The 115343-nt window shown below is 43.9% G+C and carries 101 protein-coding genes and 5 pseudogenes (2 of these 106 only partly in view); 18 read left to right on the forward strand and 88 right to left on the reverse strand.

From position 1 onward, the window contains the following. The 6 genes from alaS to NQZ91_02550 all read right to left on the reverse strand — a co-directional run. Positions 1 to 912, reverse strand: the 5' end (the start) of a protein-coding gene (gene alaS, locus NQZ91_02525; GenBank protein ID UUM58266.1) for an alanine--tRNA ligase. 1707 nt of this gene lie to the left of the window's left edge; only the first 912 of its 2619 coding nucleotides appear in the window; it begins with the start codon at positions 910 to 912; its stop codon lies off the left edge, out of view. A 161-nt stretch (positions 913 to 1073) separates the two neighbouring features. Then, positions 1074 to 1559, reverse strand: coding sequence for an LURP-one-related family protein (locus NQZ91_02530; protein UUM58267.1), 486 nt, complete (start codon positions 1557 to 1559; stop codon positions 1074 to 1076). Between the two features lie 261 nt (positions 1560 to 1820). Beyond that, positions 1821 to 2810: a peptidylprolyl isomerase PrsA gene (prsA, locus tag NQZ91_02535; GenBank protein UUM58268.1), complete on the reverse strand. Its 990-nt coding sequence runs from the start codon at positions 2808 to 2810 to the stop codon at positions 1821 to 1823. A 63-nt stretch (positions 2811 to 2873) separates the two neighbouring features. Beyond that, positions 2874 to 3593 (reverse strand): O-methyltransferase, encoded by a 720-nt coding sequence (locus NQZ91_02540; GenBank protein ID UUM58269.1) that lies wholly within the window; start codon positions 3591 to 3593, stop codon positions 2874 to 2876. Between the two features lie 65 nt (positions 3594 to 3658). Then, positions 3659 to 4789 carry a glycerate kinase gene (locus NQZ91_02545; GenBank protein ID UUM58270.1) on the reverse strand — a complete coding sequence of 377 codons (1131 nt, stop codon included), beginning with the start codon at positions 4787 to 4789 and terminating at the stop codon, positions 3659 to 3661. A gap of 19 nt (positions 4790 to 4808) precedes the next feature. After that, positions 4809 to 6470: a hypothetical protein gene (locus NQZ91_02550; protein ID UUM58271.1), complete on the reverse strand. Its 1662-nt coding sequence runs from the start codon at positions 6468 to 6470 to the stop codon at positions 4809 to 4811. Between the two features lie 151 nt (positions 6471 to 6621). Between NQZ91_02550 and NQZ91_02555 the strand changes: the two genes are divergently transcribed. Together NQZ91_02555 and NQZ91_02560 are read left to right on the forward strand one after the other, a co-directional pair. After that, on the forward strand, positions 6622 to 7449 hold the full coding sequence (locus NQZ91_02555) for an exodeoxyribonuclease III (GenBank protein UUM58272.1): 828 nt from the start codon (positions 6622 to 6624) through the stop codon (positions 7447 to 7449). Between the two features lie 118 nt (positions 7450 to 7567). After that, entirely contained in the window at positions 7568 to 8467 is a 900-nt protein-coding gene (locus tag NQZ91_02560; GenBank protein UUM58273.1) for a cation transporter, read from the forward strand. A gap of 13 nt (positions 8468 to 8480) precedes the next feature. Here NQZ91_02560 and NQZ91_02565 read toward each other — a convergent pair whose 3' ends face one another. From NQZ91_02565 to tmk, 9 genes are all read right to left on the reverse strand, one after another. Then, positions 8481 to 8834, reverse strand: coding sequence for an arsenate reductase family protein (locus NQZ91_02565; GenBank protein UUM58274.1), 354 nt, complete (start codon positions 8832 to 8834; stop codon positions 8481 to 8483). Beyond that, complete coding sequence (locus tag NQZ91_02570) at positions 8831 to 9325, reverse strand: methylated-DNA--[protein]-cysteine S-methyltransferase (GenBank protein UUM58275.1); 495 nt, start codon at positions 9323 to 9325, stop codon at positions 8831 to 8833. Before NQZ91_02570 ends, NQZ91_02565 begins: the two co-directional genes overlap by 4 nt. Then, positions 9325 to 10503: a phosphoglycerate dehydrogenase gene (locus NQZ91_02575; protein ID UUM58276.1), complete on the reverse strand. Its 1179-nt coding sequence runs from the start codon at positions 10501 to 10503 to the stop codon at positions 9325 to 9327. Before NQZ91_02575 ends, NQZ91_02570 begins: the two co-directional genes overlap by 1 nt. 45 nt (positions 10504 to 10548) lie before the next feature. Further along, complete coding sequence (locus NQZ91_02580) at positions 10549 to 11106, reverse strand: GNAT family N-acetyltransferase (protein UUM58277.1); 558 nt, start codon at positions 11104 to 11106, stop codon at positions 10549 to 10551. After that, on the reverse strand, positions 11106 to 12197 hold the full coding sequence (gene serC / locus NQZ91_02585; GenBank protein ID UUM58278.1) for a 3-phosphoserine/phosphohydroxythreonine transaminase: 1092 nt from the start codon (positions 12195 to 12197) through the stop codon (positions 11106 to 11108). Before serC ends, NQZ91_02580 begins: the two co-directional genes overlap by 1 nt. 183 nt (positions 12198 to 12380) lie before the next feature. After that, positions 12381 to 13244 (reverse strand): 16S rRNA (cytidine(1402)-2'-O)-methyltransferase, encoded by an 864-nt coding sequence (rsmI, locus tag NQZ91_02590; protein ID UUM58279.1) that lies wholly within the window; start codon positions 13242 to 13244, stop codon positions 12381 to 12383. A gap of 1 nt (position 13245) precedes the next feature. Further along, entirely contained in the window at positions 13246 to 13563 is a 318-nt protein-coding gene (yabA, locus tag NQZ91_02595; GenBank protein ID UUM58280.1) for a DNA replication initiation control protein YabA, read from the reverse strand. A 15-nt stretch (positions 13564 to 13578) separates the two neighbouring features. Next, the gene (locus NQZ91_02600) at positions 13579 to 14463 is read right to left on the reverse strand and encodes a DNA polymerase III subunit delta' (GenBank protein ID UUM58281.1); all 885 of its coding nucleotides are present in this window, start codon (positions 14461 to 14463) and stop codon (positions 13579 to 13581) included. Further along, positions 14453 to 15097 carry a dTMP kinase gene (gene tmk / locus NQZ91_02605; protein ID UUM58282.1) on the reverse strand — a complete coding sequence of 215 codons (645 nt, stop codon included), beginning with the start codon at positions 15095 to 15097 and terminating at the stop codon, positions 14453 to 14455. The genes NQZ91_02600 and tmk overlap by 11 nt, the downstream gene beginning before the upstream one ends. Positions 15098 to 15250: 153 nt before the next feature. On the opposite strand from tmk, the gene NQZ91_02610 reads away from it, so the two are divergent. Further along, positions 15251 to 16117 carry a YitT family protein gene (locus tag NQZ91_02610; GenBank protein UUM58283.1) on the forward strand — a complete coding sequence of 289 codons (867 nt, stop codon included), beginning with the start codon at positions 15251 to 15253 and terminating at the stop codon, positions 16115 to 16117. Between the two features lie 91 nt (positions 16118 to 16208). Here NQZ91_02610 and NQZ91_02615 read toward each other — a convergent pair whose 3' ends face one another. The 12 genes from NQZ91_02615 to NQZ91_02670 all read right to left on the reverse strand — a co-directional run bounded on the left by NQZ91_02615 (position 16209) and on the right by NQZ91_02670 (position 31677). Continuing rightward, positions 16209 to 16976 (reverse strand): ribonuclease HII, encoded by a 768-nt coding sequence (locus NQZ91_02615; protein UUM58284.1) that lies wholly within the window; start codon positions 16974 to 16976, stop codon positions 16209 to 16211. Next, complete coding sequence (ylqF, locus tag NQZ91_02620) at positions 16963 to 17814, reverse strand: ribosome biogenesis GTPase YlqF (protein UUM58285.1); 852 nt, start codon at positions 17812 to 17814, stop codon at positions 16963 to 16965. The genes NQZ91_02615 and ylqF overlap by 14 nt, the downstream gene beginning before the upstream one ends. Positions 17815 to 17882: 68 nt before the next feature. Then, positions 17883 to 18308, reverse strand: coding sequence for a site-specific integrase (locus NQZ91_02625; GenBank protein ID UUM58286.1), 426 nt, complete (start codon positions 18306 to 18308; stop codon positions 17883 to 17885). Positions 18309 to 18970: 662 nt separating this feature from the next. Then, positions 18971 to 19150, reverse strand: a complete 180-nt coding sequence (locus NQZ91_02630) for a hypothetical protein (GenBank protein UUM58287.1) — start codon at positions 19148 to 19150, stop codon at positions 18971 to 18973. Beyond that, entirely contained in the window at positions 19143 to 20474 is a 1332-nt protein-coding gene (gene gtfB, locus NQZ91_02635) for an accessory Sec system glycosylation chaperone GtfB (protein UUM58288.1), read from the reverse strand. The genes NQZ91_02630 and gtfB overlap by 8 nt, the downstream gene beginning before the upstream one ends. Then, a complete protein-coding gene (gene gtfA / locus NQZ91_02640; GenBank protein ID UUM58289.1) occupies positions 20471 to 21979 on the reverse strand; it encodes an accessory Sec system glycosyltransferase GtfA in 1509 nt (502 codons plus the stop codon). The genes gtfB and gtfA overlap by 4 nt, the downstream gene beginning before the upstream one ends. A 12-nt stretch (positions 21980 to 21991) precedes the next feature. After that, positions 21992 to 24379 carry an accessory Sec system translocase SecA2 gene (gene secA2, locus NQZ91_02645; protein ID UUM58290.1) on the reverse strand — a complete coding sequence of 796 codons (2388 nt, stop codon included), beginning with the start codon at positions 24377 to 24379 and terminating at the stop codon, positions 21992 to 21994. Beyond that, the gene (gene asp3, locus NQZ91_02650; GenBank protein ID UUM58291.1) at positions 24379 to 24933 is read right to left on the reverse strand and encodes an accessory Sec system protein Asp3; all 555 of its coding nucleotides are present in this window, start codon (positions 24931 to 24933) and stop codon (positions 24379 to 24381) included. Before asp3 ends, secA2 begins: the two co-directional genes overlap by 1 nt. 2 nt (positions 24934 to 24935) lie before the next feature. After that, complete coding sequence (asp2, locus tag NQZ91_02655; protein UUM58292.1) at positions 24936 to 26507, reverse strand: accessory Sec system protein Asp2; 1572 nt, start codon at positions 26505 to 26507, stop codon at positions 24936 to 24938. Further along, a complete protein-coding gene (asp1, locus tag NQZ91_02660; GenBank protein UUM58293.1) occupies positions 26508 to 28067 on the reverse strand; it encodes an accessory Sec system protein Asp1 in 1560 nt (519 codons plus the stop codon). Positions 28068 to 28077: 10 nt separating this feature from the next. Next, a complete protein-coding gene (secY2, locus tag NQZ91_02665; GenBank protein UUM58294.1) occupies positions 28078 to 29283 on the reverse strand; it encodes an accessory Sec system protein translocase subunit SecY2 in 1206 nt (401 codons plus the stop codon). Positions 29284 to 29400: 117 nt separating this feature from the next. Beyond that, positions 29401 to 31677, reverse strand: coding sequence for a MucBP domain-containing protein (locus NQZ91_02670; GenBank protein UUM58804.1), 2277 nt, complete (start codon positions 31675 to 31677; stop codon positions 29401 to 29403). Positions 31678 to 31828: 151 nt separating this feature from the next. Between NQZ91_02670 and NQZ91_02675 the strand changes: the two are divergent. Beyond that, positions 31829 to 33424: pseudogene (locus NQZ91_02675) on the forward strand (hypothetical protein). Positions 33425 to 35544: 2120 nt separating this feature from the next. On the opposite strand, the pseudogene NQZ91_02680 reads toward NQZ91_02675, so the two are convergent. From NQZ91_02680 to parE, 8 genes and pseudogenes are all read right to left on the reverse strand, one after another. Continuing rightward, positions 35545 to 35679: pseudogene (locus tag NQZ91_02680) on the reverse strand (KxYKxGKxW signal peptide domain-containing protein). 336 nt (positions 35680 to 36015) lie between these two features. Continuing rightward, positions 36016 to 37014 carry a sugar transferase gene (locus tag NQZ91_02685; protein UUM58295.1) on the reverse strand — a complete coding sequence of 333 codons (999 nt, stop codon included), beginning with the start codon at positions 37012 to 37014 and terminating at the stop codon, positions 36016 to 36018. A 107-nt stretch (positions 37015 to 37121) separates the two neighbouring features. Then, the gene (locus NQZ91_02690; protein ID UUM58296.1) at positions 37122 to 37571 is read right to left on the reverse strand and encodes a pyridoxamine 5'-phosphate oxidase family protein; all 450 of its coding nucleotides are present in this window, start codon (positions 37569 to 37571) and stop codon (positions 37122 to 37124) included. A 92-nt stretch (positions 37572 to 37663) separates the two neighbouring features. Then, positions 37664 to 37873 carry a DUF5960 family protein gene (locus tag NQZ91_02695; protein UUM58297.1) on the reverse strand — a complete coding sequence of 70 codons (210 nt, stop codon included), beginning with the start codon at positions 37871 to 37873 and terminating at the stop codon, positions 37664 to 37666. Between the two features lie 33 nt (positions 37874 to 37906). Then, positions 37907 to 38304, reverse strand: a pseudogene (locus NQZ91_02700) (IS30 family transposase). 25 nt (positions 38305 to 38329) lie between these two features. Then, positions 38330 to 40786 (reverse strand): DNA topoisomerase IV subunit A, encoded by a 2457-nt coding sequence (gene parC, locus NQZ91_02705; protein UUM58298.1) that lies wholly within the window; start codon positions 40784 to 40786, stop codon positions 38330 to 38332. Positions 40787 to 40911: 125 nt separating this feature from the next. Further along, complete coding sequence (locus tag NQZ91_02710) at positions 40912 to 41334, reverse strand: YkvA family protein (protein ID UUM58805.1); 423 nt, start codon at positions 41332 to 41334, stop codon at positions 40912 to 40914. A 43-nt stretch (positions 41335 to 41377) separates the two neighbouring features. Next, the gene (gene parE / locus NQZ91_02715) at positions 41378 to 43321 is read right to left on the reverse strand and encodes a DNA topoisomerase IV subunit B (GenBank protein UUM58299.1); all 1944 of its coding nucleotides are present in this window, start codon (positions 43319 to 43321) and stop codon (positions 41378 to 41380) included. Positions 43322 to 43460: 139 nt separating this feature from the next. On the opposite strand from parE, the gene plsY reads away from it, so the two are divergent. Beyond that, complete coding sequence (plsY, locus tag NQZ91_02720) at positions 43461 to 44102, forward strand: glycerol-3-phosphate 1-O-acyltransferase PlsY (protein UUM58300.1); 642 nt, start codon at positions 43461 to 43463, stop codon at positions 44100 to 44102. 138 nt (positions 44103 to 44240) lie between these two features. Here plsY and NQZ91_02725 read toward each other — a convergent pair whose 3' ends face one another. The 17 genes from NQZ91_02725 to NQZ91_02805 form a co-directional block, all read right to left on the reverse strand. Beyond that, on the reverse strand, positions 44241 to 45509 hold the full coding sequence (locus NQZ91_02725; GenBank protein ID UUM58301.1) for a dihydroorotase: 1269 nt from the start codon (positions 45507 to 45509) through the stop codon (positions 44241 to 44243). A gap of 19 nt (positions 45510 to 45528) precedes the next feature. After that, complete coding sequence (locus NQZ91_02730; protein UUM58302.1) at positions 45529 to 46191, reverse strand: hypothetical protein; 663 nt, start codon at positions 46189 to 46191, stop codon at positions 45529 to 45531. Continuing rightward, positions 46188 to 46841: a uracil-DNA glycosylase gene (locus NQZ91_02735; GenBank protein UUM58303.1), complete on the reverse strand. Its 654-nt coding sequence runs from the start codon at positions 46839 to 46841 to the stop codon at positions 46188 to 46190. Before NQZ91_02735 ends, NQZ91_02730 begins: the two co-directional genes overlap by 4 nt. Positions 46842 to 46853: 12 nt before the next feature. Next, positions 46854 to 47774: a glycosyltransferase family 2 protein gene (locus tag NQZ91_02740; GenBank protein ID UUM58304.1), complete on the reverse strand. Its 921-nt coding sequence runs from the start codon at positions 47772 to 47774 to the stop codon at positions 46854 to 46856. Between the two features lie 90 nt (positions 47775 to 47864). Further along, positions 47865 to 48497: an orotate phosphoribosyltransferase gene (gene pyrE, locus NQZ91_02745; protein UUM58305.1), complete on the reverse strand. Its 633-nt coding sequence runs from the start codon at positions 48495 to 48497 to the stop codon at positions 47865 to 47867. A gap of 34 nt (positions 48498 to 48531) precedes the next feature. After that, positions 48532 to 49224: an orotidine-5'-phosphate decarboxylase gene (gene pyrF, locus NQZ91_02750; GenBank protein UUM58306.1), complete on the reverse strand. Its 693-nt coding sequence runs from the start codon at positions 49222 to 49224 to the stop codon at positions 48532 to 48534. Between the two features lie 485 nt (positions 49225 to 49709). After that, positions 49710 to 50420 carry an ABC transporter ATP-binding protein gene (locus NQZ91_02755; GenBank protein UUM58307.1) on the reverse strand — a complete coding sequence of 237 codons (711 nt, stop codon included), beginning with the start codon at positions 50418 to 50420 and terminating at the stop codon, positions 49710 to 49712. Further along, a complete protein-coding gene (locus NQZ91_02760) occupies positions 50420 to 51184 on the reverse strand; it encodes an ABC transporter ATP-binding protein (protein UUM58308.1) in 765 nt (254 codons plus the stop codon). Before NQZ91_02760 ends, NQZ91_02755 begins: the two co-directional genes overlap by 1 nt. Then, the gene (locus tag NQZ91_02765; GenBank protein ID UUM58309.1) at positions 51165 to 52136 is read right to left on the reverse strand and encodes a branched-chain amino acid ABC transporter permease; all 972 of its coding nucleotides are present in this window, start codon (positions 52134 to 52136) and stop codon (positions 51165 to 51167) included. The genes NQZ91_02760 and NQZ91_02765 overlap by 20 nt, the downstream gene beginning before the upstream one ends. Before the next feature lie 4 nt (positions 52137 to 52140). Further along, the gene (locus tag NQZ91_02770; GenBank protein UUM58310.1) at positions 52141 to 53010 is read right to left on the reverse strand and encodes a branched-chain amino acid ABC transporter permease; all 870 of its coding nucleotides are present in this window, start codon (positions 53008 to 53010) and stop codon (positions 52141 to 52143) included. A 73-nt stretch (positions 53011 to 53083) separates the two neighbouring features. Further along, positions 53084 to 54259: an ABC transporter substrate-binding protein gene (locus NQZ91_02775; protein UUM58311.1), complete on the reverse strand. Its 1176-nt coding sequence runs from the start codon at positions 54257 to 54259 to the stop codon at positions 53084 to 53086. Between the two features lie 152 nt (positions 54260 to 54411). Next, complete coding sequence (locus tag NQZ91_02780; GenBank protein UUM58312.1) at positions 54412 to 54684, reverse strand: DUF2129 domain-containing protein; 273 nt, start codon at positions 54682 to 54684, stop codon at positions 54412 to 54414. Between the two features lie 84 nt (positions 54685 to 54768). Beyond that, positions 54769 to 55359 carry an ATP-dependent Clp protease proteolytic subunit gene (locus NQZ91_02785; protein UUM58313.1) on the reverse strand — a complete coding sequence of 197 codons (591 nt, stop codon included), beginning with the start codon at positions 55357 to 55359 and terminating at the stop codon, positions 54769 to 54771. Between the two features lie 110 nt (positions 55360 to 55469). After that, positions 55470 to 56099 (reverse strand): uracil phosphoribosyltransferase, encoded by a 630-nt coding sequence (upp, locus tag NQZ91_02790; protein ID UUM58314.1) that lies wholly within the window; start codon positions 56097 to 56099, stop codon positions 55470 to 55472. Between the two features lie 165 nt (positions 56100 to 56264). Next, complete coding sequence (locus NQZ91_02795; protein UUM58806.1) at positions 56265 to 56798, reverse strand: sugar O-acetyltransferase; 534 nt, start codon at positions 56796 to 56798, stop codon at positions 56265 to 56267. 35 nt (positions 56799 to 56833) lie between these two features. Next, the gene (locus tag NQZ91_02800) at positions 56834 to 58012 is read right to left on the reverse strand and encodes a pyridoxal phosphate-dependent aminotransferase (GenBank protein UUM58315.1); all 1179 of its coding nucleotides are present in this window, start codon (positions 58010 to 58012) and stop codon (positions 56834 to 56836) included. Beyond that, positions 58005 to 59105: a cystathionine gamma-synthase gene (locus tag NQZ91_02805; GenBank protein UUM58316.1), complete on the reverse strand. Its 1101-nt coding sequence runs from the start codon at positions 59103 to 59105 to the stop codon at positions 58005 to 58007. The genes NQZ91_02800 and NQZ91_02805 overlap by 8 nt, the downstream gene beginning before the upstream one ends. A gap of 206 nt (positions 59106 to 59311) precedes the next feature. Between NQZ91_02805 and NQZ91_02810 the strand changes: the two genes are divergently transcribed. The 3 genes from NQZ91_02810 to NQZ91_02820 all read left to right on the forward strand — a co-directional run bounded on the left by NQZ91_02810 (position 59312) and on the right by NQZ91_02820 (position 61355). Then, on the forward strand, positions 59312 to 59575 hold the full coding sequence (locus NQZ91_02810; protein UUM58317.1) for a hypothetical protein: 264 nt from the start codon (positions 59312 to 59314) through the stop codon (positions 59573 to 59575). A 1-nt stretch (position 59576) separates the two neighbouring features. After that, positions 59577 to 59828, forward strand: coding sequence for a hypothetical protein (locus tag NQZ91_02815; protein UUM58318.1), 252 nt, complete (start codon positions 59577 to 59579; stop codon positions 59826 to 59828). A gap of 81 nt (positions 59829 to 59909) precedes the next feature. Beyond that, complete coding sequence (locus NQZ91_02820) at positions 59910 to 61355, forward strand: UDP-N-acetylmuramoyl-L-alanyl-D-glutamate--L-lysine ligase (GenBank protein ID UUM58319.1); 1446 nt, start codon at positions 59910 to 59912, stop codon at positions 61353 to 61355. 22 nt (positions 61356 to 61377) lie between these two features. Here NQZ91_02820 and NQZ91_02825 read toward each other — a convergent pair whose 3' ends face one another. After that, entirely contained in the window at positions 61378 to 61863 is a 486-nt protein-coding gene (locus NQZ91_02825) for a glutathione peroxidase (protein UUM58320.1), read from the reverse strand. 10 nt (positions 61864 to 61873) lie between these two features. Beyond that, positions 61874 to 62590, reverse strand: coding sequence for an rRNA pseudouridine synthase (locus NQZ91_02830; GenBank protein ID UUM58321.1), 717 nt, complete (start codon positions 62588 to 62590; stop codon positions 61874 to 61876). A 138-nt stretch (positions 62591 to 62728) separates the two neighbouring features. Here NQZ91_02830 and NQZ91_02835 point away from each other — a divergent pair, with 138 nt between their 5' ends. After that, entirely contained in the window at positions 62729 to 63685 is a 957-nt protein-coding gene (locus tag NQZ91_02835; protein ID UUM58322.1) for a glutathione S-transferase family protein, read from the forward strand. A gap of 72 nt (positions 63686 to 63757) precedes the next feature. Continuing rightward, positions 63758 to 64864 carry a low temperature requirement protein A gene (locus NQZ91_02840; protein UUM58323.1) on the forward strand — a complete coding sequence of 369 codons (1107 nt, stop codon included), beginning with the start codon at positions 63758 to 63760 and terminating at the stop codon, positions 64862 to 64864. A 38-nt stretch (positions 64865 to 64902) separates the two neighbouring features. Here NQZ91_02840 and NQZ91_02845 read toward each other — a convergent pair whose 3' ends face one another. Beyond that, positions 64903 to 65607: a glucosamine-6-phosphate deaminase gene (locus tag NQZ91_02845; GenBank protein UUM58324.1), complete on the reverse strand. Its 705-nt coding sequence runs from the start codon at positions 65605 to 65607 to the stop codon at positions 64903 to 64905. Between the two features lie 131 nt (positions 65608 to 65738). Between NQZ91_02845 and NQZ91_02850 the strand changes: the two genes are divergently transcribed. Genes NQZ91_02850 through NQZ91_02860 form a run of 3 tightly spaced genes read left to right on the forward strand, consistent with a single transcriptional unit; the run spans position 65739 to position 67445 of the window. Then, positions 65739 to 65909 (forward strand): hypothetical protein, encoded by a 171-nt coding sequence (locus tag NQZ91_02850; protein ID UUM58325.1) that lies wholly within the window; start codon positions 65739 to 65741, stop codon positions 65907 to 65909. A gap of 9 nt (positions 65910 to 65918) precedes the next feature. Then, positions 65919 to 66947: a tRNA preQ1(34) S-adenosylmethionine ribosyltransferase-isomerase QueA gene (gene queA, locus NQZ91_02855; protein UUM58326.1), complete on the forward strand. Its 1029-nt coding sequence runs from the start codon at positions 65919 to 65921 to the stop codon at positions 66945 to 66947. A gap of 27 nt (positions 66948 to 66974) precedes the next feature. Further along, positions 66975 to 67445 carry an arginine repressor gene (locus NQZ91_02860; protein UUM58327.1) on the forward strand — a complete coding sequence of 157 codons (471 nt, stop codon included), beginning with the start codon at positions 66975 to 66977 and terminating at the stop codon, positions 67443 to 67445. A gap of 78 nt (positions 67446 to 67523) precedes the next feature. Here the strand turns inward: NQZ91_02860 and NQZ91_02865 are convergent, their stop codons facing one another. The 13 genes and pseudogenes from NQZ91_02865 to sodA all read right to left on the reverse strand — a co-directional run bounded on the left by NQZ91_02865 (position 67524) and on the right by sodA (position 82833). Next, positions 67524 to 69140, reverse strand: coding sequence for a C69 family dipeptidase (locus tag NQZ91_02865; GenBank protein ID UUM58328.1), 1617 nt, complete (start codon positions 69138 to 69140; stop codon positions 67524 to 67526). A gap of 135 nt (positions 69141 to 69275) precedes the next feature. Next, on the reverse strand, positions 69276 to 70622 hold the full coding sequence (locus NQZ91_02870; protein UUM58329.1) for a dipeptidase: 1347 nt from the start codon (positions 70620 to 70622) through the stop codon (positions 69276 to 69278). A gap of 65 nt (positions 70623 to 70687) precedes the next feature. Then, positions 70688 to 72190, reverse strand: a complete 1503-nt coding sequence (locus tag NQZ91_02875; protein UUM58330.1) for a YfcC family protein — start codon at positions 72188 to 72190, stop codon at positions 70688 to 70690. A gap of 314 nt (positions 72191 to 72504) precedes the next feature. Further along, entirely contained in the window at positions 72505 to 73626 is a 1122-nt protein-coding gene (locus NQZ91_02880) for an aminotransferase (GenBank protein UUM58331.1), read from the reverse strand. 139 nt (positions 73627 to 73765) lie between these two features. Beyond that, entirely contained in the window at positions 73766 to 74713 is a 948-nt protein-coding gene (gene arcC / locus NQZ91_02885) for a carbamate kinase (GenBank protein UUM58332.1), read from the reverse strand. Positions 74714 to 74884: 171 nt separating this feature from the next. Next, positions 74885 to 75898: an ornithine carbamoyltransferase gene (gene argF / locus NQZ91_02890; GenBank protein UUM58333.1), complete on the reverse strand. Its 1014-nt coding sequence runs from the start codon at positions 75896 to 75898 to the stop codon at positions 74885 to 74887. Positions 75899 to 76030: 132 nt separating this feature from the next. Beyond that, the gene (locus NQZ91_02895) at positions 76031 to 76480 is read right to left on the reverse strand and encodes a GNAT family N-acetyltransferase (GenBank protein UUM58334.1); all 450 of its coding nucleotides are present in this window, start codon (positions 76478 to 76480) and stop codon (positions 76031 to 76033) included. Position 76481: 1 nt separating this feature from the next. After that, positions 76482 to 77711 (reverse strand): arginine deiminase, encoded by a 1230-nt coding sequence (arcA, locus tag NQZ91_02900; GenBank protein ID UUM58335.1) that lies wholly within the window; start codon positions 77709 to 77711, stop codon positions 76482 to 76484. A gap of 426 nt (positions 77712 to 78137) precedes the next feature. After that, positions 78138 to 78572: an LPXTG cell wall anchor domain-containing protein gene (locus NQZ91_02905; protein UUM58807.1), complete on the reverse strand. Its 435-nt coding sequence runs from the start codon at positions 78570 to 78572 to the stop codon at positions 78138 to 78140. Between the two features lie 3 nt (positions 78573 to 78575). Then, a pseudogene (locus tag NQZ91_02910) lies at positions 78576 to 78866 on the reverse strand (helix-turn-helix domain-containing protein). A 155-nt stretch (positions 78867 to 79021) separates the two neighbouring features. After that, positions 79022 to 79708 (reverse strand): Crp/Fnr family transcriptional regulator, encoded by a 687-nt coding sequence (locus NQZ91_02915; protein ID UUM58336.1) that lies wholly within the window; start codon positions 79706 to 79708, stop codon positions 79022 to 79024. 177 nt (positions 79709 to 79885) lie between these two features. Further along, a complete protein-coding gene (locus tag NQZ91_02920) occupies positions 79886 to 81979 on the reverse strand; it encodes a 5'-nucleotidase C-terminal domain-containing protein (protein ID UUM58808.1) in 2094 nt (697 codons plus the stop codon). A 248-nt stretch (positions 81980 to 82227) separates the two neighbouring features. After that, the gene (gene sodA / locus NQZ91_02925) at positions 82228 to 82833 is read right to left on the reverse strand and encodes a superoxide dismutase SodA (protein UUM58337.1); all 606 of its coding nucleotides are present in this window, start codon (positions 82831 to 82833) and stop codon (positions 82228 to 82230) included. Between the two features lie 273 nt (positions 82834 to 83106). Between sodA and NQZ91_02930 the strand changes: the two genes are divergently transcribed. Next, positions 83107 to 83214, forward strand: coding sequence for a putative holin-like toxin (locus NQZ91_02930; GenBank protein UUM58338.1), 108 nt, complete (start codon positions 83107 to 83109; stop codon positions 83212 to 83214). 109 nt (positions 83215 to 83323) lie between these two features. Here NQZ91_02930 and holA read toward each other — a convergent pair whose 3' ends face one another. The 11 genes from holA to NQZ91_02985 form a co-directional block, all read right to left on the reverse strand. Next, positions 83324 to 84355: a DNA polymerase III subunit delta gene (gene holA / locus NQZ91_02935; GenBank protein ID UUM58339.1), complete on the reverse strand. Its 1032-nt coding sequence runs from the start codon at positions 84353 to 84355 to the stop codon at positions 83324 to 83326. Between the two features lie 62 nt (positions 84356 to 84417). Next, the gene (locus NQZ91_02940) at positions 84418 to 85731 is read right to left on the reverse strand and encodes a serine hydrolase (GenBank protein ID UUM58340.1); all 1314 of its coding nucleotides are present in this window, start codon (positions 85729 to 85731) and stop codon (positions 84418 to 84420) included. A gap of 124 nt (positions 85732 to 85855) precedes the next feature. Continuing rightward, positions 85856 to 88966 carry an SH3 domain-containing protein gene (locus NQZ91_02945; GenBank protein ID UUM58341.1) on the reverse strand — a complete coding sequence of 1037 codons (3111 nt, stop codon included), beginning with the start codon at positions 88964 to 88966 and terminating at the stop codon, positions 85856 to 85858. 240 nt (positions 88967 to 89206) lie between these two features. Next, complete coding sequence (locus tag NQZ91_02950; GenBank protein UUM58342.1) at positions 89207 to 89590, reverse strand: PH domain-containing protein; 384 nt, start codon at positions 89588 to 89590, stop codon at positions 89207 to 89209. Between the two features lie 121 nt (positions 89591 to 89711). Beyond that, positions 89712 to 89981, reverse strand: a complete 270-nt coding sequence (locus NQZ91_02955; protein UUM58343.1) for a hypothetical protein — start codon at positions 89979 to 89981, stop codon at positions 89712 to 89714. Positions 89982 to 90004: 23 nt separating this feature from the next. Further along, positions 90005 to 93616 carry a helicase-exonuclease AddAB subunit AddA gene (gene addA, locus NQZ91_02960; GenBank protein ID UUM58344.1) on the reverse strand — a complete coding sequence of 1204 codons (3612 nt, stop codon included), beginning with the start codon at positions 93614 to 93616 and terminating at the stop codon, positions 90005 to 90007. Beyond that, a complete protein-coding gene (gene rexB, locus NQZ91_02965; protein UUM58345.1) occupies positions 93613 to 96885 on the reverse strand; it encodes an ATP-dependent nuclease subunit B in 3273 nt (1090 codons plus the stop codon). The genes addA and rexB overlap by 4 nt, the downstream gene beginning before the upstream one ends. 567 nt (positions 96886 to 97452) lie before the next feature. Then, positions 97453 to 97740: a DUF1905 domain-containing protein gene (locus NQZ91_02970; GenBank protein ID UUM58346.1), complete on the reverse strand. Its 288-nt coding sequence runs from the start codon at positions 97738 to 97740 to the stop codon at positions 97453 to 97455. A gap of 8 nt (positions 97741 to 97748) precedes the next feature. Then, the gene (locus NQZ91_02975) at positions 97749 to 98402 is read right to left on the reverse strand and encodes a DNA alkylation repair protein (GenBank protein ID UUM58347.1); all 654 of its coding nucleotides are present in this window, start codon (positions 98400 to 98402) and stop codon (positions 97749 to 97751) included. Continuing rightward, complete coding sequence (locus tag NQZ91_02980; GenBank protein ID UUM58348.1) at positions 98392 to 98901, reverse strand: GNAT family N-acetyltransferase; 510 nt, start codon at positions 98899 to 98901, stop codon at positions 98392 to 98394. The genes NQZ91_02975 and NQZ91_02980 overlap by 11 nt, the downstream gene beginning before the upstream one ends. Continuing rightward, complete coding sequence (locus NQZ91_02985; protein UUM58349.1) at positions 98902 to 99519, reverse strand: DUF5052 family protein; 618 nt, start codon at positions 99517 to 99519, stop codon at positions 98902 to 98904. 507 nt (positions 99520 to 100026) lie between these two features. Between NQZ91_02985 and NQZ91_02990 the strand changes: the two genes are divergently transcribed. After that, on the forward strand, positions 100027 to 100803 hold the full coding sequence (locus NQZ91_02990) for a DUF6261 family protein (protein UUM58350.1): 777 nt from the start codon (positions 100027 to 100029) through the stop codon (positions 100801 to 100803). A gap of 67 nt (positions 100804 to 100870) precedes the next feature. On the opposite strand, the gene NQZ91_02995 is transcribed toward NQZ91_02990, so the two are convergent. The 6 genes from NQZ91_02995 to NQZ91_03020 form a co-directional block, all read right to left on the reverse strand. Next, the gene (locus NQZ91_02995) at positions 100871 to 102136 is read right to left on the reverse strand and encodes a restriction endonuclease subunit S (GenBank protein UUM58351.1); all 1266 of its coding nucleotides are present in this window, start codon (positions 102134 to 102136) and stop codon (positions 100871 to 100873) included. Further along, entirely contained in the window at positions 102129 to 103745 is a 1617-nt protein-coding gene (locus NQZ91_03000) for a type I restriction-modification system subunit M (protein ID UUM58352.1), read from the reverse strand. Before NQZ91_03000 ends, NQZ91_02995 begins: the two co-directional genes overlap by 8 nt. Before the next feature lie 7 nt (positions 103746 to 103752). Further along, complete coding sequence (locus NQZ91_03005) at positions 103753 to 106797, reverse strand: type I restriction endonuclease (GenBank protein ID UUM58353.1); 3045 nt, start codon at positions 106795 to 106797, stop codon at positions 103753 to 103755. Between the two features lie 193 nt (positions 106798 to 106990). After that, complete coding sequence (locus NQZ91_03010) at positions 106991 to 108316, reverse strand: FAD-containing oxidoreductase (GenBank protein UUM58354.1); 1326 nt, start codon at positions 108314 to 108316, stop codon at positions 106991 to 106993. A gap of 108 nt (positions 108317 to 108424) precedes the next feature. Further along, positions 108425 to 109774: a HAMP domain-containing histidine kinase gene (locus tag NQZ91_03015; GenBank protein ID UUM58355.1), complete on the reverse strand. Its 1350-nt coding sequence runs from the start codon at positions 109772 to 109774 to the stop codon at positions 108425 to 108427. A 1-nt stretch (position 109775) separates the two neighbouring features. Beyond that, positions 109776 to 110423, reverse strand: a complete 648-nt coding sequence (locus NQZ91_03020) for a response regulator transcription factor (GenBank protein UUM58356.1) — start codon at positions 110421 to 110423, stop codon at positions 109776 to 109778. 165 nt (positions 110424 to 110588) lie between these two features. Between NQZ91_03020 and NQZ91_03025 the strand changes: the two genes are divergently transcribed. Further along, positions 110589 to 111287 carry a CPBP family glutamic-type intramembrane protease gene (locus NQZ91_03025; GenBank protein ID UUM58357.1) on the forward strand — a complete coding sequence of 233 codons (699 nt, stop codon included), beginning with the start codon at positions 110589 to 110591 and terminating at the stop codon, positions 111285 to 111287. An 18-nt stretch (positions 111288 to 111305) separates the two neighbouring features. Then, positions 111306 to 112115: a PrsW family intramembrane metalloprotease gene (locus NQZ91_03030; protein ID UUM58358.1), complete on the forward strand. Its 810-nt coding sequence runs from the start codon at positions 111306 to 111308 to the stop codon at positions 112113 to 112115. A gap of 75 nt (positions 112116 to 112190) precedes the next feature. Here the strand turns inward: NQZ91_03030 and NQZ91_03035 are convergent. The 3 genes and pseudogenes from NQZ91_03035 to NQZ91_03045 all read right to left on the reverse strand — a co-directional run bounded on the left by NQZ91_03035 (position 112191) and on the right by NQZ91_03045 (position 114608). Beyond that, a pseudogene (locus NQZ91_03035) lies at positions 112191 to 112665 on the reverse strand (FAD-dependent oxidoreductase). A gap of 110 nt (positions 112666 to 112775) precedes the next feature. Then, entirely contained in the window at positions 112776 to 114059 is a 1284-nt protein-coding gene (locus tag NQZ91_03040) for an O-acetylhomoserine aminocarboxypropyltransferase/cysteine synthase (GenBank protein UUM58359.1), read from the reverse strand. 162 nt (positions 114060 to 114221) lie between these two features. Further along, the gene (locus tag NQZ91_03045; GenBank protein ID UUM58360.1) at positions 114222 to 114608 is read right to left on the reverse strand and encodes a hypothetical protein; all 387 of its coding nucleotides are present in this window, start codon (positions 114606 to 114608) and stop codon (positions 114222 to 114224) included. 405 nt (positions 114609 to 115013) lie between these two features. Here NQZ91_03045 and NQZ91_03050 point away from each other — a divergent pair, with 405 nt between their 5' ends. After that, positions 115014 to 115343: the 5' portion of a hypothetical protein gene (locus NQZ91_03050; GenBank protein ID UUM58361.1), read on the forward strand. It continues 45 nt past the right edge of the window; 330 of the gene's 375 nt are visible here — the first part of the coding sequence; the start codon lies at positions 115014 to 115016; its stop codon lies off the right edge, out of view.

Genomic DNA, 115343 nt, shown 5'->3' on the forward strand with positions numbered 1-115343 from the left:
ATAACCACGACCTTCATTTCCTGGAAGGGCACCGTCACCGATAGCAAATGACAAGGCACGGATATGGTCTGCGATGACCTTGAAGCTCATGTTATCACCATCTTGATCATAGGTCTTACCAGAAATTTTCTCCACTTCACGAATGATTGGCAAGAAGAGGTCGGTTTCAAAGTTAGTCTTAGCTCCTTGGAAAATGGCAGCCAAACGCTCCAAACCTGCACCCGTATCGATGTTTTTGTTTGGCAATTCCTTGTACTCTGAACGCGGAACTGCTGGGTCAGCGTTGAATTGTGAAAGAACGATGTTCCAAATCTCGATGTAACGGTCGTTTTCAATGTCTTCTTCCAGCAAACGAATGCCGATATTTTCAGGGTCAAAATCTGTTCCACGGTCGAAGAAAATTTCCGTATCGGGTCCAGAAGGTCCCGCACCGATTTCCCAGAAATTATCCTCGAGTGGAATGAGGTGACTTGGGTCTACACCAAGCGCAATCCAGCGGTTGTAGGAATCCTTATCATCTGGATAGTAGGTCATGTAGAGCTTGTCTTTTGGAAAGGCAAACCATTCTGGACTTGTCAAGAGCTCATAGCCCCACTCAATGGCCTCATCACGGAAATAATCACCGATAGAGAAGTTGCCCAGCATTTCAAACATGGTGTGGTGGCGAGCGGTCTTACCAACATTTTCAATGTCATTGGTACGGATTGATTTTTGCGCGTTGGTAATCCGTGGATTTTCAGGAATGACAGAGCCGTCGAAATATTTTTTCAGGGTCGCCACACCAGAGTTAATCCAAAGCAAAGTTGGGTCGTTAACTGGAACAAGATTGGCAGAAGGCTCAACAGAGTGGCCTTTTGATTTCCAGAAATCCAACCACATTTGACGAATTTGAGCAGAAGATAATTGTTTCATATTTAAGATACCAAGCCCGATTAGAAGGCGACTGAAAAATAGGAAACTGGCAGGAAATCCTTACTTCCTAGACAGTTTATTTTTTTCCGAACCTTCCGGGCGGGTTCAGTTAGACTGATTAACTGAACCATTCCTTTCGTTTTTTGTTTGTTTAATGATGTTTAGCTTGATGCAGATTCCAGCATCTCCACATAGTCAATGGCGATGACTAGGGAAATAACTAAATCAGCATAGTCGTCGTGATAAACTTTAACCGAATAATGAGAAGTTAGGTGAAAAAGTTCTTTGGAGATTTCAGCTACCAGCTGACCGTCGGCCGTCCGCAGTCGAAAATCCAAATCCCAGATATTGCCCTCAAGAGCTAGCCCCAGATTTTCCACCGAATATTTATCTCTAAAGAAAGTCAATTTCTGTTTCAGATAAAAGGAATGCCCGCTGGCCATGTCAATGGTAAATTGAGGTAGCCAGGTCAAGAATTTCTTGGTAATCTGACTGATTTCCTGGCCTTGGCTGTTTACAATAGTGAACCGCTTGGGAATTTCCAGGAAAGAACCCTGGACCTGATAGGCTAGATTGCCCTGACTATCCTGAATATCGAATTTTTCTCCACCAAAGGTGAACCGCTGTTTCACAAGAAATTCTTTCATGATAACCTCCAAAAAAATGACAAGAAACCAAACGAAGGGCGAAAAACCGCGGTACCACCTTCATTCAATGACTTGTCATTCTTCATTCAGAATCTGTATTCACAGGTAAGCCAACCTCGACTTAGGTACTAAGGTACTGAGCTCTGGATACAGGTTCTCACTATTCAATTGTGCTAACGAGTAGCAAGATGATTTACTCAGATGGCTCGCAGCGACCGCCAATTTTCTGAACTGAGTGGATAACCATCCATTCTCGATAGATTATTTGTTTTCATCTTTCTTTTCTTCAGAGCTTGATGAAGCATCTGTCGAAGACGAAGCGTCTGTTGAAGATGAATTAACTTCAGATGGAATATACTGAGAAAGAATGTTTTGGAAGGCTGGGTCTTTGACCTTAACGTTAGCTGCTTTCAACTCTTCTGAAACAACAGTCGAAATGAAGGCTGCATCGTTTTGCTTAGCTGTAAGAATGACTTCTTTCAACTTGTCTTTGTATTCTTTCCAATCTTTTGCTTTTTCAGTTTTGCTTTCCAATTTTACAACATAGTAACTTGTTGTATAAGTTGTCGGGTCAACCACAGGGACGATAGACGCGCCAACTTGGCCATTGTCAAGTGCAAAGACTGCTTGTTGAACTTCTTTTGGCACTTCTGTTGAAGTAGAGTCAAACTTGACTTCTCCACCCTTGTCCTTAGCCTTGCTGTCTGCTGAATTATCCTTAGCCAATTGGGCGAAATCAGCACCGTCTTCCTGAGCTTTTGCCAAGATTTCTTTCGCCTTAGCTTCGTCTGTCAATTGGATGACACGCGCAGTTACTTCTGGCGTATAGTTTTCATAGGCAGCCTTATAGTTGTCATCTGTCAACTCTTTTTCTGCTGCTTGCTTAACAGCATACTCAACCAATTTATTGGTACGGATTTGTTGCTTATAGCTCTCTGTATTCAAGCCAGCTGATGCCAGGGCCTGCTGGAATGAATCACCATACTGCTCTGCCATTTTATCAAAAGCCTCAGTGACTTCCTTGTCTGATACCTTGTCTCCGTACTTTTCTTCAAATACTTCTGTAATCAGCATAGACAAGAGAACCTGCTGAGCATTTGGATTGTTTTTTACTTCGTCATAGAATTCCGAAACAGTAATGGTTTGCCCTTTTAAGCTGACAATATCCTTATCAGTTGATGAAGTACAAGCTGCTAGGGTAACTGCTGCTAACAATGTTACCGCACCAGCAATAATTTTTCTTGATTTCATTCGAAAATTAACACTCCTTCTTTCTTTAACCCATCCATTATACCATAAAATCTTATAAAATTCTTAAATATCATCTAGATTCAGCTCAACATTTTCCAAATTTTTACGGAGCATCAGGAGCCCATCACTGAGTGAAACAAGACTGGCTGTCAAATCTGGATTATCCAAGGTCGCATTGAAGAGTTTCTGTAAACCCTTGTAAATAGTCCGCTGACCACGACGCACTTCCATAATGTCCTTAGCCACATCGCCTCCCTGGAAAATATCATCGATGACAATGATACCACCCACCTTAACCTTCTTCAGAACTTCAGGCAAGAAAACGATATATTTGGACTTGGCAGAATCCATGAAAATAAAGTCATACTGGTCATCGGCCAGAGTTGGAAGTAACTCCATGGCCTCCCCTTCCAGCAAGGAAATCTGCTTGCGACTATCATACTTGGCAAAATTTTCTTTGGCTAGACCAATCATTTCCTCGTTCCGATCAATAGTCGTAATCTGAGCATTTGGACTATTTTCAGCCATCAAAAGGGCCGAAAAGCCGATTGCTGTACCAATTTCAAGAATATTCTGCGGTTGCAGGGTCTGCAAGAGCAGGCGGAAAAAGGCTACCGTCTCATGTGGGATGACCGGAATATTTTCCTTCTGAGCAAAGACTTCGAGCTCTTTCAAAAATCCTCTATTCTGCGCCTGACGTGTCCGCATAAAGTCCACAATTTCTTCCTTGACAACAGGCCGGCGCATATTGTGGTTTGCGTTTTCTGAGTATGATTGTACCATGTTTCCAAGTATATCACACGCCCGAAATTCGGTCAAGAATAGCTATTTCACAAGAAAAAGACAGGCTAGAGCCCATCTTTCCATGCTTGTGATATTTTCAGAATGCGTGCTATTTGTTCAGCTGTTCTTTCCAGGTTCACTTCCGCTAAAGCCAGCGACTCCTCTAAGCTCGCTAATTTAGAGATAATGGGAAATGCGGCGCAGATATTTTCAAAAGGAAAATCAGGCAAATCGTCCGCAAGACTACCACATATAGCAACAACAGGTACTCCCTGCTTGACCCGGCGGGCAACACCAATCGGAGTCTTACCAGAAAGACTCTGTCGATCCAGACGGCCTTCACCAACTATCACCAGATTAGCCTGGCTAGCACGTTGTTCAAAATCCAGCTGATCCAGCACAAAGTCAATACCCGAATGAATTGTAGCGCCGGCAAAGGCACAAAGCCCTGCAGCCATACCGCCGCCCGCACCAGCTCCTTCCTTTTCAATCAAATCAGGATTAACGAGCTGATAAAAATCGTGCATCTCCTGATCAACTTGGGCAAACCTTTCCGGTGCCAATCCTTTTTGAGCTGCAAATACATAGGTCGCCCCATTCTGCCCGCACAAGGGATTGGTCACATCAGTGATTAAATCAATCTGAATAGCAGCACTATCAAATCCTGTATCGGGTTTGGAATAGCTGACCACCTTGCCCAAATTGGCCCCTATCGGCTCCAACTCCTGACCATCCTTATCGAAGAATTGAAATCCCAAGCCAGCCGCCATGCCCATTCCACCATCATGACTAGCGGAACCACCCACTCCAATCATAATTCGCTCCATACCGGCCTCAACCAGATGGACAATGAGCTCCCCCAGTCCTCTGGTCTGAATCTGTAATGGAGCTCGACTTTCTATTGGAATAGAAGCCAGACCCACAAGCTCAGCCATTTCAAACATGGCCAAACTTCCTTTTACCGCATATTGAACCTGAATGTTCTCCCCAAAAGGACCGGTAACCTGGATTGATTGCCTGTTTAATCCCAAACTATGCACCAGGCTATCCAGTGTCCCCTCTCCTCCATCTCCAAGCGGCATCAAATCGTAGGAGGCCTCTGGAAATACCTTTGAAAATCCATTTTTTATAACCCTAGCCACATCTGGAGCGGCCAAGGATTCCTTAAAAGAATCTGGCGCAATCAAAACATGCATCTAGCTGTCCTCCGAGCATCTACTCATTTTCGACTTGGAATTGAATCAAGTAATTCTTCTTATCCAGCTGACCGGTAAAGTTATCGCCGACTTTGATAAATGGTAACCTGTCTGTACTGTCTTCCGTCGCCTTGACCTTATAAATCTTGCCTTCCGACTGGATATAGTAAACCGTTGAGCCAGCAATCATCTGACTACCCAAGGCCTCGATTTTACCAGAGACAGTCTCAAGCTCTTCTGCCTCTTGTCCATCTGCTGTGCTTGCCAGACCGGACAAGCTAGAGGCATCTGCCCCGGATACCTGAGAAATCAAGGTTGCCACGTCATTGTTAACTGTCACCTGCTGATAATCTTCGGCATCGACCAGGGCATAGGATTTTACTAGACCGGCGTCGTCCTTGAGAGAAACCAGGTAGTAGGCGGTGTCGGCTAGCTTGACCAGACTTGGTGCCGTTGCTTGGTAGCCTTTTTCTTGGACTTCTCCTTCAGCCGATTCTTGGGCGGCTGTCTCGGTTGCTGATGCCAGCTTGTAGTTGGTTATATCACGGGTACGCATATTGACTAGAATAAAGCCCAGGTTAGATGAATCTGCTGTAGCTGAAGTAATCCCTGTGTAGAGATAAATATCCGAACCGATTGAAATATAGTTGTAGCTGTCAGTCGTATTTTTAACGCCAGTTTGGCTAAAGACCGTATTCCAGAAACCATTTTGATAAGTATAATGGTCATCAACACGGCTGATGACATTTTCGGCAGAATAGACACGGTCCACCCATTCTGGAATATCAGCTAAGCTATACCGTTTGCTTTCTCCTGTAACGGCATCTAGTACGATAGCACCTGTTGGGTCATTGGATGACAGACCGAATTTCGGTTGATAGATTGTAGCAATATAGTAGGGGTTACCCTGGTCGTCAACTTCAAAGGAGGGATTGCCAAAAATCGTGGTCGGATATTGAATTCGCAGATGACGCTTGGTATCATTGAACCAATATTCTGAATCGGAGAAATGCATGGCCTGTGCCAGCTTGGCAAGCTCTGCTTTTCCTGTCGTCTGGTTGACCTTGACATAGTAGCCAATCCCATCTTGGTGGTTGCTCAGCCATTTCCAAAAAGACTTATATTCCAAAGGCGACACGCGAAAAGGTTGCTGTCCAATAGTAATCTGGCGGTAATCATCCGAAATACCGAACTGGGAAACCTTGTCAATGGTGCCTAGATAGGTATCTCCAATCTTCTCAGCTGATGCCCGATCCAGAAGAGCCAGTCTAGAAATATCTGTCTCTGGGAAATCCGCCTTGAAATCCGCATCCTGAACTGTGATGACACCAGCATAGTCCTTGGCACGGAAAATGCGAGTATTGAGAGCAGCGAGCAGGGTTAAGACAAGGACAATCCCCAGCAGCAGGCGACTAAACCAACGCAGATAGCTAGGTAGCCCGTTGGGCTTGAGCTGATAGGTGTCGACAGAACGATTACGCCCAGAGATTTTTGTCACCTTCTGGACCATACCGCCTGCGGACGAGAAGACCAGTATCAGCCAGACCAGCCCCAGTGATTGGAGCAAGAAGAACCAAAAACCCAGGCTCCAAATGTTGAGGGCTGGTAGATTGTACCAGTAGTATATAGCCATTTCTAGCACAAGAGCCAGCCAGGCTAATCCAATCAATTGTCTTTTCATAGAAATCTCCTCCATATCAATTCTAGTTATATTATAGCATATTTTCCCACTTGTGAAAGCGAAAACAATATTTTATTTCAGTTTTTCTCAGTCGCATCCATAGGGGAATTTTGATATAATGGAGCGATAGAAAAAGTGAAAAGGATAGAATATGAAACTCATCTCATGGAACATTGACTCCCTAAACGCGGCCCTGACTGCGGAATCGCCACGCGCCCTACTCTCGCGCGCTGTCATTGACACCTTAGTCGCTGAGGATGCAGACATCATCGCCATTCAGGAGACCAAGCTGTCTGACAAGGGACCGACCAAAAAGCATTTGGAAATTCTAGAAGCCTACTTCCCAGGCTATGCCAATACCTGGCGTTCTTCTGTAGAGCCTGCTCGTAAGGGCTACGCTGGCACCCTCTTCCTCTACAAAAACCACCTGACTCCTACCATTAGCTTCCCAGCAATCGGTGCTCCTACCACTATGGACTCTGAAGGGCGCATCATTACCCTGGAATTTGACGATTTCTACGTGACCCAGGTCTATACGCCAAATGCAGGCGATGGCTTGAAGAGATTGGCTGACCGCCAAATCTGGGACATCCAATATGCAGAATACCTAGCGCAGCTTGACAACCAAAAACCTGTCTTAGCAACAGGCGACTACAACGTTGCCCACAAAGAAATCGACCTGGCCAACCCAGCCAGCAACCGCCAGTCACCAGGATTTACCGATGAAGAGCGTGAAGGCTTTACAAACCTGCTTGCCAAAGGCTTCACCGACACCTTCCGTCACCTGCACGGTGACGTCCTCAACGCCTATACCTGGTGGGCGCAACGCAGCCGTACCAGCAAAATCAACAACACAGGCTGGAGAATCGACTACTGGTTGGTTAGTGACCGTATCGCTGACAAGGTGACCAAGTCGGCTATGATTGACTCAGGTGCTCGCCAAGACCACACACCAATTGTGATGGAAATAAGCATTTAATTTTTAGTTTATTAGATAATTCAAACCCGGCAAATGCTGGGTTTTTAAATGTATCTGATTTGAAAACGATTACTTTTTGTGGTATAATAAATATATAGATATCATTAAAGGAGGAAACATGAACAACAAGAAAATCGAACGAAAATCACTCACTGTATCAGCTATCGTCAACGGACTTAGCGGAACCGCTGGAGTGGCAGTCTATATCATCACTGGCATGAATGCCCTGCTCCTGGATGGCGTATTCTCACTGATTGCTTTCGTATCATCTCTAGTCGCATTCTATATTTCAAAAAATAGCCACAAGAAAACAGCAACCTTTCCGCAGGGACTTTACTTTTTAGAACCTCTCTACGCCATTATGAAATCACTGGCGACCCTGCTCTTACTATTGTTTGCTGTCCTCGAAACCAGTGCAACAGCCTTTGCCTATTTTGTCAATGGCATTGGAAATCAGATGACAACAGGACCTGTTATCCCTTATTCAGTTACGATGTTTTTCGTCTGTATTGCCCTTTATCTCTACAATCTCCACATGAGCGCCAAACTCAACCACATGTCAACGATCATTTTGGCAGAGGCAAAAGGAAATTTGGTCGACGGGCTCATCTCAGGGGCCATTGGCTTGGCAATCCTACTGCTATTCTTTGTCCCAATCAATGGACCGCTTGGATTTCTCCACTACACCGGTGACTTTTTCCTGACTGTGGCCTTGGCCTTGATTTCCTTTAAGGAGCCTTGGAATGGTCTCCTAACTGCCTTCAAGGAACTGGCCAACGGAACAACCCATGTGCCTGAAATCCATGAATCCATCTATCAAATTCTTGGTTCTTATCTTGACGAAGATGCTCAAGATATAGATATTCACATCTTCAAACAAGGTATGAACATCCGGGTAAAAATCAATCTGCACGATGTGGAACACCAGTTAGTGCAACAATTGCTGGCTGAAAAACCACAGATGCTCTATCTCCTGCAAAAACAGCATGAGTACATCTCAGTTGAATATGCTTTATAAAAAAAATCTCGGCCTAGAAACCGAGATTTTCGTATGGTGTCTTGTAACCAATCTGAAGAATTTTCCCATCCTGAATAAGCAAGGGGCGCTTAATCAACATACCATCATTGGCCAACAAATCCAAGGCCTCATCAACCGTCAAGTCTGCAAACTTGTCTTTCAAACCCAATTCGCGATAGCTGTTGCCCGATGTATTGAAATACTTTTTCAACTCCAATCCAGTCGCATCCATCCACTCTTTCAATTGAGCAGCCTTGGGCGGTGTTGTCTTGATGTCGATAGCTTCAAATTCTAGACCCAGTTTTTTGAGCTCAGCCTTAGCTGCCCGACAGGTTGAACATTTTGGATATTCGTAAAATAAAATCATTTCCTCACCTCAAAATACGGATTTTCATGTTGCAAGAGCCAAATTTTTCTATCCAAGCCCCCAGCATAGCCAGTCAACTTCATGTCACTTGACAGAACACGGTGACAGGGAATGATGATAGACAAGGGATTTCTTCCCACTGCTCCGCCGATTGCCTGACCTGATTGGATGTCCAAGGCCTTGGCAATCTGACCGTAGCTTGTCGTCTGACCTACAGGAATTTCTTGTAAAATTCTCCAGACCTTCATTTGAAAATCCGTCCCTCGTAAATCCAGTGGCAATTGGCTAAAGTCAGGGAATTTTCCAGCAAAATACTCTACCAACAAGCGTGCTGACTGGTCCAAATGAGGGTGAGGAGTGAGAGAAACTTCCTCTGCTACTCCCCTCTCAAAATACTTCTGACCATGAAACCAAGCCCCTACCAAGCCCTGGTCACTCGCAATCAAAGAAATGGGGCCAAGGGGACTAGTGTAGATTTGTTTGTATAGCATTATTTATGTTTAATGACACGAACCTTGATAATAGCATCCAGGTCTTCAAACTTAGCCACCAGGCTGTCAATTTTAGACTTATCTGACTCGTCTAAATCCAGCAAGGTATAGGCATAGTCACCCTTAGAACGGTTAATGATATTGTCGATGTTAATCCCTAGCTCAGACACAGCTGTCGTGATTGTCGCCACGATATTTGGCACATTTTTGTTGATCAAGGTAATGCGATACGGTGCATCGAGGAATTGCTTAACATTCGGGAAGTTGACAGAGTTGATAATCTCACCCGTCTCCATAAATTGACGAATGGTCTGACCAGCCGCAATGGCACAGTTGAGCTCCGCCTCCTCGGTCGATCCACCAACGTGCGGAAAGACTGTAATGTGCGGTTTGTTGAGGACCTCTTCTGTACCAAAGTCCGTCACATAGTTTTTAACAACACCTGCATCAATCGCCTCAAACAAATCAGCGTTGTTGACCAATTCACCACGGGCAAAATTGACCAAGGTAACCCCTTTTTTCATGAGAGCAAAGCTGTCTGCATTGAAGAGCTCACGAGTCTTGTCAGTCAATGGCACATGAACGGTGATGTAGTCTGACTGGGTAAAGATTTCCTTCAAATCATCCACGCGCTTGACGTGGCTAGAAATGGTCCAGGCTGTCTCAACAGACACATACGGATCGTAACCAAGGACATTCATACCTAGACGACGGGCATCATTTGCAATACGAGCACCGATAGCACCCAGACCGATGACACCGAGTGTCTTGCCAGAAATCTCTGTCCCAGCAAACTGCTTTTTACCTGCCTCGACCTGCTTTGGCACATCGTCGCCAGACAGGGTATTGGTCCAGGTAGTCGCACCGATATAATCACGAGCAGACAGGAGAATAGAGGCGATAACCGCTTCTTTTACCGCATTGGCATTGGCACCTGGGGTATTGAAAACCACAATCCCTTTTTCAGTTGCCACATCAATTGGAATATTGTTTGTACCAGCACCAGCACGGGCAATAGCCTTGAGATTTTCTGGAAAATCAAAGCCATGCAGGTTTTCAGAACGGATGATAAAGGCATCAGGATTGCCTGCCTGATCCCCATCTATCTGGAAACGATTGCCCAGTTCCTTGAGACCAACCTGGTTGATATTATTAAAAGTTCTAACGCTAAATACCATTTTTTTACCAAAAAGGCGGATTAGCTTCCGCCCTACTTTCATTGTTTAATTTGAGTTTAGGAGCCAACGGTCATCTTCATTCACCTCTTGATATAGACTGCGTTCGCTCTTGTGTTTGATTTTTTGATAGGCCAGGCGTTCCCCGTCAATGGGAACCTTGCCACAATAGACATAGCCCAACTTCAGCAAGATATGTTGCATAGCCTTATTTTGCTCGTGGGTATCACAACGGAAGTCTGGTCCCTTCTGGCCTTCAATCAAGCCCTGCAAGAAAGTCTGACAAAACTTTTGACCACGAACACTGGCTGACACTGCCACACGATGAAAGGTCGTATAGACTGGATTATTGTGCTGCCATTTGCCGTCATAGATTGCCTCATAGGCCTCTTCCTGACCAGGATGCACCGCTGCATAAGCCACAATCTTGCCATCTACCAAGCCCACATAACCCTTACCAGATAAGATATCCTCGATTGCCTCACTCGCGCTTGGATACTCTCCCTGCCATTGGTCAATGCCAGAGGCCGCTAAGTAAGCTCGTGCCTCTTGAAAAATTGCTTCGATGGCTCCGACTTCATTGGGATGTGCCAGACGGATTTCCATTAGGCATTCTCCGCAGCAAATTTCTTCATGAAGTCAATCAAGTCTACAACGCCTTGACGTGGGAAGGCATTATACAAGGAAGCACGCATGCCACCAACGGAACGGTGACCCTTGATGTTCTTAAAGCCTGCTGCAGTCGCTTCTTTAACAAACTTAGCATCCAATTCTTCGCTTGGTGATACAAATGGAATGTTGGCCACTGAGCGCTGTTCCTTGATGCGAACAGGGTTGGTGTAGAAAGCAGACTGGTCAATGTAATCGTAGAGCAGACCAGCTTTTTCGCGGTTGATTTTTTCCATTTCATCAACGCCACCGATTTCTTTGACCCATTCAAAGACAAGTTTTGAAATGTAGATAGAGTAAGCTGGCGGTGTATTGTAAAGTGACTCATTGTCTGCTTGGATACGGTAGTCCAGCATGCTTGAAAGTACTGGCTCGTCGTTGAGGAAATCTTCACGGACGATAACCACTGTCACACCTGCAGGGCCTATATTTTTCTGAGCACCTGCATAAATCATGGCAAAATCTTCCACATTATAGCGAGCTGCCAAGATGTTTGACGACATGTCTCCAATCACAGGAACACCATTGGTATCTGGAATATCATAAACTGCTGTTCCTTCAATTGTATTGTTGGTAGTCAAATGCACATAGGCTGCATTTGGGTCGATGTCATTTTTGTCAAATATAGGCAATTCTGCATAGGTAATTTCCTCAGAAGAACCCAGCAAAATTGGCTCAAAGTCAATAGTTTTAGACAGCTTGACAGCCTCAGTATAGGCTTTCTTCCCCCATGAACCACCAGCCAAATAGTAGGCTTTCTTGCCCTTGGCAAAATTGAGCGGAATCATGGTAAATTCAAGGGATGCACCACCCTGCAAGAAAATAACCTTATAGTTATCTGGAATAGCCATCAGCTCGCGCAGGGTCGCCTCAGCACCTTTAATAATATCGTCGAAATCCTTGGAGCGATGGGACATCTCCAACACACTCATTCCCGAACCATTGTAATCCAAAAATTCAGCTTGTGCCTTTTCCAGCACTGGTTTTGGCAAGACTGCAGGACCTGCAGAAAAGTTGTAGATTGTCATAAAAACCCTCCAAATTAAGATGAGCCTATTATACCACATGAAAATGAAATTTCACCATTATTTTCCATTTTTAGTGACTAAATATTCGGTTTATCAGCAAATTTGTCGAAGAATTTTATATATTATTCTGAAGTAAACTTGTTTTTATACATTTTTCTAAAATTATATTATAAAAAGACCAGCCTAAGCCAGTCCATGATAGAGGTCATATACTTCTTGTTTTTTTAGTTGATAGCGTTTGGCAACTTCTTTAATAGCTTGATTTGGTTTGCGACCTACTGCGATTTCTGCCTCAACTTCCGCTACCAAATCGACCTGGTCTACGGAAGGAATTTCCTCATCGCTAGCTCCAGCTACAATAATCAAGCATTCGCCTTTGAGGGGATTATCCGCTAGAAAATCCAATAATTCTGAAATGGTCCCACGTTGGTATTCTTCGTAAAGCTTGGTCAATTCACGAACGACCGTCACCTGACGATCTCCGTAGACAGCGAGCATATTTTCCAAGGTATCAGCTACACGATAGGGAGATTCGTAGAAAATCTGTGTTTCTGGATACTGTAGCTTTTGCTGGAAAAATTCCTTTTGCTGACCTGATTTTCGCGGTAAGAAGCCATAAAAAATATGAGGCTGTGGAGCTATTCCTGATCCAATTAAAGCTGTGATCCCAGCCGAGGCACCAGGCAGGGCAATGACCGGAATATCCTCCGCAATAGCAGCCTTAACCAAATCATGACCCGGGTCTGAAATAGACGGTAGGCCTGCATCCGAAACCTGGGCCAAGGATTGACCTGATTTAAGCAAATTTATCAGCCCAGGAATTTTTTCATGGGCATTATACTCGTGAAAAGAGGTCTGCTTGGTTTCAATTTCGAACTGCTTTAGGAGAAGTCCTGTATTGCGCGTGTCCTCAGCTGCAATCAGATCAACATTTTTCAGCGTGTCAATAGCCCGCAAGGTCATATCTTGCAGGTTACCAATCGGTGTCGGTACCAGGTAAAGACTGCCGTAAGCTGTTTGTCCCTTAAATGATTTTTGTAGTTTCATCTTACTCTCGATTCAATATGACATCACAGAACATACATGGTTCATCATTGTCCCGACGTTGACCGTAGAAGTCATTGCAAATATGGAAACCATCCAAATATATAGCCTCCAGATTGCCTAGACTTGAATGCGTCGCCCTATTTTCAGTAGCAATCTCTTTCTTCAAACGTTCACGAATCTTGGCATTTTCCAATCGCAAAGCTGTATTTTCATCAATCACAGCCTGGAGATTTTTCTTAATTGATTCTACCTCAGCAAGAGTCTCAAATAAATTCTGCGAGAACCCATCCAAGGCATGAAAAATATCTTTTTTATCCATCTTATACTTTCTATTCTAACTAAGAGTGAGGTATTCTAGGCAATTTTGCAGACTAACATTAGACTGCCACATTTTCTTCACCGTCAGCAATGTATCCAGCCTATCACGCGCATCCGCTTTGTCCAGATTCTCCGCCAAAAGGATAGTCAGTAAATCCAGCAATTGACCCTGCTCCACTTTTTCAGGCACAAGCCCCACCAGGGTTCCCGCCTGTAAATAAGCCAGATTGGGCTGCTCCTGCAGGAGGTCAATGAACTTTCTCGCTTGGACCAAGGCCTCCAAAAAGGACTTGTTTTTAGCTAGCTTTTGAGCTTCATCTTGACTGGAAACCAGCTGAGCCAATAAACTAGCCTGGGTCTTTAGCAAACCAGATTCTTCTAAGCTGCGTTCCAAAAGCGCCAGATTCTTGGGAAATTGGACAATCTGTGTCCGACTTTTGATGGTTGGCAACACTGCTTCCAATTGATTGGTCAACAGAAAAATGTAGATTTCTGACTGGGGTTCTTCTATAACCTTCAAGAGCGAATTGGCTGCATTGACGTGCATCTTCTCCGCATCCTTGATAATAAAGACCTGTTTCGATGATTCAAAACCAGATTGAGAAAAATTCTTCACGATTTCGCGGACCGCATCCGTCTTTATGGTATTGCCCTGGGGTGATAATATGGTCACGTCCGAAAATTCCTGTCTCTCAATCAAACGGCAGGTCCGACACATTTCGCAGGGAAGGGAGTCTGTCTTTTCCGTACAGAAAATAGCCTTGGCTAAATACAGGGCCATTTCAAAATTCCCAAAATCACCAGAAAACAGATAGGCGTGTGCCAGATGGCTCCCTTGTAAAATATGAACGAAATCTTCAATCAGTTTCGGCTGCAAGTTGCTTAAATTCTTATAATTCATTTGCTTTCAATAGTCGCTCTTGGATGATACCGAGCGCGTCCTGGACAACAGCCTCTAGGGGCTGGCTGGCATCAATTTTGACAAACCGATCTGGTTCATTTTCTAAAATGGCCAAATAGCCTTGTCGGACCCGTCTGTGCATGTCCGCTTTTTCCATATCCAACCGGTCCACATCGCGTTCAGCATTGCGGGCGATTCTTGCCAGCCCTTCTTCGGCATCTATGTCGAAATAGAGGGTTAAATCGGGCTTGACTCCATCCGTCGCATAGTGATTGAGCCAGTCAATATCGGCAATATCTAGACCACGACCATGTCCCTGATAGGCCACTGAAGAGTCAATAAAGCGGTCAATAATGACCATCTTCCCTTCTTGGAGTGGTGGCAAGACTTTCTCAACCAAATGCTGTCTCCTAGCAGCAATGAACAACAGGAGTTCCGTTTTATGATCCATGGCTGTATTGGCCGGATTAAGAATGATTTTCCGGATGTCTTCTGCGATGGCAACTCCACCCGGTTCTCTAGTAGTAATCACTTCCAGACCAAGTACCTGTAATTTAGGCAAGAGCTCTTGCAAGACCGTTGTCTTTCCAGCCCCATCTGGTCCCTCAAATGTAATAAAATGACCTTTTTCCATGATTACCACCTTTTTCATTGTTCTCATTATTGTAACAAATTTCAGCAGAAAAAGCACTTACAAATTGACTTGTATTTCAATAATAAATGACGTACAATATTAGTATATATAAACTCACATAACTGAAAATCTTGTCGTACCTAAGGAGAGACTATGCTACGTATTCGAAATATTTTGGCCATCATTATTGGCAGTGCCTTGTTTGCCTTTTCTTTGAACTACCTGGTCATGCCCAATCACCTATTTGAAGGCGGAGTGACTGGACTGACGCTCATTCTCTACTACTTGTTCAACATCCAGCCCTGGTTGATGAACATTCTCGTTAATATTCCACTATTCGTCATCGGCTGGAAATTGCTAGGCAAAAAAGTTCTTTATTTAAGTATTCTGGGAACCTTTAGCGTTACGCTTTGGCTGGCAATTTTTGAAAAATTCCCCTTGGCTATCAATCTGGAACATGACTTATTTTTGGTCAGCACCTTTAGCGGAATTTTGATGGGAATTGGACTGGGTTTGATTTTTAAAGCTGGGGGAACTACTGGCGGTAGTGATATTATCGCCCGTATCGGTCATAAGTATCTGCCCTATTCAATCGGTCAAATCATTTTAGCTGTCGATATCATCATCCTGACCTTTATCGTCCTTGTTTTTAAAGACTTGAGACTGGTCCTCTATACCCTGATGATGGTGGCCATTGCTACTCGTGTCATTGATTTCATTTCAGATGGTGGCTATGGCAGCAAGGGCCTGATGATTATTTCCCAGAAATCGCAGGAAATTGCTACTGCTATTGATGCGGAGATAGAGCGCGGTGTTACCTTTATCAAGGCCGAAGGATTTTACAGTAAAACGCCAGTAAATATGGTTTATTCGGTCATTTATAAGAGCCAACTCCAGGAAACCAAGGAACTGATTCACCGCATCGACCCTCATGCCTTCATCACCATTACCGACGCCCACGAGGTCTTAGGGGAAGGTTTTACACTGGACAAAAATAAACAACCGCTTGAAAAACATTGAACCCTGGCCTCCTATACTCGGTCCATATAAAAAGTCCTTGTTGAAACTTGTAAGGACTTTTTTATCTTTTTATCTTGTTTTCCAAACTATTCTACTTCAATATCATAGACTTGATAGGCTCAAATGTCCGACGGTGAATGGGTGTCACACCATGTTTTGCTAGGCCTTGTAAATGCTCTGCAGTACCATAACCAGCATTTTTGGCAAAGCCATAACCCGGAAATTGACGGTCGTAGTCTGCCATCATCTGGTCCCGCGTCACCTTGGCAACAATAGAAGCTGCTGCGATGGACAAACTGTTGGCATCACCCTTGATGATGGAAGTCTGCGGGATGGGAGTGTCTAATGTCATGGCGTCAATCAAAAGGTGCTGCGGTTGCTGGTCCAGCTCTCCCAAGGCCTCCAACATGGCTAATTTAGTCGCCTCGTAGATATTGACTCGGTCGATGATGTGATTATCCATCACACCAATTCTCACAGCTACTGCCCGCTCCATAACCTCCTCATATATGGCCTGGTGCTTGGCTTTGGGGATTTTCTTGGAATCGTTGAGGTGACGAATTTTGCAGCCCTTGGGCAAGATAACAGCTGCTGCCACCACGGGACCTGCTAGAGGGCCACGCCCGACCTCGTCGATACCAGCAATGAACTCCACCCCATTTTCATAAAGGGCTTTTTCGTAAGATAGCATAGCTTCTAAGCGAGCATCTTCTTGGATTTCTTTAAGAATGGCAGAGCGACGCTGCTTGATAGCAGTCTGGACACCCGCTCGCTCATCTGCCTCAAATTCTGCCCAGCGAGGATCCGTCAAATCGGTAAATTGGGCCAACTGCGCCTTGAGGTCTTTAATCGTTGCCATCGAAATCACTCACCTTGTCCAATGTGTAGACGCCCAACTTGCCATCACGCACTTCCTTGACAAAGAGATTGTAGAAGCGGTCATAGTCGTCGCGGAAACCGAGTTTGCGGGTCCAGTCTATGATGAGGTCAGCCGTTTCCTGCTTCAAATCCATGCCCTTGAAACGCTCCTGCAGGCGGTCAGGATAATTGGCTTTGAAGTAATCTAATCCGAAAATCGTCACTTCGTCCATGGGCAAGAGCTGGTCTTTGATAGCCCCTGTCAATGCCAACTTGAGCCCGACTTCTTGGTCCTCAAATTTCGGCCAGAGAATACCTGGCGTATCGAGAATTTCCAAATCCTTATTAGACTTGAGCCACTGCTGTCCCTTGGTGACGCCGGGCTTGTTTCCTACGACAGCGATTTTCTTGCCTGCCAGACGGTTCATGAGCGTTGACTTGCCTGCATTTGGAATACCGATAATCATGGTCCGTAGGGTTTCGTTTTGAATACCACGTTCGCGGAGACGCTCTAGCTTATCCTTCATTAGGCTTTTGGCTGCGTCGGTCACTTTTTTGACTGTGGACTGCTCTTTTGAATTGATGGCCAAGGTTTTCACCCCTTGACTTTCATAGTAGCTCTGCCATTCTTTAGTACGGGCAGGATCCGCTAAATCAACCTTATTTAAAATCATGAGTTTGGGTTTGTCGCCGACAATTTTGGTCAGCATGGGGTTCTGACTGGATAGCGGCAAGCGCGCATCGACCAAAATGGTCACGAAGTCCACGTGCTTAATATTTTCCTGAACCTGACGGCGCGCCTTGGACATGTGCCCCGGAAACCATTGAATAATTGCCATGGGATTAAAACTCCTTTACTTTGGGCTTTTGTGAGCCTAACTTGATATTATTTATAAGAAATGGGCAGTTATTGGGCAAAATCAAGCTTATTAAAATAAGTTGTGATTGCTTGAACTGATTTTTCCTGAGTCCCAACTTCAAGATGTGTATATCCATTTGTTGTCTCTACTTCAACGTGTCCAACTCTCACTTGAATTTCTTTTAATGGTACATCATTATTATTTCTCAAAGCTGAAATGTGAATATGACGGAAACTATGTGGCACAACGTTTTTATTCCATTTAAAACCATACCGAGCTTCACAGTTTCTTCGTAAATCTTTATTGATTCGTGTCAATATCGCTCGAAAACTTTGTGAGGTAATTGGTGAACCGTACTCCGTCTTAAAAAGATAATCATTTTCCCAAAATGCCTCTGATGGATGGGTTGTCATATGTGTTTGAAAATCTTTATTACGAATGGAAACTCGTTCCCTAAATTCTAAGGGAGTCATACCTTTTCATTTTTTGTAGTCTGTGATTATTCTTCCAGTCGATAAATTCTATGATTTGTTTGACGAGGATTTCCCTATTCTTAGTCTGAAATTACCTCAAGGACTCGCTTTTCAAGTGAGAAAGGAAATTCTCACATCCTGCATAATCACAGCAATTTCTCATGCTCGAATGAGAAAAGGTTAAACGATTGTGACCTTAAGTTCGAAGATACTGTTAATTATAATTTTGAAAATCTTGGTCAGAATGAAAAACACAGACAGTGGTTGAATCCCAATAATCATGAATGACCAGGTTAATATTGTCAAAAACGAACTTTTTATCATTACTAACTATTTGAAAGAATAATCTTGCAACCGCTCCACTACTTGTTAGAGGCGTACTCTTCTCACAGTGTCCTTATTGTCTTTTATATCGATTTTTCCATTCATAGATAAGCATACTATTCCTCAAGCTACATCCCCTCTAGATTCCTAGCTTTGAGACGACCATTGGATCTCCTACCTTGTAAATCGTAGGGGAAGCTCAGCAGAGTTTTCTCGGTATTTTCTTGTCCAAGTGTCTAATACTTTCCCAAACTTCAATTGTAGAAATCCAGCTCAATCAATGGACCATAAATCGTCTCGCATTTTCCCTCCTATAGTCTATCTCAATCTTTAACTGCTTATTGAAAAAGGAACTGTAACTGCCCCAACAAGGAGAACAAAACAGCAAGCGTCATGATAATAATCAAGATAATGTAGACCAATGGTTTCCGTTTTTTCTCTTTTTTAGGTTCAACATAGCGAGCATTTTGAATGCGTGACTCGATGTCTTTTTTCAATAAAGGATTTTCTTTAGCCATTGACCTCTACCTCTTCACCCAAGGCCTTTTGATAGGCTACCTGAGTCTCTTGTCCAAGTCCAGTACGTTGTTTTACGATAAAGTCACTAGGAGAGTCTACAAAGCGCTTGATTCCCTCAATCATTTTATTGGCTTGACTAAATAGCACAATGTTTTCTGGCAAAGTTAAATGACGATTATGTGCCGTATTTTCAAATGCAAAAATTGCCTGATTGTATTCAAAGGCGCGGCGCACAACTCCTTCTACTTCACTTCCATGGTTAACATCCAAATATATATCACAGGTTTCCAATAAATTGGTCAAGGCATCCTGGCGAACATTTGGATAGAGAGTCACTTGATTTCGAGTCCCATATTGCATCAGGCGACTTGACATCTCGGTCAAGGCAGCAACATGAAAATGATAATCTGGCAAGGAGTCTAGTAGGAAATCAAAATGCTGGATTTGGTCCGAATTGGTCACAATCAGAACATTTTTACTTCCCCTATTTTCCCGTCTATCTGGGTAAATCATCCCCAAGTGTGAGATGCGACTTTTTTGTTCCTCAGGCAGCAAGTCTAGCATTTGCTGATAAGTTGCCTTATCTTGTACCAAAATGCGTTGATTTCGACTTGTCTTGGCTAGTTTCAATTGCATATTTCCTGGAATTGCTCCATTCAAACCTTCCTGCCAAAACAAGATATCTTCCCCAGGTCCTTGTAAAGCATAGGTGATGAAAAATGGATAAGAGAGCGAATTATACAATACACGATTTGTCTCTAGACCCAGTACTTCCAAAAAATAACGGAAGAATGAAGCCTTATCCGGAAACAGTCTGGTTTGCCCTTGCCAGTTCAAGATAATGTCTGCTGTCAAGTAGTTTTCCACAATGACTTCCACTCCTTGGCTGTCATAATAGCTTTTGGTATTGGCTACTTGCTGCTCATTAAAACTGGTCCGAGCAAATAAATTTCCAAATCGATTGTAGTGATCCGTATACCGAACTTTGCCTGCTCGATCCATCCAATCAACCGCCTTAACCAATCGTCTATAACTTGGCTCAGCAAAGAAAATTTTACCCCGCAAAACATCATAGTCCCAAATCTCACCATCACGACTGGTTCCTGTAATTTCCCAAAAATTTTGAACAGGGACTTGGTTAAAGTACAAGGGCTTCCCAACGCCATCTCCAAAGCCACAGAAATACGAATAGGCAGAAAGCACTCCATCAGGAAGAAAACCATCATCCTGTACAACAATGACTGGGCCGGTAAAACCAGAAACTTGCAATGAATGATGTAAATCTTTTGCTTCCCTATTGAATTGATCTAAGATAGTTATCACTTGGCAACCTCCTGGATGAATGCCATCCACTTCTCTTCTAATTTTCTTGTCAAAAAGTCCTCTGCTCGTCGATAGGAAGCCTGGTGGAAGGATTCTGTTTGCTCAGCTTGCTGATAGAAGGCAATCAACTTCTCCGCAAAGGCTTTCGCATAGGCATCCGCAGCATCCGGACGTAAACGAGGTATCAAATACCCATTTTTCTCATTCTCAATGAAAGTCTGATTGCCATAGGGCACATCCAGTCCAATCATGGCTAGACCAGAGCCAATTGCCTCCATCAAGGTCAATCCAAAACCTTCACTCGTAGAGGCTGATAAATACACCTCATAATTCTGGTAAATAGACTTCAAATCTTGATGGCCTTTCAAGCGGATATAATCTTGAGCCTGGTGCTCTTCTATCAACTGTTGGAGATGACCGCGTTGGCCACCTTCTCCATAGATATCAAAAACCAGATCTGGCAAACTTTCACGAGCCAACACCACTCCCTTCACCAACCAATCAATATGTTTCTCCGTCGCTAAACGAGAACAGGTTAGGGTTGAAAATGGTCTGCGACTTTGCTCAGGATAAGCTAATTGGTCCAAACTTCCTACGGGAATGGTAATCACCTTTGGCGCCTGTCCTTGATAATAGCGGAATTGTTCAGCCAAAGTCTGCGTTTGGGCATCCGTCGATGTGATGAAGGCATCAATTGCCCCAGCATTGGTAAATTGATATTCATAGAAATTATTCCATAAAATCGTATCTTCTGTCACATGCCCATCACTATAATGCTCCGCGTGTACGACAACCGCTACCTTGGCATCTCCTTTATTCCGTAAGACAGCTTGACCAATCTCGGTCGAACGATCCACCAAGAGGATATCCTGGCTCCCAAGATGCAACTGCTGCAACATGCGTTCGATCAACTCTTCTTTCGAATAGAGCAAGGCATCTGGAAAACGGTAGAGACTCTTTTTATCCGAGCAATTCTCCTCATAAGCAACACTACCATTTTCATTATAAAAGACTCTCCGATAGAGTTTTGGTGTGTTTTGATCCGGTGCGTAATACTCCGAAAACATGCGCGTATAGCTATAATAGTCCTTGCGGATCAATTTCCCCCTGCTCAGGTACTCGACACGCTGGACAACAGTTGGATCATCTTTTTTGAAAAAGGCGATGACATGGGCGTCCTGTCCTGTATAACGGTAACGAATCGCTGTTGCAGTATGAGTTTCCACTTCCACCGTTGTATGTAAACTAGCTTGAAAATCCTCTAATCGGTAGGTTGTTGGCGCCATTTTCAAATCCGTGAAAAAGCTGTACAACCAAATGATTTCCTCATCTTCAAAACCGATATTCTTGGTAAAGTGAGCAATATTTTCATTTTGAAACATATCCGTAAAAATAAATTTCGTTTCAAGACCTAGTTTTCGAAAGATACTTGCTCGATAGGCTTGGGCATACTCCACGCCACTACTTGCCCAACCAATTCCTTTGTTTATATTATATATTGTCATTCTTCATCCTTTTTATACATAATAAACAGACTGCTTCCCATTTGGCAGGGTTTCAATCGTACTCAATAGGATATTCCTTGCAATCTTTTGATGTACTTCTTGAGTCATGTTTCCATAGGAATGCAAGGCTTCTTTATAGTACTCATACATGTTATTCCGTTGAGCCAAAACACGCGTATTCACTACTCCTTTTAATTGTTGCAAGCTGTCCACTTCCTCAACCCAGCACTCATCTATGGCTTTCAAGATGGATACCCTATAAAACTCTGACAATTCTTCTTCCGACTGAAAATGAGTCTTTTTAAAGTTCAGTTCTTTTTGGATTAACTTCTGCAAATATGCTGCCACCTCTTGTTGATTGGCGGTCGAAAATCCTTTCGGAAATGCCTTAAAGGAGTAAGTGATATTGTCCAAAATATACCGTCTGACCTGATGGCGACTTGGCTGGGGGTTGGCATCCAGAAATTCCTGGATGGTTTTTTCAAAGATGAGTTGAATCTTCTCCTCATAACCGCCTCCATCCTGCATCAGCCGATTGCGTAAATCGTAAATCTTATTCCGTTGCACTCGCATACTTTCATCGAATTGAACAGTTGAATGCCGAGATTGGATAGCCATATCTTCTGAACGAATTTGGGCGGTCTTGATAATGGAACGAAATCGTCTCCCCTTCAGTGCTTGTCCAAACCGTTTTTGCTCAGTTTGATTGTATCTTCTTAGGTAGCGTTTGACCCACTCAGGTCCAAAATTTACCAATAGCTCATCCTCTAGGGAAACAAAGAATTGTGACATCCCTGGCTCTCCCTGACGACCAGCTCGCCCTCGCAATTGGCCATCCATACGGCTATTTGCCATCCTCTCAGTTCCAATAACGGCTAACCCACCTAGCTCTGCTACACCAGGACCAAGCTTAATGTCTGTCCCTCGGCCTGCCATCACTGTTGCACAGGTTACCATACCATATTGTCCAGCCTCTTGAATGATCAAGGCTTCTTTTGCAACATTATTTGCAGTCAACGTGTTATGGGCAATCCCTTCTTGCAAGAGCAATTGTGAATAAATTTTGGTCACATCAACAGAACCAGAAATCAAGAGGATTGGCCGGCCTTGTTCATGCAATTCCTTGACCATTTCCATTGTTGCCATGATTTTTTCGGGCAGGGTGGCATACACTTTATCAGGATAATCAATCCGTTGAATCGGAAGGTTGGTCGGAATAGCAATGACTGGAACTTTATAAGTACGGATGAGTTCGTCTTCTGCTTCTCGACCCGTACCTGTCATACCAGACAAAGTTGGAAACATATTGAACAAACTTTGATAGGTAACCGAACCCATGGCACGGTTTTCCTGAGTTTTGGTCACCCCTTCTTTGGATTCAATGGCCTGGTGGATACCCGATTGAAGCCGCGTTCCTTCTAGGATACGCCCAGAACGGTTGTCCAACAATTTTACCTCATCATCATGAACAATATAGTCATAATCACGACGGTATATATAATGAGCTCTCAAGGCCAAATTAATCTGCCGGTTCAATTCCCAAGCCGTTTCATCGTAGAGATCTTCAATAGCAAAATATTTTTCAGCTGCTGCCATCCCTTGTTCTGTCAAGTAAACTTCTCGTTTATCAAAATTGAAATAGAAATCCACTTCCTCTTTCAAGGTCAATACGAACTGGTTACAGCTATCAAAGAGATTGGATTGCACCCGAGGACTTCCAGAGATAATCAAGGGCGTCTGCGCAATATCCAAAAGGACGGCATCCGCTTCGTCAACGATAACAAAATGAAATTCACGCATAAATTTATTATCGATAGAAGATGCCAAATTTTCCATGAGGTAGTCAAAGCCCAAGGCTGTACCTGTTGTATAGGTAATATCGGCAGCGTATACAGCTCGTTTTTCCTCAACATCTGGATCGTAACCCTCTTCAAAGACTCCAACCCCAACAGTGAGTCCCAAGAAACGATAAACTTCTCCCATTTCCTCAGCATCCCGTTTGGCCAAGTAGTCATTGGTTGTAACCAGAATCGCACCTTTACCAGATAAGCCATTTAAATAGAGAGGCATGGTGGCAGTCAATGTCTTACCTTCACCGGTCTTCATCTCAGCGATATTGCCCTGATGCAAGGCGATTGCCCCCATCACCTGCACATCGTAGGGAAACTTCCCTAAAATGCGGTAACAGGCCTCCCTACACACAGCAAAGGCTTCCACCATCAAGTCGTCCAAACCTTCGCCTTCCAAAAGCCGTTTTTTAAATAAAATGGTTTGTTCTTGTAGTTCTTCATCTGTCATTTCAGAATAATAGGTCCGTAACTTGTTGACCTTTCGTGCATAACGACGAATACCGGCCAGACGCATACTATTAAGAATTGCTGAACTTGATAATTTATTCATTACACTCCTTCATCATTTACAACTTGAATGAGACTTTTTACAAGGTGTAGCGAATCGGGAAGAATCTTCTCCCAGTATTTTCGACTCGGAACATCCTCCAGTTGCAGTTCACCTGCACCTGTGTGACCGTACAAGGACAGGGAATGAAACACCAAATGGTGACAACCTGCCCCCATCAAACTAATCGAGTAGGAATAGGCTTGTTCAGGAAAGACAAAACAATCATCTTCATCCCTCAATATTTCGGTTCCAATCTGTTCATCCTGCCGATTAAAATACCGCAATTGCAGATAACAAGTCCCCTCTGGTACAGAAGAAAACTCCTTCAATACTGTATAACTTTCTCCTGGCACCAAAATGGGTAGGGAAGGCGACACACGATGGGCTTGGTAGTTGGTTTTGGATTGCCATGTCTTGATAGCCTTTCCCGCCGCAAAATAAGGATTTTCAAAATATACGCTTCGATCGACAAAACGGATACTGGATCCGTAAAGATAATTTGAGTGACTGGCTACATCACCCCAGTAAATGCGATCAATTAGCTTTTTTTCCACTATTAACTCCTTCCAAAATCATGCGATAAAACCCGCTGATATTGGGTCATGAACCACTTGTTAATCGAAATGCTATTATCATTATGTCGACCTTCATAGCCTTTTGCAAAAATATGCACATCCTCTTCCGCCAAAAAGTCAATGAGACGTATGGTCGCCAAAGGATCATAGTCATCCTGCTCCATATAAGCAATCGCAAATTTAGTATTTTCCAAATTTGCTTGAGAAAATTTTTCCCAAAAACGCAAATTAAAGGCCTTAATCTGATCATCTTCAGATGAGTCTACGACATTTCGTAACATATCTGCACTGGTCTCAAACTCATCTGGTCGCTTTAATTTCAAGTTAGTAACCACATCACCTAAATTGGTAAAGGGTTTTCCTACAATAACCGCATGGGGTTCTAACATAGCGGAATAATAAAGACCACCAAAAGCTCCCATCGACAATCCTGAAAGGACCAACTCCTGTTTGGTAAAACCAAGGTAGTCAAGACTCTCCTGAATCACAGCGACAATCTGGCTCTCTAGCTCCTCCGTTCCCGAGTAGAAACATCCACCCTCCAGACGGGGGTCAGATAAGAGAAGGAAGGGAGCTCCTAAACTCTTCATCATAAAGAAACCTTCAAAACCTTCTGCAGGACGATAACCCGAAAAATACACATTAAGTGGTGGCTTGAGATCGCCTGGATGGAAGTAAGAGAAAATTTCTTGCCTTTTTGCATCCACCATACGCTGACCGCCTAAAATAAACCGTCCCAATCCATTTCGAGACCGACGCCAGTGACAAGGCCCCATTTTAAGACTTCCCTCACCCTTGGCAGAGACCGAGATAGAATAGTATCCAATCCCTTCCAATTCTGGCAACTGTACAGGTTCTGTAAAATCCTCTTCGTACAGGTAGTAACGATCCATCACATCTGAAACACTTCCCAATCGAATAGAAACAATCTCAAATCGTAAAGAGAGGGGACCCGTTTTGATATATTCTGGCCAAATTTCAAGCCGTGCCTCTTCCGCCACCAAATTATAACGGAAAGTAAACAAAGGAGAATAGTCCTCTCCAAAATGACCTGAAAACTCGACCCCAACATGACCATCATATTGAACAGACCCAGAAAATTGAGGATGGATATCGATGTCTGACACTTTTAGCTTCGCCCCATACTGTCCTGAAAAAAGGTTTTTTGCTAAAAATTGAAGTTTTTCCATTCGTGAACTGAGTAATGGCAAGTTTTGTGGACGCATGGCACGAACAAATCCATCTTGTGTCTGCTCCAGGACCCTACCCTCTTCATCCAAAAAAGTGGCATAGGGGTCCAAATAATCTTGAAAGACCTGTAAACTTTCTTCTTTGACTGGCGAGGTCACTAATAAACCGGCGAGCTGAAATGGTCGGCGCATAACCGGACCTGCTACGGATTCATCATCCCAAATCAAGCCTGCCTCACGCCAAATATCCAATAAATCTGAAATGGAAGATTCCCTTGCATAGAACCATTCGATCTCTTGAGGTAATTCAAGAGATTGGGACCAATCTGACTCTCCAATTTGTACAATTCTTAATTTTCCCATTTAACTCTCGAAAAATCCCTTCCATTGTTCTACCATATTTCCGCTGGTATAATCGCTCATCATTTCGACCGATTTCACCAAAGAACGGTTCCAATTGGCCAATCCCTGACAGAAATACTGAACTGCTTGTTCCAAATCTCGTGGATGGTTCAAAACCCAACCATTTTCCTTATGCTCAACATAGTCTGTTTTTACTGCTGTGATTTGCGGAATACCAGCACTCAAGGCTGCAATCTGCGTATACAAATCTGGCTGCGGTGACAAATCAATCACCAGACGAGCACTATCTAACTCCTGAATAATCTGGTTCTCATTTGAAAGTAATTCGAAACGAATTGACTTTAATTCAAAAGAATCTGATTCATCCACCTGATTCTCCCCTGGCCCCGCTGCAGCTTTGAAAAATTGATTTGGTTCATATTTTTGGTGAATTTTTTCAATCACACGGTGCTCTAAATTCTGTAATGGATAAGAGCGATTATAGGTCACGAAGCAAACCTGAAAGAGCGGATTCCCAGCAAGCAGTTGCAAGAGCGAATCAACCACGCCGTCAACACCTTCTAGGTGATCCACCAAACAGTAGAAAATCATCTCGCGGATATTTTGACTTTGCCCCAGCCTCAAGCGGGTATCAAAAGGAGTCATCCGATGGATTTCTACTTCTTTTAGACCCTCGAACTGACAAAACTGCAGGAGTCTTTCTTCGTTTGAATCCGTATCTACCAAAACATGCTGCGATTGGCGCAAAATAGCTGACAAGAGGATCTTATCACTCCAATCAAAGCGTTGACCAAAAAATGAAAACATTTTATGGTGTTGCGGAAAAGTCTGTAAAAATAGATTTGTATGCTGTTTATTGGCAGTGATGACAAAAATATCATCCTCCTCAACCACTTGACCTTTGAAAACCCGCAAGCGCTCCAAAATCAACTCCTCCCAGGAAGAGTAGAAGGATTTCTCCATGTTCTTATCAGCCAAGGGATTGATTTCCAATCGATGGTCCTCTGCTCCAAACCATTCCCTCACCTGCCAAACTCCATTTGAATTGAGAAAATCTTGGTAGGCAGGGTGACCATCTTCGTAAATAATTAAACTTGACAGAAAGCCCCGATCATCAAAAATATACCGTTGCTCTTCTTTTTCCGATGCTCCAAAATGAATATAGAGCAAGTTTCCATCTTCTGCAAAATGAATCTCAGCCAGTAGCTTCCCTTCTCGTTGCGCAATAACGGCAAAAGGTGAATAGATGAATTCTGTACCCCTAGGCCAGTCCAACTCCTTGAAGTGGACAGCAGATTGCTGGCTACGGTGCACATTTTGAATATCATCAAAAAAAGACCAATAGCTGACCTTGTGCAAGCCTTGTTTATGGAAAAAATAGCGCAATTGTGGTTGATAGCCCAATAAAATCAGACTGGCTGGCTCATCAACCGTTTCAAACATTTTCACCTGATTAATGGTATCATCGAAACTCACTTGTTCAATCGTCCGGTACCAGACTAGTGAATCGGCAACCCATTTATTCTGTTCCCCATACCAAGACGGTACAAAATAATACATTTCTTCTCCTTTAAATTATGTCTTCGTACTGCTTCCACGATTGAATAATATCAACCTGCTCCACAATGGTGAGCATCAACGTCGTCACAATATAGATATTGTTAACCATCATACCAAGACCAGTTTCACCATTAAAATACCACACCAGAAAGAGTGGCAAACTTCCCATCATACAGGTATAAACAGCACCCACAAAGGCCATCCGGTTTAGATAACGAGTCAAATAGGCCTGTGTTGCCTTTCCTGGACGGATATTTTCAATGTAATCCCCACTCTTTTGCATATTTTCTGCAACCTCTGACGGATCCATATTAAAGTATGCAAAGCCATATGAGAGGATAAAGAGGACGCCAGTATACAGCAAGATACCTGGTAGTTCACTCACTGAGAGACTGCCTTCCATTCCTCGCAACCCTGCTAACTGCGGTACCACGGCTATCAAGCCTTGTAACAGCAATACTGGCAAGGTCATCAAGGTCATTGCATACATAAAGGGCATACCTCCTGCTGGAGTCACCCGAATCGGAATATAGGATGATTTTAACAGGTTAGTATTGAGCATGATCCGTCTGGTAGGAATCCGATACTCTGCCTTATAGACAAGCACTGCAATAAAGACCAGAAATAGTGCCGCCAATACAAAAAGAGCAATGACCATTGGGTTAGCCAGACGACCATCTGTCATGGCAGAAATGCTCATGATAAAACTTAGTATCATGCTGGCAGCAATGATGGCCGAGGAGCCTCCTAAACCTTTTTCCGTATTTAATTGCCCTAACCACATGAGCACAAAGGTTCCAGCTATTAAGATGACGATAGTTCCCAAACGTTCATAGTTAGAAACTGATGTTACCGGCATAACCGCTAAGTAGCCAAAGGCTTGAATAAGCCCTACAACCAACATGATAAATGCTTGACACAAATGGTTTTGCAACTGTGTAAATGCCGCGTTTAATTTCAAGAAACCAACAAACCGCCATAAAATCATACTGGTCATCCAAGGGCTCAAGCCAAGTGAGAAGAGATTCAGTTTGGAAAACTCACCACCAGTGACCATAGCAAAACTATTCAAGGTCATTTCCAAGGCAGTCTGATCTTGGCTCAATTGGTTTGGATAAGTTGAGATAGGCGTATACTTCCCCAACATATAAATAAATAGAATTAATATAGTCCAAAGTATGCGTTGCATCAGACTAGAACGTAACATTTTTCTCATGAAACCTCAATAGTTTTTATTTCTATTTTATCACAAACCGCAGTAATTCGCATCATTCATCCATTATGAAAACGAAGCCATCTTTCGATGACTTCGTTTTTATCTGAGGCGAGATGATTACTTCTCACCCTTTCTTCTTCTAGCCGAAGCTGCTGCTCCAAGAAGCAATCCCATTCCTAATACACTTGAAAGTATCGAATTAGACTCACCTGTATTTGGCAGTTTATCTATAGCATCTGCTTTGTCTACTGGTTTATCTGGATTTGGAACAACTTCAGTTGAACCGTTTGGCTTAGGTGCCAATGGGGTAGGGGTAGGAATTGGAGTTGGGATATACGGAATAAGCGTATTTACTCCTGGTGTAGATGGTGTTGGTGGAATGTACCCTTTAGATGGATCTTCTGGGTCAACCGGTTGAAGTGGTTGGTTCGTATTTGGATCCACTGGCACATATCCTGGTACATAAGGGATTACCGTATCAGGAGTTGGTGTCACTGGTACATCTGGATTGTTTGGATCGAATGGATATGGAATCACTGGGTATTCGGTTGATGGAACACCTGGGATTTGTGGAATCCAGTTCGCAACTTTTTGGTAAACGTATGTGATTGAAGTTTCACCTTCAACTACAGAACCATTTTCTGTACCGATTGTCTTAGATGGAACGAGTACATAACGCGTACCGTCAGCCGTTATAATCTCTTTCGGCTTGTTATCAGTTGTATCGTAATCTGTACCTACAGGAGATACTGGCGTATCTGTTACAGGTGCTTTAATTACGTTGCCTTCTGTATCTACATAGTTTACAACTACTGAACCTGTCTTAGCTGTTTCAACCGGTTCATAAGGAATGAGTGTATCAATACCTGGGTTACCTGGTGTTGGTGGGATGTAACCTTTCGTTGGATCCTCTGGATCAACTGGTTGAAGCGGCTGGTTCGTATTTGGATCCACTGGTGTGAAGCCTGGTACATGTGGTACAACTGGCTGCTCAGTTTCTGGGTTTGTAGGGATTGCTGGAATCTCTGCATCCGGATTAGTTGGATCAAATGGATAGTCAGTTGTTGGACGTTCGTCAGCTGGAACACCTGGAATCAATGGAATCCACTTCGCTACTTTTTGGTAAACGTAAGTGATTGATGTTTCGCCTTCAACTACAGAACCATTTTCTGTACCGATAGTCTTAGATGGAACAAGCACATATTTCGTACCGTCAGCTGTTACAATCTCATTTGGCTTGTTATCAGTTGTATCGTAGCTTGTACCTACTGGAGAAATTGGCGTATCTGTAATTGGATCTTTAAGAACGTTACCTTCTGTATCTACATAGTTTACAACTACTGAACCTGTCTTAGCTGTTTCAACTGGTACATAAGGAATGAGTGTATCAATACCTGGGTTACCTGGTGTTGGTGGGATGTAACCTTTCGTTGGATCCTCTGGATCAACTGGTTGAAGCGGCTGGTTCGTATTTGGATCCACTGGTGTGAAGCCTGGTACATGTGGTACAACTGGCTGCTCAGTTTCTGGGTTTGTAGGGATTGCTGGAATCTCTGCATCCGGATTAGTTGGATCAAATGGATAGTCAGTTGTTGGACGTTCGTCAGCTGGAACACCTGGAATCAATGGAATCCACTTCGCTACTTTTTGGTAAACGTAAGTGATTGATGTTTCGCCTTCAACTACAGAACCATTTTCTGTACCGATAGTCTTAGATGGAACAAGCACATATTTCGTACCGTCAGCTGTTACAATCTCATTTGGCTTGTTATCAGTTGTATCGTAGCTTGTACCTACTGGAGAAATTGGCGTATCTGTAATTGGATCTTTAAGAACGTTACCTTCTGTATCTACATAGTTTACAACTACTGAACCTGTCTTAGCTGTTTCAACTGGTACATAAGGAATGAGTGTATCAATACCTGGGTTACCTGGTGTTGGTGGGATGTAACCTTTCGTTGGATCCTCTGGATCAACTGGTTGAAGCGGCTGGTTCGTATTTGGATCCACTGGTGTGAAGCCTGGTACATGTGGTACAACTGGCTGCTCAGTTTCTGGGTTTGTAGGGATTGCTGGAATCTCTGCATCCGGATTAGTTGGATCAAATGGATAGTCAGTTGTTGGACGTTCGTCAGCTGGAACACCTGGAATCAATGGAATCCACTTCGCTACTTTTTGGTAAACGTAAGTGATTGATGTTTCGCCTTCAACTACAGAACCATTTTCTGTACCGATAGTCTTAGATGGAACAAGTACATATTTCGTACCGTCTGCTGTAACAATCTCATTTGGCTTGTTATCAGTTGTATCGTAGCTTGTACCTACTGGAGAAATTGGCGTATCTGTAATTGGATCTTTAAGAACGTTACCTTCTGTATCTACATAGTTTACGATAACTGAACCTGTCTTAGCTTGTTCAGACGCTGATGTGCTTGCTGATTCAGACGCTGATTCTGAAAGTGACTCAGACTGGCTTGCTGAGACAGATGCTGACTCAGACGCTGATTCTGAAAGTGATTCAGACTGGCTTGCTGAGACAGATGCTGACTCAGACGCTGATTCTGAAAGTGATTCAGACTGGCTTGCTGAGACAGATGCTGACTCAGACGCTGATTCTGAAAGTGATTCAGACTGGCTTGCTGAGACAGATGCTGACTCAGACGCTGATTCTGAAAGTGATTCAGACTGGCTTGCTGAGACAGATGCTGACTCAGACGCTGATTCTGAAAGTGACTCAGACTGGCTTGCTGAGACAGATGCTGACTCAGACGCTGATTCTGAAAGTGATTCAGACTGGCTTGCTGAGACAGATGCTGACTCAGACGCTGATTCTGAAAGTGACTCAGACTGGCTTGCTGAGACAGATGCTGACTCAGACGCTGATACTGATGCACTTGTTGACTCAGACGCTGATACTGATGCGCTTGTTGACTCAGATGCTGATACTGACGCTGATGTTGACTCAGACGCTGATACTGATGCGCTTGTTGACTCAGATGCTGATACTGATGCACTTGTTGACTCAGACGCTGATACTGATGCACTTGTTGACTCAGACGCTGATACTGACGCTGATGTTGACTCAGACGCTGATACTGATGCACTTGTTGACTCAGACGCTGATACTGACGCTGATGTTGACTCAGACGCTGATACTGATGCACTTGTTGACTCAGACGCTGATACTGATGCACTTGTTGACTCAGACGCTGATACTGATGCACTTGTTGACTCAGATGCTGATACTGATGCACTTGTTGACTCAGACGCTGATACTGATGCACTTGTTGACTCAGACGCTGATACTGATGCACTTGTTGATTCAGACGCTGATACTGATGCGCTTGTTGACTCGGATGCTGATACTGACGCTGATGTTGACTCAGACGCTGATACTGACGCTGATGTTGACTCAGACGCTGATACTGATGCACTTGTTGACTCAGACGCTGATACTGATGCACTTGTTGACTCAGACGCTGATACTGATGCACTTGTTGACTCAGATGCTGATGCTGATTCAGATGCTGACTCAGATGCTGATGCTGACTCAGATGCTGATGCTGACTCAGATGCTGATGCTGATTCAGACGCTGATGCTGACTCAGATGCTGATGCTGACTCAGATGCTGATGCTGATTCAGACGCTGATGCTGACTCAGATGCTGATGCTGACTCAGACGCTGATGCTGACTCAGACGCTGATGCTGACTCAGATGCTGATGCTGACTCAGACGCTGATGCTGACTCAGATGCTGATGCTGACTCAGATGCTGATGCTGACTCAGATGCTGATGCTGACTCAGATGCTGATGCTGACTCAGATGCTGATGCTGACTCAGACGCTGATGCTGACTCAGATGCTGATGCTGATTCAGACGCTGATGCTGACTCAGATGCTGATGCTGACTCAGATGCTGATGCTGACTCAGACGCTGATGCTGACTCAGATGCTGATGCTGACTCAGATGCCGAAGCTACTTCTGACTCAGATGCTGATGCTGACTCAGATGCTGACGCTACTTCAGATTCCGATGCTGATGCTGACTCTGATTCTGATTCCACTACAGATTCAGATGCTGATGTTGATTCAGAACCTGACTCTGACAATGAAGTGTACTCGTCTTCATTTTTCTTATAGATGTGAGTGGTTTCAGTCATCTCAACGCCTGCATAAGAGAAACTATATGGTAGCCAGATACCGAGCATATCCAGACCTGAAACTTTCTCACCTGTAGCAGGGTCAATCGTTTCACCTGGATCTGTTACGTTATCCGGATTGAAGTCACGACCAAAGAAAAGTCGTAATTGTCTATATTGACCAGTAGTTGGGACACCAATTTGGAAACGAGAAAGGAAAACAAAGTCTGGATTCTCTTTAAGTTTTAATTTAAACCATTCATTACCAACTTCTTTTCCATCAATCACTCGAACACCTTGCAAAGTACTCAAATCAAGTTCTGCAGGATCTGTGATTGGAGCTGACTCGACTTGTTTTGTAGAATCATTTGGATCTGTTGTCAACTTAGTTACTGTATAAGTATCCAAGAATGACGCTGGCAACATGTTGTTGGTATTGGTTTGACCTTTTGCAAGAACAGATGATTCAAATACCTTGATAAAACCTTCAGTTGTAGTCGAGCGGAAATCATGTGTACCCGTGTAGTTTGGATCCGCTACGTAGATTGCTTCCGTATAGCTGTGAGTACCTGGAATTGGTGTAGCAATAGTCTTGTAAGAAATGTACTTACCTACTTTACCTTCACTAGTAGTTGGATAACCTTGGCGTACACGGAGAACATACGGAATGCCAGACTGAGGTGTTACATCTACTGATGTTTTTTCAGAACGAACATAGTCGAATCCTGGGAAGTCACGGACATCTGACGGAATGTTTGTTAATCCTGGAATAGTTGCGATAGTATAAGTTCCTAATACTTCTCCGGCTTCAGTTTTATAAGTAGTTGTATTAGCTACAACTCCTGGAACCTGTACGTTTGGTTGAAGGGTATTTTCATCATAGAGAACTTTCAAGGTACCTGTTGAATCAGCTGATGCCGTTGTTGCGTCATACTCAGCAACAACTGGACGACCACCTGCAGAATCTTGGAAGGTTGTAAACTCTACTACATCACCAGGGGCAACTGTCTTGGTTTCTAGGATGTTATTTGACTTATCAACCAACTCAAGTAATACTGTTCCTGAAAGATCCTCTGCTACAGAAGCACGGATGTAGGCACCGTTAGATGATGACAAGCCGTAACCGTTACCTGAACCAACTGTACCGTCATACCAAGCTGAGAATGGGTAGTACTTGAAGGTCAAGTAGCCAGCAGTTGTTGACGCAACCATTGTTCCTTGAGTTGATGATTGAGCCTCTGCCTTGTGAGGATCAGTCATATCAGGGTTTGGCTCGATAAGCGCAACACCACCTGGGTTAAAGGTACCACTACCATCGTTTACTTTTGAAGCGTTGATATCCGCCAACATAGCTGTCAAGACGCCATCTTCATCACGTTTCAAGAGTTCTGCTGCCAAGGCTTCGTTGGCTGCTTTTACAGCTACGATTTGTGCTTCTACTTGCTCAACAGTTGCTGATGGATCTGCAAGGATTGCTTTTGCTGCTGTGATTTCAACCTGTGCTGCTGCAACTGCTGCTGCAAGGTTTGCATCTTCAACTTCTATCAACTCTTTTTGACCAAGGTCAACCAAGATTTCAGCTTCTGATGTTACCTGTTCCAATACTTGAGTTGGAGTTTCAGTTGTTGCAGTTTCTGAACTTGTAGTTGTTTCAGTTGCTGACGCTGTTTCTGAACTTGCTACTGCTGCAGCTTCTGATACTACTTCACTCAACAATACTGACTCAGATGTTGATACTGATTCTGAAGTTGATGTTGATTCTGAAGTTGATACTGATTCAGAGGTTGAAACAGACTCAGAAGTTGATAGAGATGCAGATGTTGTATCTGATTCTGTTGCTGAAGCTGATTCTGTTACAGATTCTGTTGTTGAAACAGACTCGCTTGCTGCTTCTGTTGTTGAAACAGACTCACTAGCTGACTCAGAACTTGTACCTGACAAGGTTACTGTATCAGCACTTGCCAATGTAGATGTTGTTGCAACTTCCGATGCGTACACTAGTTCTGGTTGAACTTGATCTAGAACGACTGAAGTTCCTAACAAAGCTCCTGCTGCAGCGAAACCGCGAGCCACACCTACTTTAGATGAAACCATTGAGCCATCTACTTTTACAGTCTCAGCTGCAGAACCACCTGCTACTCGGAACAAACCGATGCTGGACATGACCGTGCGAACCCAATGCTTACCTGATTTGTGCATCTTGACACGGCTATTTCGTGAAACTTCTGTAAAGTTTTTATTTACTTTTTTATTCACTTATGTTCTCCCTATTATTTTAATATAGACCCCCGGACCCCAAGTCCTAAAAAATCTATAGTTATCTTACCGTCATTTCTTGAAAATGTCAAGTAATATGCACACTTTTTTTGAAATTTCCATAAATACTTTACAGTATTAATATACTGTATTTTTACAATGTTTGTTTTGTAATTGTTTTCATGTATATTTTTCCATTTTCGCTGTATTTTTACTAACTTTTCATTTTTCTTCATTATAATAATGTCTTTTAGATTTTAATTCCTTTACAATACAAAAAATGCCCGAGTACTGTCTCGGACATCTTTTATTTTAGTCAATTTTTTCCGCTCAACTTCATTCACTTTGACAAAGCGCATTAAAGACAGCGTCTACCAACAGTTTTTTTGTAAAATAACCCTGACGTAACAGCGGATTAAAGGACCTCACTCTAGTAACAAATTCCTGATAGTCAGCTGGTGTCATGGTTTGAATTTTTTCAACCGCTTCATCCAAGCTATCCACAACCAAACCAAGACCATTTGCCTCAATAATTTCCTGATTGGCGATTCCCCTTTGGACAATCACAGGGATTCCTGCAGCGAGAAAGGTTCCTAGTTTATATGGGCAATAGAGTTCTTGGTAACCCTTGTCATGATCGTCCATCCAGACCAAACCAAATCCTCCTCTTGACATTTCCAGCAGTAGTTGTTCATCTGGTCGATATGGAACTCTAGTTACTTGTTCAGGGTATTCTCCTTCCTCATTGGAGTAGACAGTTAGTTTGATGGAATAGTTCCATTGTTTGATAAATCCAAATCGCGCTGGCGAACCTGGAAAATGAATCAAGGGTTGAAATGTCGCTGGCAATTGAGGGGTTTTGGTCGGATGATCCCACATTCCTTGAACCAATGTTTTTTTCACGGTGAGACCTTCTTTACGGAGAAGGTCAATCATTCGTTGACTAGGGGCGATAAGGACATCCGCCATGTTGTAATAGGAAATAATTCGCTTCATCAGATAATAGTTACTTTCAAACATGAGAGGGACTACATCATGAATAAAAATAACAAGCTTAATTTGATAAACCTTTAGTTTTGCCATCAATCGTTCATCAAATTCTGTCGAATTCCAGGTGGGTGTTTGAAAAATAACCACATCTCCATGACTCAAGCCTGCAACAATTCCATCTAGTCTTTTACTTAACTCTGATGGGCTATCAGTTGCCATATTGTAAGAGTAAATTCCCATTTCCCGATATCCCAGCTCAATGGCAAGATCTGTCACCATATTTTGTCCGATTTGGGCAGTAGATGATGCCGCATGTCCATTTAAATTTGTTATATATACCCTCACTCAGTACCTCTTTCTCTAGATCATTTGGAAGATTATTTACTTTTTCTTCCTATTTGTTATTTCTTTCCATTTCCTATAACTAGTATAGGCGTCCTGGAATGGAAGACTTAGATTGTCCGCGCTAGACTGACTTCACTATTGATTTTAAAGACGTACTTATGCCCCTGCGTCAAACTATGATAGAAGCCATCTCCCTCATAGATTTGGAAAATCTGCATGGTCTTGCGACTTTCCTCATCCTTGTAAACATGTTGGACATAAGGATTGTCCGCAAAAACCTTCTCCAAGAGTTCTTGACTAGCCGGACGAGCTTCCCCCTCGATTCGAATGACTTGAATCAAGTAGTCTTCTTCTGATAGGGCAGTTACTGCCACTCGCTCATCCCCCATCAATTGCTGATAGAAATGTGTTTCCGAACCAGTCATAAAGAAAATACCATCTTCATTGGCTGCTGTGATATGAATCGGACGTGCATGGGGCTTGCCAGCATTATCAACTGTCGCAAAAATTCCCAGCTTCATTCCTTCCAAAATCTCCATGACATCTTTGACTTCCATAAGTAGCCTCCTAGACTTACATTCTAACTAAATTATAGCAAATTCCATTAGGAAAGTTAAGGTAAACCTACAAAAAACTGCTGAATATTTTCCTAGCTCTTGGGACCTACAAAATCACTCTTTAACTGTACTCTCGTACCAAGGTAGACAAAGGTTCGATTGAGTACCTTTGGATCGGCCATTTTTATCCGAGACAGAAAATAATGATTCCGACCATCCTTGGCCACCTCCTTATTGAGACGAAAATAGGACTTACCAGAACTGGCCATTGTCAGCAGAATATCATCCGTCAAGAAGGTCAAAAGGAGTATCCAAGGCTGAATATTCCTAAATTGTCAAATTAAGCTAGACTTTTTCAAGTAACTCAGAAAAACTTGGTATGGTGTTTGATAATTCAAAGACTTCCGAAGAATTCTATTTCTCTTATCAGCTACAGTTGATAAAAACTCCTGAGAAATATCGGTAAAGTTCATCTGTTTCGTCTTAGTAAACTATTCGAGTGTTCATTGAGACCTTGTTGGCCAGGACAATCTGGATCGGCAAAGAAAATATCGATGTCATGTGCATTCGAAATAGACTCCCAATTGGAAAATTCTTTCCCACAATCAAAAGTAATCAACTTAAAGAGATGACTGGGAACTTGAGACAGCCATTGATTGATGGCTTCCTCAATATCACTTGCTTTTCGTCCCTTAGTTTTCAGTGTAATGATGGCTTTTGATAGGCGTTCTAAAAATTGATCTTAGTTTCATCCTATCCTACCCCTGCCGAGCACTCAGCACTTCTTCGTCCGAAATGGTATCCGAGACAAAGGAACCATTGCTAGTCCGTTCAGACAAGGACAAGTCGGCAAGATTTTTCTCGATGACTTGACCCGTTGTAGAGGTGATGATGAGAATCTGCTGATCTGTCGTCTCCACTTCTGAAGTGAACAAATCAAGTGCTGCTCCGCTATTTTCCGTCAAAACAGGCCCTGCCGCAAAGACACGATGGGGCTTACTCTTCAGCTCACGCAAGACCTGCAGACCACGCTTGGCACGGCTGGTCACAGGGATTTCCTCCGTCGCCATCCGCTTCAAACTACCACGCTGAGTCAGGAGATAGACGGAGCTGGTGTTGCTGATAAAGGCCGCAGCCACCACATCCCCATCCTTGAGGTTGACCGCCTTGACACCAGCCGCCTTGGCACCGATGATTGGCACTTCTTCGATGTTAAATCGCAGAGCGTAGCCCTTTTCTGTCATGAGCATGATGTTGTCCAAAACCACAGGTGATACAGTAATGACCACATCTACTGCATCTTTTAGTTTGGCATACTTGGTTGACTTAGACTTGTAAGTCCGCCATGGAGCAAATTCCTTCCGCTCCACACGCTTGATTTGACCGTATTTGGTCACCGCGAAATAAGTTCCCTCCTCAAAATTCTCCACCAATTCAGCAAAAATAATCTCTTCATTGGTGTCAAAGTTCATGAGAGTCTGGCTCAGATGTTCACCAATGTCCTTCCAACGAATATCTGTCAACTCATGGACAGGGCGGTAGATGACATTTCCAAGATTGGTAAAGAGCAAGAGGTGCTGAGTTGTCTTGGCATTCTGCAAGAAAATCAACTGGTCGTCATCCCGCTTGCCCATTTCTTCCAGCGTTGAGGCATTGAAAGAACGTGGACTAGTTCGTTTGATATAGCCAGCCTTAGTCACGCTGACAAAGGTTTCTTCTTCGACAATCAAGCTAGCAGTGTCAATTTCAATTGCTTCTGCCTGATCTTGTAACTCACTCAAACGAGGATTGCCAAACTGCTTCTTGACCTCACGCAGTTCCTTCTTCATGAGATTGAACATGGTCCGCTCATCGCCGATAATGGCTGCCAAGGTCTGAATCTGCTCGCGTAGGGCTGCTTCTTCATTTTCCAAGGTCACAATATCGGTGTTTGTCAAACGGTAAAGTTGCAAGGTCACGATAGCCTCAGCCTGTTCCTCGCTGAAATCATAGCTGATTTTCAAGTTTTCCTTGGCGTCAGCCTTGTTTTCAGAAGCACGGATAAGGGCAATAACCTCGTCCAAGATGGAAATGACACGGATCAAACCTTCTACAATGTGGAGGCGTTTTTCTGCCTTTTCCTTGTCAAACTTAGACCGGGCAATGATAATCTCACGGCGGTGGGCAATATAGCTGGACAAAATCTTCTGCAAGCCGACCTGACGCGGTGTAAAGTTATCAATGGCCACCATGTTGAAGTTGTAATTGATTTGCAGGTCGGTGTATTTGTAGAGATAGTTGAGAATGGTTTGCTCATCGCTGTCTTTTTTCAGCTCAATGGCAATCCGCAGACCTGTCCGGTCTGACTCATCACGCACCTCGGCAATACCAGGCACCTTGTTGTTGATACGGACATCATCAATCTTCTTGACCAGAACAGCCTTGTTGACCTCATAGGGAATCTCGGTAATGATAATCTGTTTCTTTCCAGCCTTTAGTTGCTCGATGTCACAACGGCTACGGACTACGACACGGCCCTTACCTGTTTCATAGGCTTTCTTGATTTCATCAGCCCCTTGGATAATGGCACCTGTTGGGAAGTCTGGTCCAGGCAAGAACTCCATCAACTTTTCTAATTTAGCTGTCGGATGATCAATCATGTAGACAACGGCATCAATGACCTCCGCTAGATTATGCGGCGGGATATCCGTCGCGTACCCTGCTGAAATTCCTGTCGCTCCATTGACCAAGAGATTAGGGAAGGCAGCTGGTAGCACAGTGGGTTCTTTTTCCGTATCGTCAAAGTTCCAGGCAAATGGCACGGTCTTTTTCTCGATGTCGGCCAGCAGATAACCTGCCATCTCCGAGAGGCGAGCCTCGGTGTAACGCATAGCCGCAGGCGGATCACCGTCCATGGAACCGTTGTTCCCGTGCATCTCCACCAAAATCTCACGGTTCTTCCAGTCCTGACTCATGCGGACCATGGCATCATAAATAGAGGAGTCACCGTGCGGGTGGAAATTTCCCATGATATTTCCGACTGACTTGGCGGACTTGCGGTAACCCTTGTCAAAGGTGTTGCCGTCCTTGTTCATAGAATAAAGAATCCGACGTTGCACGGGCTTGAGACCGTCACGAATGTCCGGCAAAGCCCGCTCCTGAATAATGTATTTGGAGTAGCGACCAAAACGCTCTCCCATGATGTCCTCAAGGGACATGTTTTGAATATTACTCATAATATTCCTTTTTCTTATTTTCTTATTTTTTGTTAAAAAGTTTACTGCTAATTATACTTGTAACAGCATATTAATATCTATATCTTCTTTTTTCAAAGCGTTGCTCAATGGGAACATCATCTTGTTTAGGGTTTGTCTATATTTTCTGCCGAGCGCAGCTTCTTCCATGCCCGATAATCTTCAATGTCTTTATTAACCCAGTTCCAGCAAGTTGCTATAACCAGCGCATCATCCATTTGACCAAAGAATGGAATCCAGTCTGGAACTACATCTACAGGCGAGAGAAAGTAGATTAAAGCCGAAATAATTGCGAGAATAGTCCTCTTAGGAATCTTGGTATAATCTCGTTTCAAATAGCTTCGAACCATACTTATCATGATGGGAATATTTTTAAATTCCTGAGCTAAAAAGGGAATCCATTTAATTTTCTTTTCTATTTTCTCCAAGAAGGGTTCCATTTTTGAATCATCTTTCAACAGTGACTCAGCCTTCTGGTATCTCTTTTGAATTTCCTCAATTGCCTGTTTTTTAGAAAATCTTTTTTTCATCTTGTCTTCCATACTTTCTTTGTCATAAGTGAAAAACTGTTCATCAAAATACTGTGTTTTCTTCTAGCGTAAACCTAACATTATCCTCAATCCACTTGCGGCGTGGCTCGACCTTGTCGCCCATGAGGACGGACACACGGCGTTCAGCACGGGCTAGGTCTTCAATGGTGACACGGATAAGGGTTCGCGTTTCAGGATTCATGGTTGTCTCCCATAGCTGGTCAGCATTCATCTCACCAAGCCCCTTGTAGCGCTGAAGAATCGTACCCTTGCCAAAATCCTTGCGGAGATCTTCTAATTCTCCATCAGACCAAGCATAGGCAATCTTTTCAGTCTTGCCCTTACCTTTTGACATCTTGTAGAGAGGCGGAAGGGCGATGTAAACCCGTCCTGCTTCTACTAGCGGTCGCATGTAACGATAGAAGAAAGTCAGCAAGAGGGTCTGAATGTGAGCTCCATCCGTATCTGCATCGGTCATGATGATAATCTTGTCATAGTTGACATCCTCGATAGAGAAATCCGTCCCCACGCCTGCACCAATGGTGTAAATCATGGTATTGATTTCCTCGTTTTTGAGGATATCCGCCATCTTGGCCTTGGCCGTATTGATAACCTTACCACGCAGAGGCAAAATCGCCTGAAACTTGCGGTCACGGCCCTGCTTGGCAGAACCACCGGCAGAATCCCCCTCGACCAGATAAAGCTCATTCTTGGCAGGATTTTTAGACTGGGCCGGAGTCAGCTTACCAGACAAAAGCCCCTTGTCCTTCTTGTTTTTCTTGCCATTTCGGCTTTCATCACGGGCTTTACGGGCAGCCTCGCGCGCATCGCGGGCCTTAATAGCCTTGCGAACCAAATTTGAAGCCAGTTCACCATTTTCCAAAAGGAAGAAGGTCAGCTTGTCCGACACAATGCCGTCCACCACAGGACGAGCAAGTGGGCTTCCCAACTTGTCCTTGGTCTGCCCTTCAAACTGCAAATGCTCTTCTGGTACAAGGATAGAAAGGACCGCAGACAAACCTTCACGGTAGTCAGAGCCTTCCAAGTTCTTGTCCTTTTCCTTGAGCAAGTTGGTCTTGCGGGCATAGTCGTTCATGGCCTTGGTGATGGCCAGTTTCAGCCCAGTTTCATGAGTACCGCCGTCCTTGGTACGAACGTTGTTAACGAAGGACAGGATATTGTCCGAATAGCCGTCATTGTACTGCATGGCCACCTGGACTTGGAAACCAGACTCCTCTCCCTCAAAATAGAGAACTGGTGTTAAGGTCTCCTTGTCCTCGTTTAGATAAGTGACAAAGTCCTGCACCCCATTTTCGTAGTGATACTCCTCCTGCTCACCTGTTCGCTCATCTGTCAGGGTTATGGTGACCTGCTTGAGCAAGAAAGCTGATTCCTTTAGGCGCTCGGCAATGGTGTTAAACTTGAAATCAGTCGTTGAGAAGATACTATCATCGGGCATAAAGGTGACTTTGGTACCTGTTTTTGATTTTGGAGCTGTGCCGATTTTCTCCAAAGTCGTAACTGGCTTGCCGCCCTGCTCAAAGCGCTGTTTATAAATCTCTCCGTCACGGGTAATTTCCACCTCAAGCCAGCTGGACAGAGCATTGACCACCGAAGAACCAACCCCGTGGAGACCTCCAGAGGTCTTATAGCCACCCTGACCAAACTTACCACCAGCGTGAAGAACGGTAAAGATGACCTCAACCGTCGGTTTCCCAGTTGCGTGCATACCGACTGGCATCCCCCGTCCCTTATCTGCTACCGACAAACTACCGTCCTTGTTAATGGTCACCTCAATCCGATCACCAAAACCTGACAGTGCTTCATCGACCGCATTATCGACAATTTCCCAAACCATGTGGTGCAGTCCATTGCCATCGGTCGAACCAATATACATCCCCGGACGTTTGCGAACCGCATCCAACCCTTCCAGCACCTGAATGGCATCGTCGTTATAATTATTTATGTTTATCTCTTTCTTAGCCAAATCTGACCTCCATACATATCGTCTTTACTATCTTACAAGTTTTTAAGCATTTTTGCAAAAAATTTCTGCTATTTCGGCTGGAACAGGGCAAACTTGACTATTTGATGAAAAAGCCGGACAACTATGCTATAATCTAAGTATGTTACAGACAATTTTACTTCTAATATTAGCTTATTTACTGGGCTCGATTCCGTCAGGTCTCTGGATTGGACAAGCCTTTTTCAACATCAACATCCGAGAACATGGTTCGGGCAATACTGGGACGACCAATACCTTCCGTATCCTGGGTAAGAAAGCTGGAATGGCGGTCTTTGCCATCGACTTTCTCAAAGGTACCCTAGCGGCCCTCCTGCCAGTTTTCTTTCATGTAAATAGCCCTTCACCTATCCTATTTGGCTTGATAGCTGTTCTGGGACATACCTTCCCGATTTTTGCCAATTTCAAGGGAGGTAAGGCTGTGGCCACATCGGCTGGCATGTTGCTGGGTGTTGCGCCCCTCTTCTGCCTCTATCTGGTCTTTATTTTCGCGACTTCTCTCTACCTGACCTCCATGGTTTCCTTTTCAAGTGTCTTGGCAGCAGCCCTGGCCATGCTTGGAGCTCTGATTTTCCCAGCCCTTGGTTTCTTGGTCAATAGCTATGACTGGTTGTTCACCGTGATTATCCTATTTCTGGGTAGCTTTGTCATTATCCGACACAAGGACAATATCCAACGCATTTTGAAACAGGAAGAAAATCTCGTTCCCTTTGGATTAAATATAACAAAGCAAAAGAAGAAATAATTTCAAGCGCCGAGAGGCGTTTTTTTATATCATGAAAGAAAAATAAAGCAGCTTTTTTGTAAGATTCAAAACCCTAAAACTGCTAACTTTGATAAAAAGTTCGTAAAAAGAAGGAGCCAACCAGCTCCTTCAAAACACTTATTTTTCAAATACAACCTGTCCATCCGCAATGGTATAACGAACTTGGCCCATGAGCCAATCACCGACAAAGGGAGAATTGGCGGATTTAGAGGCAAAGGTTGCTGATACTTGACGATTGACTGTAGGATCAAAAATCACTAGGTCGGCCGGTCCATTTTCAGCCAGATAACCTGCATCCAAGCCATAAAGTTTGGCAGGATTGATGGTCATTTTCTCCAATAATTCTTGGAGTGTCAGATGCCCTTCTTCCACCAAATGCGTCAAACCAAGTGATAGAGAGGTCTCCAGTCCAGTCATGCCAGACGGTGCTTGCGTCAAGTCCTCTACATTTTTTTCATCCGCATGATGAGGTGCATGGTCGGTCGCAATAACTGAAATGACGCCTGATTTTAGCCCTTCTATGACTGCCAAACGATCGCTTTCCAAACGAAGAGGCGGGTTCATCTTGGCATTTGCCCCCTTGGTCAACAACAAATCTTCTGTCCGAGAAAAATGCTGGGGAGCTACTTCTGCGGTCACACGCGCACCCATACCTTGTGCAAATTCGACCACCTTGACAGACTCAGCTTTGGACAGATGCTGGATATGAACACGGGCACCCGTTTCATAGGCAATCATGACGTCACGAGCAATCATGCTGTATTCAGCCACACCAGTCGCGCCACAGACGTGAAAATGCTTGGCAGCGACTTGCTCGTTCAAACCTAGAATACCATTCAAATCTGGATCTTCTTCGTGGAGGCTTAGCAGGCAATCCAATTTCTTAGCCTCCTGCATAGCTTTTCGCACCACACCAGCATTTGTCAATGGAATGCCGTCATCAGAAAGAGCTACAGCACCCGCAGCTAGGAGCCCGTCAAAATCCGTCAAATCTTGGCCATTAAATTGATTGGTAATGGTTCCCACACTGTAAATATGGATGTTTTCCTTGCTGGCCGATTGCAGAACCTCATTCAAGGTGTCCACTGTCGAAATGGTCGGATTGGTATTAGCCATCATGACAACCGAGGTAAAACCACCCGCTGCTGCCGCCAGAGCCCCTGTATGAATATCTTCCTTGTGGGTCTGACCAGGCTCACGGAAATGAACATGGACATCCACCAGGCCAGGCGCAACAACCAAGCCACTAGCATCGATAACTTGTTCCGCATCTACCTCAATCTGCTCAGCAATCTTGATGATTTTCTTTTTTTCTATTAAAATATCAGCGACTGTATCCAGACCGGACTGCGGGTCTATGACGCGACCATTTTTAATTAACAGCATGAATACTCCTTTTTAAATGCTACTGTTTAGCCACAGCTTCAACCATTTGCTCCACTTCTTGAGCACTAATCTGGTCATCTACTTCTAAGTAAAGTTCCTTAGCTCGTTCAAAATAGCTGCACTCTTTGGTGATTTCTCCCAAGACACGATTGGCACTAGCTTCCAAATAGGGAAACACAATACGAGCTGCCTCCTTGAGTACTTTTCGCATCTCTTGCTCTGCCAACTCCATATCTCCCATTAGAAAATGCAAATAGGCTTGCTCATAAGTATTACCAACAAGTTGAGACTCATTGTATTCAAATAGTAAAGATGCTTCCTCTTCAAGAAACTCCAAAGCTTGCTGATAATTGCCTGCTTCTCGCTCTACATCTGCCACCTGGCGCAAGGCCACTGGCTGCAATTCTCTCAGAAAAAATTCCTCAGCCTGGCTATGTTCTCGCGCCAAAACAAGATTAGTCTGAGCCAACTCTTTTGCCAAGTCCATTTCCTTCTCGGCAATCGCCAAATAAATCCGTTGATTTCGTAACCAAAAATGGCCTGAAATATGGGCATCATCCAGCCTTACAACTCCTTCTTCATAAAGCTGGTGAGCAAGGCTAAAGTTCTTCTCATCCAAAGCCTCAAAGAATGATATATCTCTTTCAAAATCGGTCATTTTCATTCCTTCAATTAACTTCATCTTCGCCAATCAATCTCTTCCTTCCCAGCCTGTTTCAAAAAGGCATTAGCCTGTGAAAAAGGCTTACTTCCAAAGAAGCCTCGGTAGGCTGAAAGCGGACTTGGATGGGCCGACTCTATAATCAAATGTTTAGGATTGTTAATAAGAACCTTCTTCTTCCGGGCATAAACTCCCCAAAGAATGTAGACAACTGGTTGGTCCAGACTATTGACCACCTTGATTACCGCATCCGTAAAGGGCTCCCAGATTTGTCCAGCATGTCCATTGGCCTGACCGGCCGGCACTGTCAAACAAGCATTGAGTAATAGAACGCCCTGTTCAGCCCAGCTGGTTAAATCATGACCTTGTTTGACACCGACATCTTCAGCCAACTCTTTTAGGATATTTTGGAGAGATGGCGGAGCTGGAATGCTATCTGGGACTGAAAAGGATAGCCCTTGTGCTTGTCCAGGTCCGTGATAGGGATCCTGCCCCAAAATGACCACTTTTACATTTTCTAAAGCCGTCTTTTCCAAGGCTGCAAATACCTTTTCCCTGGGTGGATAAACAGTTCCGTCAGAATAAACCTGGTCCAAAAACTGATTGATGTTGCCAAAATAATGCTCCGGCAACAAGGCCTTTATCCGATCATGCCAAGCAGAATGCTCCATGCTGACTACCTCTTACTTCTTCTCTTTGATGATATAAACCGGTCGATGCTTGGTTTCCAAGAAAACCTTGGCCAAATACTTACCTAAAATACCAATCGTCATTAACTGCAAGCCACCTAAAAAGAGGATGATACAGATAGTTGACGGCCAACCGATTGTCGGATCCCCGAAGACCAGAGTCTTAAAGACAACGACAACCATCAAAACCAAGGACAGGAGGAAAGTGAAGAAACCAGTATAGGATGCAATATTCAGCGGCGTATCTGAAAAATTGATAATCCCTTCAATCGAGTAGGACAGCAACTTCCAGAAGGACCAGCTGGTTTCACCAGCCACCCGCTCAACATTTTCATAAGGCAGGTATTCTGTCTCAAAACCAACCCAGGCAAAAATTCCTTTTGAAAAACGATTGTACTCTGAAACAGACAGGATAGCATCTACCATGTGTCGGCGCATGAGACGGAAATCGCGGGCCCCGTCCACCACTTCTACCTGGCTAATCTTGTTCATCAGCTTGTAGAAAAGCTTTGCAAAGAAGCTCCGAATAGGCGGCTCGCCATCACGGCTGACACGACGGGTGCCAACACAGTCCAGTTCTGGATTAGCATCCAAGATGGACTTCATCTGGGTGAGCATTTCTGGTGGATCCTGCAAATCCACATCCATGACGGTCACCAATTCACCCTGCGCAGCCTGCAGGCCGGCATAAAGAGCGGCCTCCTTGCCAAAATTTCTGGAAAAGGAAATGTAGCGGACACCATTGCCCTCAGCAGCCAACTGCCGAAGAACCTTGAGCGTCCCATCCTTGGAACCATCATTGACAAAAATATACTCAAATTGCTCCCTCATCTTCCTACGGACCACTTCCATGGCGTCGTAAAAATAGGGAATCGCCTCTTCCTCATTGAAACAAGGAACGATTACTGAAATCATACACTTCTCCTCATACGGTCAATTGTTTTCCCAACATTATACCATTTTCGGGGCAATGTTCCCAGAAATCAGGCGATTTTGCTGTGAAAACTAGTTCTCCAACCAAGTTTCAGGATTCTGGCGGAATTTTTTCAAGAGAGTCAAGCCATCCGCATTGATGTAGCCCTGCACTTTTGCGACTTTTATAAGTTCAGAATAATTGCTGAGCGTCACCAGTTTGACACCAGTGTTGTCAAAATTCCGGTCTGCCACAGGCAATTGGTAGGTGAAAATGGCTGCCACACCAAGTACCTCTGCTCCTTCACGTTGAGCCGCTGCCACTGCATCCAAGACAGAACCACCTGTCGAAATCAGATCTTCGATGATAACCATTTTCTGCCCCTTGACAATGCGACCTTCCAGTTGATTACCAGCCCCGTGCTCTTTTGGTTTGCTACGGATGTAAGCAAATGGCAGATTCATGCGGTCTGCAATAATGGCTCCGTGCGGAATGCCAGCCGTTGCCGTACCTGCAATCACTTCTACTTCTGGAAACTCCTCTTCAATTCGTTGAACAAAACCATCCTCAATCAGGTTGCGGGTATCCGGATAAGAAAGCGTGATACGATTGTCCGTATAAATAGGTGACTTGATGCCAGACGCCCAAGTAAAAGGCTTTTCTGGTCGCAAATGAACCGCCTTGATGTCCAACAAATGTGATGCAATTTCTGTTGCTAGTGCCATGATAATTCTCCTTTAGATTAGTAATATTGTTTATTTAGATATTCCACTCTTCTTTGATAGCCAGGTATGCTTCATAAGGATTGGCCGCATGCGTGATGGGACGCCCGACCACGATATAGTCACTGCCAATGCTGGCCGCCTGTGCTGGAGTAACAACCCGTTTTTGATCACCCACTTCGCTACCAGCTGGTCGAATTCCTGGTGTCAGACAGGCAAAGGCCGCACCAGTGGCCTGCTTGATCAAATCGACCTCCTGAGCCGAGCAAACGACACCGTCCAGTTCTGCTTCCTGAGCCTTTTTGGCGTAGTGGACCACTGCATCCACCAGGCTAGTCTGGATATTCTGATCCGCCTGCATCTGCTCTTCCGAAGTCGAGGTCAGCTGGGTCACAGCGATCAAGATTGGTCCAGGTCCCAGTCCCTTTCTAGCCGATTGCATCATCTCTACGCCCCCAGCTGCATGAACATTGGTCATATCAACACCCAGCTTGGCCAACACCGACATAGCCGATTGGACTGTATTGGGAATATCATGAAGTTTCAGGTCTAGGAAAATGCTGTGCCCGCGGTCTTTCAGGTCTTTGATAATAGCCGGACCTTCCGCATAGTAGAGCTCCATTCCAACCTTGAGATAGAGTTTTTCCTGACTTGGGAAATGAGTCAAAAAATCAACGACTTCTTGACTACTTGCGAAATCCAAGGCAATAATGGGACGTTTTTCTTTCATAGTATCCTTTCTGTACACAGAAAAACCCTGCCAACTCTGGACAGGGTTCACGAAATGAGCTTAGAAATTCGACTTCTAAGATGCTTACCATGATACCTTTCCAGCCTCTCTGGACTCAGTTAAAGGTTCTATTTGACTCTATACTACTATTTTATTTGATTTCTGTCAACAGTTTTGAGAATTTCTGCTACAAATAAGGACAAAAGATGAACTTGAGGATGGAAAGTGATCTTGTTTTAGAGAGCTAAATTTGATTGTGAGGTACAAACTGGATTACAAAAATGAAAACACTCATGAAACAATCACAAGTCAACAATAGACTGCCATATTTTTGATTTACAGCTTTAAAGCAAGAAAAGCAACCAGATTTACTGATTGCTCGCTAAGTATTAAATTAGAGTGCTACACTCCTTTCGTATTGGATTTCAGAAGTAGCAACTCCGTGATACAACTGAATGAAACCCTTGTAGCATTATTATAGCATGTCAGCCACCCAGATACGCTTTTCTGACTTCATCTGATGCAAGGAGTTCTTTTCCTGTTCCAGAGAGGACAACTTTTCCTGTTTCTAGGACGTAGCCACGGTCTGCGATTGCGAGTGCCTTGTTGGCGTTTTGTTCAATCAAGAGGACTGTAGTACCTTGTTTTTGGATATCTTGGATGATATCAAAAATTTCTTGAATGAAGATTGGTGCCAAGCCCATTGATGGTTCATCAAGGAGCAAAAGTTTTGGTTGACTCATCAAGGCACGTCCCATTGCCAACATCTGCTGCTCACCACCTGAAAGGGTCGCAGCATCTTGGTTCTTACGTTCTTCTAAGCGTGGGAAACGGTCAAAAATCTTTTTCAGATTTGCCTGATTTTCCTCACGGTTGTTACGAAGGAAGGCACCCATTTCCAAGTTTTCCATAACGGTCAAACCCGCAAAGACGTGGCGACCTTCTGGTACTTGTGACAAGCCGTCCGCAACGATTTTACGAGCAGGAACTTTTTGGATTTCATTTCCAAGGAAAGAAATGCTTCCAGCTGATGGACGAACAAGGCCCGAGATGGTACGAAGGATAGAGGTTTTACCAGCACCATTGGCACCAATCAAGGTGACAACTTCTCCCTCATTGACTTCAAAGCTGACATCTTTTACAGCCTCTATTGCACCGTAGTTGACAGAAAGGTCTTTAACTTCTAACATTGCCATTAAACTTCCCCCCCAAGATATGCTTCGATAACACGTTTGTTGGCACGAATTTCTTCAGGAGTTCCATGGGCAATCAAACGGCCGTACTCCAGCACATAAATCCGCTCAGTCACTTTCATAACCAGGCTCATATCGTGCTCAATTAAAATAATAGTTATGCCAAATTCTTTTTGAATGCGACGTATAAGCTCTGTTAATTCTGCGGTTTCTTGTGGATTCATTCCAGCAGCTGGCTCATCCAAGAACAAAATTTTCGGTTCTGTCGCAAGGGCACGAACGATTTCCAGACGACGTTGCTGACCATAAGGAAGGTTCTTCGCCAGCGAGTCTGCATCCTTGTCTAAATCAAAAATTGCCAAGAGTTCCATAGCCTTAGCCTTCAAATCCGCCTCGCTCTGGTAATACTTAGGCAAGCGCAGGAAGGAAGCCAAGAGATGCGGTTTGTGATGATTGGCAAATCCAACCAATACATTTTCCAAAACCGTCATATCCTTGAACAGACGAATGTTTTGGAATGTTCGTGACAAACCTAAGGAAGCAATCTTGAAGGGAGCTTTCCCATTAAGCAAGTGACCGTCAAGCGTCACAGTTCCCTCGCTCGGCTCGTAAACACCGGTCAAAAGGTTGAAGAGGGTTGTCTTACCAGCACCGTTAGGACCAATCAAGCCGACCAACTCACCTTCATTGAGCTCCATGGTAACGTCGCCAACAGCAGTCAAACCACCGAAGTGCTTGGTCAAATTTTTAATTTCCAGAAGTGCCATCTTTGCCCTCCTTCGCTTTTTTCTTAAAGAATGATGAGAAGGTTAATTCCCATGTACCGAGCAGACCACCTGGACGGAAAACCATGACCAAAATAAGAGCCAATGAGTAAATAATCATCCGAAGGTCTGAGAAATTTTGCAGGAACATATTGAGGAAACCAAGAACAAGGGCCGCCAAAATCGTACCTGTCATAGAGCCCAAACCACCAAGCACCGCGATAATCAAGTAATCAATCGAACGCATGATAGTGAAGTCTTTAGGAACAACCGTACCGATATAACCAACGTAGAGAGAACCTGCGATACTTGATAGGATAGCCGCGATAACAAAGACTGTTACCTTGACTTTGGTTGTATTAACTCCCATGGACTCCGCAGCGATTTCATTTTCACGCACAGCGATAACCTGACGGCCAAATGAGCTCCATAAGAAGTTGAGAATCAGAACCGTCAACACTACCACAAATAGAAAGACAACTGTCCAAGTTGTATACGGCAAGATGCCTGTCAAACCAGCAGCACCGTTTGTCAAGTCACCACCATTGATAATGGCAATACGGATAATCTCAGCCACACCAAGGGTTGCAATAGCTAAGTAGTCACCCTTTAGACGAAGAGTTGGGATACCGACCACCAGGGCTACCAGGGCAGCTACAAGACAGCCCACAAGAATAGACAGATAAAAGCCTGCATAGGTAGGATTAGCCTTGGTCAAAATAGCTGTCGCATAGGCACCAATTGCCATAAAACCAGCCTGCCCCAGCGAAAACTGACCTGAAAAACCGAGAACAAGGTTGGTTCCCAAAGCCATGATGATAGAAATTCCAATCCCCATCAAAATCTGTATATAGTAAAGCCCCAGGGCACCAGAGCCAATCAAGGCAGAAAGAACTGCAAAGATAACAAGGACAAGAGCAAGCCAGGTTAAAATTGGTTTGATATTTTGTTTCATAAACTTACACCTTCTCCTTCACATTTTTACCTAAAATACCTGCTGGACGCACCAAGAGGATGATAATCAAGATACCATATACAACTGCATCACGGTAGCTGGAAAGACCTACAGTTACCGCCAGGGTTTCCAAGAGACCGATGATAAAGCCACCGAGAGCCGCACCTGGAATAATACCAATACCACCGAGAACGGCCGCTACAAAGGCCTTAAGACCTGGCGCCATCCCCATCAGAGGTTCCACAGAGTTATAGTAAAGACCAATCAAGACCCCTGCCGCACCTGCAAGAGCAGACCCAAGAGCAAAGGTAAAACTAATGGTCGAGTTGACGTTAATTCCCATGAGCTGAGCCGCGTCACTGTCTACAGAAACCGCACGCATGGCCTTACCCATTTTGGTTTTTTGGACGATAAATTGCAGAGCCAACATGAGGAAAACAGAGACACCCAAAATCGTCAACTGAACATTGGTCACAGTAATCGGACCAAGGTTGAATTTAACCGTCTCAAGAGCTTGAGGGAAGGCACGTGTATTGGCACCAAAGAGATAAACCATACCGTATTCAAGGAAGAAGGACACACCGATAGCCGTAATCAAGGCCGCAATCTTAGTTGAGTTGCGCAATGGACGGTAGGCCAAGAATTCAATCAGCACACCCAAGGCTGCTGTTAATACCATGGTCAAAACAAGCGCAACAAAGAAATTTAGCTGGAAGGCATTAATCAGATAATAACCAATAAAGGCCCCCATCATATAAAGGTCACCGTGGGCAAAGTTAATCAACTTGATAATGCCGTAAACCATGGTATAACCCAAGGCAATCAAGGCATAGACACTTCCCAAGATAAGACCATTCACCAATTGCTGGAGCATATAGTCACCAAACTTTCTATAACATAAATAATATCTGGAGAGGTCCAAGCCTCCCCAGATTGCATTTTTTAGCTTATTCAGCGCTTACTGCTTCTGCTGAAGCTTCTGCACCGTTTTCCAATTTAACCATGATAGCAGATTTGATAGGGTTGTGGTTTTCATCGATTGAGATTGGACCAGTTACACCTTCAAAGTCTTTCAAGCCAGCAAGGTTTGTTGCTACATCTTTTGAAGTTTTTGCACCTTCTGCTGCATCAGCTGCCATGTAGACTGCATCGTAAGCAAGGGCTGCAAACATATTTGGCTCTTCACCGAACTTCTTCTTATAAGCATCAACGAAGCTTGTTGCCTTGTCAGAAAGTGCTACTTTAGTAGAGTAACCAGATACGTAGTAAACATTTGTCGCATTCTTGCTGCCAGCACCTTCGATGAATTTAGCATCCGCAAATCCGTCAGGACCAAGGATTGGCTTGTCGATACCCATTTCACGCGCTTGTTTTGTAATCAAACCAGCTTCAGTGTAGTAACCTGGGATGATGATTGCATCAAAATCTTGATCTTTCAATTTTGTCAAAGCAGCTTGGAAGTCCTTATCGCCAGATTGGTAAGTTTCTTCAACAACGATTTCACCCTTGTAAGCTTCTTTGAAGGCTTTAGCGATACCTTTTGCGTAGTCACTTGAGTTGTCTGAGTAAAGAACAACTTTCTTAGCATCAAGTGTCTTTGTCGCAAATGTAGCCAAGACTTGACCCTGGAAGCTATCTTGGAAAGTTGAACGGAAGACATATTCTTCAACCTTACCATCTTTAGCTGTCAAATCGTCCTGTGTACCAGAAGGTGTAATCAATGGAACGCCTGCTTGTGTCGCACCTGGAGTTGCCGCAGCTACTGCACCTGATGTTGCAGGACCAATCATCGCAAGAACTTTTTCTTCTGTTGCAAGGTTGGTTGTAACAGTCGCTGCTTCAGCGTTGTCAGATTTGTTGTCTTTTGAAACAACTTCGATTTGTTTACCGTCGACACCGCCAGCTGCATTGATTTCCTCAACAGCAAGGTCAGCACCGTTTTTCTCAGCTTGTCCGTATGCTGCTACAGCACCTGATAATTCCAAGTTGTAACCCAATTTAATCGTGTCACCAGCTTCGTTACCAGCTGCTGATGAAGTGCTTGTTGGAGCTGCGCCACAGGCAGCAAGGAGAGCTGCTGAAGCAAATGTAGCGATTGCTACTGCAAATTTTCTTGTTTTCATGAAAATACCTTAAAACTTTCTTAAATTTTTACGATGTATCTAATATACAGAATTATCAGAAAATTGTCAACAAAAATGATAAAAATTTTTTAAAATTTTTACAGCTCCAACAAAAAGAAAAGCAGGCTCATTTAAACCTACTCCTTCTCTAATTACAAAGTAACGGGATTTTGCTCGTCCCGCCATAGATTGCCAACAAAATTCTGATCCAGTTCCTTGATGTAGGAAGGAACTACTTTTTTGACAAACTTCTCTTTTTTGAGCTTGCTCATGACTTCCTCAGCTTTTTCTGCATTAACATATAATATAACATAACGCAGGCGCTTCGAATGGTAAATCATGTCACCGTAGTGGTTGAGTTTTCTGGAATCCCGATTATAATGCAAATAAACAGTTAGGCTGGTGCGTTCTTTTTTCTCAAACATGGACTTCTCCTCAGACATTTCTATCTATAATTATACCCTTTTCCAGGGAAAATGAAAAGGACCAAATCCAGCCCTTTCCTTATTTTATTTAGTTTTGCTGTTATCCATGATTTGGTCAATGAAGCCGTATGCCAAGGTTTCTTCAGCGGTCATCCAGTAATCACGCTCCGCATCCTTGTGGATTTGCTTGACTGTTTTACCTGAATTGTCAGCCAAGATTTTTTCTAATTTATTACGGGTTTTAAGCAAGTGCTCTGCAGCAATTGCCATGTCGGTTTGTTGTGTACCGCCACCAGTTCCACCCATTGGTTGGTGGATCATGTACTCGGCATTTGGCAACATGAAACGTTTGCCCTTGGCACCACTAGATGCAATGATGGTTCCCATAGATGCTGCTGTTCCCATAACAATTGTCTGGACGTCTGCCTTGATAAAGTTCATGGTATCCACGATAGCAAGACCTGCTGACACAGATCCACCTGGGGTATTGACATAGAGATAAATGTCTTTAGTCGGATCTTGCGCATCGAGGAAGAGCAATTGGGCAATGATAGAATTAGCCATATTGTCCTCCACCGGTCCTGTCAACATGACGATACGGTCCTTGAGCAAACGGGAATAAATATCATAAGAACGCTCACCACGACTGGTTTGTTCAATAACTACTGGAATCATAAGAATACTCCTTTTCGAGATAGATATGTGCCTATTATATACCAATAGTCAAAATTGGTCAAATATTTAACACAGAAAAAGAAACCAGCCGAGCTGATTTCTTTATCTACTTATTTTGTACCGAAGAGGCGGTCACCTGCATCTCCCAGACCAGGGACGATATAGCCTTTTTCGTTGAGTTTTTCATCCAGGGCAGCTGTGTAGATGTCGATATCTGCATGAGCTTCTTGAAGAGCCTTTACACCTTCTGGAGCTGATACGAGGGCCACAAATTTGATATTGGATGCACCACGTTTTTTCAACGAATCAACAGCAAGAATAGCTGAACCACCTGTTGCAAGCATTGGGTCCACAACAAGGATGTGGCGTTGGTCGATATCCTCTGGTAATTTCACCAAATATTCAACGGGTTGGAGGGTCTCTTCATCACGGTACATACCGATGTGACCAACTTTGGCTGCTGGTACTAGGCTGAGCAAGCCGTCCACCATACCTACACCGGCACGCAGGATTGGAACGATTGCCAATTTTTTACCTGCAATCTGCTTTTGAACCGTCTTTGTAATCGGTGTTTCGATTTCTACATCTTCCAATGGCAAGTCACGCAAGACTTCGTAGCCCATTAGCATGGCAATTTCATTAACCAGCTCACGGAAATCTTTTGTAGAAGTTGTCGTCCGACGAAGGATAGACAATTTGTGCTGGATAAGTGGGTGTGAAATAACTTGGAATTTCCCCATGATGATAAAACCTCTCTTTGATGTTTATTGCGGACATTAGAGACTGTGAAGTTTCATGTCACTATATTCTACCAAAATTTCAGGAAAAATGCTTGCCAAAACCAGATTGAAATCATTTTTTCATTTTAGAAGAATGTCATCATTGTAGTTGAGAATACTTTTTATCTAGTCAATGGTCTTAATAACACGGGCCGGATTGCCAGCCAGTACGACATCGTCTCCGAAAGATTTGGTCACGACAGAACCCGCTCCGACCACGACGTTGTCACCCAAGGTCACGCCAGCCAAGATAATAGCACCCCCACCAATCCAGACATTATCGCCAATCTCAATCGGCGCTCCATATTCAGGTCCAGCAATGCGTTCCTCTGCCTTGAGCGGATGAAGGGCTGTGTAAAACTGAACATTTGGTCCCAACATAGCATTCTTTCCGATGGTCACAGGGCAAGTATCCAAAACAGTCCAGTTGAAATTGGCATAAAAATCTTCTCCGACGTGGATATTGCAACCATAGTCCAAGGTCAGGGGTGATTCGATGTAAATCCGCTCCCCCGTTGTTCCCAGCCACTGCTTGGCAATTTCTGTTCGTTTGGAGCTGTCCAACTCTGCAGCATTAAAGGCCTGGCGGTAAACTCTGGCCTGCTGCCGCAAGGCTACCAATTCACTATCTGCTGCATTGTATATCTGCCCCGCCAGCATCTTTTCTTTTTCTGTCTTTTCTTCTCTTTTATCGTTCAAGCTAGACTATCCTCCTTCCCAAAGACCCTTGCAATCCGCTCACTGGCTTCTTTGATAGTATCAAAAGGTGCTGCGACATTTAATCGTGCATGCTGCTTACCGTCGCTGCCGAAGACCAGACCGTCATTTAGGAGGACTTTAGCCTCTTTTTCTAATTTTTCCATAAGGTCAGCCTGACTCAGGCCGTAAGCTGAAAAATCTAGCCAGATTAAATAAGTCCCCTGTGGTTTCATGACCTGAATCCTGGTATGGGTTTCCAGATAATCCACTGTAAAATCAACATTTGTTTCGATGACTTTTTTCAATTCTCCCAACCAATCGGCTCCGTAACGGAAGGCTGTTTCGGTGGTAATCAAGCCGATAGCAGGAATTTCATGCTGGTTATTGGCCAATTGACGTTTGGCAAAAATCTTCCGCAGTTCTGGATTTTCAATAATGGCAAAGCTATTTTTGGTGCCTGCAATATTGAAAGTCTTAGTCGCAGACGATAGGACAATCGAAAATTCCTTGAATCGGTCATCAACTGTATTGAAGGACTGGTGCTGATTGCCAAAGAGGGCTAAATCCTGGTGGATTTCATCTGAAACCAGAAGGACGCCATGTTTCTGGCAGAGCTGGCCAACAGCAGCCACTTCTTCCTTGGTCCACACACGGCCACCGGGGTTGTGTGGATTACAAAAAATATAAATCTTGACCTCATTTTCGAGGATGTCTTTTTCTAATTTTTCCAAGTCAATGGTAAAAATTCCGTCTGACTTGACAAGAGAATTAGTCACCAAGTGACGGTTGTTGAGCTTGATAGTCCGCGCAAAGGGAGGATAGACAGGGGTGTTGATGAGGACTGCATCACCTTCCTTGGTAAAGGCCTGAATGGCAATAGTCAAAGCTGGTACAACTCCTTCGACCAAGAGAATGTTATCGCGCTCAATCTCGTAGCCATGCTGGTTTCTTTCCCAATCAATAATGGACTGATAAAGCCACTCGCTGGCATAGGGATAGCCAAAAATGTGCTGGTCAGCATAGTCACGGATAGCTTGGCGGATTTCTGGTAAAGGCTCAAAATCCATGTCCGCAATCCACAGTGGCAAGAGGTCTGAAACCTCTTCCACCTTACGCCATTTTTCTGCATGTTGGCCCAATCGGTTGGGCCGGCTGGTAAAATCATAGCTAGTCATCTGATCCCTCCAAGGCTTGTTTCAAATCAGCAATCAAATCATCCGCATCCTCAATTCCAATAGATAGACGGAGTAAATCGTCTGTCAGACCATAGGAATGACGGGTTTCTGCTGGAATATCAGCATGGGTCTGGGTCGCTGGATAGGTAATCAAACTTTCCACCCCACCCAAACTTTCCGCAAAGGTAAAAATCGCAAGGCTGTTGAGAATGTGGGGAATTGTCGCCTCATCTGCAACCTTAACAGAAATCATGCCACCCTTGCCGGTATAGTAAACCTGCGTAACTGCTGGGCTATTCTCCAAATAAGCCACAATCTTCTGAGCATTCTGAGTCGCACGTTCCATGCGGATCGACAGGGTTTTGAGACCACGCATGAGCAGGTAGGTATCCAGCGGCGACAGAGTTGGACCAGTCGTATTTTGGTCATAGAAGAGCTTGTCGTAAATAGCCTGGTCATTGGTCATGAGAACTCCAGCCAAGACATCATTGTGACCAGACAGATACTTGGTCGCAGAATGCAGGACCACGTCAGCACCCAGCGTCAGAGGATTTTGATAAATCGGACTGTAAAAGGTATTATCGACAATGACCTTGGCACCTTTGGCATGGGCGACAGCCGAAACCTTAGCAATGTCAAACTCCACCATGAGCGGGTTGGTCGGTGTCTCAAGGAAAACGTAGTCGGTCTGGTCGCCAATGGCCGCTAGTAGATCCTCTTCGCTATTGGCATAGGTAAAGCTGAAACGCCCCAGGCTCTCCTGCTCGTTAAACCAGCGGAAAGAACCACCGTAGAGATCACGCGCTGCCACAATTCTACTGCCGACCGGAAAGCCGTTGAAAAGCAATACCAGAGCCGCCATTCCTGAGCTGGTCACTAGGGCATAGTCCGCCTTCTCTATCGCTGCCAGAGTTTTTTCCAAACTAGTACGGGTCGGATTTTTGGTGCGGGTATAATCAAACCCTGTGGACTGGCCGAACTCCGGATGCTGGTAGGTAGTCGAAAGGTGGATAGGCGATATGAGGGCTCCCGACTTCTCGTCACTATTTATGCCCGTCCGGGCCAAAATCGTATCTATTTTTAATTCTGTCATCTTCTCTACCTCATTTCTATATCTACTAGTCTAGCAGAAATTGGCTTATTTTTGGGAAAGAAACCGAAGATTTCCTATAGGAAAAACTAGAACTTTCTTATAGTTTTTAGCTATAACACCCCGTGAACTTTTGCATAAAAATCCTGGACTACATCCTTAAGAATTGATATACTATACTTGTGAAAGAGCTTTCAAAGGAGGTTCCTATGACATTCCAAAAAGATTTTTATCGCTATTCGGAGTTTTATTGGTTGATTTTCTGGCTGATTCAGATTGGACATATCTGGCTTAGTTACCCGGAAAGTCAGTACCTGCCTTTAAATCTGTTTTTATCTCTGACTCTGCTCATTCATGCTTATCGGGCCTTTTTCAAACCCAAGCATCGCTTTTCGAAAACCAGAACCATTTGGCTTGTCATTGCCTTGCTACTTCTGTGGCTTGGTGCTATCGTGATATGTAGGAGCTACTAAAATGTTCAAACAGTTTAACAATCAGTTTTACCGCAGCCTGGATTTTTACATGGCCATTTGCTTGATACTATATAGTTTGGGAGCTATTTTGGACAATGAATATAACTGGTGGATATACTTACAACCGATTTTGATTCCTTTCACTCTCTACCAATCCTTCTTTTCCAAGAAGGGCAATCTGAAAAAGGATTGGTTGATTTATCTTTGTGTCGGAATCGTCTTCTTGGGATTCTGGTTAGAATTCATTGCCTAGTTACTTGCCCTCTCGTGCATTTCCCAGAGGGTTTTCTTGTCCTGACTTGTCAAATGTCACTGATAGGTTTACAATAGAAACATGATAAAAATTGAACGTGTAGTAGACATCTTAAAAGCGGATGACAACTTCCGCCAGATCAAACAAAATAATCAGATTGATAACACTTGGACGGATGTCCAGTTTGACGCTCTCAGCTATGACAGCCGGACTGTTAGCCCAACGACCCTCTTTTTTGCCAAGGGTTTGGCCTTTAAGAAAGAATTTCTGGAAAAAGCTATCGAGGATGGGCTGGCTTTTTACGTGTCTGAAATCGACTATGCGGTCGGCATTCCTGCTATCATCGTCCATGACATCAAGCAGGCCATGAGCCTGATTGCTATGGAATTTCATGGTCATCCCCAGAAACAGCTCAAACTCCTGGCCTTCACCGGCACCAAGGGTAAGACAACGGCGGCTTATTTTGCTTTTAACATTCTTAAAATCAACCACAAGCCTGCCATGCTTTCGACCATGAACACCACACTGGACGGCAAGACTTTCTTTAAGTCCACCCTGACCACGCCTGAAAGCCTGGACCTCTTTGCCATGATGGCGGAGGCGGTCAAGAACGGCATGAGCCACTTGATTATGGAGGTGTCCAGCCAGGCCTACTTGGTCAAGCGGGTTTACGGGCTGACCTTTGATGTCGGCGTCTTCCTCAATATCAGCCCCGACCACATCGGCCCCATTGAGCATCCGACTTTTGAGGACTATTTCTACCACAAGCGTCTTTTGATGGACAATAGCAGAGCAGTCATTGTCAATGCTGGAATGGACCATTTTGAAGTCGTGAAAGAGCAAGTCAGCTCCAAAGACCATGACTTTTATGGACCGAGCTCTGAAAATGAAATCACTCAGTCAGCAGGTTTTGACTTCACAGTGACCGGCAAATTAGCTGGTCACTACGACATCCAGCTGATCGGTGGTTTCAACCAAGAAAATGCCATCGCAGCCGGCCTAGCCTGTCTCCGCTTGGGTGCAAGTCTGGAGGACATTCACACAGGAATTGCCCAAACCAATGTTCCTGGTCGCATGGAAGTCCTGATCCAGCAAAACGGTGCCAAGGTCTTCGTGGACTACGCCCACAACGGTGACAGCGTGAAAAAGTTAATCGATGTTGTCTTGGAACACCAGACAGGTAAGGTCATCTTGATTTTAGGCGCTCCTGGTAACAAGGGAGAAAGCCGCCGCAAGGACTTCGGTCTCCTCCTCAACAACTATCCGCAGATTGAAGTCATCTTGACAGCAGACGACCCTAACCGAGAAGATCCTGCTGCCATTGCCGCAGAAATTCGTTCCTACATGACTAGACCCAGCGACTTTATCTTGGACCGTGAAGAAGCCATTGCAAAAGCCATGAGCCAAACGACTGGTGGTCAAGATGCGGTCATTATCGCAGGGAAAGGCGCCGATGCCTACCAGATTGTCAATGGAGAGCATGCTCCTTACGACGGCGACTTGGAAGTTGCACGGAAATATCTATAAATAATAAGAGCCCGGGAAAGACCTAGGCTCTTATTTTCAGCAATTTTTCTATGTCCTTTTTCAACTTGCTAGGTGGAGTTATCGGCAGATAGCGCTTAACAACCCGCCCCTGTCTGTCAATCAAAAATTTGGTAAAATTCCATTCAATGCTCTTGCCCAAAAGGCTGGATTTTTCTTTTTTCAGCCATTGATAGAGCGGATCCGCCTCGGGACCATTAACCTTGATTTTTGCGAAACGAGGGAAGGTCGTACCAAAATTTAGACTACAGGCTTGGTGAATTTCTCGGTCCGTTCCACTAGCTTGATTAGCAAACTGATTGCAGGGAAAATCCAGAACCACAAATCCTTCATCTTTGTAGCTTTCGTACAATTCCTGCAATTCCTTATACTGGGGTGCCAGACCACATCCCGGTGCCGTATTGACTACCAGCAAGACTTGACCAGCAAAATCAGACAGGTCTTGCTGGCTGCCGTCCATTTTCTTCACTGAAAAATCGTATAGATTCATACTTTTCTCCTCAATCGAAATAGGTCAGTAAATGTTGGATTTCTGTTTGGGTTAAGGTTCTGTATTGACCCAGAGGTAAATCTCCTAAAGCGAAGCCGCCAAAACTGATCCGTCGCAGATAAGTCACCTTGACTCCATAGGCTAAAAACATTTTCTTGACCTGATGAAACTTGCCTTCGGACAGCTGGATGGTCGCTCTGCTATGTTCCAAAGAAGAAAAATCAACCGTCAGCTGACAGGGCTGGCAGCGTGTGCCGTCCAAAAAGGTTACGCCTGAGGCAAAGAAAGTGGGCGCATCCTGGCTAAGCGGGCCATTGACCTCTACATAATAGGTCTTGTCCACATGGTGCTTGGGATGGAGCATCCGAAAGCCTAGAGGTCCATTGTTGGTGATGAGGACCAGGCCTTCCGTGTCCCTATCCAAACGCCCCACTGGATATAGCCCAGTCGCCCGATCCTCTGGCTGAATGCAGTCGATGACCGTCTGATGCTGGCTATCCGTCACAGCTGATACTACTCCGGCCGGCTTGTGAAGAAGAAAATAGCTAGCGCCTGCCAATGCTATCTGTTTTCCTTGGATAACAATTTCCTGCAGAGCTGGGTCCACAATCTGGCTGAGAGAATGAGCAGGTTGATCGTCAATCCATATCTGCTGGGCCTTGAATAATTTCTTTACTTGCTTGCGGGAACCAATCTTGGCCACCTCCATACATTTGTCTAATCTCATGGGACTATTGTATCACAAATCATATAGCTTGACTCTTTTTGAAAAAGGTTTATAATACTAGTTAGTGATATATTTTTTTACAAAGGGAATCCAATCATCCTATTGGATTTCCCATTTTTTCAGTAAGGGAGAAAATTCATGGGACTTTTACAAGATGGAAAATGGGTGGACAAGTGGTATGACACCAAGTCAACAGGTGGCAAGTTTGTTCGTACAGTCACACAATTTCGCAACTGGATTACGCCAGACGGACAAGTGGGTCCGACAGGAACAGGTGGTTTTAAGGCCGAGTCGGGTCGCTACCATCTCTACATTTCTCTGGCTTGTCCTTGGGCTAGTCGGACCTTGATGATGAGAAAATTGAAGGACTTGGAGGACCATATCTCCCTGTCTGTCGTTCATCCACTCATGTTAGAAAATGGCTGGACCTTTGAAGATGGACCTGGTGTCATCAAGGATTCCCTCTTTAACAGCGATTATCTCTATCAGGTCTATTTGAAAGCCGATCCAACGTACTCTGGTCGGGTGACCGTTCCTGTCCTGTGGGATAAGAAAACCAATACCATCGTCAGCAACGAGTCTGCCAAAATTATGCGGATGTTCAATACCGCCTTCAATGACATCACGGGCAATCAGGATGATTATTATCCAGCAGACTTGCAGGCTGAGATTGATATCATGAATGACTTTGTCTATCCAAACATCAACAATGGTGTTTACAAGGCTTGCTTTTCAACCAGTCAAGCAGTCTATGAAAAAGAAGTCAAAAATCTCTTTGCTGCCTTGGATAAATTGGAAGAGCATTTGGCAGATAAGGACTATCTAGTTGGCAATCAATTAACCGAGGCTGACCTTCGTCTCTTTACCACCTTGGTGCGATTTGCCCCTGTATACTTTGGGCATTTCAAATGCAATATCAAGGCCTTGGTTGACTATCCAAACTTGTGGGATTATACCAAGCGGATTTACAACCATGCTGGTATTTCAGAAACGGTTGACTTTGACCATATCAAACAGCACTACTACGGTAGCCACAAGACCATTAACCCAACAGGTATTGTCCCAGTCGGACCAGACTTGGACTGGACACTATAAGATATAAAGGGAGATGATAACCTCCCTTTTCGTATGGTATAATAGTTCAGATTTTTTGAAAAGGAGAATGACATGTCTGAAATTATCGCAAAACGCGTATCAAACTATGAATTATTTTATGATTTGGTCTTTGTCCTGGCCACTTCTTCACTGACTGGACTTTTGCACGGTGACCATATCGGACTCAGGGAAATTCTAACATTTATCACCGCCAACCTGATTATTATGACCTTGTGGATTAATGAGACGATTTACCTCAACAAATATGGTGAACGGGATTTGTTGGATATTAGCGCGATTATTGCGTCCATGTTTGTGGTAGGACAATTATCCCTAAACTTTAGCCATGATTTTAAAGCGACCGCTCTACCATTTACCATCTTTTTGACCCTGTCTTATCTGCTGATTTGCTTGCAGTACTACCTTCGTGGTCGGAAAATCGGTTTTACGGCAGATATAAAAAATAGTCTCTATATGTTTGGGATTTATGTGCTGGTATTTTTCTTGGCTTCGGTAGCTATTTACTTCAATTTCTGGACCTATGATGAAAGGAGTCACTTACTTTTTTATCTTCCATTTGTCATTTCCTATTTCTTCAAGGATAAGCTCAGTCACGATGCCATGAACTTTCCACACATTGTTGAACGGTGTCAGTTGATTACCATTATTACCTTTGGTGAAACGGTCATTGCGATTTTGAAAAATTATCCGATTCAGACGCATCTGCTCACTGGTATTCTCTTCTTCTTGACAATGGCTTTCTCCTTTATGTTTTACATTTCGCAAACCTATCTCAATATCAACCACCATCAAAAGACAAATGTAGCCACCTTACTCTATGCCCATATGGTACTGGTTTTGGGTCTCAACTTCTTCACAGTTTCTGTGGAGGTCTTACCTGGTGAGCATGCTAGTTTGGGCTTGCCTTTCCTCCTCATCGGCTACTTCCTCTACTATCTCGGAATCCTGATGACCAGTCGCTACAACCAGGACCTTTATCAACTAGATAAGATGGTTTGGCTTCAATATGCTATTGTAGTATTCACTACCATCATTCTTCTGATAGCCTTCCACCACTATCTAACCTTGATTGCCGCTATACTGGTTGCTAGTTCATTTATGATGCTGATAATTTCTTTCCGCCACCGCAACCGTGTAGAAGTTGACCTCGAAAAATAAGAAATCCGACTACCAAAAATGGTAGTCGGTTTTGTCTATTATGCTAATTTACTAGCTGCTGCTTCATCGATGATGAGGACAACATCATCATGGTTTTGAAGGACGCTTGCTGGGACTTGCTCTGTCACTGGTCCTTCCACTGTTGCCTTGATGGCGTCGGCTTTTTCAGGTCCATAGGCCATGAGGACGATGGTTTTTGCCGCCATGATGTTGGCAATCCCCATGGAAATAGCCTGTTTTGGCACTTCCTCAATGGTATCAAAGAAGCGACTGTTGGCCTCGATGGTCGAAGGAGCCAAATCAACCAAGTGAGTCTGACCGTCAAAGGGCGCCCCTGGTTCATTGAAGCCGATGTGGCCGTTGCGACCGATACCCAGGATTTGAAAATCGATGGGTTTGTCTGCCAAAATTTTATTGTAACGGGCTGTTTCAGCTGCTGCATCCTCAGCCAATCCATTTGGCAAGTAGGACTGCTTGAAGGGTTTGCTATTGAAGAGTTGTTCCTTCATAAAATAGATATAGGACTGATCACTTTCCTCGCCTAGCCCGACATATTCGTCCAGATTGACCGAGGTCAGGTCAGAAAAGTCCAGGTCGCTCTCGCGGATGAGTTTGTAAAATTCCAGGGGACTAGAACCTGTTGCCAAACCGAGGACCTTGGCACCGCCGGCTAATTTTTCTTTTAATAAATTGAAGGCCAAAGCTGCGCCTTCTGCTTGATTTTCAACTACATGAACTTTCATGGTAACCTCCTTTTTGGTATAGACCGTTTTCCTAATTTTATTATATGGTATATACCAATTTTTGTCAAGTCATCTTGCTTACAATTCCCGTCCTGCTAGCCTATTCCCCCTAAAAATGCTATAATGAAGGTATGTTAAAAGATTTACTCATTCTATTTTTTCTGGGAAATATCCTCTGTCTGATTGGGTATTTTGTGAAAAAACAAGTCCTGCTCAAGCGTATTCTCTATGGGATTGGTGGACTATTGATTGCATCACCATTTTTAGTTCTGGCCTACTTTTTATACGCTATTTTTTTGTAAGGAGTTGATATGAAAACAACAGATTTTGATTTTGAATTGCCCGAAGAGCTGATTGCTCAAGTCCCTCTTGAAAAACGGGACAGCTCCCGCCTGCTCATCCTGGATAGGGAAAAACAGACCATGGTGGACAGCCATTTTGACCACATCATCGACCAGCTCAATCCAGGCGATGCCCTGGTTATGAACAATACCCGTGTCCTACCGGCCCGTCTCCACGGCTTTAAGCCTGAGACTGGTGGTCATGTGGAATTTTTGCTCCTGAAAAATACCCAGGGGGACCAGTGGGAAGTTCTTGCTAAGCCAGCTAAGCGGCTCAAGGTCGGCGCCACTGTTGCCTTTGGAGACGGCAGATTAACCGCCACTGTGACCCAGGAATTGGAACACGGTGGTCGCATCGTCGAATTTGCCTACGAGGGCATTTTCCTAGAAGTCTTAGAAAGCCTGGGAGAAATGCCACTTCCGCCCTATATCCATGAGACCCTAGAAGACCGCGACCGCTACCAGACCGTCTATGCCAAGGAAAATGGCTCCGCGGCGGCACCGACAGCTGGTCTCCATTTCACAGAAGAATTGCTCCAAAAAATCGAGGCCAAGGGTGTCAAGCTAGTCTATCTGACCCTCCATGTGGGATTGGGAACTTTTAGACCAGTATCAGCTGATAATCTGGATGAGCATGAGATGCACTCAGAATTCTATACCTTGACGGCCGAGGCTGCAACAATACTCAATCAGGTCAAGGCTGCTGGCGGACGCATTGTCGCTGTCGGCACCACCTCGATTCGCACCCTTGAAACCATCGGCAATAAATTTGACGGCCGACTGGAAGCTGACTCTGGCTGGACCAATATTTTCATCAAGCCCGGCTACCAGTTCCGCATTGTCGATGCCTTTTCTACCAACTTCCACCTACCCAAATCAACCCTGGTTATGCTGGTATCTGCCTTTGCCGGCCGGGAATTTGTCTTGGAAGCTTATAAACACGCCGTAGACCACCAATACCGCTTCTTCAGTTTTGGCGATGCCATGTTTATCCAATAAGGATTGCACTGTATAAAGGAGTTTGCAATGAATAAAATTGAAAGTCGGCACCAACTCATCCTCTCCCTGGTCCTGGAAAAGAAAATCCACACCCAGCAGGAGTTACAAGATTTGCTAGAGACCAACGGTGTGACGGTCACCCAGTCCACCCTGTCGCGCGATATCAAACAGCTCAATCTTGTTAAGGTCAATGAAGCAAACTCCGCCCACTATATCATCAATCCGATAGCGCCATCTCGGTGGGAAAAGCGTCTCCGCCTCTATATGGAGGACGCTCTAGTCGTTTTGAAACCCGTCCAACACCAGGTGGTTCTGAAGACCCTACCTGGTCTGGCCGGAACCTTTGGCTCTATCCTAGATGCCATGGAAATTCCTGAAATCATTGCAACCGTCTGCGGAGACGATGTTTGCCTGATTATCTGTCAGGACGAGGAAGCAGCGCTGGCCTGCTTTGAAGAGCTCAAACACTACACGCCACCCTTCTTCTTTTCCAAGTAAGTGACAAAAACTCCTAGTTCCAAGTGAGCTAGGAGTTTCTTTTATTAAAATACCTATTTCAGACTAGTTCAAAATAGATTATTTTGTATTTTTCTTTTTGAACAAATAAACTGCGCTGGCAACTGCAGCAAGGCCCAGTAGGGCGTAAGGAAGGACATTCATAGAAGATGATTTTTCCTCACTGGTCTCTTCTTTTTTCTCAGGCGTTGCTTCTGCTTCTAGAGTAGCAACACGCGCCTCCAAGTCCTTCTCAATCTCTTTCAGACGGGCAAAGGTTGTTTCCGCCCGCTTGATACTGGTTTCAGTGGCGTGCTTGCTTGCCTCTTCAGGATTTTCAGCTACCAGGGAAATGATTTCCTGGTTCAATACATCCTGTTCCTTGATCCAGTCCGCTTCCAGACTCTTGACTTGGTCAATGACTTCCGTACCAAATTCATCTGGATATTGAGCTACCATATCGTTGATATGAGAAATAACCCAGTACCAAGAATCCGCACTGTATTCTGTGCTGGTGTCCTGATAGGCCTTATAGGTGTCTGTGATATTACCAAAATACGGTAGATAAGGTGCATTGCGCGGACTTCCCATGGCTAACCACATAACTCCGCCACCGACTTCTACAGGCAATTCATCCTTGAGCTGGAAGATATGGGCCTCCATGACATTTTCATTAGAAATCGGATAGGCATAGCCATCGACAGCATTCTTATTCTCAGGCTTGCCCTTACCGTCCAATTCCATTTGGTCCAGAGGTTTCAAATCCAAGCCTTCAAAACGGTTTCGCTGCAGGGCCATGGCATCTTCCAAGCCCAATTTTTTATCCGTCGTGTGCAATAATTCATAGTAATCATCTTCGTAGGTCACCTTGGAATCCGGGTCCAATGACTTGATGCCTGAAAATGACCGCGAACGGTTGGCGTCTGATAGCGGTGGATTGTAGGATTGGGCAATATGAAACTGACTGTCCACTTCCTTGTAGGTACCTGCTTCTTCCGCCAAACCTTTGACATTGTCAGAAGTAATCACGCCCTCCTTATCCGAAAAATCAATATGACCTAGATAGAAGGTATTTGGAAAGACAGCAAACTTATCTGCTGGGAATTTGATGGCTACATACTGGTGACCAGACAAGATTTCCATATACCAGATGCCTTCCTTGTCCGCAAAGAGGACAATATTCCCTTCTGCTGAGCCCTTTTCAGTCACAATTTTTGCGACCAGGTCTACAGCTTCACGGGCCGTTTTAGCATATTGGAGAACAATACTGGTCATGGAAGATTCTGCCAATCCATCTTCTACATAGGGATCCAATTTTAGAATATCATCATTTGCCGTTGCAGAAACGGTCGCTGAAATTGACAGGCCATGTTCATTAAAACCAGCCTCGTCGTAGACACCGTACTCCGGAGTAACATCGGGTACCGCTGTGTATTTGTGAGATACTGCTGGCAAAGGATAGGTAAAACCATTAGACTGGTCTTCCCACTTGGCCCCTTGCTCATTTTCCGTCCGTGGATAAACGCGGAAGGTCTTATTGTGATTTGGTTCCAGGTCTTCTGTCCGTCCATAAAGCCAGGAACCATCTGTGGTCAGGTCCTTACCGATGACAAAACCCGTACAGGCTGACACGATTGGCTGACCAATCCATATACTACTGCACAAAAGCAATAGTATAGCCGATAACTTTTTCTTCATGATTTCCTCCATTCTGAAATCAGTGCAAAAAATAACCTGTATCCACATAGAGCCAGCAGACACAGGTTTTGATGAGAACACAATTTGGAAGTGGAATTCCAATCAGCTACTAGAAGCTGATACCTTTTCCAACTTCTATTGATCAGAACCTGCTAGACGATAGACCGCCTCAGCATAGATTTCCATGGTCTTATACAAGTCTCCCAGGGGCATTCGTTCATTTTCTTGATGCTCAGTTTGTGGCGTTGATGGGAAGCAAGCCCCAAAGGCCACACAATTTGGCATGGTCCGAGCGAAGGTTGCTCCTCCAGATGAGATGGGCTGACTGTCTAAATCACCTGTTTTTTCCTGATAAACAGCCATCAGCGTAGCCACAAGCTGGCTGTCCAGAGGGACATAAAGGGATGGGAGATAGTCAAATTCCTCATAGGTCAAACCCAAAGCTGCTGCCTTAACAGACAGAGTCTCCACCAGCTGGTCCTTATCTGCCATGACTGGAATACGAATATCCAGACGAATTTCAGACCGATGGGAATCGATGGTCAGGCCCGCAATATTGAAACTCAGAGCACCAGACGGCTCATCACTTACATCTCCAAATAAGCCCTGAGCCGTCGCGTCCTCCCCAATCGTATTAGCAATGAAGTCCAAAGCTGGGTGCTGCTCAAACTTATCCAGAGCCTTGGCCAAGCGCACAATGGCATTGACACCCTGGGCCGCATCCTTGGCGTGTTTGGACAGACCGAGTACGACAACCCCGTCGTCATCCATTTCATAATCAAAGCCCAATTGCTTCAACTCAGCAATAACGCTGGCCAGGAGATGGCCAGAATAGCAAGACTTTGCCGGTACGACATTGTAGGCCGTCCCAGCATCCAGGTGCAAATCTCCCTGACCTGGACCATGGAGTTTGGCCTGCAAGAGCCCCTTTTCAGCATAGGTTAGCGGGAAGGATGAATCCGGTGCAAAGCCCATTGTGGCCTCTTCTTCCAGCTGATTGTAGCGATGGAGACAACGCCAGAGCGTTTCCTCGTCCGTTCCGAAGATAAAACGCACACGTTTGGTAAAGGTCACACCAGCATCCATCAGGGCCTTGACCGCAAAGAGCGCAGCCATGGATGGTCCCTTGTCATCCTGCACCCCCCGCCCAATCATGAGACCGTCCTTTATCACAGCCTCAAAAGGGGGCGTCTTCCACTTGGTCAGGTCACCAGCCGGCACCACATCCAAATGGCAGAGAATGGCTAAAAGTTCCTGACCCTGCCCCACCTCAGCATAGCCGTAATATCCTGCCGGGTCCAGATAGGTTGAAAAGCCTAGCTGACGACAGAAGTCCAGGGTAAATTCTAAGGCATCCTGAATCGGTTGACCAAATGGTGTCTTGGTTTGATGTTCTTGTAAAATAGAGGGGAAGGCGACCAAATCTTGAATGGCCGCTAGACAAGCCTGCTTGTCTTCCTCTCTGATAAAATTCCTTGTCACCTCAATACCTCCATTCTATCCGATAGTCGGAAAACATACATGGGTAGTTGTCTATATTGCCTAGTCTAGAAGAAGGTTGCTACTGCCAGAATGAGGATGGAAGCCACAATGATAGCAGCAATCAATTTACCAACGTATTTGTACCAGGTACCAATTTCGATACGTCCTAGAGCCAGGGCACCCATTACAATACCAGATGTCGGTGCTACCAGGTTAAGGACACCAGACGCTGCCTGGAAGGCTGTGATAATCAAGCTAGCAGGCACATTGACAAATTCGCCCAAAGGAGCCATGATACCCATAGAAGCTCCTGCCAAACCTGAAGTTGATGGAATCAAGAAGGACATTGGCAGATAGAAGAGATAGGTCAGGATGATAAAGACTTGAGGAGATAGGCCTTGCAGACCAACTTCACCCCAGTTGAGGATGGTAGCTGTAATCATACCATCGTTCATAATGACCTGGATACCACGCGCCACCGCACAAATCAAGGCAACGCTGAGCAGGTCGGCTGCACCATTCAAGAAGGATTTGACCAGGCGTTCTTCTTCCATACCGTAGACAATACCAATCATAACACCGGCTACACCAAAGAGCATAGCGCCTTCTGGGAAGTACCACCATCCAAATGGATAGGTCGTAATCCCCACAATTTGACCAAGAACTGGAATGGAAATCAGCCATTCTTTGATATCTGTAAAGAAATTCACGCCCAAGTCTTCCCAAGGAATGAAACTCAAAATCATGAATACAAAGGTTAGGAAGAAGAGGACCAGCACACGTTTTTGGGCAGGTGTCAAGGTATCATTGACCTCACGGTCTGCATTAACATTGAAATGCTCCATATCTGCTTCACGCTGGTTGTAGACCAGTGATTTGGCAGGATCCTTTTTCACTTTTTCCGCATAAGATGCAACAAAGAACATGCCTAAACCAAGGATAACTATGAAAAATACAATCCGCCAGATCATACCATCTGCGATGGAAACCCCTGCTGCCGCTGATGCCACACCAGTCGCAAATGGGTTGACCGTTGAAGCCAAACAGCCAATCTGTGAACCCAAGAGTATAATGGCAACACCAGTCAGACTATCATAGCCAACCGCCATCATAACCGGAATTAACAGAGGGAAGAAGGCCATGGTTTCCTCACCCATACCATAGGTCGAACCACCCAGGGCAAAGAGGAACATAAGGATGTAAATCAACCATTTTTCACGGCCCTTGAAGCGCTTCACGATAGAGGCAATCCCTACGTCCAGCGCTCCAGTTTCATTCACAACTCCCAGGAAAGCCCCCACCATCAAGATGAAGAAGGAGACATTAATGGCAGCTGATGTTGCTCCGTGGCCCAGCATAGCCCGAACCGGAGCCATAAAGACATCCCAAATACCCTGCGGATTTGAGTCCACAGCTTCATAGGTGCCTGTGATAAAGTTTCCCGCATCATCAACCTGATATTGACCCGCAGGAATAATCCAGGTCATCACTGCCATCGCGGCAATAATGAGCATGAGTATAGTGTAAGATGAAGGCATTTTAAAGCCTTTTTTTACTTTTTCGCTCATGGCAAAAAACCTCCTAATATATTTTTACATGATTGTTTTTCACAGGAAAAACACTTAGAAGCTTTATTCACAAGCAAGGAACATTTAGACCAGAAAGTTTTTCTTATCAAGATAATTTCTTCAAGAATACAAGATATTCTGAAAAACTAGGATGATTGACAGAAAACCAGTCATAGCCAAATGCACTGCTCTGTGAATACAGATTCCTACATACAAATACACAGGCTGGAACAATCTTAGACTTAGAAAATAGATTTCTAAGCTAATCGCCAAGCCTTTTATCAAAAGAGGTTTGAGCAAGTAAATGAATAAAGTTAATCCAGGTCGTCAAACTGACGCAGGAAGGCAGACAGGCGCTTTAAGCCTTCTTGGAGAATCGACCGATGGGTGCAATAGCCCAGTCGCGCATAGCCCGGCATATCAAAGCGATTGCCCGGTACCAGCAAGACCCCCTCCTCCTGCAAGAGACGGAGACAGAAACTCTCCGTATCTTCTGGAATATCCAATCGAATAAAGGAAGTTGATACCTGTTTTGGGAAGACCAGTTGCACATGGGGCTCATGCTCTACCCAATCCTGGAGAATCCGCAGATTGCCTTCTACCAGACGGCGATTGCGCTCCAGGATGACTGCCTTATTTTTCAATACATGAGTCGCCAAGGCATCATCAATCACACCAGCACAAATCATGGTGTAATCTCGATATTTGCGGAACAAATCCGACAATTCCTTGTTGGCTGCCACCCAACCGACCCGAATCCCAGGAATGGAATAGGTCTTAGACAGGCTATTGGTCGAAATGCCCTTTTCGTACAAATCAACGATAGCAGGCACATCCATCCCTTCTTCCAAGGGTTGATAGACCTCATCTGACAAGATATAGGCACCCACACTCCGAGCCAGTTCAACCACTTTCTCCAAAAAATCCCTGGTCATAACAGACCCCGTCGGATTGTTAGCATTATTGATACAAATCATCTTGGTATTTGGCCGAAGGAGGGACTTCAAGTCCTCCAAGTCAGGCAACCAATCACGCTTCTCATCAATCCGCCACAAGTCTACCTCCGCCCCAAAAGAACGAGGAATATCATACAACTGTTGGTAGGACGGATAGAGAGAAATCACATGATCTCCTGGCTGAATCAAGGCATAGATGGCCAAGTGGTTGGCCCCTGTCGCACCATTGGTCTGAAGAATCGAGTCGACACTGACTGTCTCGTATAACTTGGCAACTTCTTCCTTAAAGGCAGGTGAACCTTCTATCCAGCCGTAGTTCATCTTGGCTTGCAATAAATCCCCCATTACCGCCTGGCCATCTCCCAAAGCCAAGACCTCTTCCAAGGTCATTGAAGCAATCGAACTACCTGCAATATCATATTTGGCTTGAGTTTCCCACTCATTGAGCCATTCTTCTACACCAAAGGCTTGAATGTCCATCTTTCTTCCCCTCTTCTCTATCCAGAAGCTCGGACAAGTAGGTCCGATTTCCAGAATCAATCCTTGTTATTATAACATAGTCCGAAATCAAGTCCTCACAATTACCCTTGGCTAGGCCCTCTTCCTTTTCATTTACTGCTTAACTTTTGACAATGATGGTGCCACTTTCTGATTCAATCAAGGCACCAAGATTTTCAAGAGAGGTGATAACTGCCTGGGAGCTTGGCTTATGATTGACAAAGGCAATCGTCGCCTCTACCTTAGGCAGCATAGAACCTGGTGCAAATTGGCCTTGTTTGATGTATTCTTCCAATTCTGCCACCGTCACGCGCTCCAACTTCTCTTGATTTGGTTTGTTAAAGTTAACATAGACATAGTCCACACCTGTCAGAACGATAAAGAGATCTGCATCGACCAGTTCAGCCAGACATTGAGAGGCAAAATCCTTATCAATAACAGCCTCTACCCCTGTCAAGGTGCCATCAGCCTCCTCAATGACCGGAATACCACCACCACCTGCGGCAATAATCACTTCCCCCGCATCCAAGAGGGTACGGATGGTTCCGATTTCCTTGATACCAATTGGTTTTGGTGAGGCAACGACCTTGCGCCAACCACGACCAGCATCTTCCTTAAAGGTTGCTCCTGTTTTTTCCGCTTCAGCCTTGGCTTCCTCTTCTGTATAGAAGGGACCGATTGGCTTGGTCAGATTCTCAAAAGCAGGGTCTGCCTTGTCAACAATGACCTGGGTCACTACTGAAGCGACATCCTTCTTAATGCCTTCCTTGGCCAACTCATTTTCCAGGGCATTTTGCAACCAAAAGCCGATAGAGCCTTCGGTCATGGCCACCAGGCTATCCAGTGGAAAGGCAGGGTTTTTCTCAGAATCAGCCGCCAAATTTTGCAACAGCAGATTGCCTACCTGCGGACCATTTCCGTGTGTGATGATTAAGTCATCACCATTTTTTATCAACTTAACCAGGTGCTTGGCTGTGTCAACCAAGGCCTGCTTCTGGGCTTGGGCTGATGGATCGGATGATAGAATGGCATTTCCGCCCAAAGCCACGACAATTTTACGATTTGCCATAGAGCAAAATCACTCCTCTCTTTTATTTAGGAAACCGTTTTCACGATTCTCTTGAAGGGAGGACTGACTCGTCAAAAGCCAGCCCACCCACTGCTGCTGTCATTTCATCAACCTACTTCTCAACCTCCAATATCTCGGAGATTGGCAAGCAAGCAATTTTATACTTCTATATTACACTCTTGGCACAAATGGATCACCCAAGGTCGCAGCCATGACTGCTTTGATTGTGTGCATGCGGTTTTCAGCCTGGTCAAAATGACGAGCGTATTTGCTGCGAAAGACTTCGTCTGTCACTTCCATTTCTTCTACGCCGAATTTCTCAGCAACATCCTTGCCATAAACGGTATTGGTATCGTGGAAGGCAGGCAAGCAATGCAAGAAGATGAGATTTTCGTTGCCAGCTTTTTTCACCAAATCCATGTTAACTTGGTAAGGTTTGAGCATTTTCACACGTTCTTCAAACTTAGCTTCTTCACCCATAGACACCCAAACGTCCGTATAAAGGACATCTGCGCCCTTAACTGCTTCGTCCGCATCATCCGTAATCAGGATACGCGCGCCACTTTCCTTGGCAAATCCTTGCGCCAATTCCACGACTGTTTCATCTGGGAAGAGTTCTTTTGGTGAGAAAATATGCACATTAACACCCAGAATAGCACCAGTCACCAAGAGAGAATTAGCAACATTATTGCGGCCATCGCCACAGTAAACCAAAGTCACGCCTTCCAACTTACCGAAGTTTTCCTTGACGGTCAAATAATCGGCCAACATCTGTGTTGGATGCCAAGCATCGGTCAAGCCATTCCAGACAGGTACGCCAGAGAATTCTGCCAATTCTTCGACCATTTTTTGGCTAAAGCCACGGAATTCAATCCCGTCAAACATCCGGCCCAAAACTTTTGCGGTGTCCTCAGTTGACTCTTTCTTGCCCAATTGAATGTCGTTGGCACCCAGATATTCTGGATGAGCACCCAGGTCAATGGAAGCTACTGTAAAGGCCGCACGGGTACGAGTGGACGTTTTTTCAAACAAGAGAGCAATATTTTTCCCTTCCAAATAACGATGCGGAATATTGCGCTGTTTCAAATCCTTCAAGTGTGCCGCAAAATCAATCAACCATTCCAATTCTGCGCGTGTAAAATCTTTTTCTGCTAGGAAATGTCTTCCTTTGAAAATATTTGTCATTTGTCTTTCCTCTTCTAAAAAGCTGTATTCACAAGTGAGGTAAATGTAGATAAGAGATAGTTTTTTGCTGGAATACTGACTGTATTTCATAAAAACTGCCTTAGTTCAGGTGCCGAGCTGTGAATATAGATTCTAATAATTGTCTAATCGTTTTGACAGGGTCTGGCACCATTCCCCATCTTCCTGGTAAAGCACTGAACTGGCCACATATCCCAAAGACTCATAAAAGGTCTTAGCCGTCAGCTCCGAATGGATATCCAAGTGGTGAATACCTGCCTCTCTGGCATAGTCTTCCAGGGCCATGATGATACTTCTAGCATAGCCCCCCTTACCCCGATGACTGGCCAAGGTAGCAATCCGTGTCAACCGCGCTCTCCCTGAACCTATTGGAAGAAAGCGACCAGTTGAGACAGGTTCTTCATCAATCAAGAGATTCGCATAGACACGTCCTTCTTGATCATGGCTATCAAATTCATCTTCGAGATGAATCGAGCGCTCCAGGACAAAAACTTGGAATCGCACATAGATGGAACATGCCCGTTCCCAGGCCTGCGAGCCGACCACAAGTTTTTCATTCTTCATCTTAAATATCTTCCCGCTCAAACGGCATTGACATACAACGTGGACCACCACGACCACGAACCAATTCACTACCGCTGACCTTAATCAAGCGAAGTCCCTTGGATTCCAAAATCGCATTGGTGATGGTATTACGCTTGTAAACAACAACCACACCAGGTGCCACAGTCAAGGTATTGGAACCATCATTCCATTGCTCACGACCAGCAGCAACCAAGTCACCGCCACCGCAACGAATCAAATCAACCTTTTCAAGACCCAGATTGCTTGCCAATACTTCCGCTAAATCACCATGCTCTTCTTCGATGTGCAGGGTTTCATTTTCATAAGTCACAGAGAAGACACGCAGGGTTCCTTCAATCTCAGGGTGGATGGTAAATTTATCATAGTCCACCATGGTGAAGACCGTATCCAGGTGCATGAACTTACGGCTATTGGCAAATTCAAAGGCAATCACTTTCTTGAAGCCAACGCCACGTTCAAAGATATTGATGAGCAGTTTTTCAATCGAAGCCGCATCTGTCCGCTGAGAAATACCAACCGCCAACAAGTCTTTAGACAAGACAAGCTCGTCACCACCCTCGATACGAGTGGTTTCATCACGATTGTAAACCAATGGCACCTTACCTGCATAGTCAGGATGGTAGGTGAAAATATATTTTCCATAAAGCGTTTCACGGTTACGAGTCTCCGCATACATGTGATTAAGAGACACCGCGTTACCAATAGTCGCAAATGGGTCACGAGTGAAATAAAGGTTTGGCATTGGATCAATGGCAAATGGATAGCTGGATTCTACCAAGTCTGTCAAACCAGTTTCTTCCTCAGGCATCGCTGGCAATTCACACTTCTGCACACCTGCCATGGTCTTTTCAATCAACTCACGATTGTCCTCAATCGCCAAGAGCAACTTGCGAATGGCTTTTTTGGTTGCACGTCCGCGGATATTTGCTTCATTCAGGTATTCATCAATGAATTGTTCCTTAACTTCTTGGCTAATCAAGGATTCCGCTGCCAATTGCTCCAGATAGAGAACCTCTACTCCTTCATCGCGCAGGGCTTGAGCAAAAGCATCGTGCTCCTTCTGAGCTTCTTCTAAGAATGGAATATCATCGAAGAGGAAGCGCTCCAAATAGTCCGGCATCAAGTTTTCAAGTTCCTTACCTGGCCGGTGCAACATAACTTTTTTCAGTTTACCAATCTCTGAAAAAACGTGAATGGGATGTGTAGACATCTCAGTACCTCCTATTATATATTTTTTTCTTTGTGGCAAGGTTGAGTAAGTATTTCCTCGCCTGTTCACCTATACTTTATCAAAGAAAGCGGATGCAATCATGAAGTTTTTAGCAATCAATATGAGAGGAATTTCTCATTTTCAGGAGACATGGTAGATTTTTATGCAAAAATGCGGCCAAATAATCAATATTTCTACCATTTTAGCAATGTAATCAATATTTATTTTTTTGTTAAAAGTAACAAAAAAACTCTCCTATCAGTTTTGACAATAGAGTCTATCTCCTACAGATGCGATTGGTTAAGAGGGAGGACGTTTCCAATCACATCATAAGAAGCTTAATATAATCAAGAGGAGAGGGCCCTCAGCAGATAGGGCTGACTGCTCCTACTCAATGATCCCCATGCTAAGATGGGAAGTTGTTGCCTAGTCTTCGCGACGACGGCGTTTGCCTGCAAGGCCAAGGGATGCAACCAGCATTGCTGCTCCGAGAACACCTGCTACTGATGAAGATTCACCAGTGTTTGGCAATTGTCCAGCTGTAAATGGTTGTGATGGAGTGTCGGAACCTGGGTTGTTACCGCCTGGGTTGTTATCGCCACCATTTGGTCCACCTGGCTTATCATCAGTACCTGGCTCTCCTGGTTGACCATCATCCTTAACTGGTACATAAGGAATAAGTGTATCTTCACCTGGCTTTCCTGGAACTGGTGGAATGTAGCCTTTAGATGGATCTTCTGGATTTACTGGTTTCAACGGCTCATTCGCACCTGGATTAACCGAAACATAAGCTGGAACGTGTGGAATAACTGGGACATCGCCACCTTCACCTGGTAATGTTGAATCTGCAGGAACAGTCATCGCGGAGCAATCATTCAACTTGAGATAAGAACACTTTCGGCGATTGGTTTCATAGACACGTTGTCCACTATCAGCGAAATAGGTGCTGAAATAAGTTCGTTTCCCATTCTTATCCTGTACCTGATCTACTGAACCGCGTTTGATTTCTCGACAGATTGTAGACCGGTGACGACCCAGAAGTCGAGCGATTTCAATTGGTTTCTTTCCCATTTTAAGATAAGCAGCAATTTCACCACGTTCTGTGGCTGAGAGATGAGAATAGGATGTTTTTCTGGTAGAATGAGTGTTGGACATGTTCATCTGCTTTCTATGCTGAGTTGGGGAATTCTAGTATATCAGACGAACTTGTCTTTTTTCTTGCACTTCATTTTACAACGTGGGATTTTTATGTAATAGTTTACAATAACTAAAAGACAAGCCCAACGGACTTGTCTATGAAGGAGAATCAACTAATTTAAACTTTTGAGAAAGAAAGGAACATCCTTGTAGGTCAGGCGCTTGTGGCCGTAAGCGATTTTATCAGCTTCCTTTAATTCCTTGCAGACATGGCTAGCAGTTTCCCTAGTCGTAGCCGCCAGGCGGGCAATCTCTTGGATACTAATGTCAAACTGTAAATCCTCCAAGGACTCTCGCCGGCACATATCCCAGTAAAGTAAGGCTAGGACCTGAACCACTCGACTACTGGCCTTTGACACCATGGCATTGCGCAAACGCAGCTCCTGAAAACGCAGGATATTGGACAATTTTCTGTTGATATAGACCAATTGCCTCGGATTGCGCATGGAATACTTTTCATAAAGAGCCATAGGAATAATAAAGTACTCCAAGTCCGTGATGGCAATGGCCGTATAATGGTAGGTCTTGTCCTGAAACATATCTCCAAAAGGAAATGAACCGCCCTGCCGAATGTAATCTAGGTAGCTGTAAGTGTCCGTCTCATCATACTGCTCAATCCGAGCATAACCCTTGCCGATGACAAAGAGATAGTCACGCTTGTCTTCCGCATAGAAAATGACCTGACCCTTGGGAATCTTCCGAAACCGGATTTCCTTGGCCAGCTGATCAAAATGCTCCACGGACAGCTGATTAAAGCTTGGATGATTTTTCAGGTACATATACTGGTCAGTTGTAATCATGGCACTCCTCATCCTATTTCTCTACGGCTATTGAACATCCACGTGGTGACACCGGTATCATTTAGCTTAATTTTTAGCAATCCCTCTATTCATTATATCAAAATATCCTTAATTTTGAAAAGGAATACACAAAAAGCAAGCAGGATTGAATCCCGCTTGCTATCAAGTGTAAGGAGCTTATTGAACTTCTTTACGCTTAATTGAAACAGCTGTACCCAGTGATACCAATCCACCCAAGCTGATAAGGAGAGCTGTCAAGTCAGATTGACCAGTGTTTGGCAATGTTTTCTCTTCCTTGCTAGCTAGAGTTGGCTTTGGTTCTGTGGTTGGGTCTATGATTGGGTCGGTTGGTCGAGTTGGTTTTTGTTCTGGTTTTGGATCAGTTGGGTCTTCTGGGGTTGGGTCTATGATTGGGTCGGTTGGTCGAGTTGGTTTTTGTTCTGGTTTTGGATTAGTTGGGTCTTCTGGGGTTGGCTTCTCTGTTTCCTCCTGAGGAGTTGGGTCTGACGGTGGAGTTTCTTCCTCAATTGGAGCTGGCTCTTCTTTCTCGATAAATTTCTTACGACCATAGATTTGAGCAGTGATTTTCTGACCAGCTTTTTCCAAGTCTGACAGGTATTCAACAAAGACTTCAGTATCGGGATTGATGGCCCCAATCAATTTTGCTTCCTTGAAGATAGAGAAACCATCGCCACCGCCATAGAGGAAGTCATTGATAACCAATTGATAGGTCTCAGTTGGCACTAATTCACTACCATCTGCCTTGAAGACTTTGGCTACCTTATATGGATTTTCTTCCGTTGGATTGTCCGCTACTGTGTAAATGTAGTTAAGACCTGACACTTGAAGAAAGTATTTTTCACCTTCATCGTACTGCTGGTTAAGGGCAGTGATAATTTGCTCACCTGTCATTTCCACAACTTGAAGGATATTTCCAAATGGCTGAACAGCCTGTGCAGCACCCCACGTCACTGTACCATCTTCTTGAACAGCCAAGTCTGCACGGATACCACCGTTATTTGTAAAGGCGAAATCAACATTGTAGCCAGATTTTCTAGCGATTTCCAGCTGGGCAGTTGTCACCAGATTTCCGACTGCACTTTCATTGAATTCATTAACTTCACGAGAAATGGCTGTTGTAGACGCCGCAGTCGCAATTTTCTTGTCTGTCACTTGTTTGACGATGGTATTTGCCTCATCGACAATGGCCTGGATGGTTGCGGACGGTGTTTTTTGATCAGGTGCTACTGCCTTGATAGTCGCCGTTGGAATAGCCACAAAGTCTGCGATGTCTGTCTCATAGATAGCACGAACATCCGCAAAGGCCTTACCTTGTGAAGTTGCTTGGACAATCAAGGTATTGCCCGCTGTGCCATTTACTGCGACATGGTTATGACCCGCAAAGACAAGGTCCACTGAGTTTTCTGGGTAGAGGCTATTGAGTTTTTCCAGCATATCCGCTGCTGCACCAGCTGCCACACCTTCCTTACTTGTAGCGGGAACGTGGGCAAGAACAACAATCGCCTTGACACCTTGGTCGTTCAATTCCTTAGAATATTTGGCAATGGTTTCTGCCTCGTCAAGGAAGTCATATTGTTCGTAGTTTGCCTTCAAGACAAGGTTTGGAATTTCTGTTGTTACCACACCGATAAAGCCGATATTGGCAACTTTGTCATTAACAGGAATGGTCTTGATAGCATATGGTTTCCAGCCAAATGGAATTTCGCCTGTTGCCTTATCTACCACGTTTGCGATGACAATTTCCTGCGTAGAAGCCTGGCGGTCATAACTATCCACGATTGGGTTGAATTTTCCAGCTTCTGGGGCCTGACCAGTCACGATACGGTCGAATTCTGCCAAACCTTCGTCAAACTCGTGGTTACCCAAAGTTCCGTATTCAACGCCAATTTCATTGAAGACTTTGACAGTTGGCTCATCCTGCAAGAGGCCTGAGTTGGCTGGACTGGCACCAACCATATCACCAGCCTGAACACGGATAGATTCCGCTGGAATTTCTTTAGCTGCTGCTTCTGCTTCAAATTCTACTTGAGCATCATCCATGTAGGTATCTAGCAAGGCCGCTGTACCAGCGTTACGGACAGTTTCCCCCTCCAAACGAGCTGTACCAGTTGTATCCAATGCACCGTGGAAATCGTTGACACCCATGATTTGCACAGCCAACTCATCTGCCAGGGTGGTTTGCGTAGCTGCCACACTAAAACCAGCTACCAAGGCCAAGATACTAGACTTCAAACGAATATTCTTCATCAGAATGACTCCTTGTTCTTATATTATTTTTATATAATTATCATAATCCTATTCTAAGCAAAAGGCAAGATAAAACAACGTTTTTTATAAAAATAACGATAAATGTTCGCTTTATGTGAAATTGTGGTGAAAAAAATCAGAAATAATTTGAAAACTGAGGTGAATTTCTTATTTCATTCGAGATTTTGTTTCTAGGAGCATGAACTATCATACAACAAAAAACAAGCAGGTTTCCCCACTTGTTCTGTCTGTTATTTAGCCGCTTTATAAAGCTCGTTTACTTTGTCCCAGTTAATGACTTCAAAGAATGCTTTAATGTAGTTTGGACGAACGTTGCGGTAGTTGAGGTAGTAGGCATGTTCCCAAACATCTAAGGCCAAGATTGGTTTCAAACCTTGCATGATCGGTGTATCTTGGTTGGCTGTTGAAATAACTTCCAACTTGCCTTCTTTGTTAACAACCAAGAAAGCCCAACCTGAACCAAAACGAGTTGTTGCTGCAGTTGTGAAAGCTTCTTTGAAGGCATCAAATGAACCAAATGTTGCATCGATATCCGCTGCCAATTCTGCTGAAATTTCTGTTTTTTCTGGCGAAAGCAATTCCCAGAAAAGCGTGTGGTTGAGGTGACCACCACCATTGTTGATCAAGGCTTGACGGATGTCCGCTGGAATAGACTCAACATCTGAAAGAAGAGCTTCCAAGTCTTCACCGATTTCAGGATGCTTCTCAAGCGCTGCATTGGCATTTGCCACATAAGTCGCATGGTGCTTGTCATGGTGAAGCGTCATTGTCTCTGCATCAATGTGTGGCTCCAAAGCGTCGTAAGCGTAAGGTAGGTCTGGTAAAATAATTGCCATAATCGAATTCTCCTATCAATTTGATAGTTTTATTTTACCGCTTTCTGGCAGCCTTTTCAATTTATTTGTCTGAAAATCACGACGTAGCGATTTTGAGCAGAATGAGACAGTATATTAGATAGTAAAACATCAATAACTATTTTCTACCCGTTATTACAATTGTGATGGCGGGAGATAGGGACTGCTTCTACAATCCCCTTTAATTATTTTTGAAAGTACGGTGATGCCTATGCACATAGCCAATAAAATCCTATTAGAAATGAGTAACAACTTTTGTCCACAGCAGAGGCTTTGCAAGTGATGCTAGAGTTTGGCGGTTTTACCATCAACCTATTAACACTTGTCATAGCGCTAAACCTGCTTACAGATAAAAAGAAATAACCGTCTTAAACGGATTTTCGCAGGAGTTAGTTGGAGCTAACTCCTTTTATATTTTTATTATAACTTATGACTTCTTTTTTTCAAGTTTTATCATCTCCATTGCCTCAAATCAACTCGTAGCGATTTTAAGCAGGGCCAAGTCAAACAGGTAATCCTTGTCCATGACTCCAGTCTTTATTTGGTAATCCGTCTCAATCAGCAAGCGCACCACCTTCTTGAGAAAGCCTACCGACAGATGCCTTGAGTCACGCAGGGCAAACTTAATCTGATAAGGATTGACCTTGCGCCCCGAAATCTCAGACAATTCCGCCACCATCTGCTGCTCACTCCGCCCCTGCTCCTGCATGATTTGCACCTGCAGATAGGTTCGAAACTGGGTCAGCATAATCGCAATCAGTTTAATCTCATCCTCCCCTTGCAGGCGTAAGTCCCGCACCAGGCTCCTTGCCTCATCCATCTTAGACTGGAGGACCAGCTGGGTCAGGTCGAAAATATTATCCTGCAGGGTCTTAGGAATAGCCGCATCAATGTCCTCCTGTGAAATCTGCTCCTGCCCCTTATAGGATTGGAGAAAGACTAGATTTTTACTGACTTCAGCAAATTCAAAATTGGATTTGACCAAGAGATAGTGATAGGTCTGGGCATCTAGATTGAGCCCCAGGCGACCAATTTCTTTCTGAAAATGAGCCTTCAAATCATTTTCCTTGAGAGGATTGGCCTCCAGAATCAGTCCATCTCGTTTGAGAATTTTCACCAAACGGCGCTTGCTATCTAGCTTACCAGGGGCTAGGATGACCAAACGCGTCGTCTCAACCGGATTTTCCAAATACCCCTCAAAAAGCTTGAGCTCATCATCCGTCAAATAGCGCTTTTTATCAGACGTAATATCCGCAAAATAATCCAAAATGACCACTTTCTCATCCGAGAAAAAGGGTAGGGACACCAAATCTAAATCCACCTGGCTGTAATCCGCCTCAGACATATCAAAATAAGCATAGGTCAAGTCCGCCGGGTCAAACTCCAACTGTTGCAGCAGGCGGTCCTTGGCTATCTGGTATTGACCCACGTCCTCACCGCAGAGCACCGTCAGTAAGCCCAATTTATCTTTTTTTACTGTTTCAATCTGTTCAATAACTGTCATAGGAATATTATACCATGTAGATGAAAAAGGAGGCTTACTTAGCCCCCTCGATATCATATTTACTATCTAGACCCTCGTCGGCCACCAGCACGCACCCTCCGGCGTTTTTTCTTGATGCGTGAAATGATAAAAAGGAGCACCAACAGACCAAAGAAAATTCCCAGTCCCAAGAGGATATAAGGCATTAGCGGAGAGGAAATGAGGGAATTAGTCGTTTCAAGAACCGTATCTACCACAGGTTTTTCTTCGACAATGTCTACTCCCTTACTTGAATCAATAGAATTTGCAAGCAAGACCTTATTGTTTTCAATAGTCAGACTTGGCTCTTCCCCCTCCTTAACCAAACCGGTCAAGGGCTGTTCAATACGGATTTCCTCACCATTTACAGTGTGTTTCCCAGGTTCAAGAACCGTTGCTTGTTTGTAGTCTGCAAAGCTTTTTTCCAAGAGGCCATTGACATAATAATGTCGAACAAATTCACCCTCTGGATCGCCCCACTCGCTCGCTCCTAGAACTACCGTAATCAGGCGGGTATCACCCCGTTTAGCAGTGACAATCGAATTGTAACCAGCACTTGGGCTAGAGCCCGTTTTCAGACCGTCTACCCCTTCAATTCCCATAGGATCACCAGGCAGAGAGTGGTTATAGGCCTCAAACGATTCCTCATTCGGAGTACCTTCTTTGACTGTCACCTTGGTCGCATTTGTGAATTCCAGAACCTCTGGGTGGCGTTTAATCATATGATAGCCAAGAATAGCCAAATCCTTAGCGGTTGATTCATTGGCCAGGCTTTGATCAACTCCCTCCGGAGCATATAAACCTTCATAGGCCTCTGTAATAGCCCCCGTCGCGTTGTAAAATACCGTATTCTTCATTCCCAGAGCCTGGGCCGTATCATTCATCAATGTAAGGAATCCAGCGTCATCCCCTTCAAAAATCAAATGTGCCAACATCAGTGTCGCCACATTGGACGAGGGAACCAGGGTCATAGTCAGCAACTCTCTGACTTTGTAACTAACACCTGCAAGGATATTATTATTACTCAAGGCATAGATTTGGGCAATAGCCTGGTCTTGCTCTGTCGCAACCACTTCTGTGTCTAGGGTAATTTTTCCCTGACTAATGGCTTCTAGAGTCAAATACACCACCATTACCTTGCTCGTGCTTGCTGGATCGCGCACTAAATCTCCATTGTCGTCCCATAAAATCTGACCATTGTCTGCATTGATAACAATAGAGCTCTTTGGCGCAGTCTCTTCACTAGCTGGATAACCTGCCGCCTTGGCAATGTCTACAATTGACTCTGCAGCCAAAACAGACTGTAGGGGGGTGAAGCACCAACAAACCAACAATACTAAACTAATAACCTCTTTCATGATTCCTCCGTCTCGAATTTACCCTTACTAGTATAGCATAGAAAAGCCTCATTTGTAAAAAGAGATGAAAAAACTCACTTGAATTATGCTGAACAAGTGAGTTTTGGAAAAGGTTCTAGCTCATTTAAGCAATTTGAACATAGCGACGATTTCCACTATAGGCAATATAGGATAACCAGGTTTTACCGTCTTCTTTCACCACACGGTCGTAATTGATGCTTTCACCGGCTGCGAAGGTGTAAAGAGCTGGGCTCGTAGATTTTGCTGCGTTTCGGACAACTGCTCCCTTGGTAAAACGGTAGGTTCCTTTTGCTGGCAATGGCTGAGCAGCGACATTTGTAGTACCACTGTTAGCTTGATTAGCTTGGACAGTTTGTTTCTTCTGATAATCTCCCCCTGGAATACCGTAATATTCCTCAAGAGTCAGACCAGATTGGTAAATATCCTTGGCTTCCTTACCAACGTAACGGAGATGCCATGGCTCAGACATGTAGCCTGTCACTGCTTCTTTTCCTGGTAGGTAGCGAACAACGAAGCCATACTTGTGGGCATTGTCCTTGAGCCACTGCTCTGCTCTGCTATTTGTCAATAAAGCGCCTGAAGCATCAGTCAGGTCAAAGGCTAAGCCAGTCTGGTGCTCACTGTGACCTGGGCGAGCTGAGTAACGATCTGCCGCAGCCTGCCCATCACGTTGAACATAGTTCAGATAGAGAGACTGCTGGGTCTCATAGCTACGGAAGCCACTGTAGGCCTTGCCAACGTTGAATCCTTGGCGAATCATGTCATTGCGTAAGTTCTGATAAGCGTTACGAGCAGTCGGATTCTCACCTGGGTTATAGGTGGAAGCCAGCCCATGCTGTTTATTGACAATGATAACTGGACCGTACTTGCCATCAACGCTGTAGTATTGACCGTTGAAGGTAAGCTTGGCTTGATTTGCCTGTGTCTCAGTCGAAAGATTTGAAACTGCTGGTTTGTCAGCCTTATCAGTCAGCTTAGCCACTGGGATATAAGAACGACCGCCGCTGAAGGAAATGTAGCTCAACCACTGATGATTATCGGCTGTGATAACCTTGTCATAGTTGACCTTCATGCCCTTGTCGTAAAAGGCAACATCTGGACTGGTCATTTTGGCTTCGCGTTTTACTCCAACACGCTCAGTAAAGGTGTAGGTGCCTTGCGGAGCTAGCTTGAGAGACGCTTCTGCGGTTTCAGTTTGGGTTGTTGCTGGGGTGACAGCCGGTTTGTCTGGTTTTGGACTTTCAACAGGTTTGTGAACGGTTGGAGTGGTTACAGACGCTATTTTAGCCACTGGAATATAAGAACGGCCGCCGCTGAAGGAAATGTAGCTCAACCACTGATGATTGTCAGCGGTGATAACCTTGTCATAGTTAACCTTCATGCCCTTGTCGTAAAAGGCAACATCTGGACTGGTCATTTTGGCTTCACGTTTGATACCTACACGCTCGGTAAAGGTGTAGCTACCTTGAGGAGCTAATTTGAGAGACGCTTCTGCGGTTTCAGTTTGGGTTGTTGCTGGGGTGACAGTTGGTTTGTCTGGTTTTGGACTTTCAACAGGTTGGTGAACGGTTGGAGGGATTACAGACGCTATTTTAGCCACTGGAATATAAGAACGACCGCCGCTGAAGGAAATGTAGCTCAACCACTGATGATTATCGGCTGTGATAACTTTATCGTAGTTAACTTTCATACCCTTATTATAGAAGGCTACATCTGGGCTAGACAATTTGGCTTCTCGTTTAACACCCGCACGCTCGGTAAAGGTGTAGGTCCCTTGCGGATCTAGCTTGAGAGACGCTTCTGCGGTTTTAGTTTGGGATGTTCCTGGAGTGACAGTTGGTTTGTCTGGTTTTGGACTTTCAACAGGTTTGTGAACGGTTGGAGTGGTTACAGGTGCAACCTTAGCCACTGGAATATAATAACGACCGCCGCTGAAGGAAATGTAGCTCAACCACTGATGATTATCGGCGGTGATAATCTTGTCATAATTGACCTTCATACCCTTATCATAAAAAGCTACATCTGGGCTAGACAATTTGGCTTCACGTTTAACACCCGCACGCTCGGTAAAGGTGTAACTACCTTGTGGAGCCAGTTTGAGAAACGCTTCTGCGGTTTCAGTTTGGGTTGTTGGTGGAGTTTGAACCACCGGAGTGACTGGTGTAGCGACTTTTGAAATGGCAATGTAACGACGAGTTCCATTGTAAGAAACATAAGAAATCCAATTATGGTCATCCGCTACCAGTGTTGAATCGTAATTGACTTTCTCACCTTTTTGATAAAAATATTCCGCTGGGCTACTCATTTTAGGCTGATTGCGGATAGGCATATCTTGAGTAAAACGATAAGTACCAGCTTTAGGGAGTTCTGATACAGGTGTGGCAGTTTCAGCAGGTTTGTGAACGGTTGGAGTGGTTACAGGTGCAACCTTAGCCACTGGAATATAAGAACGGCCGCCACCGAAGGAAATGTAGCTCAACCACTGATGATTGTCGGCGGTGATAATCTTGTCATAATTGACCTTCATGCCCTTATCATAAAAAGCAACATCTGGACTGGTCATTTTGGCTTCGCGTTTGACACCTACACGCTCGGTAAAGGTGTAGCTACCTTGAGGAGCTAATTTGAGGGAAGTCTCTGCGGTTTGAGTTTGGTTGGTTGCCGGAGTTTCCACAGGCTTATCAGTAACTAATGTAGTCGTTGGTTCTGTTTTTGTTAGCTTATTGATAGGGGCGTAGCGACGAGTACCACTGAAGGAAACATAGGAAATCCACTTATAGTCATCCGCTGTCATAACCTTATCATAGATGACTTTTTGCCCCTTATCGTAATAAAATTGATCCTGGCTAGCGATGGCAGGTTCATTTTTGATTCCAGTCTTTTCAGTAAATGTATAAGTCCCTTGCTTAGGAAGCACTGGTACTTGAACAGTCGGAACTTCAGTCACAGCAGCCTCCGTCTGTGTCCCTACGCTGCTTGTAGCCACGCTGGCACTTGTAGTCTCCGAAATAGTTTCAACTACCTCTCTAGTCACAATCGGAGGACTAACAAGAACTGGATTTTCTTCACTAGGCGGCGTTGACTGAATCTCATCAGCAGCTGCAATTTGGCTAGACATAAAAGAAAGGGTTGCAAGCAAGACAGAAGCTGCACCAACAGAATATTTGCGAATGGAGAAACGATTCTCTTGCTTAGTGTACCAACGTTTATTCATTTTTCTAATCCTCCTTTGTAATTATTTTTACTTACTTATATTCTTATTATAACATAGGTTTTGTAAAAATAAAAACAAAAACGTAATATTTTGAAATATTTCTGTAACATTTGTCATAATCAGACCATTACCAAATATCCCTTCACCTATCAATTCGCAAAATTTCTCAAAAAATCTGGAAAATGTTAAATTTTTTATAAAAAAATAGAAAGTGAACCAAAAATCACTTTCTACATTTATCTATTTACCTAAAACAGCAGTCGCCAAGGCCTTTTGAATAGCAATGACGGACTTGTCGCTCTTAAATTGCAGAGTCTCTGCTGGCTCTGCTGCTGAAGAAATCCATATTTTCAACTCCGCATCCAGGTCAAAATGACCGGAGGTTTCAACCGTAAATCGTGAAATCGAACGATAGGGAATAGACTTGTAGGAAACCTTCTTACCTGACATTCCTTGTTTGTCCACCAGAATCAAGCGATACTCGGTAAAGACAATTAGGTCGCGAACCAAACTAAAGGCCATTTCTACCTGTTCCGCATCCAAAAGGATATCTGCCAACTCTTGCTCTACCTTATCATTATTCATCTGTGAGGCATTGCCCATCAAACCTGAAAACAAACCCATGTGTTTACTCCTTTTTTACTTTTCCTTATTTTACCGAAAAATGTGGAATAAAAAAAGCAAAAACCCCAGAAGAGTTTTTGCTTCTGTCAAACTTAATAAACATCACGACGATAGCCAACAGTCACCACAAGTACAACCAATTCATCATCAATAATATCACAAATAACCTGATACCAGCATTCAGCGTTCCACTGGTCATATAGTCCACCAATTGCGGGAAAAATGGCTTGTCCGTCAAATGGTCATAGTGGGCGGCAATCAAGTCTTCCGTCGCCGTCATCATTTTCAAATCAGAAATGGTAAAGCCACGGTGCTCGATGCGGGAAATCATCTGCCCCACCAGCCCATGCTGGACAGCATCTGGTTTAATAATGAAAAATATACGTTCCATAAATCACCTCCATTTTACAGGTTTCAGAGGGACAAAACCTCTATCTGATTTCCGCCCAAAAGAATTAAGTATGAATCCACTCGGTCAATCGCATAGGCCTGTCTCAAGCTGGCAGCGTAGAGGGCCATTTGTTGCTGGTAACGTTCTCGTAATTGTTCCGGATGCTTGTATTTATCGGTCTTGTAATCAAACAGAACGATATGGTCCTCATAAAGGATGTAGCCGTCTATAATTCCACGCAGGACAAATTCCTCTTTAGAAGTTGCATCTTTTTGGATACTGGCAAAAGGTGCCTCTCGGTGTAGCTTGTCAGTATTGGACAAGATTTCCCGTCCCAAATCTGTATCAAAAAAGTCCAAAATCTTCTGAGTATCAATCCTGTCCTTGACAGCCTGATCAGCCTGCACACGGGCAAGAGCTTCTTTAACCGTATCCTCTGTCACCAGCCATGACAAATCAATAGCCTGCATGAGCTCATGGATGGCAGACCCAATATCAGCACCTGTCACCTGCTTGTGTTTAGTGAAATTCGGTAAGCTAAAGGAATGCTCTGTCTGTCTCGGTTCAATCACATCCAGGGCCTCATCAGATAAGACCGGCTCATAGAGTTTTTTAATCTGACTTGGCGTCCGCAAGGTCGGCAAATCAATAGCTGGCTTGTAGCGCTGATTGAGTTCTTCGACACCTTTTAGTTGCTTGATAGTATCTGAAATAGCTTTAGACTGTCGCTGGTCTTTGCCCCCAGGATTGGTCTGCTTGTCAGGCATTTCCAACTTATCCTCATCAGTAAATTCCAAATCAGTGTCTTGGATAAATCGCTTCTTGAAATGCAGGTCTTGGTCTGGAAAGGCCGCCTCAATGGCTAGCACCCAGTCTTGGAAAGAGGTCATGCTCTCTCTGCTGGCCCTTGCAAGAACGCCATCTTGACGCTTGCCATCGTAGCGAGTAGCTAATTTTTCCTGACTGCCCTTGCCCACTAGATAGAGCTTTTTCTCCGCACGGGTCATAGCCACATAGAGCAAGCGCATTTGCTCCGATAGGTTGGCAATTTTCAGCTCCTGGCCATTTATCTGATAGGGAAGGGTGTCCATTTGCACGCGCACATGCGGGAGCGGCGTATCAAACTGGTCTTTCATATCTGCGATAAACTGGATGCCCAGGCCATTTTCCCGACTGAGAATATAAGGCGCCCGACTTTCCATGGCATTGAACTTCTTGTCCATATTCATGAGAAAGACATACTGAAACTCCAAGCCCTTGGACTTATGGACCGTCATGAGCTGGACAGCATCCTTGGGAACAGCCACTTCTACCTCGGCCAGGTCATTGTCGCTGGCTAGAACCTTATCAATCATGCTGATGAAGCGTGACAAGCCCTTAAATCCTGTCTTTTCAAACTGATTGGCCCGCAAGCCCAGGGCATAAAGATTGGCCTGCCGCTTCTGACCATTGGGCAGAGCACCCACATAATCATAGTAAAAGCGGTCATTGAAAATCTTCCAAATCAGGTCGTGAATGGAATGAAGCTTGGCAAATTTTCTCCAGTCTGACAAGACGACATCAAACTTCTGAACTTTTTCCAGTAAATCCTGCTCAATCAAGTCTGCATTCTCCGATTGGCCCGATAGAGCCAGCTGAATCTTGTCGTAGAAAAATCCAGTCTCTGACTGGAGAGCCAGACGAGCCAACTGGTCCTCATCAAAAGCGAACATAGGGGATTTGAGCAGGGCTACCAGGGCATAATCATTGAGTGGCTGGTTAATGGTCCGCAGGGTGTCCAGCATGACCATGACCTCCAGCGACTTGAGATAGGAAGCCATACCACCATCCGCTACCAAGGGGATACCATGCTTTTCAAAACTGGTCAAGATAGCATCGTTGCGGGTCCGACTTGGCACCAGTAGCGTAATCTTTGAAAAAGCTACTCCTTCCTGCTTATGCAGGCGAATGATTTCCTTGGCCACCAGCTCCACCTCGCCAGCTGTTAAGGATTGCTCCTCCTGCTCCTCGTCAGATATATCCGTATTGTAAATCAAATACTCCATCTCATTATTGGGCAGGATGAGTTCTTGTTTCCCTTGCTCCTCACTACCAGCAACCAGGCTATGGGTCTCATCATACTTGATTTGCCCCACTTCCTTGTCCATGAGACGCGTGAAAATAGCATTGGTCGCATCGATGACCTCTACCCGGCTACGGAAATTTTCCTTGAGCAGGATCAGTTTGCCAGCCTCTGGATTGGCCTGGTAGAGCTCGAACTTATCTTGGAAAATCTGAGGATCCGCCTGACGGAAACGGTAGATGGACTGTTTGATATCTCCCACCATAAAGCGATTGTGTCCATTTGACAAGAGGTCCAGCATCCGCTCCTGGGTGTGGTTGTTATCCTGATACTCGTCCACCATGACCTCATGGTACTTTTCTTGGAAATGCTGGCGAATCTGCGTATTGCTTTCTAAAATACCGATGGCTAAATGGCTGATATCAGAAAACTCAAAAGCATTTTCCTGCATCTTGGCCTGCAAATATTGATAAGAGAAATCGCAAACAAATTCCTGCAAAATCCTCATAAGTGGCAAGACCTGGGGCTGGTAGGCAAAAATGGTCTCTAAAAACTGGAGATTCTGCAAGTGGGATTTGAGCTGCTTAAAGACAGGGTACTTGACCCCAGCCACTGTGACATCGCTGGACGAAGGGAGGATGTCCACTAATTTGCCAGTCAATTCCGGCAGGCGGCCCGCTTCCATATGCCTATCAAATTCCTGGGCCCATTCGCGCAGACTTTGGAAAATCAATTGGTGCTTCTTGTAGGCCGCCGTATCCTCTCCCTTGGCTGTTTTTTGCTTGTAATCCGGCAAATCAGTCAAGTCCTGCAAGTCATCAGCGGCCTGAAACATGGCTGCTAGCAAACCTGTTAGGCTAGAGCTAGGCAGGCTCTCCCAGTCCTTATAAACTTGATAGCCCTTGAGCAAATTTTGTCGCAGCCACTTGTCTGGTGCGCTAGTTGCTTGGCTAAAGTCATAGATCTGGTAGACCAATTCCCGAAAATTCTTATTATCCTTGCGGTTGCCGGAGAAATTCCGAACCAATTGCTCAAACGACTTGCCATCTTTTCCAGACAGATAATCTGCAAAGAGATCACCGAACACTTCATTTTTCAGCAAATCCTGCTCATTCTTATCTGTCATGATACGAAAATTGGGCGTCACGCCCAGCTCATAGCCATAGGTCGTGACCAATTTCTGGGTAAAAGAGTCCATGGTTCCGATATCCGCATTGCCCAATTCAGCCAATTGAGCCGTCAAATGCCTGCGGATGTCCTCATCCACCGTCTCTTTGATTTCCGTGTTGAGCCTTTTCTCAATCCGCTCCTTCAATTCACCGGCCGCCTTGACCGTGAAGGTGGAGATAAAGAGCTGGTCGATATGGACACCCCGTTTGAGCTTGTCCAAAATCCGCTCGACCATGACAAAGGTTTTTCCTGAGCCCGCTGATGCAGACACCAAAATATTCTGCCCATGGCTGTAAATGGCCTCAATCTGCTCTGGAGTTCGCTTCTGGTCTTTTTCGGAAGCCAATTCCTGGGCCTGAATCTCTTTGATTTCTTCTTCGGTTAAAAATGCTTGAAAGCTCACAATTGGCTCCCTCCTTTCATTCGCTCTAACCAGTCTTCTCGCCTACCACCCTTGACCAAGACACGAGCCTGGCTCAGATGCCGGTCTGCTTCAAATCCGGTAATGGCCTTGAGCTGGTCACCTGCAACGGAACGTCCATCTTCTGTATAGGGATTGATGGCAAATTCCCCCTCTAAAATGCGGCTGGCTGCCTGGCGGTACAATTTCTCATTATGGGCCATTAGAAGCCCTAATTCCTTGCGACTATACAGACTGGCCTTGGTCTTATGATAGAGCTGGTTGAGACGATTGCTCTCCTCTTCGATAAACAAGCCCTTATAAACCAAGGATTTGTATGCTTCAGCAAGTACCTGGTTCTGCCCCTTAGTATCGGCCAATTTGACAATGGGATCCAGCAAATGCAGATACATGGCCCCAAATACCTTATCTGTCTGCCCAGCATCCTTCATCTGACTAACGGCCGACAGATAGGTAATGAGCTGGGGACTAAGGCCATTGTAAAATCTGTCAATCTTAAAGCTATTGGCACTGGACTTGTAGTCAACCACACCCAAAGCCTGGTCTGATAGCAGCTGATCCAGGCGGTCAATCTTACCGATAATTTGTAGCTTACGACCACCTTCTAGTTCTAAATGGGCTTGCTCGTTCTGACCAAACACTGCTTCATTGGCCAAGACTTGCACAGGATTATCGCCTCGTAAAACGAGGGAACTTGCACGCGCTACGTCCAACAAAATTTGCTCCGAATAACGACTATCGGCATTCTCACCGTATAGGGCCTGGAAATCCTTTTCCTGACGGGTTGCTGCAATGGCCTGCTCCAACTTTTCATCGAAGAAGGCACTGCTGTGGTCCATGGTCACGCGCTCAAAAATCCGATGGAGGAAATTCCCATGGCTACGAGCATCCGGTCGAATAGAATCCTGCTCCTGCAAACGCAAGACATGCTTAATGAAAAAGAGGTATTCATTCTTGTAGAAGTCCGTCAAGCTAGACACCGACAACCTCAAAGGCTGGTCAACTGGATAGAGGGTCGCCAGAGTTTTCTTGGCCAGCTTCTGACTGAGCAATTGGCTGGAAATTGTCGGAATGGTAACGCCCTTTTGCCTTAACTTCTTATCAAGATAACGGACAGCCGCCGACCAAAAGTTCTTGATATCAGTATCCTCTTCTGTAGCCAATTCCTCAGGATTGAGCTGGATAACTTGGGACAGGAGACCATTAAAATGCCCGACATCCGTTGGCAGCAGGGTCTTCCTCCGACCTTTTTCAATGGATTTCACACCCAAGTCCGTCAATAGCTTCAGATAAGGAGAGACTAATTCCTGACCTTCATTGTACAATTGCGGAGCTGATAAGACCAGATGCTCAGTCGCCGAATGCAGCAAGGACATAAAGGTTGCATGGTTTTTCTTGCCATTTTCCCGACTAGGAATGTGGAACTGGGCTAGGGAGTCCGAACGTTCATTCATCCTGGCCTTCTCCTCGTCGGTCAAAATACCTGTATTCTTGGCAACTTTTGGGAAATTCGACTGGCTCAACCCCAGGGCATAGACATACTTGGCCGTATGCGGTTCAATCAAATCATAGGACTTGACAGACACTACATCCACCGTTGCTGGGACGGTCCGGTAATGACTAGATTGCATACCCGCCTTGAGTAGGGAAAGGAAATCCTCGACCGACAGGGTTTCCTTGGCAAACAAGTGTTGAAAAACTTCCAGAATATGGCAGAAAGCCTTCCAAACCTCTTCCTCTTTTTCAATTTGCAGCTGGTTCAGTCCCTCTGACAAGGCAGCCATATTTTCAGCCAAGTTGATGCGACGGGCAAACTCCATGAATTTTTCTAGAAGGGATTGGCCTGACTGCGGACGAGCCTTGAAAAACTGTGTCAGAGGTGCCATAATGCTCTCTCGTAGCTGGTTCAAAACCTCCAAATCATAATTCGCTCTGCTATTGACCGTAAAATCACGAGAAAACTTAGCCTGGCCCTTGAGATCCACAAAGGTAATATAAGCGTGGAAGCGGTCCAGTTGCCCCTGCTCCAACTGGCCATAGAGACCAGATTTCAGCAAGTTAATCAGGTCCTCCGCCCGAAAATTATAGCGTTTTAGACGCTCCAGGGACTCCACAAAATGCACCAGCGGATGGTGGCTCATTTCCTCAGCCCTGCCAAAATAGTGGGGGATTTCATATTTATCAAAAATCTTGCCAATCTGAAGTTGGTAGCTATCCACATCACCTAGCAGGACTAGGATATCCTTATAGCGAGTCCCCTCAAACAATCTTTTACGAATGGAACGAGCAACCGCTTCAACCTCCTCCTTTTGATTGGTAGCCTCCCAGATTTCAATGGCTGACAAATCCTCTTCAGTCAGCTCATAGGCAGGTTTGGAATAATCAAACTGGCTTTCAATATTTTTGGATAGTTTTGCAAGGGATGGCCTCGTAACATCGCCATCATTCCTTGTCAACTTGCCTTGATCAACTCCGTCCATGAAAATGGGCTTGGTCTGGTAGCTAAAAGCCAAGTGACGGAGAAATTCAACACTGGCTTGAAAAACATTCCCCTCAAGATGAGTTGCCTGGTAGGCTTTTTTGCTGGCATAGCTGGCAATGTGTATTTCCGCTACACGCCCATGAAGGCTGGCAATTAGGGCTTCCTCTTCAGCTGAAAAACGCGTAAAACCGTCCACAATCAGGACCACCTGGCTGAGCTGGTCATCCAATTGACCTGACTCTACTTTCCGTCTGAATTGCGCCAACTTGGTCTCATTTTCATAATCCTCGTCCATGAGAACGTCCTGCAAGGCTGACAAAATCTTGATAATATCTGCCTGCTTGGCAGAAGTCTCCAGATTTTCCAAGGCAGAAATGGGCATGTTGGAGGTTTGCAATTCCTTGTAAAGATTGACCACCTGCTCAATAAATGCCGGGTCCTTCTTCAAGCGGCCATAGACCTGCAAATCACCATCTTCAAACTGTGCTAATACTCGATAGACTATCATGGACAAGCCCAAATCATCCAACGCTTTTTTGCTGTTCTCTTCATGGTAGATAAAATAACGGGCCATTTGCGCAAAGCGGGTCACCAGGATTGATAAACTAGCCTTTCTCGGCAGGTAGGATAGGACCTTTTTTTCCTTTTCAAAGGACAAGGAGTTGGGCGCAATGTAAAATACCCGTTGAACCCGCTGGGACTCTTCCAGTGCTAAAGCAGTCAACTTCTTGGTAATATCATTGCTGATGTCTGAATAATATAACTTCATGGTTTCCTCACACAATTCTGGCGTCTATGAACTGTTCTTTATAATCTGGACTCACAAGTAAGGTACATTTAGGTAAGCGATAATTTTTTGATAATTAGGACCGTTTTTTGAAGGAATACTGACTGTATTTCTAAAAAACTAACGATGAGTAGTAGAAAACTAGCCTTAGCTAAAAGTGCCGAACTGTGCGTACAGGTTCTTTTTCCATTATACCAAAAAAGCCCACCTCAAGGGTGGGCAAGGGCATCGTTTCCGATGAGGTTAGAAGGTTCACAGCATCTAACCAAGGTCCGCTCCTGCGTTTCAATTAAGAACCTATATTCATAAGTAAGGTACATTTATATAAGAGATAGTTTTTTGATAATCAAGGCAGTTTTTTGAAGGAATACTGACTGTATTTCTAAAAAAACTAACGATGAGTAGTAAGAAACTAGCCTTAGATACATATGCCGAGATGTGAATATAGGTTCTACATGAAGACCTCCCTAGCGTCGAATGTGACAAAGTCACTACTCGGCTCATCGCATGAATCTATTCTACCATAATCTCAAGGATTTGCAAGCCTGATTACTCCATTCGTTCTTGAATGGTTACTTGTACTCTATCACCAGCCTGTTTTCCAATAGCTGCTCGAATAGCCTTTTGAACGCCAATAATGTAACAGATATTGCCTGCTTCATCCTTAACTCCCATATTGACAATGGAGCCATCATAGGGATGACCATCAAATCTGGCATGTACTTTTACCCTCCCCTTGTCAAACTCTTCTCGTATATCATAGGGAAAGATGACATAGGCTCCGCCCTTATCTGGAACAGGGTGGATAGTTGCTTCAAATTCATATACTTTAGACAAGATTCCTCCTAAATGTACTTACTAGCTTCACGAATGGATAATCCTGCCATTTGGGAACTGTACTTTTTTAGAAAAGCCCGTACCCAGTCAGGATTGGTCTTGGAATAATCTCGCAAACTCCAGCCAATCGCCTTGTTAATGAAAAATTCAATCTGATTGAGATTGTTGACCAAAATCTTCTCAAGAAGTTCCGTATCCGTCTTTTCTTTTTGGAGAAGCTGGTGGTCAATGGCAATCCGTCTCAACCAGAAATCATCATCCAAACTCCATTCCAAGATTGTCTGCTTGGCCTCTGGATTGTCCAAAACAATCTTACCGACTAGTTTATCTAATCCATCAATACTATCCCACCAAGACTTACTTTGAGCCAGTTTTTTCAAACGGGGTAAATCAGCTAGAACCAAGTCTTTTTTCTTGGTAACCAGATAATCAATGGCGATATATTGAAATTCACGGTAGGGCTTAGACCAGCAAGCCTCAACAAATTCCCAGTCAATTCCCTGAGCCTTAGATTCTTTGAAAAATTGCCTAGCAACTTTTCGGCGGTCAGGAGTTCGCACACCCAGAAAGTCAAAATTGTTTTTCATATAAGTCTTCATAGGCTGGGCCTGACTGGCATCCGCCACAGCCAACAAACGTTTTTCTAATTCGTCAATCTTCATTTTGCTTACCTACAAGAGATTTCTGAAGCCAGACAATATCGTGCCAGGTATCAAATTTATAACCAACGTTTTTGAAATGTGCTACCTGTTCATACCCTCTCTTCTTATGAAGAGCAAGCGAAGCTGGATTAGGAAGAGCAATGCAGGCTAAAAAATTTTTAAAGCCACGCGCCGTCAATTCTTCTTCCAAGGCATCATACAAGAGACTTCCGATTCCTTTTCCACGTGCCTTTCTACTGACATAAACAGACAACTCAACTGTCCAATCGTAAGCAGCACGGGCATAGTAGGTCGATGCATACGCATATCCCACAACCCGACCTTCTTCTTCTGCGACAAGATAGGGAAATTTCTCCAAGGTCTTTTTTATCCGACTAACAAAGTCTGCCACAGTCGGCACTTCTGTCTCAAAAGTAATGGCTGTAGTTTCAACATAAGGAGCGTAGATAGCCACCAAATCTGCAGCATCCTCTATCTGTGCTGACCGAATGTTTATCATCTAGTTCTCCAACAATTCTCTGTCATAAATAGTATAGTCACAACGGTAGATAATCAAACGCTTACCATCAATCAAGAGCTCAGATGTTTTTGGCGCATCAGAAGCATAAAGGGATACCTTATCACCAACATAGGTCGCTAATGGTGTTCCATTTTGCGAACGAATCAAAACCACCTTTGCCTTACCTGTAAAATCATTTTTGAGACTAGATACCATACGGTTAACAAGCGGAATTGCACGATCGTAATTTGCAATATCTACTGTGGTCTGATACTTCGCATACAAGTCTTCCAAACCTTCTTCTGCTGCAATCAAAGATGAGCCTACGTGGTCAATTTCATAATTACCTAGTGTCACCTTCAAAACAGACGAATCCGCATTAGAAAAGCCTTCAGCATCCACTGAGTCGAATTCTTCATTCCGCGAAATCGATAAGGACTTACCAGACATTTCATCTATTAGCTGAGAATTCTCATCAAATGTCCGAACTGTCATTTCCAAGCCAATCCATTCTTCCTTGGTATTTTTCCACCAATTTGAAATCGACTGACAGGCTGATAAAGTAAACAAACTTGCGACTAAGACGGCACTGAGTGCTATTTTTTTATTCCATTTCATATAAAACCTCCAATGGTTGATACCTTATTGTACCATGAAAATCAGTAATGTAATATCTGAGAAACCTTTTCAAGCACAGCTTACTCTTTTTCGCTTAATAATTCGCTCACTCAAAATGAGCGAATTATCTTCTAATGTTTCTGATTAGTTCATTTCAAAGTAAGACTTCCAAATTATCTTTCCTTATCTTACCAGCAAATAGCTAAACCAAAAAAGTACAAAACATTATCATTCACAACAAATTGAAATCATATCATTTCAATTTGAAAACATATCAAAACAATCATTTCATTGTAAAAACAATTTTTAAATAAGCAAAACAAACTGAATTGTTATTTTTAAACATTTATATCTTTGTATTTCGATGCAATTTCTTAAAAATAAAATTTTATTATAGGTAACTGTGCTGTTTTGACAAGTTTTAAAAAATTTTTTAAATAATTCTATTTTTTTCTACTTATTTACGAATATATAGATGACCGGAAAAAAAGATAGTGAGGTACACAAATGAAAATCCGAATTCCATTATATGCACAACATCTGAATCAAGCAGAATTTACACAACTCATCACCACTAGTGTTGATACCTTGAAACAATATAGTTCAGCCACTAATGACCCCATGGTAACGGACTTAGTCAAACAGCTTGAAGAATCCTTGCCCCTACTGAAAAAAAGTCTCAAACAAAAACGTGGCTCAGACATGACGAGTGACTTAAACAAGGCCATAAAGAATCGAAAGGCTGACTACTCTGCCTTCGTCAACGGACTCAAACTCTTTAAAAATACTCGGACACCAGAGAAATTGCAAGCCTATAACCGACTACAAGAACTCATCAAACTATACAAAAATAAAAGGTCTACCAATATGCAAGAATCATCTGCTTTAATTGATTCTTTGCTAGCCCGATTGGCGAAGCCACCCTACTCAGAAGATATTAGCCTACTGATGTTAGATGAAGCTGTTGCCAATCTCCGTGAAAGCCATGAAAGCACTTATCGTCTCTATCTGAAAAGAAGTCAGGACACCAGCACTCGTGAAAAGATAAACAGCTTGGAAGTCCGTAAAAAAGCCTTCAATCTGTACACCCTCCTTTATAGTCACTTGGTCAATAAAATAAGCTATGACCCAACGGCACCAGAGAAAGTTATCCTGCAAGTCTTAAATGATATTCGCCAAGATTTTTCAGAAAGAACACGACAGAAAGATCAAACAGGAACAAGTACTGCTTCCATAAACATCGTGACAAGTCTACCACAAGGAAAAGAGTTGGAGACAAGATAGAAAAAATTCCTCCTAGTCGTTTGATTAGGGGGATTTTTTCTATGTTAGCTAGTCACTTAAATATTGACTACTCAACTTTAACCTGTCCATTCATGAGCATTGGCAAGAGCCAATCACGGAGTTGGGTCAGTTCTTGGTTTTGTTTTAATTTATTTTCAATCATATCTAAAAGACTGCTAACTTGATTTGAAAACTTTTTCTGAATTTCTTCGTTCGGAATAGCAATACGAATATCTGAAAGTGTAGTTTGAGAAATGTTTTTCATTATCGTTCCAGCTGATTGATTCGACATTAACAATTCAATATTCTTCAGATGATAGAACACATAATAAAATAGATTCATGTTGGATACAGTTGCACCTATAATAAAACCTGAGTATATTGTATTTGGTTGAATGTCAGAGACTATCCTAGTCGCCCCAGGGATTCCACTGCGCGTTATCAGAATTGTTCTATCATCAACAAGATAGCTTTCAATACGTTTTCTATCTAAAGTAATCGAGTCCAAATCATAAGTAGTAACAAAAGTACTAGAATTTGAAATGTTTCGTACGTTTATAATTTTTGAAAGTGTGTCCCCTGTCTCAGATTTTTCATAGTTGATTCCATTTCGAAATTCGCATTTCTCCCCCAATCGCTCCACTCCCCACCCTTCTGGTATTTCTCGTTTGAGTTGGTCATTATAGACCATTTTACCACCGGAGGACTTGTAGGGCTTACCATTTTCATCAGGGAAATCAAACTGCACAAACCAATAATCATACAGCGTCTTAGCCATCGCCTCCAACTCTTCGTTTATTTGGTTATTCAGAGTGATTTTTTGGTTAAGTTTATAAAGGAAATCACCAATTCTAACTTGTTCATCATAATCAGGTAGATAGACTTCTAAATATGAAAACATTGACTCATTGAAACTCGCTCTTAAAGTCATAGTTGTATGATTTATGATCGTTTTCCTAAAATAAGAACTTCGTAGATAGAATGCAATAAATTTCGGATATACTTTAATCTTATTTTTGGGTCTTAATCTTTTTAAAAATCCACTATATGTAGCAAATGGATAATTATTAAGAGCTACGGATGATAAGGCTAGCTCATCTAAAGTTTCACTCGTTCTAGTTAGAAAAACATCTCCTTCAATTATTGAAAATCTTTCATGTTCCTCTTTTGTAGTTAACATTAAATCTTTTAAATTCTCTGGAATAAAGTAATTATTAAATACAGTTGAGAATGAAAGAAATGGTGAACCTTGGCCAGCTTGAGATTTTGACGAGGAAATTCCCGAACTCATTGTGTATATTTCTGATAATTTATATTTTTTCCACTCACTCATACCTCACCCTCCTCAACTGCTTCTCAATTTCCTTTTCCAATTCATGCGATTGGGCAAAGAGATTGGCTAGGCGGTCTTGGTAGCCCTGCATTTTTTCTTCAAATTCTTCTGGGCTGATATCGACGTAGTCAATCTTGATGTCAAAGTACTGACCTGCACTGAGGGAGTAGTTCTTATCCGTAATCTCCTCATAGCTGACCTTGACAGAGAAGTCTTCGACAACTTCTTTGTTAATAAAGGTCTGAATGATTTGGCTTTCTTCATCAGGGCTAAGGACTGTCTTTTGGTTCTTGCCTTCCTTGACCTTGGTCCCAAGATTAGAAGCGTCAATCAAGACCACATCGTCCTTATTCTTCTTATCAATAAAGAGGATAGAGACATTGGTCCCTGTGGTCGCAAAGATATTGGACGGCATGGACACAACACCTGCCAACATCTTCTCATCGACCAGGTGTTGACGGATTTTCTTGTCAATACCTGACTGCGCAGTGATAAATCCTGTCGGCAAGACAATGGCCGCCTGTCCATCTTCCTTCAAACTATGGATGATGTGCTGGATAAAGAGTTGGTAGATAGCCATACTCTCTTTTTTCTTGTTGGGAATCTTTGGCACGCCTGCAAAGAAGCGTTCACTGCTATTTGGCAGGCTTTCTACCTGATCTCGCCACTCAGAAAAATCTAGTTTGAAAGGAGGATTGGATACGATATAGTCCATCTTCTCCACATGACGATTGTTGAGGATGGTATTTCCCTGTACAATATTGTGAATGGAATGCTGCAAGCCATTGAGAATCAAGTTGAGTCGCAAGAGATTGGAGGATTTTTGAGAAATGTCCTGACTGTATACGCTGGTACGGTCGGTTCCAATCTGACTGGCCAGGTTCATCAAGAGAGTCCCCGAACCAGCAGAAGGATCGTAAATTTTGACGTTACTTGGTTGGTCATTTCCCACCAAAATAGCCGCAATGATTTTGGCAACAGAGTGAGGTGTGTAGTATTCCGCATACTTTCCACCACCGTCTTTGTTATAGTCCTTAATCATGTACTCAAACAAGGTGGAGAAAAAGTCAAAGCCCTGTGAAAAAATCTGCTGGTCAAACTTAACACGCGCCAAGAGATTGATAATAGAAGCTGCCACTTCATTTCGCTTGCTGGCATCAGAAATGGTATCCGTAATCAAGCGTTGATCAAAGAGGCGAATATCCGTTCCACCGTCCGTATGGACAGAGAAAATAGCATTGTTGTCAATGGCGATCTGATTAAGCGTTTGTTCAAAAATCTCAGCAAAATCTGCTTGGTTCTGTTGACGGTGTAGGCTTTCAATCAGCTGTTCTGGTCTTAAATGAGCCGTCTTTGTGCCAATATCATCTAAGAACCAGTCATAATCCTCTTCAGAAAGGTCCAAAAGACCTTGATAATCATAGTTATTGTCAACGACTAAGGCTTCGTAGAGAAACTTATCATTTAAAAACTTATATAGGAAGGACTGGGTCAGAAGTTTGTACTCCCCTGCCTCTCCTCCCAGTCCTGCATGTGTAAAGACTGCTTTTAGGTCATCCACCAAGTCTTGGACTTGACTCTGGACCTGTACGATGTAATGTTCTTCCATTTATTTTCTATTCTCCTTCATAGACTTCCATCAGGGAGCGAATCAGCTTGTCATAGTCAACCCGTTTGAGTTGTTTGCCCACTTCTGTTTTCTTCATTTCCTCACGGGCCAGTCGCTTGATCTCCCCTTCCAAATAGGCTTCGTTGTCAAGGATTCCTTGGTTGAGTCCGATTTGATAGTCAATCAAAGGCTTGGCACCTTTTAATACTTGATAAATTGCTGGATAATCACTCACTACTGTGGATTGGGTAACTCGTTTAAAAGTACGGGCTGACATGCTATCTCCACCAAAGTTCATAGCCAAACGATTCATCCGTGATTTGTAATCCTCTACAGAGTCGAACAAGCTTTGGTAGGCCTGTTTGGTCTCCTTGATACGTTCCAAGCTGTATCCTTCAACTTCCTGTGTCATGTGTTTGTTTAGAACACGTTGGAACTCTTCAAATAGGCTCACCCACTCTGGATCTTTCTCGTCCCTACGTAGATTGATACCACTGGCCACACGACGACGGATGTCATCAAGATCATTGGCCGCAAGGCGCAACTCCTCTTCTTTGATCTTTATAAAGCTAAAGCTAGTTTCAGACATGGCAAGATTTAAGAGTTGTTGGCTGGAAAAACTATCTGGTTTATCAATCAAACTCAAGGTCAATAGTCGGCGAGATAACATATTCAAAAGGCTGGCTATTTCTCCCATGTTGACCTGCTCGATGACTTCATGATAGCCGTGTAGGCGTGCCATATTGTAGTACTGCCGAATGGTCTCAAGCGACTTCCTCAGTTGGATTAATTCCTTCCTATCCTTCACTTGGTCAATTGCTTTTTCAAAATATTCCAAGTTATCTGTTGGATAGTTCATCAAAACCCCTTGCGATTTTTCTAACTGGTCTTTGACTTCTTCTGGTGTGACAAATATAGCTCCAAACGGATTTTCCCCATCCTCATCAGTTAAAGCTGATTGGTATTCGCGATTGAGTTCTTCCAAGTAGGCTTTATTAGTCTTGTCGAATTCTTTAGAAATATCCGCAAAATCGATGACATAGCCAAATGTATAGTCCTTGTATGGACGATTGACACGGGTCAGGGTCTGCAAGAGGTTATGAGCCTTGATTTTCCGTCCAAGATAGAGTCGTTTCAAACGTGGTGCATCAAAACCTGTCAAGAGCATAGAGTAGACGATAACAAAGTCAGTTTGACCTTTCTTAAACTTTTCTACTTCTTCTTTCTTGTAATCCTTATCTCCTGCATCATGCAAAATCAAGGTAGAGGTGAAACTCGTATGACCTGCTAGTCGCCGTTCTTCTAATTGCTTGTGCAATTCCCGAGCTTGTTCGGAAGAATCACAGACAATCATTCCTCCAATGGATTGATCATCAAACAGTATATTTCGTGCTCTTGTAAAATCTTCTAAAATGAAATCCAACATAGGACTGACATAACGAGGATGAGCAAAAATTTCTTTTTTATCAATCGAACCTTTTTGAATCTCTTCATGTATGGCTTTCAGGTTCTCTTTATAGGATGTTTCGATATCCTCACGCATTAGTCTCAGCGTAAAACCATCCGCAATGGATTGATTATAGTAGTATTTATGGATATAGTCTCCAAAAATATCACGAGTGGTTATAGCCGTTTCCTTGGATTTACCATCTGCTTTCGGAGCAATCAATGGAGTACCTGTCAGCGCAATCTTGATAGCTTGCTTATCAGCATTATACAGATTTGGTAGATAGGACCCTTTTTCATTGTAAGAACGGTGAGCTTCATCGATGAAGTAGATGTTTTGGTGATTCAAGTCATAGCCAGAATGGTCCGTCAAGTCTGATGTATCCTTAAATTTTTGAATATTAACTACCGAAACGTGACACTTGGCTGGGACTTGATTTAACTCACTGGGCTTGTTTATTCGATTAACTGTTAGGCCACGTTTGCTAAATTCTTTAAAAGCCTGATCAGCCAAATCCAACCGATCTACCACAAAATAAAAACTTGGCACCATACCCTTATCAGCATAATAGTCACGTAAATAGCGAATATTGAAGTAAGCAAGAGCTGTTTTACCGGAGCCTTGTGTGTGCCAAATGACACCTTTCTTCAAACCATTTTTCAAGCCTCTTTCAATTGCCTTGGTCGCAAAATATTGGGGATAACGCATGGCGTGTTTTTGTAGTTGAATCTGGTCATGCTCATCTCGTTCTTCCACATAGACTAGACCATAGCGGAGAATGAAAAAGAGCCGTTCTTTCTGATAAAGGGAAGTTAAAAAGGAATTGCAAGGACTTGCAGGATCCAAGTTGGTTCGGAATTCAACTTGCGACTTGAGGGCAAAACGATTAACATCTGTAAGAACCAAATCAATCATTTCTTCTTCCAATGGAGATAGAACTAATTGCTCTGGTTCTTCTTCCTTGAATGAGTTAAATTTGGTACCAGATGAAGCATTGGTGCAGTAATAAGAACCTTGTAACTGTTGTCCTTGGCTATCATCATAGGGAAGATTGTCTGAAAAAGCAATCAACTGTGTGATATTGTTAAACCGTCTGAACTTTTTATTTTCAAATCGAAACTTGGTCCGATCCTTTTCAGACTGAATACCTGTCTTCCCATCTCGAATGGCATTTGGTTGTTTGACTTCTATATAACTAAGTGGCAAACCATTTATAAATATCGTAATATCTGGCCGGAACTCGTCCTCACCATTTTGACAAGTGACTTCCAAAGCTATATGAAATGTATTTGCCTCAAGATTCTTCCAATTGATATAGGTATAGCCAGAATCAGCATGAATACGTTTGAAGAAACTTCGTCCCAAATCATCTTGTTCTAATTCTAGGCGAATATTTTCAAATTCTTGTTCAAAATCAGCTTCACTTGCATAATTGTTCAATTTAAGGAACTGTTGTTTAAAAATGGATAGTAAGATATTTGTATCCGGATCTCGTTCTTTAATTTCTTTACTAGTAGCCGAAAGATAGTCATAACCGAGTCTGGTCAAATGTAAAGCAGCAGGTATTTGCACCCTCGTAAACTCATTGTGTTCCTTTCTTATCATACATGCTCTCCTAGTCTATTCTTACCATTCATTATACCATATTTGCAAGTGCTTACCGACAAAAAACCGCCCATTACGGACGGTCACGGTTCATCAAAGAAAAATGGTCACTCGATGAAAATTGACACTAGTCTAGGAAACGAAGCCGCAGATTATACTTGAGTATATCAAGGCAAGTTGACGCCGAATAGTGTTAATTTTCGATGAGTGAAAATACATCATTCAAATTCTCAGCCATAGTCGGGTGAGTGAAAATCTGTGTTTTGAAGTAGGTATAAGGAATTTTATTGTCAATGGCCATAGCAATCAGGTTAATCAACTCCTCAGAATTTCGACCAAAGAGAGTCGCCCCCAGAACAAGCTTCGTTTCCTTATCCACGATAACCTTGAAAATACCCTTGAGGTCGTTGTTGACATGGGCACGTGGCATATTGGCAACAGGCAATTCATTGGCAATATAGTCATAACCTGCTTCCTTGGCTTCTTTTTCCGTCAGACCGACACGAGAAAGCACAGGCGTGATAAAGACGCTGGTTGGAATAGACTTACGTTGGCTCAAACTATAGGTTCCAGTCCCAGTCAACTTTCCGAAGACGATACGGAAGTCGTCTAGGGATGTGTAAGTGAATTGTGGACCGCCATTGACATCGCCCACTGCGTAGACACCTGGAACAGTCGTTTCGCAGTAGTCATCCACCTTAACAGCACCATTTTCCAAAAGCTCAATCGCCGTATTTTCCAAGCCCAAGTCAGCAGTGTTCGGCACACGACCTGTCGCATAGAGGACAGCGTCGAAAATTGCTGTTTCGCCATTAACCGTCACGGCAACTTGCTCGCCCGCAGCTGCTACTTGCTCAATTTTAGCACCCAAGGCGAAGGTCACGCCAGCTTCTTCCATATACTCCTTGGCTAACTGAGCAACCACTTCTTCTTCTCTTGGTAAAATAGCAGAGCTGGCTTCATATACCGTCACCTGGCTGCCGAGTTTGCTGTAAAGCCCAGCAAATTCCAGTCCAATGTTACCTCCGCCAATAATAGCCAACCTGTCAGGACGAGTTCCCAAGTTCTGAATGCCTGTACTATCATAAACGTGTGGTGTATCCAACAAACCTGGAATTGGAAGAACACGTGACTTGGCACCTGTGTTAATGATAACAGTTTCAGCAGTTAACTGAAGGCTTTCTTCTCCAGCAACTACCTCCACAACCTTGTCAGCCACAAAACGCGCGTGACCTTGATAAAGATTGGCACCACTGCCTTTCAAGACCGCTTCATTTTTATTCCGCAAGCGAGTAGTCACAGTTTCCTTTTGCTCCATGACCTGTTCAAAGGTCCAGTTTTTATCTGCTGCTACCAAGAGAGTCTTGGTTGGAATACAGCCGATATTGATACAGGTGCCACCAAACATGGCAGGATTTTCCTCTACTAAGGCAACCTTTTTACCAGCTGCTGACAGCTTACCTGCCAAGGTCTTACCAGCCTTTCCAAAACCAATGACTACTAAATCAAATTGTTCCATAAGATACTCCTTTTAATGTTTTCAACCTTAGTCTATCAAAAAAGAACAGTTTTGGCACAATTCTGCTACGGATGACAAAAATCCCTTGAAAATAAGGGATTTCATGTCTTAAAACCAAATAACGAACCGCATGGTATGATGATCAAGCGGGAAAAATTCATAAGAAAACTGGTGACTGTCCAAAATCTGCTTGACCAGGTAGAGTCCAATACCTGTCCCTCCGTCCTCCTTGCTACGACTGTAATCTGGTCGGTAGAAGGGCTGGAAGACTTGGTCAAGCTCTTCCTGGCTGAGCAAATGAGCAACCTGATTATCTATCAAAAGCTGATTGGCCTGGAGTTTGAGTTTGATGGTTGCTTGATGGCTGGCATAACGAAAGGCGTTGTCCAAGATATTTTTAAAGGCCTTAGTCAGATAAATTGGATTACCTTGGACAAAAACGTCTTCCAAATCTGTTTGAAACTGATAGCCTTCTAACAATGCCCAGTCAACATAGGAAGGTAGGATTTCTTCAAGCAGGATGTGAAGGGCTATTTCTTCTCCCTTGTTTTTTATAGCCATATCCACTGTGGTAGCTTCTAGGATAGACTGAACGAGGGCTGCTTGCTCAGCTAGGATATCACGACACTTAGCTAGGTAGGTCTGATGGTCCTTGAACTCCCCGACATTATAAAGCATGCCCTCGACCAGACCGGTCATGCTGGCAATGGGCGTTTTGAGTTCATGTGAGGTCATACGGAGAAAGTCAGATTTCTCCTGCTCACGCACCAGGCTACGCTCGTTTTCTTCCCGCAACTCTTCTATGCTGCTCTGCAATTTTCCATAAAGATGGTTGATGTCCTGGGCCAAGGTTGCAATCTCATCACGCCCCGTCACTTGACAGGCCAGACCTGCTTGTAAGCTCTGCATTTGCCGTGTCGTCGCAGAGAGGTGGGCAATCCTACGAGTTGAGAAGCCGCTATAAATAAAGGCCGAGGTCACGGCTAGGGCAATAATCAAGAGGAGCACAAAGGGATAGAAGGTCAAGAGAGTTTGACTGACTCCTGATAGGGTATAGAAGCCATATTCAGCCGTGAGAACCAACTCCTTGCCTTCTTTTGTAGTGACAAGAGCCGACCAAGAGCCAATCTCATCGTACTGGCCTTGCTCCAGATAACTGCTTCCCCGCTCCTGACTGCTCTCTTCCTGCGAAGGATAGATAATCTCCTGATCGGCAGAATAGAGGGTCAAAAGTAGGTCGGGGGAATCTTGGTCGTAGGTGGTCAAACTGGCGAGAATACTTGCCTGATCCTGACCTTCTAGGGAGATAAGAACTTGGTCATATTCCTGTCTGAGCTGGTCCTTCTTAGCCTGATTGTAATAGATAGGCATGGCATAGTAGAGTAGACCAAGCAAGATAAGTGAGGTCAGGCTGACCATTAGCGTTACGATGAGGAATTGTTTTTTGGCTAGTTTCATCTTAGGTCTCCAACTGATAACCACGGCCAATGACCGTTTTTAGGGGAAGGTCTGGTAATTTCTTTCTCAGATTTTTGATGTGGTTGTCAAGAACGCGACTATCCAATTCTGTATAGCCCCAGATATCCAACATCATGCCGTCTCGACTGACAATCTGGCCCTTGTGCTTGATCAGATAGTGTAGAATGCCATACTCCTTCTGGGTCAAGGAAACTAGCTTGCCCTGGTCATAAACCATACCTGTTTTTTCAGATAGGCTGATGGTTCCAACCACCAGTTGATCCGTTTGACATTCCTGACGGAGAATATTCTCAACCCGTTTCATCAGGATAAGGGGAGAAAAGGGCTTGGTGACATAATCACTAATCTGCTGATTAAAAGACAGGAGCTGAGTGCATTCGTCCCCCAAGGCTGTCAGCATGAGCACAGGCATATCGGAGGTTTTCCGAACTTTCTGTAAGACTTCCAAGCCGGTCATCTCAGGGACCATGATGTCTAGAATAAGGAGGTCAAACCGGCTTTCCTGACTAGCTTGATAAGCTGCTCTGCCATTGACAAAACTCAGGACTTCATGCCCCTCTTCCTTCAAAAATTCACAGACAACCTGGTTGATAACAGTGTCGTCTTCCAGTACCAAAATGCGTGCCATAGTCGCTCCCTTTTCTTTCTCTTCTCTCTCCATTATAGATGTATTTGTACGAGGGCTCAACTGTTTTTTGACAATCGCTACAAAAAACAGAGAAAAAACAGATGACGGGTAGGGTGAGAATAGTTGGTTCTGCTAAACTGGGGATAGAAACTAGAAAGGATACTTATGTTAAAAGAAAAGAAGAAGTATATTTCTCCAGTGGATTTGCTAGTTGTGGCTGTTATTTTATTCGGTGAGGGAATCTTCAACTCGACCTTACAATGTATCGGCCTCTTCACTCAGCAAACCAGCCTAGCGGAAAATTTGACCTTTACGGCTTTAGACAATATCAAGGCCTTGCTGATCCAGTTGGTCTGGCTCAGCTTAGCTCTCGCCTATCTTATCTGGCGGAAGGTGGATATTTTTCAGTTGGCAAAACGAATATTCTGGACACCTTGGGTTCCCTTACAAGCTCTGCTGATTTTCGGATTGACGGCCTTCTGTATGGATATTTTTCACTTGTTGACCTATCAGTTGACAAGTCCAGTCATGCCCTCCATGTTCAACCTTCTGCCACACATTGACATCACCCTGCTAGTCTACTCCCTCCTCAATGGCTTTTACGAGGAAATCTTTTTTCTGGGGCTATGTTTTATGATCAAACCCGAGGAGAGTAAGTGGATTCTTCCCTTCTCGCTCCTGGTTCGGGCTAGTTTTCACACCTATCAAGGTCTGGTGGCTGGAATTGGTCTTGGCTTGGTTGTGGGGCTTCTCTTTCATTTTCTCTATCAAAAACGCCAGCCCCGTAATCTACTGCCCTTCTTTTTTGCTCATAGTCTGGCTGATGTCATCGGTCTGACAGTCTTGTCTTATCTTCTTTACTAAGCATACGAAAGGAATCTTATGAAACACCTATGGAATACCTATAAAAGTCAGTTTGCCCTTATTCTCGCCAGCTTTGGCTTTGTAAAAGGCTGTCAGATTATCTTTGAAGAATTGGCCAAACCAAATGGCATGGAAGCCAAGTATCCCTTGTTTTTACTAACTATCTCTGTTGCTGCCCTTTATATCATTCCCCTGGTCTATTTAATCCGCTACTTGGAAAACCGCTATGCTATTTCCAAAAAAGTCAGTCATTTAAGTTGGATTTTGGGCCTGACTGCCGGAGTAGCTTTTTCAGACTATGGACACACAGCTATTGGCTACTTTTTGCTGGAGATTGTCAAGGTCAGCGATGATTTTCGTTATGACTGGGGGGCTGCTGTTTCTGGCCCGTTTGCAGAAGAATTTGGCAAGGCTCTGGTTGTTGTCTTAGTTTTACTAATTGCAAGAAAAATGACTCTCAAACATGCCTTGGTCAGTGGTATCATAGCTGGTCTTAGTTTCCAAATCGTTGAAGATATCATGTTCACCTTCCGTGATATGTTTATTGGTAAACTAGATGGGTTTGAGACCATTATCGGTCGTGTTGGACAGGCTGGTTGGACCCACTGGGTATTTACCATGCTCTTTGCTATTGGCATGGTGGCACTTTTTACCAAACAAGCAGCTATATCAAAAGTTCAAGGTCTATTTTGGATTGCAGCGAGTATCGGTCTGCACTTCTTCTTCAACTCCCCATTGCATACGGGTATTTTGACAACCCTGCTTCCGATGGCTAGTGTCTTGCTGGGACTTCTTGCCTATCGAACAGTTGATCAACTACCAGAGTAATAGAAAAATCCGCCCAATCGAGCGGATTTTTTCTGTTCAATCTGATTAGAACAAACCAACGCCGATAATTGCCTACTTGCCAGGACGAACCTCCAAGTTCTGAATGCCTGTGCTGTCATAGACGTTTGGCGTATCCAACAAGCCAGGAATTAAGAATATGCGACTTGGCACCTGTATTGATAATAATAGTTTCCGCAGTTAACTGGAGGCTTTCTTCTCCAGCAACTACCTCCACAACCTTGTCAGCTACAAAACGTGCAGAACCTTGGATAAGAGTCGTACCGCTGCCTTTCAGCACCATCTCGTTCTTATTGCGCAGACGAGTTGTGATAGTTTCCTTTTGCTCCATAACCTGCTCAAAGGTCCAGTTTTTATCAACCGCAACCAATAGGGTTTTGGTTGGAATACAACCGATATTGATACAGGTTCCACCAAACATAGCAGGATTTTCCTCAACCAAGGCAACCTTTTTACCAGCTACAGAAAGCTTTCCTGCTAAGGTCTTTCCAGCCTTACCAAAACCAATGACTACTAAATCATATTGTTCCACAAGATTACTCCTAAACATTATTTACTTGTCTTCATTCTAGCAAAAAAAAGCATTTTGGCAGAATTTTGCTACGAAAAAAGACTTGAACCATTGTCCAAGTCGATTCTATTTTATGATAAGCTGTCTAGGGCTATCTTCAAGTCTTCAATCAAGTCGTTTACATTCTCGAGACCAATTGAAAGACGGATTTGATTTGGCGTGACACCTGCTGCGAGCTGAGCTTCTTCTGGCAATTGAGCATGTGTGGTAGTAGCTGGGTGGACCACCAAAGATTTAGCATCAGCAACGTTCGCCAAATTAGAGAATATTTCCAAACTATCAATGACTTTACGCGCTTCTTCGGCTCCGCCTTTTACCTGGAAGGAGAAGATGGACCCCACTCCTTTTGGCAAATACTTATCCGCCAGTGCCTTGTAAGGGCTATTGTCCAGCGAAGGATAATTGACGGATTCTACCTTAGGATGATTGAGCAAGAAATCAACGACTTTTTCTGCATTGGACACATGACGCTCAACGCGAAGAGAAAGAGTTTCTAACCCTTGCAACAACAAGAAGGCGTTGAATGGAGCTAGGGCTGCACCCGTGTCACGGAGCAATTGAACACGAACCGCCACAATGAAGGCTGCTGCACCCAAATCACGGGTATAGCTGATATTGTGATAGCTAGGATCTTCCTCAACAAATTGCGGGAACTTCCCAGATACTGCCCAGTCAAATTTACCAGAGTCAACAATGACACCACCAATTGTTGTACCATGTCCACCGATAAATTTAGTCGCTGAATGTACTGCAATATCTACACCATGTGAGAAGACATTGATGAGATAAGGCGTTGCAAACGTATTATCCGATACCAATGGAATCTGATTTCTATGTGCAATGTCCGCCAATTTTTCAAGGTCAGGAACATTGATAACCGGATTACCCAAGGTCTCAATAAAAACTAGTTTGGTGTTATCTTGAATCGCTGCTTCTACTGCCTCGAAGTCATCAATATCAACAAAGGTGGTTGTGATTCCATAGCGTGGCAAAGTTTCTTTGAAAAGATTAAAGGTACCACCATAGAGAGTTGTTGCTGCTACGATATGATCACCGGCATGAGCCAAAGCTAATATAGTATAGGTGATAGCCGCCATACCAGATGAAGTAGCCAGAGCTCCAACACCACCTTCTAGCGCTGCAATCCGATTCTCAAAGGTTGCTACTGTAGGGTTAGTAATTCGAGTATAGATATTTCCCAATTTGCGAAGAGCAAATAAGTCTTCCGCCTCCTGGGCATCATCAAATACATAAGAGGTTGTTTGATAGATTGGTACAGCACGAGATTTTGAAGCCGCATCTACTTCCTGTCCCGCATGCAATTGCAAGGTCTCAAACGAAAATTCTCTAGTCATAAGGGATCTCCTTTGTTCTTTTTGAACATTGTACTCTATTTTCACAGGCTTGACCAATAGAAATTTTTAATCCAAGGCTATAGTTATAGACTATATCATTCTAAGAAGCAAGAAAAAATACCCAATAATCATGGATTATCGGGTAATACCTATTTCAGTCAACTAATCATCAAGGGTAATTGTTTCAACTACGTTGTCTTTTATGACAAGTTTAAATCCCCTACCCTTGACTGGGAAAATCCCATTTCCAAGGGTTTTTACAACGCTCTGTAATTCCTCGTCTTCAGCTATTATTCGATTCAAGATAGCAACATCAAGCTGCTCAACTCGCTCCAAATAACGCAGCATTGCATGTTCCGAAACAATCAAATCGCTTCGGCCTTTCAATGCCTGGATTCTCTGATTGACTGAATTAAGTTTGGAAGAGACCAGAGAAATTTCTTTACCCACCTGACCTTTACGGTCACGAAGGTTCTCTAGCTGGGCCTCTAATAGAACTTTCTTAGATTCGAGGTACTTGAGTTCCTCTTGTTCTTTACGATTGCTCATATTTTGCCCCCTTTCTATATTTTGCAAAAGAATATCATCTTTGCATAACATCCTCTTCCAAATCTATATTAACATAAATCTAAAAAAATGTCTGGTAAACGACATATAATCCTATAACAATTTCTTATGGTTTTATACTAAATCCTCAAAGGTGATTCGACCAGATTTCCCTTGAAAAACAAGCAAGTTTTTGCTATACTTATCTTAGTGAAACCCACATTTTCATGCCTCCAAAAAGGCAAATAACTAATAATTCTGGAGAATGATATAGTCAACTTCAAGACTGGATAACCTATCAGCCTTGTTTATACTTGAACCCTCTTAAACAATGTCACTATCATAGAAAACTATGACATATTTCTACACAAAATGTGATGGTCAATCATTATGGAAGGACGGGCAACTATGAAAAAATTATTGCTAACCATACCTATTTGGAGTCAGCTCCTATTCCTTTTTCTAGTGCACAGTTTCATAGCCATCTACTTAATGCCCTACTCATTGTATATTTCCATTTCAATTAGTTTAGGAATCTTAATTGGTTACAGTGTCCGTTTCTCTAAGAAAGATACTCCTCAATCTCCAACATTCTTTCAACTAAAGCCTTGGCGAAAACTCCTCTCCCTTCTTCTGCTATTGTTAGCTGCATTGGTCACTGTTTGGCTGTCCAAAGGCAACCAGCAGCAACTGCTTCGTGGAATCTTAATTGGAACACTCTGCCTCTTAGGTGTAGTG

Source organism: Streptococcus suis (assembly GCA_024583055.1).
In the GTDB taxonomy this organism is placed as follows: Bacteria; Bacillota; Bacilli; order Lactobacillales; family Streptococcaceae; genus Streptococcus; species Streptococcus suis_V.

What these genes read in the sequence shown, in the direction of transcription:
- NQZ91_02530 (UUM58267.1), bottom strand. Translation starts at nt 1,559, where the DNA reads ATGAAAGAATTTCTTGTGAAACAGCGGTTCACCTTTGGTGGAGAAAAA.
- prsA (UUM58268.1), bottom strand. Translation starts at nt 2,810, where the DNA reads ATGAAATCAAGAAAAATTATTGCTGGTGCGGTAACATTGTTAGCAGCA.
- NQZ91_02540 (UUM58269.1), bottom strand. Translation starts at nt 3,593, where the DNA reads ATGGTACAATCATACTCAGAAAACGCAAACCACAATATGCGCCGGCCT.
- NQZ91_02545 (UUM58270.1), bottom strand. Translation starts at nt 4,789, where the DNA reads ATGCATGTTTTGATTGCGCCAGATTCTTTTAAGGAATCCTTGGCCGCT.
- NQZ91_02550 (UUM58271.1), bottom strand. Translation starts at nt 6,470, where the DNA reads ATGAAAAGACAATTGATTGGATTAGCCTGGCTGGCTCTTGTGCTAGAA.
- NQZ91_02555 (UUM58272.1), top strand. Translation starts at nt 6,622, where the DNA reads ATGAAACTCATCTCATGGAACATTGACTCCCTAAACGCGGCCCTGACT.
- NQZ91_02560 (UUM58273.1), top strand. Translation starts at nt 7,568, where the DNA reads ATGAACAACAAGAAAATCGAACGAAAATCACTCACTGTATCAGCTATC.
- NQZ91_02565 (UUM58274.1), bottom strand. Translation starts at nt 8,834, where the DNA reads ATGATTTTATTTTACGAATATCCAAAATGTTCAACCTGTCGGGCAGCT.
- NQZ91_02570 (UUM58275.1), bottom strand. Translation starts at nt 9,325, where the DNA reads ATGCTATACAAACAAATCTACACTAGTCCCCTTGGCCCCATTTCTTTG.
- NQZ91_02575 (UUM58276.1), bottom strand. Translation starts at nt 10,503, where the DNA reads ATGGTATTTAGCGTTAGAACTTTTAATAATATCAACCAGGTTGGTCTC.
- NQZ91_02580 (UUM58277.1), bottom strand. Translation starts at nt 11,106, where the DNA reads ATGGAAATCCGTCTGGCACATCCCAATGAAGTCGGAGCCATCGAAGCA.
- serC (UUM58278.1), bottom strand. Translation starts at nt 12,197, where the DNA reads ATGACAATCTACAACTTTTCTGCAGGTCCTGCAGTCTTGCCAAAACCA.
- rsmI (UUM58279.1), bottom strand. Translation starts at nt 13,244, where the DNA reads ATGAAACTACAAAAATCATTTAAGGGACAAACAGCTTACGGCAGTCTT.
- yabA (UUM58280.1), bottom strand. Translation starts at nt 13,563, where the DNA reads ATGGATAAAAAAGATATTTTTCATGCCTTGGATGGGTTCTCGCAGAAT.
- NQZ91_02600 (UUM58281.1), bottom strand. Translation starts at nt 14,463, where the DNA reads ATGAATTATAAGAATTTAAGCAACTTGCAGCCGAAACTGATTGAAGAT.
- tmk (UUM58282.1), bottom strand. Translation starts at nt 15,097, where the DNA reads ATGGAAAAAGGTCATTTTATTACATTTGAGGGACCAGATGGGGCTGGA.
- NQZ91_02610 (UUM58283.1), top strand. Translation starts at nt 15,251, where the DNA reads ATGCTACGTATTCGAAATATTTTGGCCATCATTATTGGCAGTGCCTTG.
- NQZ91_02615 (UUM58284.1), bottom strand. Translation starts at nt 16,976, where the DNA reads ATGGCAACGATTAAAGACCTCAAGGCGCAGTTGGCCCAATTTACCGAT.
- ylqF (UUM58285.1), bottom strand. Translation starts at nt 17,814, where the DNA reads ATGGCAATTATTCAATGGTTTCCGGGGCACATGTCCAAGGCGCGCCGT.
- NQZ91_02625 (UUM58286.1), bottom strand. Translation starts at nt 18,308, where the DNA reads ATGACTCCCTTAGAATTTAGGGAACGAGTTTCCATTCGTAATAAAGAT.
- NQZ91_02630 (UUM58287.1), bottom strand. Translation starts at nt 19,150, where the DNA reads ATGGCTAAAGAAAATCCTTTATTGAAAAAAGACATCGAGTCACGCATT.
- gtfA (UUM58289.1), bottom strand. Translation starts at nt 21,979, where the DNA reads ATGACAATATATAATATAAACAAAGGAATTGGTTGGGCAAGTAGTGGC.
- secA2 (UUM58290.1), bottom strand. Translation starts at nt 24,379, where the DNA reads ATGAATAAATTATCAAGTTCAGCAATTCTTAATAGTATGCGTCTGGCC.
- asp2 (UUM58292.1), bottom strand. Translation starts at nt 26,507, where the DNA reads ATGGGAAAATTAAGAATTGTACAAATTGGAGAGTCAGATTGGTCCCAA.
- asp1 (UUM58293.1), bottom strand. Translation starts at nt 28,067, where the DNA reads ATGTATTATTTTGTACCGTCTTGGTATGGGGAACAGAATAAATGGGTT.
- secY2 (UUM58294.1), bottom strand. Translation starts at nt 29,283, where the DNA reads ATGAGAAAAATGTTACGTTCTAGTCTGATGCAACGCATACTTTGGACT.
- NQZ91_02690 (UUM58296.1), bottom strand. Translation starts at nt 37,571, where the DNA reads ATGGAAGTCAAAGATGTCATGGAGATTTTGGAAGGAATGAAGCTGGGA.
- parC (UUM58298.1), bottom strand. Translation starts at nt 40,786, where the DNA reads ATGAGTAATATTCAAAACATGTCCCTTGAGGACATCATGGGAGAGCGT.
- NQZ91_02710 (UUM58805.1), bottom strand. Translation starts at nt 41,334, where the DNA reads ATGAAAAAAAGATTTTCTAAAAAACAGGCAATTGAGGAAATTCAAAAG.
- plsY (UUM58300.1), top strand. Translation starts at nt 43,461, where the DNA reads ATGTTACAGACAATTTTACTTCTAATATTAGCTTATTTACTGGGCTCG.
- NQZ91_02725 (UUM58301.1), bottom strand. Translation starts at nt 45,509, where the DNA reads ATGCTGTTAATTAAAAATGGTCGCGTCATAGACCCGCAGTCCGGTCTG.
- NQZ91_02730 (UUM58302.1), bottom strand. Translation starts at nt 46,191, where the DNA reads ATGAAGTTAATTGAAGGAATGAAAATGACCGATTTTGAAAGAGATATA.
- NQZ91_02735 (UUM58303.1), bottom strand. Translation starts at nt 46,841, where the DNA reads ATGGAGCATTCTGCTTGGCATGATCGGATAAAGGCCTTGTTGCCGGAG.
- NQZ91_02740 (UUM58304.1), bottom strand. Translation starts at nt 47,774, where the DNA reads ATGATTTCAGTAATCGTTCCTTGTTTCAATGAGGAAGAGGCGATTCCC.
- pyrE (UUM58305.1), bottom strand. Translation starts at nt 48,497, where the DNA reads ATGGCACTAGCAACAGAAATTGCATCACATTTGTTGGACATCAAGGCG.
- pyrF (UUM58306.1), bottom strand. Translation starts at nt 49,224, where the DNA reads ATGAAAGAAAAACGTCCCATTATTGCCTTGGATTTCGCAAGTAGTCAA.
- NQZ91_02755 (UUM58307.1), bottom strand. Translation starts at nt 50,420, where the DNA reads ATGGCAATGTTAGAAGTTAAAGACCTTTCTGTCAACTACGGTGCAATA.
- NQZ91_02760 (UUM58308.1), bottom strand. Translation starts at nt 51,184, where the DNA reads ATGGCACTTCTGGAAATTAAAAATTTGACCAAGCACTTCGGTGGTTTG.
- NQZ91_02765 (UUM58309.1), bottom strand. Translation starts at nt 52,136, where the DNA reads ATGAAACAAAATATCAAACCAATTTTAACCTGGCTTGCTCTTGTCCTT.
- NQZ91_02770 (UUM58310.1), bottom strand. Translation starts at nt 53,010, where the DNA reads ATGCTCCAGCAATTGGTGAATGGTCTTATCTTGGGAAGTGTCTATGCC.
- NQZ91_02775 (UUM58311.1), bottom strand. Translation starts at nt 54,259, where the DNA reads ATGAAAACAAGAAAATTTGCAGTAGCAATCGCTACATTTGCTTCAGCA.
- NQZ91_02780 (UUM58312.1), bottom strand. Translation starts at nt 54,684, where the DNA reads ATGTTTGAGAAAAAAGAACGCACCAGCCTAACTGTTTATTTGCATTAT.
- NQZ91_02785 (UUM58313.1), bottom strand. Translation starts at nt 55,359, where the DNA reads ATGATTCCAGTAGTTATTGAACAAACCAGTCGTGGTGAGCGTTCTTAT.
- upp (UUM58314.1), bottom strand. Translation starts at nt 56,099, where the DNA reads ATGGGGAAATTCCAAGTTATTTCACACCCACTTATCCAGCACAAATTG.
- NQZ91_02795 (UUM58806.1), bottom strand. Translation starts at nt 56,798, where the DNA reads ATGCTGGCGGGGCAGATATACAATGCAGCAGATAGTGAATTGGTAGCC.
- NQZ91_02800 (UUM58315.1), bottom strand. Translation starts at nt 58,012, where the DNA reads ATGACTAGCTATGATTTTACCAGCCGGCCCAACCGATTGGGCCAACAT.
- NQZ91_02805 (UUM58316.1), bottom strand. Translation starts at nt 59,105, where the DNA reads ATGACAGAATTAAAAATAGATACGATTTTGGCCCGGACGGGCATAAAT.
- NQZ91_02810 (UUM58317.1), top strand. Translation starts at nt 59,312, where the DNA reads ATGACATTCCAAAAAGATTTTTATCGCTATTCGGAGTTTTATTGGTTG.
- NQZ91_02815 (UUM58318.1), top strand. Translation starts at nt 59,577, where the DNA reads ATGTTCAAACAGTTTAACAATCAGTTTTACCGCAGCCTGGATTTTTAC.
- NQZ91_02820 (UUM58319.1), top strand. Translation starts at nt 59,910, where the DNA reads ATGATAAAAATTGAACGTGTAGTAGACATCTTAAAAGCGGATGACAAC.
- NQZ91_02825 (UUM58320.1), bottom strand. Translation starts at nt 61,863, where the DNA reads ATGAATCTATACGATTTTTCAGTGAAGAAAATGGACGGCAGCCAGCAA.
- NQZ91_02830 (UUM58321.1), bottom strand. Translation starts at nt 62,590, where the DNA reads ATGAGATTAGACAAATGTATGGAGGTGGCCAAGATTGGTTCCCGCAAG.
- NQZ91_02835 (UUM58322.1), top strand. Translation starts at nt 62,729, where the DNA reads ATGGGACTTTTACAAGATGGAAAATGGGTGGACAAGTGGTATGACACC.
- NQZ91_02840 (UUM58323.1), top strand. Translation starts at nt 63,758, where the DNA reads ATGTCTGAAATTATCGCAAAACGCGTATCAAACTATGAATTATTTTAT.
- NQZ91_02845 (UUM58324.1), bottom strand. Translation starts at nt 65,607, where the DNA reads ATGAAAGTTCATGTAGTTGAAAATCAAGCAGAAGGCGCAGCTTTGGCC.
- NQZ91_02850 (UUM58325.1), top strand. Translation starts at nt 65,739, where the DNA reads ATGTTAAAAGATTTACTCATTCTATTTTTTCTGGGAAATATCCTCTGT.
- queA (UUM58326.1), top strand. Translation starts at nt 65,919, where the DNA reads ATGAAAACAACAGATTTTGATTTTGAATTGCCCGAAGAGCTGATTGCT.
- NQZ91_02860 (UUM58327.1), top strand. Translation starts at nt 66,975, where the DNA reads ATGAATAAAATTGAAAGTCGGCACCAACTCATCCTCTCCCTGGTCCTG.
- NQZ91_02865 (UUM58328.1), bottom strand. Translation starts at nt 69,140, where the DNA reads ATGAAGAAAAAGTTATCGGCTATACTATTGCTTTTGTGCAGTAGTATA.
- NQZ91_02875 (UUM58330.1), bottom strand. Translation starts at nt 72,190, where the DNA reads ATGAGCGAAAAAGTAAAAAAAGGCTTTAAAATGCCTTCATCTTACACT.
- NQZ91_02880 (UUM58331.1), bottom strand. Translation starts at nt 73,626, where the DNA reads ATGGACATTCAAGCCTTTGGTGTAGAAGAATGGCTCAATGAGTGGGAA.
- arcC (UUM58332.1), bottom strand. Translation starts at nt 74,713, where the DNA reads ATGGCAAATCGTAAAATTGTCGTGGCTTTGGGCGGAAATGCCATTCTA.
- argF (UUM58333.1), bottom strand. Translation starts at nt 75,898, where the DNA reads ATGACAAATATTTTCAAAGGAAGACATTTCCTAGCAGAAAAAGATTTT.
- NQZ91_02895 (UUM58334.1), bottom strand. Translation starts at nt 76,480, where the DNA reads ATGAAGAATGAAAAACTTGTGGTCGGCTCGCAGGCCTGGGAACGGGCA.
- arcA (UUM58335.1), bottom strand. Translation starts at nt 77,711, where the DNA reads ATGTCTACACATCCCATTCACGTTTTTTCAGAGATTGGTAAACTGAAA.
- NQZ91_02905 (UUM58807.1), bottom strand. Translation starts at nt 78,572, where the DNA reads ATGACTGTTCCTGCAGATTCAACATTACCAGGTGAAGGTGGCGATGTC.
- NQZ91_02915 (UUM58336.1), bottom strand. Translation starts at nt 79,708, where the DNA reads ATGATTACAACTGACCAGTATATGTACCTGAAAAATCATCCAAGCTTT.
- sodA (UUM58337.1), bottom strand. Translation starts at nt 82,833, where the DNA reads ATGGCAATTATTTTACCAGACCTACCTTACGCTTACGACGCTTTGGAG.
- holA (UUM58339.1), bottom strand. Translation starts at nt 84,355, where the DNA reads ATGACAGTTATTGAACAGATTGAAACAGTAAAAAAAGATAAATTGGGC.
- NQZ91_02940 (UUM58340.1), bottom strand. Translation starts at nt 85,731, where the DNA reads ATGAAAGAGGTTATTAGTTTAGTATTGTTGGTTTGTTGGTGCTTCACC.
- NQZ91_02945 (UUM58341.1), bottom strand. Translation starts at nt 88,966, where the DNA reads ATGAATAAACGTTGGTACACTAAGCAAGAGAATCGTTTCTCCATTCGC.
- NQZ91_02950 (UUM58342.1), bottom strand. Translation starts at nt 89,590, where the DNA reads ATGGGTTTGTTTTCAGGTTTGATGGGCAATGCCTCACAGATGAATAAT.
- NQZ91_02955 (UUM58343.1), bottom strand. Translation starts at nt 89,981, where the DNA reads ATGGAACGTATATTTTTCATTATTAAACCAGATGCTGTCCAGCATGGG.
- rexB (UUM58345.1), bottom strand. Translation starts at nt 96,885, where the DNA reads ATGAAGTTATATTATTCAGACATCAGCAATGATATTACCAAGAAGTTG.
- NQZ91_02975 (UUM58347.1), bottom strand. Translation starts at nt 98,402, where the DNA reads ATGAAGATTGACGAATTAGAAAAACGTTTGTTGGCTGTGGCGGATGCC.
- NQZ91_02980 (UUM58348.1), bottom strand. Translation starts at nt 98,901, where the DNA reads ATGATAAACATTCGGTCAGCACAGATAGAGGATGCTGCAGATTTGGTG.
- NQZ91_02985 (UUM58349.1), bottom strand. Translation starts at nt 99,519, where the DNA reads ATGAAATGGAATAAAAAAATAGCACTCAGTGCCGTCTTAGTCGCAAGT.
- NQZ91_02990 (UUM58350.1), top strand. Translation starts at nt 100,027, where the DNA reads ATGAAAATCCGAATTCCATTATATGCACAACATCTGAATCAAGCAGAA.
- NQZ91_02995 (UUM58351.1), bottom strand. Translation starts at nt 102,136, where the DNA reads ATGAGTGAGTGGAAAAAATATAAATTATCAGAAATATACACAATGAGT.
- NQZ91_03000 (UUM58352.1), bottom strand. Translation starts at nt 103,745, where the DNA reads ATGGAAGAACATTACATCGTACAGGTCCAGAGTCAAGTCCAAGACTTG.
- NQZ91_03005 (UUM58353.1), bottom strand. Translation starts at nt 106,797, where the DNA reads ATGATAAGAAAGGAACACAATGAGTTTACGAGGGTGCAAATACCTGCT.
- NQZ91_03010 (UUM58354.1), bottom strand. Translation starts at nt 108,316, where the DNA reads ATGGAACAATTTGATTTAGTAGTCATTGGTTTTGGAAAGGCTGGTAAG.
- NQZ91_03015 (UUM58355.1), bottom strand. Translation starts at nt 109,774, where the DNA reads ATGAAACTAGCCAAAAAACAATTCCTCATCGTAACGCTAATGGTCAGC.
- NQZ91_03020 (UUM58356.1), bottom strand. Translation starts at nt 110,423, where the DNA reads ATGGCACGCATTTTGGTACTGGAAGACGACACTGTTATCAACCAGGTT.
- NQZ91_03025 (UUM58357.1), top strand. Translation starts at nt 110,589, where the DNA reads ATGTTAAAAGAAAAGAAGAAGTATATTTCTCCAGTGGATTTGCTAGTT.
- NQZ91_03030 (UUM58358.1), top strand. Translation starts at nt 111,306, where the DNA reads ATGAAACACCTATGGAATACCTATAAAAGTCAGTTTGCCCTTATTCTC.
- NQZ91_03040 (UUM58359.1), bottom strand. Translation starts at nt 114,059, where the DNA reads ATGACTAGAGAATTTTCGTTTGAGACCTTGCAATTGCATGCGGGACAG.
- NQZ91_03045 (UUM58360.1), bottom strand. Translation starts at nt 114,608, where the DNA reads ATGAGCAATCGTAAAGAACAAGAGGAACTCAAGTACCTCGAATCTAAG.